At 42.6% G+C, this 115,343-nt stretch carries 108 protein-coding genes and 2 pseudogenes (2 of these 110 running past the window's edge); 34 read left to right on the top strand and 76 right to left on the bottom strand.

Translation table 11 applies throughout. The features are described from left to right. From MHH65_RS01840 to MHH65_RS01830, 3 genes are all read right to left on the bottom strand, one after another. Positions 1–535, bottom strand: partial view of a dihydrodipicolinate synthase family protein gene (locus tag MHH65_RS01840; protein ID WP_176967347.1) — the 5' portion only. It extends 413 nt beyond the left edge of the window; only the first 535 of its 948 coding nucleotides appear in the window; it begins with the start codon at positions 533–535; its stop codon lies off the left edge, out of view. Between the two features lie 344 nt (positions 536–879). Further along, complete coding sequence (locus tag MHH65_RS01835) at positions 880–1,437, bottom strand: shikimate kinase (protein WP_003214270.1); 558 nt, start codon at positions 1,435–1,437, stop codon at positions 880–882. 85 nt (positions 1,438–1,522) lie between these two features. Then, positions 1,523–2,296 (bottom strand): IclR family transcriptional regulator, encoded by a 774-nt coding sequence (locus MHH65_RS01830; RefSeq protein ID WP_034283265.1) that lies wholly within the window; start codon positions 2,294–2,296, stop codon positions 1,523–1,525. Between the two features lie 148 nt (positions 2,297–2,444). On the opposite strand from MHH65_RS01830, the gene MHH65_RS01825 reads away from it, so the two are divergent. Next, positions 2,445–3,803 (top strand): hypothetical protein, encoded by a 1,359-nt coding sequence (locus MHH65_RS01825; protein WP_268414309.1) that lies wholly within the window; start codon positions 2,445–2,447, stop codon positions 3,801–3,803. Positions 3,804–3,842: 39 nt separating this feature from the next. Here the strand turns inward: MHH65_RS01825 and MHH65_RS01820 are convergent, their stop codons facing one another. From MHH65_RS01820 to MHH65_RS01780, 9 genes are all read right to left on the bottom strand, one after another. Beyond that, positions 3,843–5,156, bottom strand: a complete 1,314-nt coding sequence (locus MHH65_RS01820; protein ID WP_025092799.1) for an MFS transporter — start codon at positions 5,154–5,156, stop codon at positions 3,843–3,845. A 45-nt stretch (positions 5,157–5,201) separates the two neighbouring features. Further along, on the bottom strand, positions 5,202–6,404 hold the full coding sequence (locus tag MHH65_RS01815) for a CoA transferase (protein WP_080701232.1): 1,203 nt from the start codon (positions 6,402–6,404) through the stop codon (positions 5,202–5,204). A gap of 125 nt (positions 6,405–6,529) precedes the next feature. Then, positions 6,530–6,910 carry a cupin domain-containing protein gene (locus MHH65_RS01810; RefSeq protein WP_041116575.1) on the bottom strand — a complete coding sequence of 127 codons (381 nt, stop codon included), beginning with the start codon at positions 6,908–6,910 and terminating at the stop codon, positions 6,530–6,532. Between the two features lie 23 nt (positions 6,911–6,933). After that, positions 6,934–8,694 carry a thiamine pyrophosphate-binding protein gene (locus tag MHH65_RS01805; protein ID WP_268414308.1) on the bottom strand — a complete coding sequence of 587 codons (1,761 nt, stop codon included), beginning with the start codon at positions 8,692–8,694 and terminating at the stop codon, positions 6,934–6,936. A 38-nt stretch (positions 8,695–8,732) separates the two neighbouring features. Next, positions 8,733–9,506 (bottom strand): type I 3-dehydroquinate dehydratase, encoded by a 774-nt coding sequence (gene aroD / locus MHH65_RS01800; RefSeq protein WP_268414307.1) that lies wholly within the window; start codon positions 9,504–9,506, stop codon positions 8,733–8,735. Between the two features lie 9 nt (positions 9,507–9,515). Then, complete coding sequence (locus tag MHH65_RS01795; RefSeq protein WP_268414306.1) at positions 9,516–10,949, bottom strand: aldehyde dehydrogenase family protein; 1,434 nt, start codon at positions 10,947–10,949, stop codon at positions 9,516–9,518. Next, positions 10,946–11,803 (bottom strand): citryl-CoA lyase, encoded by an 858-nt coding sequence (locus MHH65_RS01790; protein WP_103132596.1) that lies wholly within the window; start codon positions 11,801–11,803, stop codon positions 10,946–10,948. The genes MHH65_RS01795 and MHH65_RS01790 overlap by 4 nt, the downstream gene beginning before the upstream one ends. A gap of 317 nt (positions 11,804–12,120) precedes the next feature. Next, the gene (nadE, locus tag MHH65_RS01785) at positions 12,121–12,942 is read right to left on the bottom strand and encodes an ammonia-dependent NAD(+) synthetase (protein ID WP_061110406.1); all 822 of its coding nucleotides are present in this window, start codon (positions 12,940–12,942) and stop codon (positions 12,121–12,123) included. Between the two features lie 198 nt (positions 12,943–13,140). After that, positions 13,141–13,737, bottom strand: a complete 597-nt coding sequence (locus MHH65_RS01780) for an urea carboxylase-associated family protein (protein ID WP_034283248.1) — start codon at positions 13,735–13,737, stop codon at positions 13,141–13,143. Between the two features lie 112 nt (positions 13,738–13,849). Here MHH65_RS01780 and MHH65_RS01775 point away from each other — a divergent pair, with 112 nt between their 5' ends. Next, positions 13,850–15,166: an amino acid permease gene (locus MHH65_RS01775; RefSeq protein WP_034283246.1), complete on the top strand. Its 1,317-nt coding sequence runs from the start codon at positions 13,850–13,852 to the stop codon at positions 15,164–15,166. Here MHH65_RS01775 and MHH65_RS01770 read toward each other — a convergent pair. From MHH65_RS01770 to MHH65_RS01740, 7 genes are all read right to left on the bottom strand, one after another. Next, entirely contained in the window at positions 15,161–15,919 is a 759-nt protein-coding gene (locus MHH65_RS01770) for a YqcI/YcgG family protein (RefSeq protein WP_098677409.1), read from the bottom strand. The genes MHH65_RS01775 and MHH65_RS01770 overlap by 6 nt on opposite strands. 191 nt (positions 15,920–16,110) lie before the next feature. Beyond that, a complete protein-coding gene (locus MHH65_RS01765) occupies positions 16,111–16,494 on the bottom strand; it encodes a UPF0715 family protein (protein ID WP_034283242.1) in 384 nt (127 codons plus the stop codon). A gap of 104 nt (positions 16,495–16,598) precedes the next feature. Continuing rightward, complete coding sequence (locus MHH65_RS01760; RefSeq protein ID WP_024424337.1) at positions 16,599–17,228, bottom strand: LysE family translocator; 630 nt, start codon at positions 17,226–17,228, stop codon at positions 16,599–16,601. A gap of 92 nt (positions 17,229–17,320) precedes the next feature. Continuing rightward, entirely contained in the window at positions 17,321–18,511 is a 1,191-nt protein-coding gene (locus tag MHH65_RS01755) for an MFS transporter (protein ID WP_098677408.1), read from the bottom strand. Positions 18,512–18,565: 54 nt separating this feature from the next. Beyond that, positions 18,566–19,612, bottom strand: a complete 1,047-nt coding sequence (locus MHH65_RS01750; protein WP_098677407.1) for a Gfo/Idh/MocA family oxidoreductase — start codon at positions 19,610–19,612, stop codon at positions 18,566–18,568. After that, positions 19,609–20,475, bottom strand: a complete 867-nt coding sequence (locus MHH65_RS01745; RefSeq protein ID WP_098677406.1) for an HAD-IIB family hydrolase — start codon at positions 20,473–20,475, stop codon at positions 19,609–19,611. The genes MHH65_RS01750 and MHH65_RS01745 overlap by 4 nt, the downstream gene beginning before the upstream one ends. Beyond that, positions 20,450–21,775 (bottom strand): DegT/DnrJ/EryC1/StrS family aminotransferase, encoded by a 1,326-nt coding sequence (locus MHH65_RS01740; RefSeq protein WP_098677405.1) that lies wholly within the window; start codon positions 21,773–21,775, stop codon positions 20,450–20,452. The genes MHH65_RS01745 and MHH65_RS01740 overlap by 26 nt, the downstream gene beginning before the upstream one ends. Before the next feature lie 109 nt (positions 21,776–21,884). On the opposite strand from MHH65_RS01740, the gene MHH65_RS01735 reads away from it, so the two are divergent. Next, on the top strand, positions 21,885–22,874 hold the full coding sequence (locus tag MHH65_RS01735; RefSeq protein WP_024424341.1) for a LacI family DNA-binding transcriptional regulator: 990 nt from the start codon (positions 21,885–21,887) through the stop codon (positions 22,872–22,874). Positions 22,875–22,918: 44 nt separating this feature from the next. Here MHH65_RS01735 and MHH65_RS01730 read toward each other — a convergent pair whose 3' ends face one another. From MHH65_RS01730 to MHH65_RS01720, 3 genes are all read right to left on the bottom strand, one after another. Beyond that, positions 22,919–24,541 carry an L-lactate permease gene (locus tag MHH65_RS01730; protein WP_098677404.1) on the bottom strand — a complete coding sequence of 541 codons (1,623 nt, stop codon included), beginning with the start codon at positions 24,539–24,541 and terminating at the stop codon, positions 22,919–22,921. Between the two features lie 43 nt (positions 24,542–24,584). Further along, positions 24,585–25,532: an L-lactate dehydrogenase gene (locus tag MHH65_RS01725; protein ID WP_070326655.1), complete on the bottom strand. Its 948-nt coding sequence runs from the start codon at positions 25,530–25,532 to the stop codon at positions 24,585–24,587. 217 nt (positions 25,533–25,749) lie between these two features. Beyond that, the gene (locus MHH65_RS01720) at positions 25,750–27,180 is read right to left on the bottom strand and encodes a YfcC family protein (protein ID WP_070326654.1); all 1,431 of its coding nucleotides are present in this window, start codon (positions 27,178–27,180) and stop codon (positions 25,750–25,752) included. A gap of 153 nt (positions 27,181–27,333) precedes the next feature. Here MHH65_RS01720 and MHH65_RS01715 point away from each other — a divergent pair, with 153 nt between their 5' ends. Beyond that, a complete protein-coding gene (locus tag MHH65_RS01715) occupies positions 27,334–28,461 on the top strand; it encodes a M20 peptidase aminoacylase family protein (protein ID WP_268414302.1) in 1,128 nt (375 codons plus the stop codon). 48 nt (positions 28,462–28,509) lie between these two features. On the opposite strand, the gene MHH65_RS01710 is transcribed toward MHH65_RS01715, so the two are convergent. The 15 genes from MHH65_RS01710 to MHH65_RS01640 form a co-directional block, all read right to left on the bottom strand. Next, positions 28,510–29,232, bottom strand: a complete 723-nt coding sequence (locus tag MHH65_RS01710) for an SDR family oxidoreductase (RefSeq protein ID WP_034283231.1) — start codon at positions 29,230–29,232, stop codon at positions 28,510–28,512. 110 nt (positions 29,233–29,342) lie between these two features. Further along, positions 29,343–30,095: an alpha/beta hydrolase gene (locus MHH65_RS01705; RefSeq protein ID WP_268414301.1), complete on the bottom strand. Its 753-nt coding sequence runs from the start codon at positions 30,093–30,095 to the stop codon at positions 29,343–29,345. 107 nt (positions 30,096–30,202) lie between these two features. After that, complete coding sequence (locus tag MHH65_RS01700) at positions 30,203–31,084, bottom strand: glycine betaine ABC transporter substrate-binding protein (protein ID WP_024427235.1); 882 nt, start codon at positions 31,082–31,084, stop codon at positions 30,203–30,205. Further along, positions 31,084–31,929, bottom strand: coding sequence for a glycine/proline betaine ABC transporter permease subunit OpuAB (gene opuAB / locus MHH65_RS01695; RefSeq protein WP_024424348.1), 846 nt, complete (start codon positions 31,927–31,929; stop codon positions 31,084–31,086). The genes MHH65_RS01700 and opuAB overlap by 1 nt, the downstream gene beginning before the upstream one ends. 10 nt (positions 31,930–31,939) lie before the next feature. Then, the gene (opuAA, locus tag MHH65_RS01690) at positions 31,940–33,205 is read right to left on the bottom strand and encodes a glycine/proline betaine ABC transporter ATP-binding protein OpuAA (RefSeq protein WP_024424349.1); all 1,266 of its coding nucleotides are present in this window, start codon (positions 33,203–33,205) and stop codon (positions 31,940–31,942) included. Between the two features lie 399 nt (positions 33,206–33,604). After that, positions 33,605–34,699: a toxic anion resistance protein gene (locus MHH65_RS01685; RefSeq protein ID WP_024427234.1), complete on the bottom strand. Its 1,095-nt coding sequence runs from the start codon at positions 34,697–34,699 to the stop codon at positions 33,605–33,607. Positions 34,700–34,713: 14 nt separating this feature from the next. After that, positions 34,714–36,330 (bottom strand): YceG family protein, encoded by a 1,617-nt coding sequence (locus MHH65_RS01680; RefSeq protein WP_208946043.1) that lies wholly within the window; start codon positions 36,328–36,330, stop codon positions 34,714–34,716. 70 nt (positions 36,331–36,400) lie between these two features. Further along, a complete protein-coding gene (locus tag MHH65_RS01675) occupies positions 36,401–37,216 on the bottom strand; it encodes an HAD family hydrolase (protein WP_268414300.1) in 816 nt (271 codons plus the stop codon). Continuing rightward, complete coding sequence (locus MHH65_RS01670) at positions 37,213–38,322, bottom strand: cysteine protease StiP family protein (RefSeq protein WP_268414299.1); 1,110 nt, start codon at positions 38,320–38,322, stop codon at positions 37,213–37,215. The genes MHH65_RS01675 and MHH65_RS01670 overlap by 4 nt, the downstream gene beginning before the upstream one ends. Next, positions 38,315–39,646, bottom strand: coding sequence for a phosphoribosyltransferase family protein (locus tag MHH65_RS01665; protein WP_268414333.1), 1,332 nt, complete (start codon positions 39,644–39,646; stop codon positions 38,315–38,317). The genes MHH65_RS01670 and MHH65_RS01665 overlap by 8 nt, the downstream gene beginning before the upstream one ends. Next, on the bottom strand, positions 39,636–40,823 hold the full coding sequence (locus tag MHH65_RS01660; RefSeq protein WP_135033226.1) for an HpcH/HpaI aldolase/citrate lyase family protein: 1,188 nt from the start codon (positions 40,821–40,823) through the stop codon (positions 39,636–39,638). The genes MHH65_RS01665 and MHH65_RS01660 overlap by 11 nt, the downstream gene beginning before the upstream one ends. A gap of 99 nt (positions 40,824–40,922) precedes the next feature. Further along, complete coding sequence (locus MHH65_RS01655; protein ID WP_024424355.1) at positions 40,923–41,702, bottom strand: TerC family protein; 780 nt, start codon at positions 41,700–41,702, stop codon at positions 40,923–40,925. Positions 41,703–41,842: 140 nt separating this feature from the next. Next, positions 41,843–42,421: a TerD family protein gene (locus MHH65_RS01650; protein WP_208946046.1), complete on the bottom strand. Its 579-nt coding sequence runs from the start codon at positions 42,419–42,421 to the stop codon at positions 41,843–41,845. Between the two features lie 41 nt (positions 42,422–42,462). Then, on the bottom strand, positions 42,463–43,044 hold the full coding sequence (locus MHH65_RS01645; protein WP_024424356.1) for a TerD family protein: 582 nt from the start codon (positions 43,042–43,044) through the stop codon (positions 42,463–42,465). Positions 43,045–43,064: 20 nt separating this feature from the next. After that, the gene (locus MHH65_RS01640; protein ID WP_024427228.1) at positions 43,065–43,667 is read right to left on the bottom strand and encodes a TerD family protein; all 603 of its coding nucleotides are present in this window, start codon (positions 43,665–43,667) and stop codon (positions 43,065–43,067) included. Positions 43,668–44,081: 414 nt separating this feature from the next. Here MHH65_RS01640 and MHH65_RS01635 point away from each other — a divergent pair, with 414 nt between their 5' ends. After that, entirely contained in the window at positions 44,082–45,074 is a 993-nt protein-coding gene (locus MHH65_RS01635) for an LLM class flavin-dependent oxidoreductase (protein ID WP_024427227.1), read from the top strand. 210 nt (positions 45,075–45,284) lie between these two features. Further along, a complete protein-coding gene (locus MHH65_RS01630) occupies positions 45,285–46,325 on the top strand; it encodes an acyltransferase family protein (protein ID WP_024424359.1) in 1,041 nt (346 codons plus the stop codon). Positions 46,326–46,345: 20 nt separating this feature from the next. Here MHH65_RS01630 and MHH65_RS01625 read toward each other — a convergent pair whose 3' ends face one another. Further along, complete coding sequence (locus MHH65_RS01625; protein WP_342497885.1) at positions 46,346–47,125, bottom strand: glucose 1-dehydrogenase; 780 nt, start codon at positions 47,123–47,125, stop codon at positions 46,346–46,348. 119 nt (positions 47,126–47,244) lie between these two features. Further along, the gene (locus MHH65_RS01620) at positions 47,245–47,673 is read right to left on the bottom strand and encodes a cell wall hydrolase (RefSeq protein ID WP_024424361.1); all 429 of its coding nucleotides are present in this window, start codon (positions 47,671–47,673) and stop codon (positions 47,245–47,247) included. Positions 47,674–48,200: 527 nt separating this feature from the next. Between MHH65_RS01620 and MHH65_RS01615 the strand changes: the two genes are divergently transcribed. Continuing rightward, complete coding sequence (locus MHH65_RS01615; protein ID WP_024424362.1) at positions 48,201–49,262, top strand: DUF4352 domain-containing protein; 1,062 nt, start codon at positions 48,201–48,203, stop codon at positions 49,260–49,262. Positions 49,263–49,449: 187 nt separating this feature from the next. Here MHH65_RS01615 and MHH65_RS01610 read toward each other — a convergent pair whose 3' ends face one another. From MHH65_RS01610 to MHH65_RS01600, 3 genes are all read right to left on the bottom strand, one after another. Beyond that, positions 49,450–49,788, bottom strand: a complete 339-nt coding sequence (locus tag MHH65_RS01610; RefSeq protein WP_103132614.1) for a hypothetical protein — start codon at positions 49,786–49,788, stop codon at positions 49,450–49,452. A gap of 129 nt (positions 49,789–49,917) precedes the next feature. Next, a complete protein-coding gene (locus MHH65_RS01605; protein ID WP_024424364.1) occupies positions 49,918–51,093 on the bottom strand; it encodes an ABC transporter permease in 1,176 nt (391 codons plus the stop codon). Then, positions 51,093–51,833: an ATP-binding cassette domain-containing protein gene (locus tag MHH65_RS01600; RefSeq protein WP_024424365.1), complete on the bottom strand. Its 741-nt coding sequence runs from the start codon at positions 51,831–51,833 to the stop codon at positions 51,093–51,095. The genes MHH65_RS01605 and MHH65_RS01600 overlap by 1 nt, the downstream gene beginning before the upstream one ends. A 161-nt stretch (positions 51,834–51,994) precedes the next feature. Between MHH65_RS01600 and MHH65_RS01595 the strand changes: the two genes are divergently transcribed. Both MHH65_RS01595 and MHH65_RS01590 read left to right on the top strand, forming a co-directional pair. Beyond that, positions 51,995–52,696 (top strand): LytTR family DNA-binding domain-containing protein, encoded by a 702-nt coding sequence (locus MHH65_RS01595; RefSeq protein WP_224427075.1) that lies wholly within the window; start codon positions 51,995–51,997, stop codon positions 52,694–52,696. Positions 52,697–52,707: 11 nt separating this feature from the next. After that, positions 52,708–53,673 carry a GHKL domain-containing protein gene (locus MHH65_RS01590; RefSeq protein WP_268414294.1) on the top strand — a complete coding sequence of 322 codons (966 nt, stop codon included), beginning with the start codon at positions 52,708–52,710 and terminating at the stop codon, positions 53,671–53,673. A gap of 34 nt (positions 53,674–53,707) precedes the next feature. Here the strand turns inward: MHH65_RS01590 and MHH65_RS01585 are convergent, their stop codons facing one another. Further along, positions 53,708–54,637: an aldo/keto reductase gene (locus tag MHH65_RS01585; RefSeq protein WP_034283198.1), complete on the bottom strand. Its 930-nt coding sequence runs from the start codon at positions 54,635–54,637 to the stop codon at positions 53,708–53,710. Positions 54,638–54,796: 159 nt separating this feature from the next. Between MHH65_RS01585 and MHH65_RS01580 the strand changes: the two genes are divergently transcribed. The 4 genes from MHH65_RS01580 to MHH65_RS01565 all read left to right on the top strand — a co-directional run bounded on the left by MHH65_RS01580 (position 54,797) and on the right by MHH65_RS01565 (position 58,501). Further along, a complete protein-coding gene (locus MHH65_RS01580; protein ID WP_231293948.1) occupies positions 54,797–55,261 on the top strand; it encodes a DUF1453 domain-containing protein in 465 nt (154 codons plus the stop codon). 18 nt (positions 55,262–55,279) lie between these two features. Next, positions 55,280–56,494: a sensor histidine kinase gene (locus MHH65_RS01575; protein ID WP_268414289.1), complete on the top strand. Its 1,215-nt coding sequence runs from the start codon at positions 55,280–55,282 to the stop codon at positions 56,492–56,494. Beyond that, positions 56,491–57,147 (top strand): response regulator transcription factor, encoded by a 657-nt coding sequence (locus MHH65_RS01570; RefSeq protein ID WP_176967356.1) that lies wholly within the window; start codon positions 56,491–56,493, stop codon positions 57,145–57,147. The genes MHH65_RS01575 and MHH65_RS01570 overlap by 4 nt, the downstream gene beginning before the upstream one ends. A 313-nt stretch (positions 57,148–57,460) precedes the next feature. After that, positions 57,461–58,501: a DUF4352 domain-containing protein gene (locus MHH65_RS01565; protein WP_056764972.1), complete on the top strand. Its 1,041-nt coding sequence runs from the start codon at positions 57,461–57,463 to the stop codon at positions 58,499–58,501. A gap of 46 nt (positions 58,502–58,547) precedes the next feature. On the opposite strand, the gene MHH65_RS01560 is transcribed toward MHH65_RS01565, so the two are convergent. The 3 genes from MHH65_RS01560 to MHH65_RS01550 all read right to left on the bottom strand — a co-directional run bounded on the left by MHH65_RS01560 (position 58,548) and on the right by MHH65_RS01550 (position 62,054). Next, positions 58,548–59,633, bottom strand: a complete 1,086-nt coding sequence (locus tag MHH65_RS01560; protein WP_034283189.1) for an SEC-C metal-binding domain-containing protein — start codon at positions 59,631–59,633, stop codon at positions 58,548–58,550. Between the two features lie 191 nt (positions 59,634–59,824). Beyond that, complete coding sequence (locus tag MHH65_RS01555) at positions 59,825–60,763, bottom strand: response regulator (RefSeq protein ID WP_034283187.1); 939 nt, start codon at positions 60,761–60,763, stop codon at positions 59,825–59,827. A gap of 4 nt (positions 60,764–60,767) precedes the next feature. Further along, the gene (locus MHH65_RS01550; protein WP_098677388.1) at positions 60,768–62,054 is read right to left on the bottom strand and encodes a sensor histidine kinase; all 1,287 of its coding nucleotides are present in this window, start codon (positions 62,052–62,054) and stop codon (positions 60,768–60,770) included. Between the two features lie 496 nt (positions 62,055–62,550). On the opposite strand from MHH65_RS01550, the gene MHH65_RS01545 reads away from it, so the two are divergent. The 3 genes and pseudogenes from MHH65_RS01545 to MHH65_RS01535 all read left to right on the top strand — a co-directional run bounded on the left by MHH65_RS01545 (position 62,551) and on the right by MHH65_RS01535 (position 66,268). Continuing rightward, positions 62,551–63,531 carry a glutaminase gene (locus tag MHH65_RS01545; protein ID WP_024427212.1) on the top strand — a complete coding sequence of 327 codons (981 nt, stop codon included), beginning with the start codon at positions 62,551–62,553 and terminating at the stop codon, positions 63,529–63,531. Between the two features lie 33 nt (positions 63,532–63,564). Beyond that, positions 63,565–64,992 (top strand): alanine/glycine:cation symporter family protein, encoded by a 1,428-nt coding sequence (locus tag MHH65_RS01540; protein ID WP_070326641.1) that lies wholly within the window; start codon positions 63,565–63,567, stop codon positions 64,990–64,992. Positions 64,993–65,110: 118 nt separating this feature from the next. Beyond that, positions 65,111–66,268, top strand: a pseudogene (locus MHH65_RS01535) (IS3 family transposase). Between the two features lie 60 nt (positions 66,269–66,328). Here the strand turns inward: MHH65_RS01535 and MHH65_RS01530 are convergent. The 4 genes from MHH65_RS01530 to MHH65_RS01515 form a co-directional block, all read right to left on the bottom strand. Then, a complete protein-coding gene (locus MHH65_RS01530) occupies positions 66,329–67,189 on the bottom strand; it encodes an alpha/beta hydrolase (RefSeq protein WP_024427419.1) in 861 nt (286 codons plus the stop codon). Between the two features lie 309 nt (positions 67,190–67,498). Continuing rightward, positions 67,499–67,864, bottom strand: coding sequence for a VOC family protein (locus MHH65_RS01525; protein WP_098677769.1), 366 nt, complete (start codon positions 67,862–67,864; stop codon positions 67,499–67,501). A gap of 100 nt (positions 67,865–67,964) precedes the next feature. Then, positions 67,965–69,347: an amino acid permease gene (locus tag MHH65_RS01520; protein ID WP_335351052.1), complete on the bottom strand. Its 1,383-nt coding sequence runs from the start codon at positions 69,345–69,347 to the stop codon at positions 67,965–67,967. Positions 69,348–69,413: 66 nt separating this feature from the next. After that, positions 69,414–70,922: an AMP-binding protein gene (locus MHH65_RS01515; protein WP_335351053.1), complete on the bottom strand. Its 1,509-nt coding sequence runs from the start codon at positions 70,920–70,922 to the stop codon at positions 69,414–69,416. Positions 70,923–71,183: 261 nt separating this feature from the next. Here MHH65_RS01515 and MHH65_RS01510 point away from each other — a divergent pair, with 261 nt between their 5' ends. Then, positions 71,184–71,621, top strand: coding sequence for a MarR family transcriptional regulator (locus tag MHH65_RS01510; protein WP_012008812.1), 438 nt, complete (start codon positions 71,184–71,186; stop codon positions 71,619–71,621). A 23-nt stretch (positions 71,622–71,644) separates the two neighbouring features. On the opposite strand, the gene MHH65_RS01505 is transcribed toward MHH65_RS01510, so the two are convergent. From MHH65_RS01505 to MHH65_RS01490, 4 genes are all read right to left on the bottom strand, one after another. Beyond that, the gene (locus MHH65_RS01505; protein ID WP_098677766.1) at positions 71,645–72,778 is read right to left on the bottom strand and encodes a zinc-dependent alcohol dehydrogenase; all 1,134 of its coding nucleotides are present in this window, start codon (positions 72,776–72,778) and stop codon (positions 71,645–71,647) included. 158 nt (positions 72,779–72,936) lie between these two features. Continuing rightward, positions 72,937–73,959, bottom strand: coding sequence for a quercetin 2,3-dioxygenase (locus MHH65_RS01500; RefSeq protein WP_034283168.1), 1,023 nt, complete (start codon positions 73,957–73,959; stop codon positions 72,937–72,939). An 80-nt stretch (positions 73,960–74,039) separates the two neighbouring features. Then, positions 74,040–74,612 carry a TetR/AcrR family transcriptional regulator gene (locus MHH65_RS01495; RefSeq protein WP_255291004.1) on the bottom strand — a complete coding sequence of 191 codons (573 nt, stop codon included), beginning with the start codon at positions 74,610–74,612 and terminating at the stop codon, positions 74,040–74,042. Between the two features lie 37 nt (positions 74,613–74,649). Further along, positions 74,650–76,131 carry an amidase gene (locus tag MHH65_RS01490; protein ID WP_176544483.1) on the bottom strand — a complete coding sequence of 494 codons (1,482 nt, stop codon included), beginning with the start codon at positions 76,129–76,131 and terminating at the stop codon, positions 74,650–74,652. Positions 76,132–76,318: 187 nt separating this feature from the next. Here MHH65_RS01490 and MHH65_RS01485 point away from each other — a divergent pair, with 187 nt between their 5' ends. Next, positions 76,319–77,932: a S8 family serine peptidase gene (locus MHH65_RS01485; protein WP_255291003.1), complete on the top strand. Its 1,614-nt coding sequence runs from the start codon at positions 76,319–76,321 to the stop codon at positions 77,930–77,932. 38 nt (positions 77,933–77,970) lie between these two features. Here the strand turns inward: MHH65_RS01485 and MHH65_RS01480 are convergent, their stop codons facing one another. Next, complete coding sequence (locus MHH65_RS01480) at positions 77,971–78,510, bottom strand: DUF402 domain-containing protein (protein WP_162860207.1); 540 nt, start codon at positions 78,508–78,510, stop codon at positions 77,971–77,973. 110 nt (positions 78,511–78,620) lie between these two features. Between MHH65_RS01480 and MHH65_RS01475 the strand changes: the two are divergent. Then, a pseudogene (locus tag MHH65_RS01475) lies at positions 78,621–78,823 on the top strand (hypothetical protein). Positions 78,824–78,881: 58 nt separating this feature from the next. Here the strand turns inward: MHH65_RS01475 and MHH65_RS01470 are convergent. Then, complete coding sequence (locus MHH65_RS01470; protein ID WP_024427428.1) at positions 78,882–79,418, bottom strand: GNAT family N-acetyltransferase; 537 nt, start codon at positions 79,416–79,418, stop codon at positions 78,882–78,884. Between the two features lie 213 nt (positions 79,419–79,631). On the opposite strand from MHH65_RS01470, the gene MHH65_RS01465 reads away from it, so the two are divergent. From MHH65_RS01465 to MHH65_RS01455, 3 genes are all read left to right on the top strand, one after another. Further along, positions 79,632–80,849: a multidrug effflux MFS transporter gene (locus MHH65_RS01465; protein WP_098677763.1), complete on the top strand. Its 1,218-nt coding sequence runs from the start codon at positions 79,632–79,634 to the stop codon at positions 80,847–80,849. 629 nt (positions 80,850–81,478) lie between these two features. Next, a complete protein-coding gene (locus tag MHH65_RS01460) occupies positions 81,479–82,171 on the top strand; it encodes a hypothetical protein (RefSeq protein WP_197172481.1) in 693 nt (230 codons plus the stop codon). 16 nt (positions 82,172–82,187) lie between these two features. After that, positions 82,188–82,391: a hypothetical protein gene (locus MHH65_RS01455; RefSeq protein ID WP_034283153.1), complete on the top strand. Its 204-nt coding sequence runs from the start codon at positions 82,188–82,190 to the stop codon at positions 82,389–82,391. Positions 82,392–82,667: 276 nt separating this feature from the next. Here the strand turns inward: MHH65_RS01455 and MHH65_RS01450 are convergent, their stop codons facing one another. The 5 genes from MHH65_RS01450 to MHH65_RS01430 form a co-directional block, all read right to left on the bottom strand. Then, positions 82,668–83,447, bottom strand: coding sequence for a hypothetical protein (locus MHH65_RS01450; RefSeq protein WP_098677762.1), 780 nt, complete (start codon positions 83,445–83,447; stop codon positions 82,668–82,670). A 338-nt stretch (positions 83,448–83,785) separates the two neighbouring features. Further along, positions 83,786–83,956, bottom strand: coding sequence for a hypothetical protein (locus MHH65_RS01445; protein WP_167364606.1), 171 nt, complete (start codon positions 83,954–83,956; stop codon positions 83,786–83,788). After that, the gene (locus tag MHH65_RS01440) at positions 83,953–84,540 is read right to left on the bottom strand and encodes a DUF1700 domain-containing protein (RefSeq protein ID WP_070326637.1); all 588 of its coding nucleotides are present in this window, start codon (positions 84,538–84,540) and stop codon (positions 83,953–83,955) included. Before MHH65_RS01440 ends, MHH65_RS01445 begins: the two co-directional genes overlap by 4 nt. Continuing rightward, complete coding sequence (locus tag MHH65_RS01435; RefSeq protein WP_024424392.1) at positions 84,533–84,850, bottom strand: PadR family transcriptional regulator; 318 nt, start codon at positions 84,848–84,850, stop codon at positions 84,533–84,535. Before MHH65_RS01435 ends, MHH65_RS01440 begins: the two co-directional genes overlap by 8 nt. A 99-nt stretch (positions 84,851–84,949) precedes the next feature. Continuing rightward, a complete protein-coding gene (locus MHH65_RS01430) occupies positions 84,950–85,780 on the bottom strand; it encodes a YitT family protein (RefSeq protein WP_034283328.1) in 831 nt (276 codons plus the stop codon). A 336-nt stretch (positions 85,781–86,116) separates the two neighbouring features. Between MHH65_RS01430 and mmuM the strand changes: the two genes are divergently transcribed. From mmuM to MHH65_RS01415, 3 genes are all read left to right on the top strand, one after another. Continuing rightward, on the top strand, positions 86,117–87,055 hold the full coding sequence (gene mmuM, locus MHH65_RS01425; RefSeq protein WP_061110491.1) for a homocysteine S-methyltransferase: 939 nt from the start codon (positions 86,117–86,119) through the stop codon (positions 87,053–87,055). A gap of 46 nt (positions 87,056–87,101) precedes the next feature. Beyond that, positions 87,102–88,505, top strand: coding sequence for an S-methylmethionine permease (gene mmuP / locus MHH65_RS01420; RefSeq protein ID WP_024427433.1), 1,404 nt, complete (start codon positions 87,102–87,104; stop codon positions 88,503–88,505). Between the two features lie 112 nt (positions 88,506–88,617). Beyond that, entirely contained in the window at positions 88,618–89,238 is a 621-nt protein-coding gene (locus MHH65_RS01415; RefSeq protein ID WP_098677761.1) for a hypothetical protein, read from the top strand. A 308-nt stretch (positions 89,239–89,546) separates the two neighbouring features. Here MHH65_RS01415 and MHH65_RS01410 read toward each other — a convergent pair whose 3' ends face one another. Both MHH65_RS01410 and MHH65_RS01405 read right to left on the bottom strand, forming a co-directional pair. Continuing rightward, a complete protein-coding gene (locus MHH65_RS01410; RefSeq protein ID WP_041106180.1) occupies positions 89,547–90,029 on the bottom strand; it encodes an Ig-like domain-containing protein in 483 nt (160 codons plus the stop codon). Positions 90,030–90,137: 108 nt separating this feature from the next. Then, positions 90,138–92,804 carry a S8 family peptidase gene (locus MHH65_RS01405; protein WP_098677759.1) on the bottom strand — a complete coding sequence of 889 codons (2,667 nt, stop codon included), beginning with the start codon at positions 92,802–92,804 and terminating at the stop codon, positions 90,138–90,140. 242 nt (positions 92,805–93,046) lie between these two features. Here MHH65_RS01405 and MHH65_RS01400 point away from each other — a divergent pair, with 242 nt between their 5' ends. From MHH65_RS01400 to MHH65_RS01375, 6 genes are read left to right on the top strand one after another with little or no spacing between them, the layout of a single operon-like run. Further along, a complete protein-coding gene (locus MHH65_RS01400; RefSeq protein ID WP_046313691.1) occupies positions 93,047–93,505 on the top strand; it encodes a PTS sugar transporter subunit IIA in 459 nt (152 codons plus the stop codon). Beyond that, complete coding sequence (locus MHH65_RS01395; protein ID WP_024424400.1) at positions 93,502–93,831, top strand: fructose PTS transporter subunit IIB; 330 nt, start codon at positions 93,502–93,504, stop codon at positions 93,829–93,831. The genes MHH65_RS01400 and MHH65_RS01395 overlap by 4 nt, the downstream gene beginning before the upstream one ends. Positions 93,832–93,866: 35 nt before the next feature. Then, on the top strand, positions 93,867–94,985 hold the full coding sequence (locus MHH65_RS01390; RefSeq protein WP_024424401.1) for a PTS fructose transporter subunit IIC: 1,119 nt from the start codon (positions 93,867–93,869) through the stop codon (positions 94,983–94,985). Positions 94,986–95,013: 28 nt separating this feature from the next. Next, positions 95,014–97,677: a mannosylglycerate hydrolase gene (gene mngB / locus MHH65_RS01385; RefSeq protein ID WP_326355788.1), complete on the top strand. Its 2,664-nt coding sequence runs from the start codon at positions 95,014–95,016 to the stop codon at positions 97,675–97,677. Between the two features lie 56 nt (positions 97,678–97,733). Further along, positions 97,734–98,618 carry an ROK family protein gene (locus MHH65_RS01380; protein ID WP_073203611.1) on the top strand — a complete coding sequence of 295 codons (885 nt, stop codon included), beginning with the start codon at positions 97,734–97,736 and terminating at the stop codon, positions 98,616–98,618. Further along, positions 98,615–100,534: a PTS sugar transporter subunit IIA gene (locus MHH65_RS01375; protein WP_056764932.1), complete on the top strand. Its 1,920-nt coding sequence runs from the start codon at positions 98,615–98,617 to the stop codon at positions 100,532–100,534. Before MHH65_RS01380 ends, MHH65_RS01375 begins: the two co-directional genes overlap by 4 nt. Positions 100,535–100,591: 57 nt before the next feature. Here MHH65_RS01375 and arr read toward each other — a convergent pair whose 3' ends face one another. Next, positions 100,592–101,008: an NAD(+)--rifampin ADP-ribosyltransferase gene (gene arr / locus MHH65_RS01370; RefSeq protein WP_024424404.1), complete on the bottom strand. Its 417-nt coding sequence runs from the start codon at positions 101,006–101,008 to the stop codon at positions 100,592–100,594. A gap of 602 nt (positions 101,009–101,610) precedes the next feature. Here arr and MHH65_RS01365 point away from each other — a divergent pair. Then, positions 101,611–101,892 (top strand): hypothetical protein, encoded by a 282-nt coding sequence (locus tag MHH65_RS01365; protein WP_098677755.1) that lies wholly within the window; start codon positions 101,611–101,613, stop codon positions 101,890–101,892. A 220-nt stretch (positions 101,893–102,112) separates the two neighbouring features. Here the strand turns inward: MHH65_RS01365 and MHH65_RS01360 are convergent, their stop codons facing one another. From MHH65_RS01360 to MHH65_RS01345, 4 genes are all read right to left on the bottom strand, one after another. Then, the gene (locus MHH65_RS01360) at positions 102,113–102,298 is read right to left on the bottom strand and encodes a hypothetical protein (protein WP_098677754.1); all 186 of its coding nucleotides are present in this window, start codon (positions 102,296–102,298) and stop codon (positions 102,113–102,115) included. Positions 102,299–102,451: 153 nt separating this feature from the next. Further along, entirely contained in the window at positions 102,452–103,873 is a 1,422-nt protein-coding gene (locus tag MHH65_RS01355) for a glycoside hydrolase family 1 protein (protein WP_098677753.1), read from the bottom strand. Between the two features lie 19 nt (positions 103,874–103,892). Beyond that, complete coding sequence (locus tag MHH65_RS01350) at positions 103,893–105,749, bottom strand: beta-glucoside-specific PTS transporter subunit IIABC (RefSeq protein ID WP_098677752.1); 1,857 nt, start codon at positions 105,747–105,749, stop codon at positions 103,893–103,895. Positions 105,750–105,984: 235 nt separating this feature from the next. After that, the gene (locus tag MHH65_RS01345; RefSeq protein WP_024424409.1) at positions 105,985–106,821 is read right to left on the bottom strand and encodes a PRD domain-containing protein; all 837 of its coding nucleotides are present in this window, start codon (positions 106,819–106,821) and stop codon (positions 105,985–105,987) included. A gap of 185 nt (positions 106,822–107,006) precedes the next feature. Between MHH65_RS01345 and MHH65_RS01340 the strand changes: the two genes are divergently transcribed. Continuing rightward, complete coding sequence (locus MHH65_RS01340; protein ID WP_034283125.1) at positions 107,007–107,207, top strand: hypothetical protein; 201 nt, start codon at positions 107,007–107,009, stop codon at positions 107,205–107,207. Positions 107,208–107,242: 35 nt separating this feature from the next. Here MHH65_RS01340 and MHH65_RS01335 read toward each other — a convergent pair whose 3' ends face one another. Together MHH65_RS01335 and MHH65_RS01330 are read right to left on the bottom strand one after the other, a co-directional pair. After that, a complete protein-coding gene (locus MHH65_RS01335) occupies positions 107,243–108,862 on the bottom strand; it encodes an APC family permease (protein ID WP_098677751.1) in 1,620 nt (539 codons plus the stop codon). Positions 108,863–109,205: 343 nt separating this feature from the next. Next, positions 109,206–110,174 carry a rhodanese-related sulfurtransferase gene (locus MHH65_RS01330; protein ID WP_081123922.1) on the bottom strand — a complete coding sequence of 323 codons (969 nt, stop codon included), beginning with the start codon at positions 110,172–110,174 and terminating at the stop codon, positions 109,206–109,208. 197 nt (positions 110,175–110,371) lie between these two features. Here MHH65_RS01330 and MHH65_RS01325 point away from each other — a divergent pair, with 197 nt between their 5' ends. Then, positions 110,372–111,454, top strand: coding sequence for an iron-containing alcohol dehydrogenase family protein (locus MHH65_RS01325; RefSeq protein WP_098677750.1), 1,083 nt, complete (start codon positions 110,372–110,374; stop codon positions 111,452–111,454). A 67-nt stretch (positions 111,455–111,521) separates the two neighbouring features. On the opposite strand, the gene MHH65_RS01320 is transcribed toward MHH65_RS01325, so the two are convergent. From MHH65_RS01320 to MHH65_RS01295, 6 genes are all read right to left on the bottom strand, one after another. Further along, positions 111,522–112,672 (bottom strand): IS3 family transposase gene (locus tag MHH65_RS01320; protein ID WP_098677243.1). Its coding sequence is split into 2 segments (ribosomal slippage): positions 111,522–112,399 and positions 112,399–112,672, totalling 1,152 coding nucleotides; the frame shifts between segments, so codons are not numbered across the junction. A gap of 119 nt (positions 112,673–112,791) precedes the next feature. Further along, a complete protein-coding gene (locus tag MHH65_RS01315) occupies positions 112,792–113,619 on the bottom strand; it encodes an aldo/keto reductase (RefSeq protein ID WP_098677699.1) in 828 nt (275 codons plus the stop codon). Between the two features lie 81 nt (positions 113,620–113,700). Beyond that, positions 113,701–114,117: a DUF5301 domain-containing protein gene (locus tag MHH65_RS01310; RefSeq protein WP_046313670.1), complete on the bottom strand. Its 417-nt coding sequence runs from the start codon at positions 114,115–114,117 to the stop codon at positions 113,701–113,703. A gap of 29 nt (positions 114,118–114,146) precedes the next feature. Continuing rightward, positions 114,147–114,608, bottom strand: a complete 462-nt coding sequence (locus tag MHH65_RS01305; RefSeq protein WP_081123919.1) for a DUF523 domain-containing protein — start codon at positions 114,606–114,608, stop codon at positions 114,147–114,149. Next, positions 114,605–114,835 (bottom strand): hypothetical protein, encoded by a 231-nt coding sequence (locus MHH65_RS01300; RefSeq protein WP_081123918.1) that lies wholly within the window; start codon positions 114,833–114,835, stop codon positions 114,605–114,607. The genes MHH65_RS01305 and MHH65_RS01300 overlap by 4 nt, the downstream gene beginning before the upstream one ends. 110 nt (positions 114,836–114,945) lie before the next feature. Continuing rightward, positions 114,946–115,343, bottom strand: the 3' portion of a protein-coding gene (locus MHH65_RS01295; RefSeq protein WP_034283105.1) for a MarR family transcriptional regulator. 61 nt of this gene lie beyond the right edge of the window; the window shows 398 of its 459 coding nt (coding positions 62–459); its start codon lies beyond the right edge, outside the window; it ends in the stop codon at positions 114,946–114,948.

Raw genomic sequence — 115,343 nt, 5'->3', positions numbered from 1 at the left:
ATTGTGCCATGTCTCTTTGACCAATTTTGAATGAGACAACATTTTCAATTTCCGACATTTCTAGTAATTGATTCGTTGTATATGAGGTTTTTGTCCACGTTGGATATTGATGGACGATGATTGAAATGTCAATCGCTTCTGCAACATCTTTAAAGAATTGGACAGGTGATTCAGGCTGCATACCGAATCTCAGCCATGAATGCGGCGGCATGAGAAGGATACCTTCTCCGCCAGCTTCTTGAACTGCTTTTGCATGCTGGATTGCTTCAATTGTCCCTTCAGCTGAAACCCCTGAAATGACAGGTACTTCCCCTTTTAATTCGTCGGCTGCAATACGCACAGCCTCAGCTCGTTCATGTGGCAGCAGGGTCATAATCTCGCCCGTATGTCCATTGACAACAATCCCGTTAATTCCTTCGTGCTCCGCCACCCAGCGAACAAACTTACGAAAAGCAGGTTCATCAATTGAATAGTCATCTTTAAAAGGAATTAAGACAGCCGGGAATACACCGCTCCATTTTTCTTTATTTTTCATCAACAAATTCCTCCCCATTCGATTATAGTAAACGTTTACCGTAAGCGTTTACGTAAACAATCATAGAATGTCCTCACGGAAGTTGTCAACATTATTTTTTAAAGATTATAATAATTCAAAAAACTCTTATTGAAATTTATATACTATTTTATTTTTCCGAAAAAGAAAATGATCTATATCAAAAACCTCATCATCATGAACTGATTGAAGGAGGATCACCGCTTTTTCCAAACGGCCGCACACCAAAAAAAGGATAAATACATTTTGGTTGTCAAAGCATCATCCTATGTACGAAGGAAAAGAATTCAATAGAAAAAAAGTCTACCCTCAACGGTAGACTTTTTTTATTTCGAATATAAATCCCAGCCAAGCTTGAGTGTGTCCACAATATAATTGGCGACTTCCTCAGCCTCTAAATGATCTGTTTCCACTCTTGAGTTATGAAGAGAATAAATCTCCCGGCGCTCTTCAAACAGCTCTTTCATCTCATCAAGCGTCCGGTTGTGAAGAACAGGGCGGTTTTCGATTAAAATATCAAGCCGCTGCTTCCAATTCTCCCACGATAGATCAAGGAAAAGAACGGTACAATGCTTCAAGCAGGCGCGTTTGATTTCTTCCTGTTTGAATGCACCCCCTCCAAGGGAAACGATCTTGAGCTGTGTATGTTCACATAAATCGACGATATAATCCTTTTCAGCCTGCCTGAAGAATGCTTCTCCTTTTTGCTGAAACATCTCTGGAATCGTCATGTTGTACTTTTTCTCAATCTCCTGATCGACATCAATAAAATCTCTATATAGCTTTTTGGCAACCAGCTGCCCAATGGTTGTTTTCCCAACACCCATAAAGCCAATGAGGACAATATTCCGCTGTCTTACAGGAATTTCTCTATTGATTTTCATGGTCGTGACACGTCCTCCCTACGACAAGGAATGCTACATAATGTTTCTATTATATGATAAATGGAGCGCGAAAAGATAGGCAATCTTAAAAATTGTGTTTGACGACGTAGCCGAGCTGTTCAGAAAGCCTCTGTGCCTGTTCTTTCACTTTTTGCTGCAGCTTAGGAATGACTTCTTCAGTAAACCGATGGGTTGGACCAGATATGGATAAACAAGCCTTCACTTCCCCATGAATGTTAAAGACTGGTGCCGCTACTGCCGCAGATCCTACCTCTCGTTCATCGATACTGCAAGAAGTATACGTGTCAAGAATATGTTTACGTTCCTCTTGCCAGTCATCTCTCTTCACATGATCAGCCTCAGACGCTAATACTTTTTGTTGAAATTCTTCACTTTGAAAAGCCAATAATACCTTTCCGCCTGCACCTGCGTACAATGGCAGCTTCTCACCAATCTTGACAAGATGGCGAATCGATTGCAGCCCTTCCGCTTGTTCGATACAAACCCTGCTTGTTGAATCCAGTACATACAGGTTGACGGTTTCCTTTGTTTCATCACGAAGTGAGTACATGAGTGGCTTAGCCAGTTCCCTCAATTTAATGGACTTTCCTGCAATGTATCCAAGGAGATAAAGCCTTTGACCCAATCGGTATTTCATTGTTTCTTGATTCTTCTCCACAAAATGATTCATTTCAAGCGCCTTGAGCAGTCTCGTTGTCGTAGACATTGCTAAATTCATCTCTTTTGAAATATCCGTTAGCGTCAGCTCTTGACGTTCTTCACTAAAACAATAAAGAATATCCAAAGCACGCTGAACTGTACGCAGTCCTGATTCTTCTTTTGACTTTTTATCAGCCATGTTCATTTTCTCCTTTTCCCCTTTGATTTCTTATCGACATCAACGATCGATTTTGCTATAATCCATTTTAAACGTTCCACTAAAAGAAAACAAATTCCACTAGTCGGAATAAAATCACTTGAAGATATTTGATGGAGGAGATATTTGAATGTACCTGCTCGTTTTTACACTTCTTATCAGTCTATATATTGTTCATCAACTATTTCCTGCTCCTATACTCTCCTATTTTGTTGGTCTGCTGGCCGCTGCCTCGCTCACCATTTCTTTTAAGAAAGCAAATGGGCTTTATTTGAAAACAGGTGCTGTATTTCTCATCATTGGGTTGTTCTTATTCTTCTTATCCGGCCAGCCATTACATACGTTTTTTCTTCACTTTCATTCCATGCTGGGCTTGTTTTCTCTCTTTTTCATGCTGCCTTTTATTCATTCTCTCATACATGTTGGACATTTCGATACACAATTAAATAAACTGCTCACACTGCATACAACGAGCTCAAACCAGCTTTATCGCAAGAGTTCATTTGTCACTCATATTCTCGGCATGTTTTTAAATATCGCGACGATTCCTTTACTATATACATCGCTCAAACCGTCGCTCGAATCTCTAAAAGAACAAGTGAAACAACATCTTTATACACGCAACCTCTTGAGGTCATATGCATTATGTTTAAGCTGGAGTCCTGTTGAAGTGCTGGTAAGCGTCACCATTGATGCAACCAAACTAAAATATTATCAAATTGCACCTATTACTTTTGGTTTAATGGTCGTCGTGCTGGCGATAGATTGGTTGCTTTTTTCTCGTCAAAGCAAACGATTACCAAACATCATTCAGTCTTCAGAAACAAACGCCAATCCTCATCGAATTAAGCGAAAAACCCTTCAGCTCGCTTTCATGCTGCTAGGTTTTATGACAGTCGTCTCACTTGTCGATGCATGGATTGGGAAAGGCTATTTATTCGCTGTAGTACTGACGATTATTCCATTTGCTCTATTATTCTCTTCTATTATCAAAAAAAGAAAACAATATATCGCTGTCTCTGTGCCTCATTGGAAAGAAAGAACCCGTCAGCTCTCCAACTATATGTGTCTATTTTTAAGTGCAGGCTTCTTTGTCGATATGCTCCTTGCGACAAACAGTATGCAGCCGATTCAAGCATTTATTGTCAGTATATCAGACCATGCCATTTGGGTTTATTGTGTCATTGGGTTGTATTTTCTGATCACCGCCCTTTGCGGTTTTCACCCGCTTGTCTCGCTTGCATTGTTAGTCAGCATGATGGCACCAGTCATCCATGAACTGCCTGCTCTTCCGATCGCAATCATGCTGATCGTTGCTGGCACATCAACTGTTATGTTTAGCCCTTTTAATGTTTCTGTCTCCTTATTGGCTGATTTGATGAAGGTCAACCCTTACCGTATCACTCGCTGGAATATATGGTTTGCCAGCCTTTATATCAGCATGGGCATCGCATGTGCAGCGATCATCACCGTTATCTTTTATACATAAAAAAGAGAACTCACCCTTGAGTTCTCTTTTGCTTTCTCACTATGGTTTTAATTGAATACGTTCAATTTTACCTACGATAAAGATGTACGACAATGCCCCGCCTAAAGCGACTAAACTGACGAATAAAATTCCTCCATTGTAAGAGCCTGTCGCCGACACGATGAATCCGATAATCAGCGGAGTGATGATCCCAGCTAAATTAGCAAAAAAGTTAAATACGCCGCCAGCCAGCCCAACCATTTCCCGCGGTGCCACCTCAGACAGCATCGTCCAAGAGATATTAGACAGTCCTTGCGCAAATGAAGCGATGGATAAAATGGTCAGCACAAGCGGGATATTTGTTGTAAAGTTTGCTAAAACAATGGTACTCGTCATCAGCAAGCCAACCACTACTGGCAGCTTTCTCGCTACATTCACCGATACGCCTTTTTTAAGCAGCCAATCAGACACATAACCTCCAAACAAGACGCCAAAGAATGCAGCAATGTAAGGAAGAGAAGCAGCAAAACCTACCTTGAGAAACGCCATATTTTTCGCCTCTGCCAAATAGGTCGGAAACCACGTTAAAAAGAAAAAAAGGGTAGACGCAACAGAGAATTGCCCAATATAAAGCCCGATCAATTTACGATATTTTAGAAGGGCGGCAAAGTCCGCCCATTTCAGCTTCTCCTGTGATGCGACTGTCAGCCCATCGCCTTGCCGGATTAATTCTAACTCATCTTCATTTATCTTCGGATGCTCTTTCGGTTCGTGATAATACTTGTACCAAAAGAAAGCAAATATGATACCGAGCGCACCTGCCGTAATAAAGACGGTTCTCCAATCGAAAGTCGTCATGATCCAAAAAAGAAGAGGTGTCGCAAAGGCAAGACCCACATACTCTCCAGCAGTATAAACACCTGTTGCAAAAGCCCGTTCCCGCCTTGGAAACCATGTGGTAACAATACGGTTATTTGCAGGAAAAGCGGGAGATTCTGTAATCCCAATAAACAAACGGCAGCCGAATAAAAAGGCAAAGCTGTTCGCAAACGCCTGTAAGCCTGTGAAAATAGACCAAGTAACGAGTGATATCCCATACGTTACCTTTGAGCCAAATTTATCGAGAATAAAACCGCCTGGTATTTGCATCGCTGTATATGTCCAGCTAAATGCCGAAAAAATCAAGCCTAATAAGGCAGGATTTAATTGCAATGAAGATTGAATCGCAGGAGCAACAATGGATACACTGGCTCGATCAATATAATTAATAGCGGTAATAAAAAACAACAGAATCAATATGCCAAAACGGGCTTTCGTTGGTTTCACATATGCGGGCTGCAATTCATTCCCCTTCAGTTCTGAATGCACTTTCATAACCATCCTCCTTTGTTTCCGCAGCGTGCGGTTCGGTTGAGCGTATTAAATTACCCCTTTTTCTTCTAACTGCTTACACTCTTCTTCTGTTAAGCCAAGCATATTTGTTAAAATCTCATAATTATGTTCGCCTAAATCAGGTGCAATGTGACGGATACTTCCAGGTGTTTTTTCAAACTTCGGAATGATCCCAGGCACCTTCACTTTTCCAAGACGAGGGTGATGCACCTCGACGATATTCTCTCGTGCTTTAAATTGTGGATGCTCAAAAATATCTCGAATACTTAAGATTGGGCTCACAGGTACGCCATGTGTATCTAAAATTTCTAATACGTCATCCCTTGTTTTCGACGCGATCCATTGCGAAACGATCGCATCCATTTCTTTGTTATGCTTCAGCCTGGATGCATTGACCGCGAATTTTTCATTCTCTAGTAAATCTAATCGATTCATCGCCTCTGCCAATCGATTGAAGGTCGAATCTGTACTCGTCACAAGAACCAAATAATGACCATCCTTTGTCTCATAGGTACCGGCAGGGCTTGAATGTCCGCTCAGCCCCGGTGAACGCTCACGCACCTTCCCAAGCTTGTCATATTCTGCAACCAAAAACTCTAACATACGAAACACAGATTCATAGAGGGCCAAATCAACCATTTGCCCAGTTCCTTCTGGATGTGTATCCCTGTAATACATCGCTGTCACAGTAGCAAACGCCACATAGATGCCAGCAATATAATCAGTGAGAGAAAAGGAAGGGCTGACTGGATGCCGGTCTGGAAACCCTTGAATATATGTAAAGCCGCTAAACGCCGTCGCTGGTGTTCCAAATCCGGCTTTGTCCTTAAACGGGCCCGTTTGACCATAACCCGATACACGAATCATAATTAAACGAGGGTTGATTTCTTTTAACACATCGTACCCAACGCCCCATTTTTCCAGTGTTCCAGGGCGGAAATTTTCAATCAGCACATCGACCTGACCAGCAAGTTTTTTAAAAATGTCCTTTGCTTCGTCTTTGTGCAGATCCAGTGTAAGGGATTTCTTATTCCGTGAGAGACCTGACCATCTAAGTGGTTCCCCATCTGCAAAAGGGCCGACGTGCCGCAGCGTATCGCCTTTGCCAGGAATCTCGACCTTGATGACCTCTGCACCAAAATCCCCTAGAAGCACCGCGCCATAGGGTGCAGCAATCATCGTAGAGACGTCTAATATTTTTATTCCTTCGAGCGGTGTATTCATATTCATTGCTTGACTCCCTTTCATTCAAGTGATGAAGGGCTAAAATCATTCCTAATTTTAGCCCTTTTCATCTTTCTGATTGACCCGGAAAGCCCTGATGATCCAAAAGGAGGGCTTACCGGTGCAGGTTTTTAATCCTTCGGAAGCTGCCCTTGCGGTGTGTAGAGCCAAATGAGCCATAAAGGTTCATCTCCTGTATTGACATGCTGGTGCGGAACACCGTCTGGAATGAACATGAAATCATTTTGTTTAAAGGACTGCCTTTCTCCATCACAAATGACTTCGCCAGATCCTTTAATCACATAATCAAATTCCTCTGAACCCGGGTGATTGTGCACTGAACTTGCTTCCCCCGGTTCAAAAATGGTGAGACCCGCCATCATATGCTCTGATCCAACAGTATCTGGTGTAATGGTTTGAAATACTTTTCGAATCATTTGCTCCTCTGGACGATCTAAGCCTAACCATAATGGGTTCCCATCTTGAAACGGATTCAATACTTTAATTTTCATTGTTAATTCCTCCCTCGTTCTGTTTAATTCACGCTGACATGTGAGCGCTTTGAATTTGGTGAATAAATGTCATTAATATTCCAATGTCCATCCGTAGGAACAGGATCATTTTTCATCGCTACATCAATAACGCAAGGCTCCTGAGAAGCAATGGCTTCAGCTAAAGCTTCTTTGAATTCAGAAGCAGAGGTGATTTTAATCCCCTTCATCCCATAACCTCTCGCAACGGCAGCAAAATCCGGTGAATAGCTTTCTCCACCTTTTCTGAAAACAGTGCCGTACGTCGTTTCATAGTGCGCCATTTGCAAACCGGCTATTGTTCCAAATGCACTGTTATTCATCACAATCCACACAACAGGAATGTTCTCTTCAACTGCTGTTGCAAGAACGGATGGATTTTGACCGAAGCCGCCGTCTCCAACGAGTGACACAACAACACGGTCAGGCTGGGCAATCTTTGCCCCAAGTGCGGCAGGTGCTCCAAATCCCATCGTTGCAAAGCCGCCTGGCGTTAAAATGGTACCTGGCGTGAGCACAGGAAATTGCTGTCCGACCCCATTTTTGTTCCAGCCAACATCCGTTGTAATAAAGGCATCTGGCGGCAATACTTCCCGTACTTCCTGCAAAATACGCTGCGGCTTCATTGGGAAGGATTCATCTTGAACATTCGTCAGATTGCCCGCCTGAAACTCCTTACGATATGCCGCAATTTCCTTTTTCAATTCAGGTCGATCCAGCCCTTTTGGGAATCTTTCTCTCGCCACTCGATTGAGTACAGTCAAGGCTTGCTTAAGATCGGCTACTGCTCCAATTTCAACAGGATAGTTACGTCCAATTTCATTCGGGTCAATGTCAATATGAATGAGCTTGGTTGATGGGAAGCGGAACGTATAATCTGATTCCCACGAGCTCGCATCAGCTTCAGCAAAACGCGTGCCTAAAGCCAATATATAATCTGCTTCTTTGCACTGATCATTGATAAATTTTGTCCCCCAAAACCCTGTCATTCCAAGAGTCATTGGATGATCATCCGGCATGGCTCCTTTCCCCATCAAAGAATGGGCGACAGGGATACTCAGATGGTCAGAAAATGCCTTTAATTCTTCAGCTGCATCAGCTAATATAATGCCTCCCCCTACATATAAGAGCGGTCTTTCTGCCTGCAGCAATCGATCCAATATCCGATTGGCCGTTTGATCATCAATAGAAGGTTTTTCAATGGTGTGTGTATGATGGTTGATTTGTTCAAACAGGGACACATCTAAATCTTTTGAGAACACATCCATTGGAACAGAAATAAGCACCGGGCCAGGACGGCCGCTTTCAGCTAACTGAAATGCTTTTGATAAAATCTCTGGAAATAATTCTGGAATATCGACTCGCCATGCTCTTTTCACAAACGGCCGGTAAATTTCGTATTGAGAGGCATCGGAATGAAGATTGATTTCTTGGTGTGGGTGCTTTCCGTAATAGTGACTTGGGACATCTCCTGCAATGACAACCATTGGAATGGAATCAAGTGCTGCATTCGCTACACCTGTTGCCGCATTGGTGAGTCCAGGTCCTAGATGACTGAGAACAACAGCCGTCTGTTTCTTTGCCCGCGCATAACCATCTGCTGCATGTGCCGCTATCTGTTCATGTCTGACATTTACAAATTGAATCGAGCTTTTTTCAAGCGCTGATAAAAAAGCAATATTCGTATGACCACAGAGGCCGAAAATATGCTCGACTCCCCGATTTTCTAAGTACTGAATAACCTGTGTAGAAATATTCTTCTTCATGTTTCTCTCCTCTCACGGTGCAGCTATGAATCTGCTACTCACTTATTCTTTGAAAACACAATAGATAGAACATTGTTCAAATCCTGTATCGCCACTTGCCCGGGAGCTGAGCTTTCTTTCCCTACAGCAAAGGTCATCACAGAACCAAAAAGCCCGCCAATCATTCTTGTAAAAGCACCGTATTCCGCCATTGCCATCGAAATAACGGGAATTGACAGCTGCTTTTTCGCATGGCTGGTCGCCAAGAGCAGTGTTAATGCATCGTCATAGGAATGCGGCATCACTGCGATCTTTGCGATGTCGGCGCCGACTGATTCTGCATTGACGAATAGCTGCACGAGGCGATCCACCTCAGGGGTGCGATCGAAATCGTGATACGACACAATCAAGGTAACGCCATGTTTTTTAGCTGCCTGACTGACTTGCTGTATATGTGTCACATCATGCATTAATTCATAATCAACGGCGTCCACAAGCTGTGTGGAACAAAGTTCGGCAAGCAGAGAAACCTTCTCAGATTCTGAGAGTGATATCCTTTCGCCTCCCTCCTTTTCAGAACGAATGGTGAATAAAAATGGGATGCCCTTTGCCTTTTCTACCATTCCCTTAAGGGTTTCTATCACTTGATCCTTGTCATGAAGGTGATGAAAAAAATCCGCCCGCCACTCTATCACATCAGGCTTCTTCTCTGTTAACACCTCTATCTCATGAAACAATTCTTCCTTTGTTTGTCCGATGAGCGGCGTACAAATCATTGGCTGACCGCCTGCCTGCACACTTTTTACCTTTTGCTGAAATGCATTCACATCCATACGCCCCTTTCACAGACCATTTGGAAGCACGACCATTTTGGTTTCGGTCATCTCCTCGATGGCGAAACGCGGACCTTCTCTTCCAAGGCCACTTCGTTTAATCCCGCCATAAGGCCAATGATCCAGTCTAAAATTCGATGTCCCATTGATGACAACCCCGCCAGCTTCAAGCTCTTTTGCTGCGTGTAATGCCACATCCAGCTGATTCGTAAAGATCCCTGCCTGCAAACCATATCGGCTATCATTTGCTTCTTTAATTGCCCCCTCCAGCTCCTCAAAAGGGAGAATGCTGACAACTGGGCCGAACACTTCCTCACAGACGACCTTGGCCTGTTTCGGAGGGTTTAGCAAAATAGCCGGTGTGATGCTCGCTCCATTTCTTTTCCCCCCGCATAAAAGCTGGGCACCCATGCTCTCTGCCTCTTGTATCCATGTCTCAACACGCTGCGCGGCCTGAACATCGACCATACAGCCGATATCACTCTCACTGGACAGCGGATCTCCAACAACAAGCTGCTCTACTTTTTGTTTTAATACCTCAGTAAACGACGGCATCATTTCCTGGTGGACATAAATTCTTTGAACAGAAATACAGCTTTGACCGGAATTACTAAAGCCTGTTTTGGCACACATGGATGCGGCTTGTTCAATATCTGCATCGTGATGAACAATCGTCGCTCCATTCCCTCCGAGTTCGAGCAGTACCTTTTTTAATCCCGCAGAGGTTGTAATGTGTTCGCCTCCGGCAGCCCCGCCGGTAAAAGAGATGAGATTCGTTCTATCATCAGTGACTAACTGTTTCCCGGCGTCGACCCCGCCAATCACAAGCTGCAAACCAGCCTCAGGAAATCCTGCTTCGAGAAGGAGTTCGACAAACGCTGTGGCAACAGCTGATGTTTGCGGTGCAGGCTTCAAAATGATGACATTCCCTCCCGCAAAGGCCGGACCGACTTTGTGACAAATTAAGTTGAGCGGTGCATTAAAAGGGGTAATCGCCAGCACAACTCCGACTGGTACTTTAAATGTCATGGCCATTGCTCCCTGTCCGCGTGATGATACATTGCCAGGAATGGTCTCACCTATTAATCGATTCGCTTCTTCCGCAGACTGCGCCAGCGTCTCAATTGATCGCGAAACTTCATCTCTTGTATTTTTAAGCGGTTTGCCTAATTCCAGCGAAATCAGTTTTTCAAAATGGTCTTTTTGTTCTTCAAGCAAGGTGGCTGCTTTTGTTAGAAGCTTTGAGCGTTCGATTGCCGATATTTCCGCTATTTGTTTTTTAGCCTGCTGCGCACTAGAAAGTGCCTGTTCTATGTCTTCTGATGAGGCGAGATAGGATGTTCCGATCCTTTCTCCTGAGTAAGGATTGATGATATCTGTTTTGACACGACCTGTATCCAGCCACTCGCCGTTTATATATGACAACGCTTTTAAACCACTCAAATTTTTTCTCCCTCCTTCAAGTGCCGCGTTCCATGTCCTGCATAACGAACCAATCTTTCTTCATTCGGACAAGGTCCTTTCACGAGGGCTCCCTTTGTGAGCTCCTCATATGCATGCGCCACGATGCCCATTCCTCTGGATAAGGAAAAAATGCCTTTTGCTGCTTCTGCTGGAATGTTTAATTCACATTGGATGGCAGCAGATACACCATCTATATTCATCGTGATTTTCTTCCCTTTCAGTTGTTCAAGCTCATGCCTAATCGCTTCGGCTAACCGTAAATATGTGCCGCTGATAAGACCTTGCTGGACATGTTTGTGACTCAGCTCATATAGACGTCTCACCCTCGGATCATCATCATGAAGCTGATGGCCGATTCCCGGGATTTTTTCCTTGCGATTTAACCATGTTTGACACACTTGCTTTGCCGCAGAGTGTATATCCTTTTGATCATCGTAGATCGCTTTAGCCTCGTATAGCATGCGCATGGCCTTCTCTCCAGCTCCGCCATGAATGTCACCTAATAGATTCACCCCTGTTGCTACAGAGGAATTAAACGAAATGCCGCAAGTCACCGCCATTCTAGCTGCTGCAATAGATGGTGCTCTTGGTCCATGGTCCGCACCTGCGACAAGAACACTTTCAAAAAGAGCTGCTTTTGAATCATCCAATAATTCACCAACAAGCAGTAAATAGAGCATTTGTGGATACGACAATTCACCAATCAGTTCTTCAATCGGATACCCTCGTAGTTCAATTGAATTTTTTTGAATATGACTAATCTCAGTCTCCCACCATGCGCCTCCCTCTTTGTAAATTTCCAGTGCACTTCGATTTTTCATTGTGTGAATCATTCCTTTAGCTTCTTATTTGGAGGTGAATCACCCCTTTATTCCATTCAGTGGAATCTAATTTCACTTTTCGGAATGTGGTTTCATTGTAAGCGCATTCTTTTTGTTCGTCAATTATTTTTTCTGAAAATACTGTCAATAGAAGTGAAATTAAGTGAATCGAACTAATTATGTCTGCTTTTTTTGATCAAAAAAAGCGATATTTAGTTAAATGGACTTAAGTATATCGTTCTACTAATTTAATGAACTTTTGGTTATTTTGTCAAATCCACTTGAAATTCGACATAAAAAAACCTCTCCATCATCGGAGAGGTTTCTTTTTATTTCCACCAGTCATCAAACATGGAAGCGGGTACTTGGCGTTTATGCTCTGATTGAACATAACGCTTTTCAATCGCTTCTGCTGCTTGATCTGAGACTGATTTTCCTTCTAAGTAATCATCAATTTCATTGTACGTAATGCCGAGTTCTGTTTCATCCGTTTGCTGAGGTTTATCATCCAGCAGATCGGCTGTTGGTTTCTTTAAATACAGGCGTTCCGGTGCTTCTAGCGCTTCTAAAAGCGTCCGTCCTTGGCGTTTTGTCAAACCTGTGAGCGGGAGAACATCTGCACCGCCATCACCATACTTCGTGAAGAAGCCAGTTACTGCTTCAGCTGCATGATCTGTACCGATGACAAGCAATCCTTCCTCACCACCGACAGCATATTGCGCGATCATTCTCATGCGAGCTTTGACATTTCCTTTATTAAAGTCAGACAATGGGCCGCCCGTTTCCTTTTGATATTGATCACTGAATGCTGACACGGCAGGTGCAATATCATATTTCCACGACTTGTCTGGCTGAATAAATGATAGGGCGAGCTGTGCATCATCTTCATCCTGCTGCACACCATGCGGAAGGCGTACCGCAATAAAGACCGCATCCTCTTTTCCTTCTTGACGAAGCTCACTGACAGCAAGCTGTGCAAGACGTCCAGCAAGCGTTGAATCCTGCCCGCCGCTAATACCGAGAACAAATCCTTTTGCCCCGGTTTTTTTCAAGTACTCTTTTAGAAATCCAACCCGTTTTTCGATCTCCTGCTTTGGGTCAATTGAGGGCTGCACATGCAACTCTTGGCTGATCTTTTTCTGCAAACTCATACACTTTTCCTCCTAAGCATCCTCTACATGAAGAGAACAGGTTTTACTCCCAATTCATTGATTTAATAACGTTTTTTGAATCTTCATTATACCATGTTTTCATCAAGAACATTTTGTTAGACGTTCCCCTATTTCTTAGATAATCAAACATTCACAAGTGAAAAAGACCATGTCTTTTTTGACTGGTCCTTTTCTTTTTTAATCGATTTCTACCCGTATGGATGTACAGCTTGATCCATTACACTTCCCAATATCAGCAGGACATGCAGACACGGCCACAATGAGGTCCATTTCAGCCCGCAGGCGAATGTAGTCACCGGGCAGCGATTTTGGCAGCTCGACAGACAGCTTTCCTTTTTCATCAATGACTGTATTCATAAAGGCGTTAAAAGGATAGTACATATCCTCCTTTGGAATTCCAAAGGGCTCAAAGGCAGTCCGCAAATTGTCGTAGCATGTATGCATGACCTCTAAGTGCGTCCGGCCGTATAAAAGCTGATACATCTCTTGCCGGCAGGCGGGCATGTATAAATCATGGCATTCTACTGTATCTTCAATGATCGTAAACATCGGTTTATATAAATTAGAATAAAGCTTATCGCCTTTTTTCACTTTAGACGAGAACAAACTGTCCATCGTCGCACCTTGGTCAAATTTTTCATAAAAATCTTTTTCATGATAGGCCATCACATCTGCTACTTGCTGGCCTTCGACATCAACCACTCGCATACATTGGCCTTTTCCTAAACGAAAACCGAGTCTACCCTTTGGTAAAATGACGTGTTCTCCGTTCATCACATGCACTCCTTTCCATGATAGTATGCCCAAAATGTCCCCTTGATCATGTATAAAAAAAAGACGCGGTCACAAGCTAATGTCATTGAAATAGAAAGGTGTTGCACTTGCATTGAAAGAAGAACAATCTTTATCTTGGTGGCAGCTTTCTCTCATCGGAGTCGGCTGTACAATTGGCACTGGGTTCTTCCTTGGTTCCAGCATCGCCATTACAAAATCCGGTTATTCCGTCTGCATCTCTTTTTTGCTTGCTGCAGTCGGAACATATCTCGTCTTTAAACATTTAGCTGCGATGACAGCTGATAATCCTGATAAAGGGTCATTTTGTTCCTATGCTCGTAAAGCATACGGACGCTGGGCAGGGTTTAGCAATGGCTGGGTGTATTGGTTTGCAGAAATGCTGATTACAGGAAGTCAGTTAACCGCCATTTCTCTGTTTACCCGCCACTGGTTTCCTTCTGTTCCGCTTTGGGTGTTTTCTGCGATTTATTCCGCTCTTGCCCTGCTCGTGATTATCATTGGGCTTTCTTCTTTTCAAAAGACAGAAAATGTTCTTGCGGTACTGAAAACTGCAGCGATTTTTCTATTTATGATTCTTGCGGTGCTTGTATTATTCGGCATTTTGACAGAACATAAACCGACCCTTCATCTGCCTAACAAGGATCACGAATGGATGCCTCTTGGTCCGCTTGGTCTTTGGAATGGATTGATTTACGCATTTTATGCATTTGGGGGAATTGAAGTCATGGGGCTGATGGCGGTTCATTTAAAGGACCCGAAGGATGCGGCAAAAGCTGGACGTGTCATGCTGATCATTCTAGCAGTCATCTATATCGTCTCAATCGGACTTGCTCTCTTGCTTGTCCCAGTGACAGCCTTTAATGAGAACAGCAGTCCATTTATTACTTCATTAGAGCCGTTTCATTTATCGATCTTTCTTCATATCTTTAATGGCATTTTCATTATTGCTGGTTTTTCGACACTGGTTGCCTCTCTCTATGCGGTCACAACGCTGCTCGGCACAATGTCAGAGCATCAGGATGCACCTGCTTGTTTTAAACAAAAAGATCCATCGCATGTGAGATGGTCTTCGATTATCTTAACTGCTGCTGGCTTAATTGTCTCAATTTTGCTTGCACTCTTTTTGTCCAAACACATCTACGAGCATCTCACAACAGCAGCCGGTCTTACCCTGCTGTACACATGGATTTTTATTCTGTTCTCAAGTAAAAAGCTATCCAAGCCATCCACTCGCCAAACGTGCGAAATGATTCTTGCGCTGCTCTTAATTGGAGCCGCTGTATCAGGCACATTAACAGAGGCAAGCGGACGACCTGGCTTTTTTATCAGCCTTGGGATCATTGCAGTGATTGCCATCATGGTGCTATTTATGAGGAAAAAGTGGAAGCAGGATCAGACCGCATCATAATTTCATCATGTTTTTTAATGCAGTAAATGGACATTTGGCGGAGGCTGGTTTCTCCGCCTCTTCATCTGGGAGAAAGTATTGCTTCCATTCATGATTGGTCGGATCCCCGTACCATTTTAATGATGGATGAACACTGACCTCATCATATGCTTTGAGCCGCTTGCGAACGAGCTGGCTCATTTTTTGTCCAAACTTGGTCGATCCATTCATTTTCTCAAACACCCACCTAGGCTGAAATGCCATCAAGAGATAAGGGAAGTGGCGGCTTTTTCTGAGCTTATGAGCAGGTGTGGAACACAAAATAAAATACGCCTCACCATGGAAGCAATACTCCCACTCATGATGATGAGTATCTAATGGGATCTCCTCAGGCCACGGTTCTTCATCTTTATGATGCAGCCGCTTAAGCAGCGACCAAAACTGCTGCTCAAACTCTTCAAGCGAACTTTCCTGTAAGTCCTGCGGTGTTTCAAAAAAACAGATAAATGAAGCATATTGACCGGTTTCTTTCGCACAGCCTTGATATTCTCTCAGCAGCTGGGCTAATTCATCAACCGCTTCCTCTTTCCTAGGGTCACCGACAAACCCATAGCGTAAATGATCGAGAAAAAATCCCTGTCTTCCGGGTACACATGGGAATGTATCGGCTTCATCTCCTACCATCTTGCCAAATTGTGTGAAAGCATCCTGCTTCCATTCTTCTAGTGATCGTAGATTTTGATCAAGGCAACTTTTTGCATACAGCTGGGCCATTTCTTTACACCTCGTTTTAGCGTCTTCTCCATAGCCTATGAGGTGCAAATGGCTGTGGTGACTGTCCTTCCACGACTTTCCTAGCGCATGACAAAATGGGGTTTCTATTCAAATTGAGCAGGTATTTGTTTCTTTAATTCTATTATGTATGATCAGACTAGTGTAAGTTAATAGAGAGCCTTTCGCCATACCTACGATCGATTATTCATCAAAAAAACGGAATCCAGCACCCAATAAATAAGGGCTGCGCAGAAGCTAAACAGATAGACTTTATAGCTCATGAACACAACAAGCCCATAATCAATCCATAAAGCCAAAGCCGAACAAACCAGCCATGCCGCAATAAAATAAATCAGTAAGTCACGGCTTCGAAACCTCTTAGGATGCCGGTGTAAAACAAACTGAATCGGTGCAGCAAAAATGACATAAGCGGACAAAATGAACAGACTGGTCATCTCCACATAACTAAAGCCCACTTCAGGCGGCATGAATAAAAACGTATAAACGAATGTTGCTGTGATGACTGATAAAATCAACATACACACATAGTTGAATACTGGCAAAAACATACGCATAGCAGAAGCTCCTTCAAACCATTTAATATTCCACCATTATTCAAGAATGTGTTATGTCTGTCAATCCTTACAAAAAAACAGACTGAATATGTCAGTCTGTTTTTCTACCCAATCAACGCCATGATCCCCTGATACCCAAAATAGGCGCCGAAACCAAGTAAAGATAGACCTGCAAGAACAGATAAGCCATGTAAAACACGTTCACTTAAATAACGCCTAAACGAACTAGCAAGCAGCGCCATACTGAAATCCCAGATCAGCATGCCGATAAAAATAGCCATACTGTACATGAGCATTTGGGAAGCTCCATACTTTTCGATCGTATTGGCTAAGATGCTGCCATAGATGCCAAGCCAAAACAAAATACTGAGCGGATTAGAAAGAGAAATGAAAAATCCGGTCATAAACGATTTGCCAATTGATGTGTTTTCGCTGTCTTTTTTCGGACTCTCCTGCAAATTGATTTTACGCAGACTTTCAATGCCGGTATAGGTCAAAACGAAAAAGCCGAACAGCCACAAAAAGGTTTTTACAAGAGGTGCAGTCAAAAGCTGGGCGACACCAAAATAGATGAGAAGCATATAGACAATATCCGCAGCCATAGCCCCTACACCAAAAATCCACGCATGCCAAAATCCACTTTTAATCCCTCTGTCGATTTGGGCTGCATTGACTGGCCCAACAGGCGCTGAAAGTGACAACCCTAAAAAGATATAACCAAAAAACACCGCCACATAGACGTCCTCCTTTTGATGCTGACTTGTACATGTTATTCAAACTTTCTGCGTTTTAGTACAAGTCCTTTGTCATCATTTCAGGCGGATGCTTAGCGGTCTGCTTTCAGTGCCGACTGCTGCGCGTGTATTGTTTCTTTTTTCTTAGAACGATTCATTTGAATCGTAGCTGCAAACAGAAGAACAGCTAAGAAGGCAAATACAAAGACGGCACTTGCCGCTCCTGCCCATTCCAGACTAAATCCAATCAAAAAGGACAAGCAGGCTCCGCCTAAGCTTGCGGCTGCAATAAAATAACTCGTCGCCTCATCGATGGCATTTTCAATCATTAAGGCAGATGCTGTCAGTGCGATTGGGAACATGCCCGCTGCGCAAAGGCCGATGAAAAAGATGAGAATCAACTGCGCGGTGATGTGGGTTGTCAGAGCGAATATCACAAGCAGCAGAATCATCAGAGATGCGCTTAGCTTTAAAAAACGCAGCGGATGCAGCTGATCGGCTTTTCTCGCAATTACGGTTCTGCCAATGACGATCGCTGTCCAGAAAGTAGAGACCGCAAAGAGGCCCCAATTTTCTCCCCCTTTTTCCAGCATGATCGACGGCAAAAAATTCGCAAAGTTCGTTTCAATCCCTGCGTAGAAAAAGGCAAAGCAAATCATGATCACCACAATCATTCGATTATTTCGATCAACAAGCAAGGACGGTTTCCTCGTCCCTTCTGTGGAAGGAGCATCCATCTGTCCGTGAGGCAGTTTGTTCATAAAAACAAGCCAAAGCATAAGGAAAAATGTCAGCGCACCCACCTGAAATAAAAACACATACTGCCATGTCTGTTCTGTGACAGTCAGCAGAATCACTAGCGGGAATAACAGCGCACCTAATCCAAAAAAGACCTCCATGATACTGATTCGCTTTGCACTATTTGCCATCGAAATGACATATGCCCCAGCTGTTGTCTCAAGACTGCCTGCGCCGCTCCCAAGAAAAAAACCTGCCAGCACAAGCGTTGTCCAGCCTGGCACCAATAGCCCCAGCAGAAGTGAGCCGATCATCAGCAAAAGACCCATGGTCAGCACAGCGCCATAGCCTTTTTTTCTCACTAGAATGGGGGATAACAGAACGCCTGTCAAAAAACCAATAAACTGAAAAAAAATTAAAGATGATAATTCCCCGGGGCCTTTATCGTAACTCGACAGCAAATAAGGCGTTAAGCTGCCAAAAAACACATGAATGGTCCCAATAAAAAAATAAAAGACACAGCCAAAATAAAATACCTTTTTCATCTTTTCACTTCCTCTAAAAAGGAGCGGAGTCATCACATCCTCCGCTCCACCTCTTTAATATGCCTGGGCAGAGACGACTGCCTCTTCCCTCTCAAAGCATGTATTGAGCGCAGCCTGCGCGCGATAACCATCTTCAAAATCAGCGACCTTCATATGAGATGGGTATGGATCAGTATTCACCCAATGCATCAGCTGATCGCGGAATGTATCGGACCATCCGTAAAATTCATTTGGCGGATCTGTCAGCAAAGTTTGCGGCATTTGATGACGCTCCACACACAATCCATCACTGATCTCATATTCGTTTTTCATGTTCGTATGGTATTTGAATACCTTGTCATGACCAACGACTTCTACACTAAATCCACATTCCTCAGGCTGCGTGCTTTTGGATGTCACCAAATGAAAGAACACTTGATTCTCCATCTGCCCGAAAATTTCGGTATGATCATCCACCTGAACCTTTTTCTCTTCTTTTTCCTTTACATGTGTCAGCATCTTGGTGTTAAGTGATTCTTTCTTCATTTCACTGCCAAATAAGTACCACAGCATATCAATCAAATGAATGCCAAGATCCCCTAGTGCACCGCTCGTACGCAGACTTTCACCGCTGTCTCTCCATGAAAAAGTCTTTCTTCTAAGGGCACTGTTTTTCTTAAAATGAGTTCTGACGGTTAAAATGCGGCCTAATTCACCGTTGGCAATCAAGTTTTTCAATATATTCACAAAGGATAAATAACGATAGTTAAAGCCCATACTGGCTTGAACTTGGAACTGTTTGGCTGTCTCCACCATTTCCTTCGCTTCCTTCAGCGACACAGCCATCGGTTTTTCACATAAAATCGGCTGTCCTGCTCTTAGCGACTGAAGGGCATGGTCCTTGTGACAAAAATTAGGGGATGCAATGATCATTCCATCAGATGCATCTGCCAATGTCTCGATACTTGAATACACACGTCCGCCGTATTGTTTAATGAATCCCTGTGCGACCGACTCATGCAAATCATAGACACCGGATAATTCTGCACCTTTGATCGTTGATAATGCTCTTGCATGTGCTTTTGCAATATTCCCTGCTCCAACAATTCCAATTTTCTTCATGAATGTGCCTCCTCATGTTTATACATCACTGTTTTCAGTGTTTCATAGATTCCTTTTGCATACCCATGATGACAAATTTGGTGATGGTGCCGTTTGGCTTCGGCTGTCGCATTTTGGACAAGGAAGCCGTGTGTGACGGATTGAAGCATCCGCAAATCGTTCCCGCTATCACCAAAGGCAAAGCCTTGATCTTTCGATAAATCATATTGGTTCAGCATAAAACGGACAATTTCATCCTTCCCTGTTCCGACTGGTAAAAAATCGACATCATAGCAATCCGCAGGATCTCCTGCAAGCGGGTTGCATTTGTTGATGTTGACCGCCACGCCTCGCTCTTTAGCCAGTGTTTGGATAAATGAGAGATGATGAAGATCTGTCCGTTCATCCTGCTCCTGATAATAGAAATTCTTCTTATACCCTGAACTGCCCAGCTGCGTTTGCGGTCTAAGGGAAATGCCCTTTTCTCGGATGGTTTCCAGGATGTCTTCGATTTTTTCATCTGAAAAGCCCTGTGCATCCAGCCGCTTCATCCACTCTGCATCTGGCTGTCCAAAATCGGCATCCGACGTATATACAATCTCAGTCCCTAAGTTCGACGCAATGAAATGCGGGAATTGATGAAACCCGCCTTTTTCCATTTTGCTCGTGACAGAATCGAGGCTGCTTCCCGTCACCCAGCCCAGCAAGAGCTGTCCCGCTTCACTCTTTTCTGCTACAAAGGCTTCCAGCCGCTTGACATCCTCTCTCTGCTCCTCTGTCATTCCGTGAGAATAATACGTTTCATCAAAATCACAGAAGACGATCCACTGCGGATTCTTCGGCAGATTCAGCAGTTTTTTATTGAATGGAAGACTTGATAACATGATGAACCCCCTCGATGACCTTCTCCTGATCTTGCAGCGGCATTCCTGGATAAAGCGGCAAGTGAAGTAATTGCTGCGCAGCTTTTTCCGTGTGTGGAAGTGTCGTTTGTCTATATTTTTGAGAAACAAGATTTGTTTGATGCTGATGCGATAGAACCGGGTAATAGACATCCGTCTCTATGCCCATTTCCAGCAATTTCGCTGCCAGTTCATCTCGTTCTCCCTTCAGCACTCTAATCGGGAATAGATGCCATACATGATCATCTGTCAGCGTCGGGAGCTTCATATATCCTTCATCCTCAACCGTTTGCAGCTGGTCAATGTATCGCTTGGCTAAGTAAAAACGTTTGAAATTTTGCAGTCCTAAATACTTCATTCGTTCGAGTCCAATCGCTGCCTGCAAATTATCAATTTTCGAATTAAAGCCGTAGTCACTGCGTTTGACATTTTTCTTTCCAGCTTCAAAGCCGTGATAGCTGATCTCCATGCATTTTTCCGCTAAGGCCTCATCATTTGTAGCGATGGCTCCTGCCTTTCCGCAGACCCCAAGGTTTTTGTATGGATTAAAGCTGAGAACAAGTCCATCTCCATAAGCGCCAAGGCCGCTGCTGCCAATCGCCTGACAGCCGTCTTCAATGATTTTCAGCCCATGCTGTTTCGCAATCGCCGAAATCTCCTTCATATCCGCTTGCTTTCCATATAAATGAACCGGTAGAATGCATACCGTTTTATCTGTGATATGCTTCTCTATTTCACTCGGTGAGAGGCAGTAGGTTTCAGGATCAATATCGGCATATACCGGAACAGCCCCAATGGCAAGCACTGCATTTTCTGTTGCAGCAAAGCTATTGGCCGGCAAAATCACCTCGTCTCCTGGATGGACGCCTGCTGATATGAGACTGATCATCAATGCATCTGTTCCACTTGACGTGGCAATGACATATTTTTTCCCTAAGTACTCAGCAATCGCCTTTTCAAATGTCGGAATATATGGCCCTGAAGTAAAACGGCCAGAGCTCAATACTTCCTTCAGCACCTGCATAATATCATCGATTTCATCTTCTGAAATCAGTTTGTCAACTGGCAGAAACGGTATCTTTTTTTCCTTATTTTGTTTATAATGGAAGAGAATTTTTTCCAAACCTGTGCGCTCTATATCTTGCTCAAGGAACGTCACCAGCTTTTCATTTGCTAGATGCTTTTCAACTGAATCGGCCTTAACTTGAACACCTTGATTGATCATATCCAGCAAAGGAAGATAATCCTTGCTTTTACCTGATATCTTCGTCAATATTTGCATTCCATTCCCTCCAATTAATCAATTCCTTTTGTTAATATTTAACTTGTTTCACATTGTAAATGATGTTATCGATTTCAGAACAATAACTTTGTGTAAAGGATTTGTTAATATGTGTACAATTTATGAAATTGCCAAACGCTGCGGGGTTTCAACCACCACCGTTTCCAGAGTGCTAAACCATCACCCATATGTGTCAGAAGAAAAGCGGCAGCTCATTTTACAGGTGATGAAAGAAATGGAATATACACCGAGTTCAGCAGCCCGCACACTAAGGTCACATCAGACAAAAACCATTGCTGTGTCTGTTCCAGCTGTGGACCATCCTTTTTTTGCACAATTGATTAAAGGCATTTCAAAGGAAGCACTGGATCAAGGATATAAAGCCATCGTGCTCCAGACGTTTTATCAAGAAGCATTAGAGCTTGAAGGGCTTCAATTATTAAAAAGAAAAGAAGTCGATGGGGTTATATTGGGTGCGTTAGAAAATACGTGGGAGAAAATTGAGCCATTTTTAACGAACGGCCCCATTGTCATGGCAAATGAATATCACCAAACAGCAAACATCCCGATTATTGGATACGATGAACGGGAAGCCGCCTATAAAGCGGTGGACTATTTGATTCGGTCGGGGCGAAAATCGATTGGGTTTTGCTTTGATACAGAAAGCAGTGAAGCGCAGAAACAAAGGAAACAGGGCTATCTTGATGCACTCTCTGCTCACGGTTTGCCGCTGCAAGATGATTGGCTCTTTGGAGAGGCTTTTACCATTGAAGACGGCTTTCGCTTAATGGAGGTCATCCATCACATGAAGGAAGCGCCTGATGCCATTTTCACCGGCAATGATCAAGTCGCAGCAGGACTCATTAAACAGGCTATTTCATACGGCTATCAAATCCCCGGGGATCTAGCGGTCATCGGCTATGACAACCAAGACATTTGTGAGGTGACAGCTCCAACGATCACCACAATTGACATACCGATCGTAGAGCTTGGCCAGCGATCTGTACAGCAAATGATCGCGCTCCTGCAAGACCAAAAACCATTACAGCGCGAACATATCCAGTTGCCTACCCGGCTCGTGACAAGAGAATCTACATAAAGAAAAAGACTGAGAGAGATCTCAGTCTTTTTTAATCTATCAACCTATACAAATTGAGCAAGAATGAATGTCCATATACATACAATACCTAGCAGAATGAAACTGTACTTCACGGTCTTTTTGAAGAGCTCAGATTCTTTCCCTGTTTCTCCAACAGCTGCTGTAGCGATAGCGATAGATTGTGGAGAAATTAATTTCGCCATCACACCACCGGTCGTATTCGCCCCAATTAACAAACCTGCTTGTGAGCCGATTTGAGAAGCAGTGACCGCTTGAAGGTTACCGAATAAGGCGTTGTTACTCACGACAGATCCCGTAATAAACACGCCGATCCAGCCAAGCACCGGACTGACAAGCGGGAACAAATCGCCTGTTTTGGCAAGAGCAAGTCCAATGGCTGAACTTAGTCCAGCAAAGTTTGCCAGGTTGGCAAAGCCCATGACAAAACAAATAGTAAGAACAGGAACCCAAAGCTCTTTCACCGCTGCTTTTAAGCAGACAGCGCCTTCTGTTAATGTAATATGTCTGCTAAACAGCCCTGTCAGCATGACCGCAATCAGAATGGCAGTACCCGTTGCACTGATGACATCAATTTTAAAGATCGCATCAATTGGTGTTTCCATTTGGGCAATTGGTGGTAATTTCACAATTTGCTGATGTAAAAAGGGCATTTTCACTAAAATGGTCGTCCAGTTAAGCGGTCCTCCTACAGCAAACAATGCTTTAAATGCCGGCAGACTCCATACCGTAATAACAGCAGTTAAAATATAGAACGGAGACCATGCTTTCAGTATTTCAACGCCGCGATACGTTTGTTTCTGTTCAATATCTGGCGCTCCTTCTTCACGATAAATGTGTTTTGGCTGCCATTTCCGAAGAAATAAAGCTAAAACTCCCATACTTGCCAAGGCAGAAATAATATTGGCAAGCTCAGGTCCCATCGTCACCATTGTGACAGCTTGCAAAATGGCATAGGTTCCACTCACAACCAGCAAGGCTGGCAGCGTTTCTTTGATTCCTTTGAATCCATCTACAATCAGAATGAGGAGGAACGGAATACAGAATGAAATAAACGGGATCGTATATACAAGGGTTTGAGATAACGCAAGCGGCGTCATATTGCCCATTTGCGCCCCTGTAATCACTGGAATGCCTACAGCACCAAATGCACCAGACGCAGCATTGGCAATTAAGCAGAGCATCGCAGCTTTCAGCGGTTTAAACCCAAGCTCTGTTAAGAGAGCGGCACTGATCGCAATCGGTACACCAAACCCAGCAGCTCCTTCTAAAAATGCATTAAAGCTAAAACCAATTAATAAGAGCTGAAGACGTTGATCTTGAGAAATTCCTGCAATACTAGATCGAATGACATCGAACTTACCAGATTTCACGGCAATTTTATAGAGCCATACCGCCATGATGACGATATATCCAATCGGCCACAGCCCATTAGATATACCGAGCAGCACAGCAGATAATGCTTTTTCAACTGGCATATGAAAGAAGAAAACAGCTGTTACAAAACTGACGATTAAGGTAAAACAAGCGGCTAAAACACCTTTTAGCTTAAAAACGGTTAATGCAAGAAGGAAAAACAAGATTGGGAGCATTGCCACCAATGCACTGACGAATTCATTACCAAACGGATCATATATTTGCTGCCACATAGTGATTCATCCTTTTCTGCTCAGATAGGTTGCTTTTGATTGATTAAAAATGAGGAGCCAAAATCTCTTTTAACACATTCACACTGTGTGCAAATTTTTCTTTCTCCGTGTCGTTCAGTGTGAGCTCCATTACTTCTGTTGCGCCATTTCGATTCACAAGGGCAGGTACACCAATGTAGACATCTTCTGCTCCGTACTCTCCATCTAAGTAAGTGCTGACAGTTAAAATGCTGTTTTCATTGTGCAGGATCGCTCTTGTAATGCGGGCTAAACTCATTGCTACACCGTAATAAGTGGCGCCTTTTTTCTCAATGATTTGGTAAGCGGCATGACGGACATTTTCCATGATTTCATCTAAGTCTTCTTGTTTGTATTGATCATTTCTCTTCATTAATTCTGTAATCGGCACACTTCCAATATTTGCATGACTCCAAACAGCAAGCTCTGTATCTCCATGCTCGCCAATGATGTACGCATGCACGTTGTGTGCCGCTGCGTCAAAGTACTCACTGAGCATGTATCTAAATCTTGCCGTATCAAGCGTCGTACCACTGCCAATCACTCGTTCTTTTGGAAGACCACTGAATTTCCAAGTCGCATATGTCAAAATATCGACTGGGTTTGTGGCCACTAAGAAAATACCGTCGAATCCACTTTTCATCACGTTTTCTACAATGCCTTTAAATATATTTAAATTTTTCTCAACAAGGTCAAGTCTTGTTTCACCTGGCTTTTGGTTTGCACCAGCACAGATACAGACGATATCTGCATCCTTACAATCCTCATAATCTCCATACCATGTATTCACAGGATGCGGCGCAAATGCTTTTCCGTGGTTTAAATCCATCACGTCACCCATTGCTTTGTCTTGATTCAAATCGATGACAACCAATTCATCTGTGATTGCTTGATTTATTAATGTAAAGGCATAACTGCTGCCGACGAAACCTGCTCCAATAAGGGCTACTTTGTTTACTTTTTCGTTTGTCATTTATCTCATCCTCCTGAGTAAAACTAGGCTGTTTTTCTTATGTGAAGTATTTCACATTCTTATTGTGCAACATTTCACAAACTTTTGCAAGGGGGCTGCTCAAAAAAAATATGTAGCGAATTTGTGAACACATTTATTGTGCTTTCAAAGCGCCCGCTCCATACATATTTCCACAAGAAAAAAGCTGCCAAACGCTCGTCGGCAGCTTCCTACATATTTAATAAGGTCCCCAGTTGATCATGACCCCGATACAAATAAATACAAGACCGATGACAAACCAAATGAGGGCAAGCGGCACCATAAAACGCAGCCACTTTACATAAGGAATACCACTTGCAGCAAGCACAGCCATCAACACACCGGAAGTCGGATTGATACAGTTGACCACCCCTTCACCAAGCATTACCGCTTCTACAGCTACCTGTCTTGTGATGCCCATTAAATCAGCGAGCGGCGCAAGAATTGGGATAAAGACAACGGCTTCTCCTGATCCTGATGAAATCAAAAAGTGAAGAAGCGCACTCGCAATATACATCCCGATCGCACCAGCGATGGGACTAAAGCCTGTCAGCATACTCGCCAAGCCATTGACCACTGTATCAAGCAGCTTCCCGTTTTCTAAAATGACCGAAATACAGCGTGCCATCCCAACAATAAGTGCGCCGTATACAAGGCTTTGGCACCCGATAATAAACGTTTTCGCAATATCATTGGCAGCTAATCCGCCGAGCAGTCCAGCGACGATAGCCATAAAAATGAACACACCCGCCATTTCCTTATCGGTCCAGCCAAGCTGAAGTGCGCCATATAAGAAACCTCCAAGTGACAATCCGCACACCGCTAAAATCAGCTTATGTCTGCCAGTAAATGCAGGCTTGTCCACAGATTCCGCATCGGCTCCGCCAAGCCCCTTAGCAGGAAACCATTGATCGCCAAGAATGCTTCCCTTTTCTTTATTCTTCAGACGTCTTGTATATAAATAGATGTACACAATACTAGAAATAAGAAAACAAAGATAAATAATGACACGCAGGCCGATGCCGGAAAAGATCGGCAGCTCTGCAATTGTTTGTGATAAACCTAATGGAGATGGAGATAAAATCGTTGCGTTAAACCCTGCATAACAGCCGATGTATATGACAGCGGCTCCTGCTACAGCATCCCATTTCAAGGATCGTGCCACAATGATGCCGATTGGAATAAACCCAATGACAGAATTCACGACAATTCCGGTCGTTCCAAGGACTGAAAATAATCCCCCAACAATACAAATAAACAATAATTGCTTCGTTTGAAACCGGCTGATGACATGGTGAATCATCCCGTTAATAGCACCTGTCTTCTCCAAAATGGCAATGGTTCCGCCCGTAAATAGAATCAGAAAAATAATAGAAGAGGACCCTACCATTCCTTCTTGTATCGCTGTGAAAAAGCCAACTGGACTCACTGGTGATTGATCAATACGGTGATAGCTGCCAGGAACGGCTGTTGTGATCTCCCCAGATGTCTTTCGGTCAAACTCACCCGCTGGTACAAAATACGTTGCTATTGTACAAATCAGTGCAATCATAAATAAGAGAACATACGCATCCGGCATTTGAAGTTTTCGTTTTTGTTTCTCTGATGCTGATACTGTCGCTGTTTTCATGTGTCAAAACCCCTTTGTCCCGATCGGAATTTCACTTAATTTTCAGAATAATCAAATGATGTGTTATATTATAAACACTGTTGATATTTAAGATCAATATTATTTCACTAAAATAATGTTTTGACAGATTATCTGTCAGCAAGGAGGCTTCTCATGACAACTTTGACAAACGAAATGAAACAAACCGTGACAGACATCTTTGAACACTTGCATGCCCATCCAGAAATCAGCTGGGAAGAAACAGAAACGACTGCTTATATTGAAGATATATTGAAAAAATTGGGCTGCAAAACTCAAACATTTGACGACTGTACAGGGGTGATCGGTGAAATTGGAGAAGGCGCACCAGTGGTCGCTGTGAGAGCCGATATTGATGCACTTTGGCAGGAAGTAGATGGTGAGTTTCAAGCCAATCATTCATGCGGACACGATGCACACATGACAATGGCTCTCGGCACCTTCATGGCATTAAAGGAAAAAGAACGCACGAACGGCACGATCCGTTTCATCTTTCAGCCTGCTGAGGAAAGAGGCGGCGGTGCGCTGAAAATGATTGAAAAAGGAGTGCTCGCAGATGTCGATTTCTTATATGGCGTACATGTGCGCCCAATCCAAGAAACATTAAACGGACGCTGCGCTCCTGCTATATTGCACGGATCAAGTAATCATTACGTCGGCACCATTATTGGCGAGGAAGCGCACGGTGCACGTCCACACCTTGGCGTCAACGTCATAGAAGTGGCTTCAACCCTCGTGCAGAGACTCGCGCATATCCATGTCGATCCAAGAGTCGCGCATTCTGTCAAAATGACCAATTTACATGCTGGCGGGGGCAGCTCAAACATCATCCCAGGCAAAGCCTCTTTTACATTAGATGTACGGGCACAAACAAACGAAGTGATGGATGAACTAGAAAAAGAAATTGAAAGAGCGGTTCATTCTGTAGCGGATGCCTTTGGCGCTTCCATTACACTTTCAACAGACCATCGTCTGCCTGCCGCCACCTTAAATGAAGAAGCTGTCCAGATCATGTCTCATGCAATTGAACAGGTTTTAGGCAAAGAGCAGCTTGATCCCCCGATCGTCACAACAGGTGGAGAGGACTTTCACTTTTACGCAGCAAAGCTTCCGCATATCAAATCCACGATGCTCGGTTTAGGCTGTGATTTAAAGCCCGGTCTTCATCATCCGTATATGACCTTCGACCGCTCTGCTATCTTTACTGGCATTGAGATTTTGACCGAGGCTGTCTATCAAACACTCCAGCAGCATTCATCATAAATGAAAAAGCCACCCGCCTTCTCTTCAGGGCGGGTGGTCTGCTTTATATTACGCATTCAGATCTGCCATGGCTGGAACGTTGATTTCTTTCACGCAAGATACCCTTGATAAATGAATCACGCATCTCGCAAGCTCCACAATATCCTGAACAGGGATTCTCGTTTCATCATAAAGAGTGATGGCCTTTTCGGCTCCATCTTCATACGGAACCTCCGCCGCAAGTTCTCCTGGATTGATACAGGTGACGGATATTTTATCTTTCCTCACATGCTCTCTCAGTGCATTCACAATTCCGCGCAGGCCAAATTTAGATGCAACAAACGAGACCTGCGGCAGGTTCGTATGATCGAGACCCGCCGTTGAGCCAATGACGATGATTTTTCCATTCTCCGATTTCCTTACGTGAGGAAGCAGTGCCTGGATGTACGTAATGGTTGAGGTGACATTCACATTGATTAAATGTGCAATATCCTCTGGCTGATCGTGATCAAAGGAATAATCGTCTTCAAAGCCTCGTTTTTCCCATAAACCGACGTTATAGATGAGTACATCAATCGTCTTGTTCTCAAGTGCTTCGAGCATATAAGGGATATGTGTTTGGCTTGATAAGTCGATTTTCAGCCAAATTCTATGTACACCGTCATCTATGTTCAAACTGCTTGGTTCACTTCGCGACACAATCCAAACTGTATCTCCACTTGATGGAAGACCCTTTACAAAAGCATCTCCTAAGCCTTGACTTGCACCGAATATGATATAGTTTTTACTCATAGCTCCTCCTTCTAGGACACACAAACTGTAAGCGTTTTATACCTATATCATACAGATTCTAAGAGACCGGCGCCCCTTTTATGCTCGTCTTCACTTATTGATTGGCGCAGCTACTGGATTTCCTTTAATTCGACTGGTAATGCACGTGCCTCTATAAAGTTTATGACCATTTCTGTAAAAAGTTCTTTCTTTTCAAAAGTAAATGTATGCCCAATACCGGGAACAACGACGCCTGTTGCCTTCGGATGTGAATTCGTTATTTTTTTTGCTGACCGTTTCATGATGCCTTTTTCTTTTTCTCCCACTGTGACAAGAATGCGTGCCTTCGCTTGCTGAAACGTGTCTGGGAGCTTGTAATGGAGGTTTTCCTGAAACATCGTAAGAAGGGTTTTCTTTTGCAGATGTTTCGATTCCGCCGCATAATGATGCAGTACATGTTGCGAGAGCCCCATCTTTTCGGCTTGGAGCTGGATAAACCAATCTTTCTTTAATAATGGATACGTCAGTGGCAAGAGGGGTCTCACCATGAAATGGAGCCATGGCAAAGGCATCACAAGGGCGCTATTGATGACGGCTATGTCTACGATATCCGGCTCTCTTGATAACACATCAACGGCAATCTGCGCACCTAAAGAAAATCCAATCAGAATCACTTGACGGCCATTCGCATTTTCCTTGATCCATGAGATGACTTCACGGGTGCTTTCATTCATTGAAAATATCTGTTCTTTTGCTCTTGTCCCGTGTCCAATGAGATCAGGAGCAAAGCATTCATACGTGTCCATCAATATTTCAACCTGCTCCTGCCACATCCAGCTGCTTACTCCTCCACCATGCAGAAAAATCATGATTGATTTATCCATCGTCCGACAACTCCATCCTTCTATATAAGAAAAAAGCAGCCGCTTTTTGAGCAGACTGCTTTTTCAACATGCTCCCTTCTATTATAAGGGAACCACTATATCATTGACTATTTTTTCAAATCCTCAATGGAGTTTACGTTCTTCATATATGTTGGAACAACTAGCCCCATTCGAAGACCTTTCATACTTGTACCAAGGTCATCATATTTTCCTTTAAACTTCGCTGCATACGTTTTATGCGTATTTGGCAGCCAAGCGGATAATGATGCGTCCGCACTTCCGGTTGCTATTGCTGTCCACATTGGACCTGCTTCAACCTGAGTCAAAGTTACTTTAAACCCAAGTTCACGCAATACTTCTGCTGCAACATTGGTACTTGCAATCTCACTATCCCATGCAACGTAGGCAAGATTGACTTTTCCACCATTCGACTTTTTCACGCCTTTTGTCCATTTCGCTACTTGGTCTTTATGTTTTTTTACATATTTTAAGGCGGCATCCTTTGGTTTCACACCATCTTGGATATCAATCATGACTTCGCCCATGTCATCTTGAGACCATTTAAACTGACTAAGCATTTTGGCTGCTTCCGGCTGATCCTTCGCAAATCCTTTACGTGAAATCGTATGAATTTCTTCCGCTTCACCGTAAGATTTTTTTGGATCATCTAAATATTTTAAATCATAGCGGGAAAACATCCAGTGTGGATTCCAGCCAGTGATGATGATTGGCTTTTTACGGTCGTAAGATTTTTTGAGCGTTGCCGTCATGGCTGCACTTGATGCAGACACAACCGTCCAATCCTCTAAGCCGTAATCCTTTTTCGCTTGATCTGTCAGTGCCATAATCCCTGAACCAGGATCGATTCCGATAATGGTTTTATTCACCTGCTGAGCAGCACTCGCATTTGAATCTGTCTGCGCACCGCAAGCGGCTAGTAAAAAGACAAGCAGGGCGGTCATCCCAATGTAGAGAGACTTTTTCCACATTAAGCATTCCCCCTGGATTTTTTCGTTTTAATGTTTTGGGTAATACGGTCAAGTGTAATCGCCACAATCACAATGGCAATACCTGCTTCAAAACCAATACCTGTTTTCAGCTGCGTTACCGCACTATATACTTCTGAACCAAGTCCTGGTGCACCTACCATTGCCGCAATGACGACCATTGATAGAGCCAGCATGATACTTTGGTTAATACCAGCTAAGATGGTTTTTGTTGCAAGTGGAAGCTGAACTTTGAATAAACGCTGGAATGTCGTTGAACCAAATGCTTCGGTAGCTTCAATTAAATCAGCCGGTACTTGTTTAATACCGAGAATGGTCATACGAATCGTTGGCGGCATGGAGAAAATAACCGATGCCACAACCCCAGGAACAACCCCAATATTAAAGAAGAAGATCGCTGGTAATAGATAAACGAATGCAGGCATTGTCTGCATTAAATCTAAAATAGGTGTCACAATTTTACGCACAGTTTCCTTCTGTGATGCCCAAATACCGATCGGAACCCCGATCACAATGGAAATGACCACAGCGGTCAAAACGAGTGCAAGTGTTTGAAGCATTGGATGCCAGTAGCCTAAATAGTCGATCAGTAAAAATCCAATAAGTGTGAAAAGAGCAACTCCTCTTGTACTGATCCACCAAGCAATGCCGGCAAAGATAAGGGTTAAAATAATGGATGGAATGACGCCAAGTGCTGCTACAATCCCATTTACTGTTCCTGCTAATCCATTTGTGATGCCATCAAAGAAACCACCAAACGTTAATGTTAACCAGTCAACAAATTGATCGATATATTCCGCAAACGGAATTCTAGGTAAATCACTCATACTAAACATCTTATTCTACCTCCTGTGCAGAAGGCTCTTGTGCTTTAATTTCCTCTAGCTTGTTAGAAGACATGTTGATATACTCATCATTTCCTGATAATGCACCAATCAATGCACCTCTGACCACAATGCCCTTCATTCTGTTTTTCTCATCAACAACGGCAATCGGAATGTTCGCATCAGACACCGCATCAAAGATCTCTGTCAAATACGTAGATTCCAACACTGTCGTAAATTCTTTATCGAGAACCGTTTCAAGTGACGCTCCCGTTTCTGCTGCCTTTTTCGCTGCTTGGGCAGAAATGACACCTAATAAATGCTTTTTCTTATCTACTGCATAGATAGACGAAATCCCAAGGTTTTTCATGAGCGTAAGCGCAACACGTGCCCCTTTATCGATCTGAACTGTTTCTGCACGTTTCATAATATGACCAGCGGTTAATACTTTAGAAAGGTCAACATCTTCAACGAAGCGTTCAACATATTCATTCGATGGGTTCATCAGAATTTCTTCTGGTGTTCCGATTTGAACGATATTTCCGTCCTTCATGAGTACAATGCGGTCACCAATACGAAGCGCCTCATCTAAATCATGGGTAATGAAAATGATCGTTTTTCCTACAGATGTATGAAGCTCAAGCAATTCATCCTGCATATCTTTACGAATTAATGGATCTAGTGCGCTGAATGCTTCATCCATTAATAAAATGTCAGGGTCATTTGCTAACGCACGTGCCAATCCAACACGCTGCTGCATACCACCACTTAATTGATTTGGATATTGCTCTTCAAAGCCTTCAAGTCCAACAAGCTTTAAAGATTCAAGCGCTTTTGGTCTGCGCTCTTCTTTATCGACACCTTGCAATTCAAGACCATACTCAGTGTTCTCAAGAATTGTACGGTGCGGGAACAATGCGAAGTTTTGGAAAACCATGCTGATCTTTTTCCGTCTGACTTCACGCAATTGATCCTTTGACATATTTGTTATCATATCCCCATCAATATATATTTCACCGGAGGTTGGTTCGATTAACCTGTTTAGCATCCGCACAAGTGTGGACTTTCCGCTCCCTGATAGCCCCATGATGACAAATATCTCGCCGTCATAAACATCAAAATTTGCTCGATTGACACCAACTGTTGCGCCGGTCTCTTTTAGGATCTCTCTTTTTGTTTTCCCTTTTTCAAGCATTTGAGATGCTTTTTTAGCATTTTTACCGAAAATTTTAGATACATTATTTATCTTGATTTTGATATTTCTCTCTTCAGAATTCATATTTTCCCTCCAAATTAGCATCTTTATAACCGTAACATAAGCGTTATGATGCGAACAATCTTTAGAATTCGCTTATTTCCCCACAATATGTATGAATTCCATATAGAGGTCTGGTCATTAGAGTTTATACGCCGTATTACTCGTAAATCCTATAGAATGCTTCATAAACTACATATTTTACGGGGTATTTCCTCTCATCAGACAATATTTTACTGGAAATTCCTGATTGTGCTAAAAAATAAGTCGAATCCTCGTCATAGCGGTTTTTTGAATCTTGGGCGAACCATTCCCCTTAACAGGATTTACCCGAAAATGGTCACATAAAAACCTTTTTCCTCAAATTTTATTTAAATTCATAAAAAAACTGCCTGCAACTTTAGTTACAGACAGCTTGTTTTTTTAGGACTCTAGGGCAGCCCGCTTAATATTATCTTGAAGCTCAAGCATACGTTTTGTCCCATCTTCGCGTAATCGCTTGTTCTCTTCTTCGATCTGTTTCGTCTCTTTCATCCCTTGTACAATTGTATTAAAGGAAGATTCGATCGTTTCAATGTCGATGCTTGGACGGCCAGATAATTTGGCAATCTCTACACTTTGACTTGAAATGTTTTCAGCATTTCGTTTCAGCATTTCATTTGTTCTTCTATCCAGCTCACTCATAGAATCAGCCACAAGCTTTTGTCTCTTCGCTGTAACAGCTTGAATGATCCCATTTTTGAAAATTGGAATCGTGATGATGAAGGCAGAGTTGATTTTACCGATTAATTTCGTATTCCCACGCTGAAGCAAACGGATTTGCGGTGCCGTTTGAAGCGCCACCATTCGTGCCATATCAAGGTCATACACACGCTCTTCAAGCGCTTGAATGCCATTACGAAGCGTATCAAGCTCCATTTGTGCCAGCTGGTTTCCACTAGCTGCTTTTTCTTCATATGAAGGAACCAATTGCTTTAATTCTTCGATTTTCATTTGACCGGCTACGACATACTTTTCCAGCTCCAAATAGTATTGAATGTTATGCTCATACATTTCTTCAAGCGTCACAGTCGATTTGGTCATTTCATCTTTATATTTACTAATTTCCACATTAATTTTTTCAATCTCTGCACCGAGGGTTTGATATTTACTAAAAATCTTTTCAATCATGCTGCCGCCGCGCTTAAAGATTTTTGACAACAAACCACCCTTCGGTTCGTCAAAGTCATTTTTATCAAAGCGATCCATAATCTTGCCAAGCTGCGTCAGCATTGTTCCTGAGTCAGTGACACTTGTTGAACGCATCATTGAAAGGATACGATCAGAGAACTTAGAGATTTCAACGGCCGGCTGTTTTCCGTATTCAAGAAGTTCCAGCTGATTTTTCGCATCGATCTGTCTCGCAATATTTTGCACTTCTGGTTCGTTTCGAAGCTGAACGCGAATATCGTCTGCCTTCTCAATCGTGATTTCCTCTTTATCAATTGAAATGATGTCATTTCCGTTTGTATTTGTCATAAGCTTTGATCTCCTTATCGGTTTTTAATGGATTGAAATAACTTTCTAACGATGGACGGCTCTTTAAACTCCTGGTTCATGACCATCTCATCAAGCCAATGGGTATCAAATAATTGGTCATCGATATACCGTTCGATACACTGATATCCCGCCGGATGATATACGAAGAGATCCACACCCATTTCATTTAGGAAAATCAGGGCGGCCGCATCAGAGCGAGTCAGCTCACCATTATATTCTGTATGGTATAAAATCACTTTCGGTACGGTTTGTGCGTAATCAAAGGTTTGAATCAGTTCAATGAGATCCTGGCTTAAATGCAGAACCTGCTTGAATAAATAAATACGGACATCTAATTCGGTTTCATTGCCTTCTTTTAATAGCTTCGGATGCTGACAGATTCGAGATATCGCCTCTGCAATCGCACGCTGCGTACCCTCATATAGATGAGAAAACTGCCACACATTGCTTTTCATTAATAAGTCAGGATCAATCTCTCCAGCAGAAGAAAGTGCATGCTGATAATGAAATTGATAATTCGATGTCACTTCTTTCGTAAAAGGAAAATGGCGAATGGTCTTCGTCTCTTTCCCTTCCATTAACGTGTGAATGCGATCCCAGTATTCACGTTTGTCTCGTGTGACACCCATCATTTTTGCAAAAAGATTCGGAATCTGTATCGTGTCCCGGTCTGCTTTGAAATTCGGGCGGATAAAGGATCGTTCCTTTGCAATTAAAAACAGCTCATCATACGTTGTCTTGAGCGTAATGGAATGAGGAGTATGATCTCTGAATTGCCACGGCTTATACAGCATTGAATCTTCCGTGTGAAGCACCTCTTCAAGCTCTCTTGTCGAGCGGTACGCCACCGTTGATTTCCTCTCAGGCTTTTCAGTAGGGAACGGCTCAAGCTTTGAAGTTCCCGGGTACTGATCAATAAAAGTCAGCTTTTCTTCTGGATCTAATTCGCGGAACGAATCCTCGCCTTCTGGATGAAATAGCACAACATCACAGCCAATCAGCATGACATAGTAAAGAAAATAAAGCTGACTTTTATTCGCCTCTCCATACCAAATGACAGCCGGCATTTTTTCTTCGATATTGACTTCCTTCAGCCATGGACCTAAATGGTTATTTGAAAACTTCACGACATCCAGCAGGACCCGGCGGAAATCAGGATGCTGAAATCCACCCTCGTGCAGCTGCTTGAAATGCTCAAACACCTTGATCAATGAAAGACGGATATGCCGGTTCATCACAGGGTTTGGATGGCGTACAATCAGCTGTTCACCATCTAAAAAAGCCACAAAGCGATTCACGGACAATCCCTTTTCTTCTTGGTTAATCAAATGAATACGCTGCAGCGCTTGAAAATGCTCCGGCTCAATATGACGATTGAGTGTTTCACTTAAAATATGCATGCCGTCTGTTTCGTATAATTCATGTAAATAAATAAAATAATCGGTTGCATCATGCGGAGTTCCAAGGACCCGGGCGGCGAGACGCGGCAAGGACAACGTATGCTCGTCCTTTACATAACCGTCTCTTTCAGGGAGCGGCTTTTTCAGCACATTTTTCCAGGCTTCCTGCTCCGCCCGTGTATGGGTGACATTGATTTCTTTATAACTCACGCCGCTCCTTCCTTTCTCCTATATTTTCTCGAAAGCTACTACTATCATATCATTCAGCCTTCTACTTCTGCTATCGAATCGAAGGCTTTTTTGCGTTCATCATCTGCTCGATGACAGAAGCGGTGATTTCATCTGCTGCGGCCATGCCAGATGCTGCTGTCGGCTCAAGTGATGGGTCAAAGTCCAGAACTTCTCCATGCCTTGGGGCAAAGCCCATATCTGATTGACGAATGAGCCCTGCATCTAACAGAGAATCACCCGCACCATAGACGTATTCAAGCTGCAGCCTGTCCTTTAGAAAAGCAACAGCATCCCACTTATTAAGCGGCTGTGGAATAAAATAAAGCTTCCGTCCCTGAAGAGAAACCTGCCAGCCTCTCTCCTCGCCCCACAGCTTCAATTCAGCAAGCGGAATGTGAGATAGATACTCCTCTTTCATAATCAAATAAAGGAATCTTCCCTCTGCTGTACGGGTACGCTTCACCCATGCCGCAACTGGAAGTTTCGAGATCGCCCTCAGCATCTCTCTGACTGGCATACACTCCCTAAGTCTCTCATCAACAATGGCCTGCCAATCCTCAAGCGGCTTGCCATGATGAAGAATACAGCCTCCATTTGTTGTCACGGCATACTCCGGTTTAAGCTCTTGCTCAAAGAAGGTGATTCGTTCATACTGTGCGGTTGTTCTTGTCGTCACTGGAATGAACCAGCCTGATTGATGAATCGTCTGCAAAGATTTTTTCGTTTTAACAGACATATAGGAAAGCGGCCGTTCGTCCAGCACCTCAACTAAATCATACTCTCCTTCATACGCATACTGGTCAAGCACTCGATGTGAGTAAATCAGCGTCCTGTCTAAATCACTGGCAAATGCAAATGTCTTCATGACGTTTGCTCCAGCGGACGAATTAACCCGCAGCACGTGTAAGACATATTGGCATATTCAATGACAGGAACACCTCTGTCCTCTGCCAAAAGCAAGATATGCTTCAGCTTCTCCTGAGATCCAGGCTGAATCAAGATTTTCCAAGGGATTCTTCTAAGCAGCACACGGGTCGTCTCACCAACTCCCGGCTTAATCAAATGGGTATTTTCAATTTGAAACTCCTGACCGATTGCTTCAATGGATGCCATTCCCCGCCAATCTGCCGGCGTCCCTTGCGAGAGTATGGTTTCTGCTTTCTCTTGTACATTTGGTCCGAGGCTTGAAAATGCTTCTTCAATTGTATCCACATATAGATTGGACACATCCTCATCAAGCAGCTCTTTATAATACTTTGCCCCATGGAAATCATCGGCATTGATCCAGCGGTTGTTTAATACCGTACGACTGACAAGCCCTGATACTGTCGAATTCAAGCAGGCACTTGGAATGAGAAAGTCCTCCCTCGTTCCGTATACATGTGTACAATAGCCGGGGTCTGCCAGCACAGCCAGCTCACTCGAGAGACGTACACCATACTTTTTTTCAAAATCAAGAACAGCTTTTTGGAGCTCTTTCGAAATCGCCCCTTTTCCAGTCCAACCATCGATAAAAGCAATTTCAAAACCTGGATGTTCTTTCAGCATATAATGCAGTGCATTCTCGTCTATTCCGCGGTCGCGAATAATAGAGATGCTGTAATGAGGCAGATCGACACCATACGTCTTTCGAATATATCGTTTGATCAGCACCCCGATCGGTGTCCCCGCACGCGCCAAACTGCAAAGCACGGTTTGGAAGCCTCGCTTCTTCACAATCTGTTCTGCTACAACAGCTACTGCTTCTGCTACCTTTTCCTTACTTTCTTCAAGAGATTGATAGAATAAAGTCATATAAGATGCCGTTGGTTTGTACTCAATTGGCAGCATTTCTGAATAATGCGCACCGCTCTGAATCGAACGCTCCCGCTCTTCTGTACTTTTCTCCATCTCAATAGAGGATAAATCTTTGAGTAAGAAGGTTACATCCTGCTCTGGATAGCTTCCCATCTTTGGATACACATTAGCCATTCACCTTCACCTCGTCTGATAAAGTCACAATATGCACATGCTTCACATGCCGCTCAGCAAATAAGTGAACAAGCGGAAGCAATGCCTCCTGAGAGACCTTTTTCTCAAAAAAGAGAAATACATCATCATATTCACCTTTTGGAATGTTGTACACGTAGTGCTGAATTCGGGCATCCTCTGGGTTCATAAAGGTAAACCCATTTTGGACAGCGTATCCATCCTTTTCGACTGGGTGAATAGGGCTTCTCGTTGTTGAATGAAAGAGAACGCCTTCCCCCATGTGTGCAGACAGTCTCATCGGCACATACATCAGCTCACCTGTCCCTAAGCAGAGTGTTTGTTTTCCTTTGCGTTCCTGCCGCAGCCTCAATCCCGCTTCAGCAGCTGCTTGGTCGAGCGCTTCCGTATCTGCTGCGTTTAAACCAAAACGGCCCGTTTCATGTATATATGGCGAATGACCAGCCGAATTTGCTGCATGAGAAAGTGAATAGGGCACCTGCTTAAAGAAAGATTGAAGAGAGTGAAAAGAGAGACTTGGCTGCTTCTCTTGCTCCGCAATCTCATACGAATAAGCTGGCTCATCAAGCGTTTTGCCTCGAAAAATCATCTGCCCTTTTAATAAAGACAATGATGTGATGTGAATTCCAAGCTCCTCTTCAAGCTGGCACATGGCTTTCTCATGCTCCTCCGTCCGCCAGTCCAAAATGGAAAGAATGGTATAAGAATGCCTTGGATACTTTGCATGAAGGTCACGAATGATGTTGATATTGGTACGGCCTGTCGTGACTTCATCATCTACTAACACGATGGGGCGGTCTGTGCGAAGGAATGCTTCGTCTGCATAACAAAGCTGATCTGTTGCATGCGAATGTTCTTCTTCAAATACCAATGACGGGTCAAGATCCAGCAGCTGTTCACGTGTCGTATGAATGTATGATGCGCCTTCTATCACATCATACACACCATGTCCAAGAGCTGTTGCCGTTTCCGCAAAGCCTATGACGACAGGCTTATTGCCAGCTGAAAGCTTTTCTTTTTTGAGTGTTTCATAGGCTGCCGTTAACACCGTGTGATCATCTGTCTTGAGTGCCTCTACAAGAAGATCTTGGTGCGGGGGCGTCTTTCCCGTTTGCTCTTTGGCATATGCCATCGCTAAAAGACCCGAGACAAGGAGCGGTTTTACTGGATGAACAGGAATATGCTTTCCAAGCACCTTACTCACGAATAAAAAGGCTCTTTTTTTGTTCACCCTTGCCGCCATCTCAAAAAGATGCTCTTTTTCAAGCTGGAGCGCACCTTCTTTGAGGTCAAGCTCAACCTCCATATGTTCCAAGGTGTTCAGCGTATGCCGCTTCTGATTCTGTGAGTATGTCGATATAGCTTCTATTTTCATGAAACACCCCGTAAATGTCTGACTTAATTAAAATGTGCTCTGCCCACCTGTAATGCGGCTTCGTTTCATTCATCTTATTAGAGAAAGCACTCTTCATCACGCCAACTGTGCCGTCAGCATGTTCCAAAATGCTTAAAGCATCCAAGTACTCTTCCTTTGTCACAACGTACATGCTTTGCACTGGCTTGAGATGTGTTGGATGGATCACTGTCTTTCCATGTATGCCGTTGGCTACATCGAGTCTTGTCTCTTTGAGTAAACCTTGTACGTCATCGAATTCAGATAAGGACAGCTCACCGCCCTTAGAAAGCGCACGGATAAATGGTTTTTGTTCCTTTCGTGCAGGACCAAAATGCTCCCATACAGCACCTGATACAACAAAGGAACGGCCAAAATAATTGATAATATCTGTGATCAAATCAGCAATCAATCTGATTTCATAGATGGTGGTGTCGCGATCACGGCGAATGCCATATAAGCCGCAAAGATCCGTTGCCCCAATACGAATATTCAAAATATATTCTTCATCATTCAGCATGATCTGCTTTAACTTAGACAGCACCGTATATCTCGTTTCTTTTTCTAATAAATCGGGTGTTTCCAAAATGGGCATACCGTACAGCGTGGTCTTCGTTTGTGCGGACGCCTGTTTCAAGCTGTCCAAATAATCCTTCGCATTATGAATAGAACACTTTGGAAATACAAAACCCGTCAATAAACGAAGAGATGGACCAAGCAAATCTGCCATTTTCAGCAGCTGCTTCGGCGAACGAACCCGAATAAATAAAAGCGGCATTTGTTCAGCCATTTCAGGTGTATGCGTTAATTTGTCCGACAGTTTGGCGAGTTGTACCACTAGATTCTGTTCAGCCATTTCCACTTCTTGATCACCGATGGCATCCTCTAAACAAAATACAACAGAGCAAAGCGCTTCATATTTCTGCGACAGCAGCATGTCTGCTATATCCTGTCTTGTCGCAGGCATATACAAAGTAGCACCTAATGCATGCGCAAGTACGTGCCTTGGCGTCATCAAATGCATCGCCCCCGGCCGTTTGAAAAAAATATCGTGCTGCCTCGCCTCTGATAAAAACTGAAAATACCGCATGCTGTGCCACCTCCTGTTGTTGAGAGAAAATCGAACAAATGACTTGATGATTCAAAAAAGGATGGAGCCGCTAATCAACTCCATTCCTTTTTGATCGTCCTATTCTTCTTTTGAAGCCGCAGCTTCGTTTGTCACTTCTTGATGTTTCTTCTTATTGATCTTATGAACGATAAACGTTCCGATAAATGCTAGGATAATAATCGCAAAGAATACAAGATGCGGGATTTCAATGTGAGCAGCACTCAAGCCCATTTTGATCGCAATGATCCCGATGAGAATAAACGCAGTATTCTCAAGCTCTGGGATACGATCAATGAGAACAAGGAATAACTGCGCGACTGTACGCATCATGAGAATTCCAAGCATTCCGCCTAATAGTAGAATCCATACTTCCTCAGATACAGCGAATGCTGCAAGAATACTATCAACCGAGAAGGCAAGGTCCATAATTTCAACAGAAATAACAGTTGCCCAGAACACACCAAAGACTCGAATCAACCAGCCTTCTTTTTTCAGTTCCTTCGCTTCATCATCGCCGTCACCTAACCAGAAGTGCTTAATAACAAGCCATGCTAAATAAGCAGCTCCGAGGACCTTAATCCACCAGAACTTAATAAGCAGCATCCCTACGCCAATGAATAGAAAACGGAAGAAATAAGCGCCAATTAATCCGTAGGTTAATGCTTTTTTACGCTGCTTTTCTGGTAGATGTTTCACCATCACAGCTAATACAAGTGCGTTATCTGCTGATAACAATCCTTCAAGCACGACAAGAGTCCCAATAAGCCCCCAAGAGACAGGGTCTGTTAATACCTCTGCCCACATATGCCAATCAAAAAACGAGGCATATGTATCCAACATATGTTTCAAAATGTCCAACTGGTTTTCCTCCTATAAGTGTAGAAGCATCAGCAGGCTTTCGCCTGCTGCTATTCTTGATCGCTGTTTCTTTCTCACTTAGGAAAAGGCCCTCATATGAGCTTTTGACAGCATCTCTTGAACTGATTTGTTTCTCTTATTTACACTTCTAACCCATAATTTTGACAAAGAGCTGCAAGTCCGCCAGAGAATCCGCTTCCGATCGCGTTAAACTTCCAATCACTTCCGTGTCGGTACAATTCACATACCACAACAGCTGTTTCAATTGAGAAGTCTTCGCCTAAATCGAAGCGAATCAATTCTTCCCCGCTCTCTTCATTTACAACACGAACAAATGCATTAGAGACTTGTCCAAAATTTTGGCTGCGCGCCTCTGCATCATGGATCGTAACTGTAATTCCGATACGATCAATGTTAGCAGGAATTTTCGAGAAATCAACGAGAATTTGCTCGTCATCTCCATCTCCTTCACCCGTACGGTTATCACCTGTATGAGTGACACTGCCGCTCGGATGCTGAAGGTTATTATAGAACACAAAATCTGTATCTTGCTGACAACGATTGTTTGCATCTACCAAGAAAGCCGAAGCGTCCAAATCAAATTCGGCTCCGCCAGAATATTTATTCGTATCCCAGCCAAGACCGATCATCACTTTCGTCAGCCCTGGGTTGGTTTTGGTTAAATCGACACGTTGTCCTTTTGAAAGCTGAATCGCCATATTCGTATCTCTCCTGTCTTTGAAAATAGGAAACTATTGCGTTATCCGATATCTAAGCCAAAGTCCGTTGCAATGCGGGCAAGACCGCCTTGATAGCCTGATCCGACAGCTGAGAATTTCCATTCCCCGCCATGACGGTATAATTCACCTACAATAATGGCTGTCTCAATTGAGAAATCCTCTGCCAAATCGTAGCGAATGAGTTCTTCATTCGATGCTGCATTTAAAATACGTACATATGCGTTAGACACTTGTCCGAAATTTTGACTGCGCGCTTCTGCATCATGAATTGTAATGACAAATGAAATCTTTTCAACACTTGCCGGTACAGCTGCAAGGTCAACATTGACCTGCTCGTCATCTCCGTCCCCTTCACCAGTGCGGTTATCGCCTGTATGTACGACACTTCCGCCTCCGCCAGTTGTTTGGTTGTAAAAGACAAAGTCAGATGGAGAGCTTGCTTTACCTGCCGCATCTAAAAGGAATACACTTGCGTCTAGATCAAAGTCATGTCCGCCGTCATACTTATTGACGTCCCAGCCAAGACCGACGACTACTTTTGTTAAACCCGGATTCGTTTTTGTTAAATCAATTTTTTGACCTTTCGCTAAAGAAATTCCCACTAGGAACCTCTCCCTTCTGTTTAAATATAGTTTCTCGTAATATCTGCAAGCTTCGCATCATTTGTACCATTTCCAAGCGCCGCAAACTTCCACTCATTCTCGTGACGATAAAGCTCTCCGACGATTAATGATGTTTTTCCTGCATAATCATCTTTTAAATTATATTTCACTAATTCTTGATTGTTTGAACGATCAACGATGCGAATGTAAGCATTTTGAATCATACCAAAGTGTTGGTTTCTTCTAAGGGCATCATAAATGTTCACGACAAACACCAATTTATTCACATTACCCGGCACCTTGCTCAAGTTGACGAGGACTTGTTCATCATCTCCGTCTCCTTCACCAGTCAGGTTGTCACCTGTATGCTCAACACTGCCGCATTTGCTCTTTAGGTTGCCAAAATAAATCAAATCTTTATTTTCCGTAAACTTATCATTTTTCAGCATGAGCACTGAAGCATCACAATCAACATCAGCGCCGCCTCCGCCGCCAAACAGCTTTCCTAAAAATCCGCCGCCTTGTGATACAGGGTCCCAGCCAAGTCCAACAAGAATATTTGTTAGCCCTGTTTTCCCTTTTGTTAAATCAATACGTTGACCTTTTTCTAATGTAATCGCCAAATCAATCACTCCTCCAGCATAATAAAAATCTATTTATTAAGCGATGGACCCTATTAAAATCATCATACATGAAAATTCGACAAAATTCATGAAATGACATTGGAGCCTCTTACTCTTTTTTCTATTTACTAGTATATACGATCTATGTTCAAGATAGGTTTCAAACACTTTATATTTTTTTAACGAAAGATGCACATTGGAAATGGTTCATGTCGTTAATGAAGTGTTTCATGTGAAACATTGTCGAAAGTTCCCGATGAACAGCTCTTGCTGATAAGGAGTGTATTGATGTGGTTTCATATGTTGATATAGAAAAGATAAAAGCAAAGGATCAAAGGATAAACCCTTTCGTTTCCTTCCACCTATGGATTTCTTTATACTTATATTCAACATGTTGATGAAAGGATGTTGATGATGCCATCACTTCATATATTAGATCAAGTCGCCATCCCTAAAGGTCAGTCTGCTCAGGAGACATTGATTCATACAACGCAGCTGGCTCAGCTGGCTGAAACGCTTGGGTATGAGCGCTATTGGTTCGCTGAACACCACAGCACAAGAGGGCTCGCTAGTACAGCGCCTGAAATATTAATGGCTCATATTGCGGCTCATACAACGACCTTGCGTACCGGATCTGGCGGTATTTTACTTCCTCAGTACAGTCCTTTTAAAGTAGCAGAGGTCACGCGGCAGCTTGAAGCCCTTTATCCTGGACGGATTGAGATTGGTGTCGGCAAATCTCCAGGCGGGATCGAAAGGACGAGGCTCGCTTTGACAGACGGCGTGCCTAAAGATCTGTCTCAGTTTGACCGCCAGCTGAAGGATCTTCTTTTTTACTTATCAGACAGCCTGCCTTCTGGTCATCCGCATACAGGCGTGAAAGCTGCTCCGCTTGTTGATACTCATCCGCCGGTTTGGCTGCTTGGGCTGGGAGAAAATAGTGCCATGCAGGCGGCGGAGCTTGGAATCAACTATATTTTCGGCCACTTTATCCATCCTGCACGCGGCACACAAGCATTTGAGACGTATCGATCACACTTTTCTCCATCTGTCTTTTCTAGCCAGCCACAATCTATGTTTGCCGTCTTTGTCATCTGCGGTGAAACAGATGAAGAAGCAGACAGGATCGCCAGCAGTACAGATTTATGGCTGCTTCGTGTTGAAAAGGGACTGGACAGCCGCGTTCCTTCTATAGAAGAAGCAAGCGCCTATCACTACACCACACAGGAAAAGAAAAAAGTGCTGCAAAACCGCCAGCGGATGATTGTCGGCTCGAAGAAAACGGTGAAAGAGCAATTACAGACCTTGATGGACCGCTATCAAACGGATGACATCATGATTCTGAACAATTCCTTTGATCCGATCGAAAAACAACGTTCCTTCAAGCGAATAGCAGAATTATTTTGAAGCCAGCTTTCCAGGCTTCTTTTTTACATTGTCATAAAAAATGGGAAATGTAACATCAAGATGTCAAAATTCTTCCGTCTGTCATCTGATCGCAAATGTGTCTTCTAATCGTTAGCGAACTGTAAACGCATAAGAGGTGTACCTTTTATATAGTAGAGGTACATATTCAATGAACGGTTTACAACGCTGAGAAAGAAGGAGATGACAGACATGAAAAAGAGACTCGATTGGGTTGATGCAGCTAAAGGAATTGGCATTCTGCTCGTGGTCATGGCGCATGTGCCCATTCCAGATTCGCTCAAGCAATTCATTTACTCTTTTCATATGCCGCTTTTCTTTTTACTATCAGGCATGATGTTTCGATCATCCTCATCCCCTGCTTTGTCATTTATTCAGAAAAAAGCCAAAAGCTTACTCTTGCCCTATCTCTATTTCTCCATCATTACGTATGTATTTTGGTTCTCCGTTACCCGTTTTTTCGCATTCAAGGGACAAACGGATATTGATCCTTTCGTTCCGTTTACAGGTATTTTCATATCCAATGCAGATGAAGCAAGACTCACACATAACCCAGCGATTTGGTTTTTAACGACGCTCTTTTTAGTGGAAATTTTATTTTTCTTTATGCATCGTCTTTCTAAAGGAAAACCCGCTGCCGTGATCTTGCTGACTGTTCTTTGCGGAGGTGCTGGATATGCCTCTACCTTGCTTTTAGATCAAAGTCTTCCTTGGAACGCCAATGTCGCCTTGACAGCTGTTGTGTTTTATTCGATTGGATTTTTAGCAAAGCAATGGTTTGTGGAATTAAAAACAGATCCAACCCTTCTTTTATGTACAGGTCTGCTTGTGCTAACGGCTTACATGCAAAGCTTTAATTCACGGATCGATATGCGCGTCAACGACTACGGTGATCTCTTTATTTTCTACGCATGTGCTCTGCTCGGTTCAGCTGCCGTGATTTATTTAAGCTTTAAATTGAAAACATCCCCTATTTTGACGTATCTAGGACGTAATTCTATTGTCATTCTTGTCTTGCAGTTTGCCGGTATCGATATCATGAAAGCATTTGTTTTTTATGGACTCGGTATCAATATTGCTGATACAGCACAGCTCTCTTGGACACTTTTTTATACGATTGGCACATTGCTGCTCATGGTGCCATGTATCTCCTTCCTGAGCAAATACCCGATGCTGCTCGGCAAACCAGCCAAAGCCGCTCAACGCTACGAACAAAAAACATCCGCCGGATGAACAGGCGGATGTTTTTTGGATTAATCATTGATTTGAGAAGGATAAAGTGTCATTCCACCATCTACAAATAAGGTGGTGCCTGTGATATACGCCGCTTCCTTAGAAACGAGGAATGCAGCAGCGGCCCCAATCTCCTTCGGTTCACCAAAGGTTCTCATCGGAATTTTCTCAAGCTGCTTTTGTTTTTTCAATTCATCCTGTAAATCATCATTCGATTCGGTTGCCATGGTACCCGGCGCAATCGCGTTGATTCGAATACCTGCTTCGGCATAATCAAGAGCCAGCGTCTTCGTCATCATATTCATTCCGCCCTTTGAAGTGGAATAATGAACATTAAACGGGCGCGGAATTTCCTGATGGACACTGGAAATATTTAAAATCGATCCTTTGATGTCATGCTCCATCATATAGGCGAGCGCAGCCTTTGCGCCTAAAAATGCACCTGTTATGTTGACATCGATGACGTTTTGCCATTGCTCCAGCGTCATCTCATGCGGCAGCGCTTCTTCGCCGTTGAAGCCTGAATTATTGACGAATACATCTACTGTACCGAAATGCTCCAGTGCTGTATCCATGATGGCTTGGATGCCTTCCTCTTTGGAGACATCTGCGTGTACTTTCACCGCCCCACCTCCGTGCTTCTGAATGGCTTGTACGGTCTCTTTAGCTCCATCTTCATCGCCTTTATAGTTCACAACCACATTCATTTCCTCTTGTCCAAACCGCAATGCGATCGCTTGTCCAATTCCTTTTGAAGAGCCTGTGACAATGGCTGTTTTCCCTTTTAAATCTTGATACATCTTCATTTCCTCCATTCACGTGCTTCATCTTGCTGATACACAATGGTTACCCATTTTGGAAAAAACAAAAACACAACCCTCTGCATTTGTACTCGAAGAGGGTTGTGCGTTTCATCAAGCTAAAAGGTGTTATAAACATTTTCACACGTTTCGGCAGTTGGCTGATAAAAGCAATGTGACTTATACCTTGCCACAAACGGCTGATTGTACCAAGTCGCCGGACAATCGCCAGGCGGTTTAAAATACCAAAGGCTGAATTTTGCCGGCCAAAAACGTTCTCCGTTAATATTTCTCCGCGCAAGTGTTTTTTCCGTTTCTCGTGCTCGCTGATAGAAGTAACCATGCGTGACCGCTTCGAATGCATGCTCCTGATAAATCATTTGTGGAATCGTACGCAGCCCTTTAAAGTCAGAGCAGTTGGCACGCAAACGATTGATGCCCACGTTTCCTACGAGCAGCATCCCTCGCCTCCCTTCACCTTCTGCCTCCGCTCTCAGCAGTCTGGCCATTAAATCAATATCAGAGCTTGTCGCTCTTACCACTGCCATACATCCACCTCCAGTTCGTTTCTCTTTTATTTTATGTAGCGTTTCTGTGTAGATGACTGCCATTTTGACATGAAAAAGCACGTTCAGTGTCGACAGCCTGTCTAAATTTGCTGGACATGTGTCTCGCTGCCAACAACACTCAAACCAAGTGACCATATACATAACAGGAAGAAATATTCATTACTATATACTCATTTACAAGTCATAAAAATCCTTCTAATTGCGACATCATCTTCAAAAACAGTCATTTGAACCTATTCAATAATCCGACTCAAAACCTTAAAATATAAAATGTTGAGTTTCTACAGGAGATATCAAATAATAAATTACAAGTTTCTCCTCTCAACTTAGTGTCATTTTTACTACTTGAAGCCAATCAACCTCGGAAACGCACTGAGGTATTGACAGTACTTTCGCTTCATTCTACAGTAAAAAACATACAGTATTTTTCTTTTTGTGCAAAAAGAATGATATGAACCACAGCTTTTCAATGAAATTCACCATAAACCCGAGGAGGAAAACACGCCATGTTTAAAAAGAAATTATCCCTGTTTCTTCTGATCTTGTGTGTAACTGTTGTCGCTGCTGCTTGTAGTGGTGGAAAAGACAAAACAGCTGCGAAAGAAAACGATACCAAAAAATCTCTTGATGCAGCAGAGGTAAAGGTAGAAAGTGCTGAGTACACATTACCACCTCAATACGATACATCTGTACAGGATGATCAGTATGTACTAAAAGTGAATGTATCTGTAAAAAATATCAGCAAAGAGCCTCTCAATGTTGATAAAAGCAACTTCACGCTTTACCAAGATGACGCACAGGTATCTACAATCTCTCCAGATGACTATAACGAAGTATTATCTTCAAGCTCTTTAAATGCAGACAAAGTGACAAAAGGCGGTCTTTTCTTTGTTGTTGACAAAGACAAGGACTACCAGCTTGTTTACACAGAGCCAGGAAGCGGATCGAAAAAAGATGACAAAACACTAGAATTCGATATTAAAGGAAAAGACTTAATGAAAAAAGCAGATACACTACAAGCATCTGCAAAAGCTCTTTCTTCTTATATTGATGTGATGATTTTTGGTAAGAAAAACGATGATTTCGAAAAACTAACAGGTGATAACAAATCAACTGTTGTGAACGAATTTGATAAATCATTCAAACAAGGTTACATCACTTCTTCAGGTATTTCTTCTAGCTCAGCGAAGGATGAAAACCTTGATAAGCTACTGAAAGCTGTGAAAGAAACATTAGCTGAAAAATCAAAAGTTTCAACAAAAACAAAATCCATCAGTGGTGATAAAGCTGTCGTGACTGTGACTCTGACACCAATCGATGCAAGTCCGCTTGTCGATCGTTTGAAAGAGAAAGCGACTGAGTTCTACAGCAAAAACCGTTCAGCTTCTTATGATGAAGCGCAAAAATACTTACTATCAATTTACCCAGATGAGTTTAAAAAATTAGGACCATCATCTTCTGAAGAAACAGTAGAAGTCAACATGAAGAAAAATGATATCGACCAATGGAAACTTGATTTGAACGACTACAAAACAAGCTCATTAGTTGAGAAATTCATCAAGAACTAAAGGAAAACCCCCGATTCCGGGGGTTTTTTGTTAATTTATTTCGGTTGTTTCCTATATTTGATTCCGAAATACAGAGAAGAAAGCAAGAAAATCGACAACCACACCCACTGAATATCCACCATAAATATAGTAATGGCTGCTACTATTAATATAGTGAGGTCCAGCTTTTTTTCATAACGAGAATATTTCATGAAGAAGAATTCCCCTTTTCAGCTTCATATTCTTTCATGATCTCGATTGGATCAACCGCATCTTCCTCTTGTGCGTATTCCTCTACATAAGGAGTTGTTAATTTTTCAAACCTTTGCTCATCGTCTACTAAAGCAATATAGACATCATATCCCTCATAATCAGAAGGGAATAACGTTGCAGTAGAACTACCGGTTTCTAAAGCCTTGTCTATTGCATTTTTTAATTCTAATAAACCTACCCTGTTTCCCAAAATAAAGGCTTCAAAATGATGTGTTTGCTGAGCATATATATTACATAGTCCTAACACATCATCGTCATCTGTTTGATAAGACATATCCGAACTCCTTTCTTTGGTAAAATTAGGATAATTATATCATTTCCTCTTCCATCATGCTATCGCGAGCCTCTTTTATATGAATCTCTGAATATAAAAAAACTTGCAGAATATATCTGCAAGTTTTCTTTATTTCGCAAGCATCCATTTCTCTTTCATAAACAAGCTTCTGACGATGACAAACAGGATGACGACTGCCAAGGCTGAGGAGCCGAGTGTCAGGGCGATGGACATTGGATCGATGATACCAAACATCAATTGCTTACACAGCGCATGAATATTGAGAAATGGGATGGCAAAGTAATACGTATCTAGCTGCGTTGCACCTGCTCTCATGGTAAAGAACATTGGGAGCACACCTAGTGTAATGATCATGGACATGTACGATTGCGCTTCTTTGACTGAACCCGACATCACACTGAGCAGCAATTCAATCATGGATACCATGAAGGAGAAGATGATAAGCGCCGCAAACATAACGCCGATAATGCTCCACATTTGATCACCAAAGTTCAGAGCTTGCTTCAGCTTTTCTGTAAAGAGCAAAGTAGATAGAAGCAACATGCCGATCGCCACAATCCCACTTAAAATACCGAACATAGAGACAGCGAGCCATTTTCCGATGAGAATCTGGAGTCTGCTGGCCGGCGTCAGAAACAACGCTTCAATGGATTTTCGGTCTTTTTCACCTGCTACAATATCAAGCGCTGCCGGCAAAGCACCTGAGATCACGGAGGTCACCAAAATCATTGGAAGGAGAATCGACAACAGCATAGCGGTCACTCCGTTTTCCCCTTCATCACCTTCTTCTACATCAACGGACTGCACTTCAAACGGATGAATAACGGACGTATCGATTTGATCCGCTGCTAAGCGCTTCTCGACCACCTGGTTTTGATACTGCTCCAGCAATGATTGCAGCATTTGAACGGTGATCACTGAATCATCATCTGTCGTATATCCATGAATTTTAATGGCGAATGGCTTTTGATGCTTGAGCATATCGCCTGCCTCTTTCGGCATTTCCAGGTAAGCATTTGCCTCCCCATCCTTGACGGCTTGCTGCGGATCATCAAATGTTTCAAGGTTTAGGTTTTTGACCTCTTTGATCATTTGGTTCATTTCGGCTGGAAGCTGTTCATTGATGGCGACTGTATAGGCTTTATCCCCTGGATCTGCAATCATGCTTTCATAAAAGAACACCAGTCCAAGCATGGTCAAAAGAGGAATCAGTACGGTTAAGAGCAACGTTTTTCGATCCCTTAGCGCATCTGTCATTTCTTTCAAAAAGACGGTTTTCCACATTATGAAATCCCCCTAGCTAGCTTCGACATAAAGATATAGTTCAAGTCTTCACTTTGTTCCTGTGTATATAATTCTGGAAGTGTGCCTTTATACACAAGCTCTCCTTGATGAATCATCATCACACTGTCACAAAGCTGGCTGACTTCTTCCATGATGTGGCTTGAAAAGAGGATCGTTTTATTTTGCTGCTTGAGCTGATGGATAAAATCTCTGAAAATATTACTCGACGTGATATCTAAGCCTGTTGTCGGCTCATCAAATAAAATAATGTCAGGATCATGAATTAACGTTCTAGCAATCGCCACCTTTTGTTTCATTCCTCTTGAGAATCCTTTCACCTTGCGATCCATGTATTGTCTCATCCCAAAACGCTTTGCCAAATCCTCTATTCTTGCTTTGATTTCATGCTGATCTAAACCATATAATTTGCCAAAGTATTCAAGGTTTTCTCTTGCCGTCAAACGATCGTAAAGCCCCGTCTCTCCGCCAAACAAGACACCAATCCGCTTTTTCACTTCTGTTGCTTCTTTCACTGTATCAAAGCCTGCGACAGTGACTGTTCCGTGTGTAGGCTCTAATAATGTGGCTACGGCGCGCAATAATGTTGTTTTTCCTGCACCATTTTCTCCTAGAATGCCAACGACTTCCCCTTCCTTCACGGAGAACGTCATGTGTTTCATCGCTTTTACGACTTTTTTCTTATCTTTAAACCAGCAGCTGCAATCGCTGAGAGTAATCATGTGGTTCGCCCCTTTCAACTTTCTAAGTCTATGATAGAAAAAATAACGCTTGCCTGATATAAAAATGTCGCGAAACGTCCTTTTTCTGTCTTGAAATGATCTATTTCAAAAAAACAAATGGTAAAATAGACAAATAATAAGAATGGTCATAGGTGATTTTTATGATAAAAGTAGGTCTCGTCGACGATTACCGAGTAGATTTAGAAAAGCTGCACGCCATTGTAGGCAGGATGGAGGCTGTGGACATCATCTTTGTCACGCAGTCAGCAGAGGATGCATATGAGAAGGTCAAAAAAGGAGACATTGATCTGTTGTTCGCTGACATTGAAATGCCTGGAATGTCCGGCTATGAATTAGCGGACCTCATTCACTCTCACGCACTGAATGTCGATGTGGTCTTTGTGACAGGAAACAGTGGATATGCGGTCCATGCGTTTGATTTGAATGTACATGATTATATTATGAAGCCCTACCAAGCTGATCGAATTGCCAAATGCTTAGAGCGTTATCTGTCCACCAAACAGGAGAAGAGCATTCATGGACGGCTTCTCATTAAGCAGCAGTCAGATATTCATGTGCTCCAGAAAAAGGATGTTATTTTTGTTGAGCGAACAGGCCGGTCAACAACTATCGTAACAACGACAGGAGATATCCAGACCTATCAGACATTAAACGAGTTAAAGGGCGATCTGGCTGAAAAGGATTTTATCCGCTCCCACCGATCGTTTATTATCAATATTCATTACATTAAGAATTTCTCGGCGTATGCTAAAAATTCGTATATCGTGTCTTTTGAAGGGACAGATAAAAAAGCCATGATGACCAAGCAGCAATTAGAATTCTTTAAGAAATACTATTTTTAAGGAGAACGAACGTGAACGCTTTCTATCTTGGATTTCGCATTTATGCTCTCATATGGTTAGGTCTTGCGTTTCATGCAGCTGCTGAAGCCTTTCTGCCGCTTTCACCCATTGTGTTGTGGCTTTTTACCTTTTGCGCGGTGTGTGTTTATACATTTTTCATGTACAAAAGATTTTTGCCTCATACGAGCGGTGATGTGATATTTGGCGCTTTTATACTCATTACCTGCACAGGCCTTTTGCTGTTTCTAATGCAACCGAATGAGCTGAGCGGTCTTTTGGCGCTCATCATCATGGTGACAGTCGATATCCTCTCATTGAAGGTGATGCAGACAGAGAAACAGTTAAATGGACAGCTTCAAGAGCTCATAAACGCAGAATCAAGAACCAACGAATTACTTCTTGAGCTGCGCAGTAAACATCATGAAACAGCTAGACATTTAAATGCCTTTTCCGCATCGAACGACGAGCATGAAATCAAAGATTTGATTCAGCAATACGTCAAACATTTCCCATGGATTAAAGGAGAAAATGCATATTTAGCCTCAACCCTACATCCCTTTTTGGAGCGGGCTGAGAAAGAGGACATTGCACTTTCACTAGACCTTCAAGCACCCTTTTCATCGCTTCCTTTTTCAAAGGCGGATCAGGTTAGTTTTACTGGCAACCTGCTTGATAATGCTCTAGATGCGGCAATTGAAGCGAAGCAAGCCGGAAAAGAGGGAAGCATTTCGGTCACGACCTCTATTCGGAGCGGACTATTTTTAATCCATTGTGAAAACAGCACAAAAGGTATGGAAAAACACGTGCTAGATCATTTATTCAAAACTTTTGGCCGTTCGACAAAAGGCGGCGATCATCAAGGCATGGGGACGTATATCATTCAACAGCTTGTTGAAAAGGCAGACGGTACACTTGATTTCACTTACCGTTCTCCAAATTTGCGGCTCGTCATCAAAATCCCTCTCACCATGTCATAAAAAAAGGTGCATAGCTATGCACCTTTTTTTAGTGTTAAGAGAAGATCTTATCGATTTGATTGATTTCCTCTTCTGTTAATTGAACATCGTTTGTTTTTAGGTTTTGCAGCACTTGGTCTGCTCGTTTTGCCCCTGGAATAATAGCATCAATGCCATCCTGCGCTAAGAGCCAAGCGAGTGCGACGTGTGCTGTTTCTGCATTCTTTGATTGAGCAATGGCTTTTAGCTTGTCTACTTTTTCGAGATTTGAAAGGAATGCATCGCCTTGGAAAAGCGGGTCCTTTGCTCGAATATCATCAAATGTCGCATCTTTTGTAAATTTCCCAGTCAACAAGCCTGATGCCAATGGGAAATAAGGAATAAATGAAATACCATGCTCGACGCAGTATGGAAGAAGATCCTGCTCTGCCTGACGTTTCAGCAGAGAATACTCCGATTGAAGCACGTCTAAGTAGCCATCTCGGTTAAAGGCTTGAAGCTGTTCAAAATCAAGGTTTGATGCACCGATTGCCCTGATTTTTCCTTCATCCTTCAATTCCTTTAATGTGCCTGCTACTTCTTCGAGCGGCGTGCGTCCATCCGGGAAATGCATATAGTACAAGTCAATATAATCAGTTTGCAGCCGTTTCAGGCTATTTTCGACCTGCCCTCTTAAGAAATCTCGGCTGTTATCAAGTTCAATTTGGCCGTTTACTTCCTTATGAGCCCCTTTTGTCGCAAGGACAAGCTTTTCTCTGCCGCCTCTTTTGGCAATGATCTCACCGATTAATTCCTCTGAACGGCCCAGCCCATAAATAAAAGCAGAATCTAGGAAATTGACACCTTGATCAAGAGCCGTCTCCACAAGCTCCCGTCCAGCATCCTCACTTAGATTCGGGAATAAATTATGCCCGCCTACTGCATTCGTACCAAGCCCTATCGGATTTACCTGCAAATCAGTTCGTCCAAGCGTTACCTTTTTCAAAAGCTCATCTCCCTTATCTACATAATCATCCTTATTTTCCCACGAATCATTTCCAACATTCAAGTATACCGCTCTCTAAAAATCAACCTGCAGGTGGACGCTGCGAAAATAGAAGATGCGTATGATGAAGATAGACTAAAACGAAAAGGAGATCTTCTCATGACCATTCAAATTGTCATCATTATGATTATTCTGCTTTTAAGAACAGGCAAGGAAAAAGAAATCCGCCCCATCAGGCTTCTCATAGGACCACTCATTTTATTAGGCACACTCTCTTATTCCTTTACCCAGCATATTGAAATTACGGCGATGAGCCTGCTTGCAATGATTGTCTTTGCACTCACAGGTTTTGCAATCGGGCTATGGAGAGGTAAACTATACAAAGTAACATATGATCAACAGTCGGGGCGTATCACCGCCGCCAGCTCACTCTATGGAACACTTTTTTTCATTGGAATCATCCTTATCCGGATGACAGTAGGTTCAATTGTACAGGATGGCGGTCATTCCCTGATTATTTTCGCAAATGGCCTGACATTCCTTCCAATCGGCAGTATGATCGGATTACGTTTTATTCTTTTAAAAAAATATATGAACATCAAGGCATCTGCTGCTATTAACTGACAGACAGGAGTTTTTGATATGAACCTTCAGCAGCCACTCAAGCTTTTAGGTCAAATAAGGCGAAAATTTGTATTAGGCCTTGTATTGATCTATATGTATATTCAAATGTATGAGCCCCTTTCAATAGGCGAATTGGTGTTTCGAACCTTCGTCTATTTGGTGTTTCTCCTTTGTCTTTTTCCAAAAAGCAAGCTGTCACCTAAGAAGCAATTTTCTATGCTCTTCTTAATGTGGATTCTGACACATCTCTTGTGGCTGGTGACAGGTCAGATTCAAGACAGTATTGGACTGACCTTTTTTATGATTGGCTTTATCGCTTTTCGTTTTTCAGAGGCGCATCACCCCTATCTATTTGCTATCATCTTTTTCACTAGTGGGCTCAGCTATTATGTAAACGATTTTTCTTGGAATATGGTGATCACTCTCCCGCTATTCCAGCTGCTTGTGTATACACTTGTTTTGATTTCTAGAATGCGGCGGCGTGAACAGGAATTAAAGGAAGAACACTTCGGAGAATTGCAATTGGTTCACAAGGAATTATCAGAAGCCCATGAACAATTGAAAAAGGCGCATATGGAGCTTGAAGAAGCGACCGTTCAATCTCTCCAATTTGCAGTGCTGGAGGAGCGAAGCAGAATTGCACGTGACCTGCATGACAGCATCGGACACCAATTAACCTCGATGATTGTCCAGCTGCAGTCTTTGCCCTACCGTTTAAAGCAGGAAGAACCAGAGCAGATGGAGCAGACGTTTCAGGAGCTGATCCATATTTCTAAAAATTGTCTCACCGAGGTTCGTTCTGTGGTTCATCATATGGCGTCAGATGATGCAGGTCTCGGACTTGCCGGACTTCGCAGCCTCATCAAGCAAGGAGAGATATCGGGTGAGCTTGACATTCACTTTCATACAGAGCAGCTTACGTATAAAAAATGGCCGCTCTCCGTTTCTGAACTGCTTTACCGCATTTTACAAGAAGCCATCACCAATACAATTCGCCATGCCAAGGCCACCGCGATGACCATTACACTATCTAACGACCAGCATGAGCTGATGATGAACATTGAAGACGATGGATATTTGACCAGCGAAAAAGATCTTTCATTTGGCTTTGGGCTGTCAGGCATGAAGGCACGGTGTGACGCAGCAGGCGGTTCCCTCAAGACGTCCATACGCGAGCCGCACGGCTTCTGTATTCATATTCAAATTCCTATCAAGGAGGACTCCAAGGCATGACAAACCCTATTAAGATTGGCATTATTGATGATCAGCCGCTGATCCGCCAAGGATTTCGTTATATTGCAAGCGCTCAAGAGGATATTAACGTCATATGGGAGGCGTCAGACGGTCAGGAGGCGGTTACGCTTTGCTCGACCAACACTCCAGACGTACTGCTGATGGATGTACAAATGCCTGGAATGGATGGCATCACAGCAACAGAGCACATTTTAAAAAAGCATCCAGATGTAAAAGTTGTGATTCTCACGACCTTTGATACGGAAGAATACGTCTTTGACGGAATTCGTGCAGGGGCAGTCGGTTATTTGCTGAAGGATACAATGCCTGAGGAATTAATTGAGGCCATCCGCACCGCCTTTGCTGGTGAATCTGTCTTTCGAACGGCAGCCTCTGAGCACATGATGGCACGAGCTCTTCAGCAGGCAAATGATACACATCACACTCATCTGCTTCACGAATCATTCACAGAACGTGAACGCGATGTATTACAGCAAATGGCCTATGGCTTAAAGAATGAAGACATTGCTGATCAATTATTTATCAGCAAAAGTACGGTAAAAACGCATGTGCACCGTATTTTACAAAAGCTCAATGCACAAGACCGTACACAGGCTGTCGTCTTCGCCATCCGGCACCGCCTCGTGAAATAAAAACTACCTTCACTTCAAGATTTTTATACAAAAAACATTTAAAACCTAAAATAAATCTATAAATCAATACTTATTAACTAGTATATTGTGCTTATTTAATTCCTTATTTTATAGATGATTGTGTTAAAAATGATCAAAAATAGGGACTAAAACCTATTCCTCATCATGAATGAATTTCGATAGAATGAATAGTGCAAATCGTCATTAGGATATTTTCCCCTTTAACACCCGAATATACCATTCTATCTGTTTCTTTTTTCTTAGTCAGATAGCGGGAATGAAATGACGAAAGAAAAGCAAAGGAGCATCAACTGTGAATCTTAAAAAAATAAGTGCACTCCTCATGATTTCATTCGTGATGATCATCTCTGCAGCCTGCCAGAGCTCAGCCAAATCAACCGACGCTGATCAAAAGTCAACGAAAACAGCAGAGGTAAAAGTTAATAGCTACGAATATACGTTACCAGAAGACTCAACAACTACCCTGAGAGACAATGAATTGGTACTAAAAGTCAATCTGACGATCACAAATAAAGGTGACAAAGCCCTTTCATTATATAACTCTGACTTCTCCCTTTATCAGGACGATGCCAAAGTATCTGATTTAAAATTCTACGGCAGCAAAGACCGTCTTGACCTTGGTTCATTGAACAAAGGCAAGTCACTTTCAGGAGCACTTTATTTCCTAGTAGACAAAGGGAAAAAATATCAGTTTGTCTATCAGGACAGCATCAAGAAAAACAGTGATTCCATCCAAATCGACCTAGATGGAAACAAAATACTCGATTCAGCAAAAAAGCTGGATAACCCAGCAAAAGCGTTATCCGCTTATACCGATATTATTGTTTTTGATAAAAAGAACGATGAATTCGCAGATTTAACGGGTGACAACCAATCGGATGTCGTCAATAAATACCATGAGATGTTTGTAAAAGACTTCAAAAGAAGTGCAGGAATATACGGAAATGAAGTGAGTGACCGAGATATTCTGTCGATGTACAAACGCATTCAAAACACCATGAAGGATAAAGCCAAAGTAGAAACAAGTGTGAAAACCATCTCTGATGACGAAGCAAAAGTTGTCGCTCAAGTAACAGGCATTGATGCTTCTAACTTAAAAGACAAGCTAGACAAGCAAAGAGACGAGTTTTACAACGGAAAAATCCGTTCAAAAGAAGAATTGTATAAAAAAAGCTTAAACATGTACGCATCTGAATTCGAAAAACTTCCTCCCGTTTCCAGCCCAGCTGAATATGAAGTGAAAATGAAACGTAATGGGGATGGTCAATGGAAAATTGACCTCAACGATTATAATACAGAGCAGTACATGAGTGGTTTTATTAAAACGAGATAATCTAAAAAAAGACGCTGGCCTCTGAAGATGCCGCGTCTTTTTTATATTATACTGTCGCCTCTTGCTCTTCTTTCACCGCTTTTTCGATATCTTTAAAACGGCTCGATACAGTCGACGCACTAATACCATACTTCTTCGCTACTTGTGCTTGAGATAGCGGGGCATCGCTTGCAAGTGAATGAATGTAGTATTCGATTCCGGCAGCAAATGACGCTGCTTTACGGATCACAGGTGATTTCTGATCACAGTAGGCTTTCCAAACCGTTAAAGCACCATCTGTCAGGCTTTGGTCACCGTGCTCCTTCATTCCGTCTTCAATCAGCTTAGCTGTTTCCAGCTGGACGTCACTTGCCCAGTCCATACGATCTGCTGATAGACCTGCATCGCCTTCTGTTTGAGCAGGTGTCTCTGATTCTTCTACTTCTTGTTTCGCAAACATACACTTCAGCACATCAGGGAATGATTCTCTCATAAATGTGCTGCGCGCTCCTCCATTTGCTTCATATGCGTCAACAAGCTGGCGGACCTGAAGAAGAAGAGTATCTGTAAACTCTTTCGCAAACATCGTATATTGAATGAAAAACTCTGCCTTTTCTTCAAATTGAACAGGAAAACCGAGCACGAGACTTCCTTTTTCAGGCAGTACCGTTTGATCAGGTTTTACATCTACTTCAACCTTCTCCGCTGTTATCATATTCTCAAAGTAAAGAGACTCGTCCGTTTTTTCATTTAATAAAAGCAATGATGGCTCCATGTCTGTCCAAGACTGGACCACTTGTCTTGTTTTCGGACGGGTAATATCCTCTGCCTTCTTCGTCAGGAATTCTTGGAAAATGGTCTCTTTTTGATCAGTTAATGGACGGAAGAAGATGCCCCATACACTCAAATGGAAAACTGAGATTTGTTGCGTTTCTTTATCCATATCTGCAAGGAAAGAAAACTCATTAATGAATTGATTGATCGCTCTTTGATGCTTAGAAAAAGCATAATTCATTAAATCCTTTTGAACTTGTACAGCTTCCTTAAACACAAGCTCAGACGTTTGTTCTCCGCCTGATTTTTGACCACAGCAATGTTTATATTTTTTTCCGCTTCCGCAAGGGCAGAGCGCATTTCGTTTAATTTTTCCCAAAATAAAACCTCCGACATTCTAGTCTAACCTCACTATTTTAACAAACGATTGCACAGGAGGGTTTTATTTTCAAGAAAAAAGAAAAATCAGAATGATCAGTTAAATTATAAAAACACCTGCAGATCACGATAGATCATAGGATAGACAGACTTCCTCTGTTTATTTTCTCCAATCATACCAACAGATTTTCCTCAGCTCATTCCTTCGAATAACTGCTTTGCCTCAAAATAAAAGATTTGTACGAATTTCTTTGTATTGACTCTGCCCGTCGATCCTGCGGGAGAAGATGTCTTCTGCATTTCTTTCATTCTTTGGCTGACATCGGTAAAATCGAAAAACTTCGACGCGTAGTGCTCAAACTTAGGATTTGAGAAATCTGTTAATCCTAGTGAGGCAAAATGATTCAAGGAATGATGAATAGCTCGTCTAATCCGCTGCTCCGCCGCTTTCACTTCCCGCATCACCTCTACATCGGTTGCATCATGAGCCAGTTTTCTTTCTGCTGTTTTGATAAACAGCTGCTTTAGCGGCGGGAAATTGACCTCATGAGAATTGGCTGACTGTGTTTCATGTAAGTAGATGAGTATCTCCAGTAAATCCTTAGAGCCGCTCTCGCCGACAATTCCCAGCTCAGATAAGAGGAATTCCCCAGCTTCTTTCATCGTCCTTCTCTTCGCCTCAGCGCCCGCACCTTGAGAAATCACAGGCTCTAATGGCAGCACGTGGCGAAGAGAGGCTTGTATATCGTAAATCGATTTTTCCAGCTTGATACGCTCCATGACTTTTCGAATCACACTGACGATTTCAATGCGATTGACAGGCTTATGGATATAATATTCAATCCCTAGTTCATAGGCTTCTGCCATCATCTCTTTCGCCTCTACTTGGGAAATCATAATGACCTTGCCTTTGAATTCAGGGTGGATATGGCGGATGGTTTGAATGCCATCTCTAGCAGGCATTAAAAGATCAATCAAAAGGATGTCTACTTTCTTGAGGTTCAGTGAATGTGCCTCTAATCCAACTCCGTCACCCGCTTCATCTACGACCTCTCCCAAATCCTCATCCTCTATGATTTGACCTAAAATCGAGCGTATTGCACGATCATCATCTGCAATGAAGAATCGCATACACTCACCCTCTCTGTATTAAATTTTGTATAGGAAGGACAAGCAGAAATGCTGTACCTTTTGTTTCTTTTGGTTCGATTTGAATATGACCGCCAAGCTCTTGTACCAGCTCTCTCACATAGGATAAGCCAATCCCAGTAGACGGTGTTCCAAATGCATCAAATTTGGAGGTATACCCTGGATCAAACACAATCTCTCTCATTTTTTTAGGAATCCCTGGTCCATCATCTTCAATCCGAATCTCTATTTTATCATGACTTCCTTTCAATTCGAGTGAGATCATCCCGGCATCTTTTATTGCTTCGACTGCATTGGCCATTAAATTATTAATCAGCGATAAGAAAATAAACACATGATAATCATGCAGATGAATGCCCTTTATATCAGATGTAAAGGAGATGTTTTTCCCAAGAGATAGAGCATACTTCTCTTGAATGCGGATCACAATTTGAACGAGCTCTTCCGCCTTCATATAGTCTTGCATATTTTCCTTCGAAATCAGCTTCGAAAGCCCAGCATAAATACGCTGATTATCCTTTTTCACTTCATGAATTTCTCCTGCAAGCTTTAACAGCTCCTGACTCAATTTTTTCCCTGCTTCGTGTTCATGCAGCAGACGGTAAAGCCGGTATGATTCCTGTGTAATATGCTCTGTATGTTTTAACGTTTTCTTTAAATGCACCGTTTCTTCGTATAAATTCGAAATGACCATCATCATATGCTCATTTTGTTTCATGATCTGCTTTTCTCTTGATTGCGCCTCATACAGCTTCATCATATTAAAAAAACTGATCACCACAAAGCTGTGAGCAAACGCAATGAGGAACATATCGCTCAGCTTTGATAAGGTCATCGTTGTATCAAACACTAAAAATTGTACAAACAGCTCGACAAAATCAGCAACTAATTCGATCATCAAACCGATGATCCCAATGAAAATAGAGCGCTGTTTAAAGCGTCCCGTACGGACGGCAAAAAACAGGAAAGCATAAGTGAAATAGAAAAAGAAGCTTGGGAATTGCTGATAAAATGAAGAAGCTAGATCAGCATTCTGCTGAATCAAATCTAAGCCTACCCGAAAAAGCACAATAGCTGCGCCTGTTAAAAATCCCGGCAATAGCGGTCTAGATTTTCTTAAGAGTAATAAGCAAAAGAAAAACGCAGGTGCGCCAAAGCTGATGCGAAACGTCTCATTCACAGGATAAAACTTCAGCTCTCCTGCAAGCGGCACAATGACCATCATAAAAATTAAAATGAATGCGTCCTTTTTGACAAGCTGATTTAAACTCAAATGACTGACATCCCTTCCCCTGTTTGCATAGCCACAGTATACAAGGAGTCTCTTTTCTCCACAATGTACAAAAAAATAATTTTCACTTCTCCTTTTATCCTCAAAACCCTTTTTTATGACTATTCTCCGGGGCAGCAAGGTGACCTTTCAGCTATTCAGTGTTTTGAGCATTGACGACAATAATCGACAGACTGATTTTTATTTGTAAGTTTTTCTGTAGATTTACGTCAGATTGTGTAGTTTCCAAGATAAATTGAATGAACAATTTTAGTGAAACTATATGTAAGCGTTTTCTGAATTTTCACTAAAAACCCTTTTTGTTTTTCCGCCGACAATGCCTTCATTTGTACATATATTTAGGTGTAAAGGAGTGGTGCAAGCAGCGCATGACAAGTTCTTTGAAGATGTGTAACATGTTTTCGTGCCTATTTGATCGCATTTTTTGTCATCCGTCAATTCAATAGGGTACTTTTTGATTTTTGATTGGAGGAATCGTATGAAAACAGCAATTTCTAAAAATACACAACACGCATGCCAGTCTTCTGTTGATCAATGGGCAGAAGAAATACGTCCGTATTACACAAACGGGCAGAATGCTGGCTACATTCCAGCACTTGGAAAAGTGAATTCCTCTCAACTTGGTATCAGCGTGATAGGCCCAGATGGATCATCTGTACGATATGGTGATTGGGACGTTCCCTTTACCCTACAAAGTATCTCAAAAGTCATCAGCTTTATAGCTGCCTGTTTAGGAAGAGGCGTACCTTACGTCTTGGATCGGGTAGATGTAGAGCCAACTGGTGATGCATTTAATTCCATCTACCGTCTTGAGATGCACAAACCAGGGAAGCCCTTTAATCCAATGATTAATGCTGGAGCTATTACCGTATCCTCCATCCTTCCCGGAAAGACTTCTACAGAAAAGCTAGCATATATTTTCGATTTAATCGAAAACTTAATAGGTAAGCGTCCTTCTGTTAATGAAGAGGTTTATCAATCAGAATGGGCAACTGCACACCGAAATCGGGCACTTGCTTATTATTTAAAAGAAACCAATTATTTAGAATCGGATGTCGAGGACACGTTAGAAGTGTATTTAAAGCAATGTTCCATCGAGGTCACAACAGAGGACATCGCCTTGATTGGACTGATTATATCAAGTGATGGCTACCATCCCTTTAAACAAGTCCAAGTCATCCCAAAGGATATCGCCAGACTAACAAAGGCATTGATGCTGACATGCGGCATGTATAATGCGTCTGGGAATTTTGCTGCTTTCGTAGGCGTTCCAGCCAAAAGTGGCGTGTCTGGAGGCATTATGGCTTGCGTTCCGCCAAGCGCAAGAAGAGAGTTCCCGTTTCAGACAGGCTGTGGAATTGGCATTTACGGTCCCGCCATTGACGATTGCGGAAATAGTATTACCGGTGTCATGATGCTGAAAAAGCTCGCCAAAGAGTGGGATCTCAGTATTTTTTAAAAAGAACAGTGATGAATTCGAAGAGGTGATGTTATGAACGAAAAAGCTTTGCTATCTTATTTAACACATACAAATGATTTTATTTGGACTTATATTGTGATTGCTCTGTTACTTGGTGTTGGGGTGTACTTCACATATAGAACACGCTTCCTGCAAGTAAGAATGATCAAAGAAATGTTGCGTGTCCTGAAGGAAGGAAGAAAAGAAAAAGAGGGAATATCACCGTTCCAAGCATTTGCCATCAGTATGGCAGCACGTGTAGGGACAGGGAATATCACAGGGATTGCTATCGCTATTGCCATTGGCGGCCCTGGCGCAATTTTTTGGATGTGGATCGTAGCCATTATTGGATCTGCCTCAAGTTTCGTTGAAAGTACACTAGCTCAAGTATATAAAGTAAAAGACAAAACAGGCTTCCGCGGTGGACCTGCTTATTACATGGAAAAAGGGTTAAACAAGCGCTGGATGGGGATTTTATTTGCGATCCTGATTACGATTTCTTTTGGAATCGTCTTTAATGCGGTTCAATCAAATACGATCACTGTCGCTTTTAAAAACTCCTTTGGTTTAGACCGTTTAACCGTCGGTATTGTGATGGCTGTCATTTTTGCAGCGATCATTTTCAAAGGAATCCAAGCGATCGCAAAGGCTTCTGAATACATTGTCGTTGTGCTTGCGGTTGCTTATATCGGAATTGCGTTCTTTGTCATTGTCACAAATATCACGGAACTTCCTGGTGTCATCAGCACGATTGTGAAACACGCCTTCGGTTTTGAACAGTTCGCTGGCGGTACGCTAGGCGGTGCCTTATTACAAGGAATTAAACGCGGTCTTTTCTCGAATGAAGCCGGTATGGGTAGTGCACCTAACGCAGCAGCAACAGCTGTCACCAGCCACCCTGTTAAACAAGGATTAATCCAAGCATTCGGCGTGTTAACAGATACGTTAATTATTTGTACAAGCACTGCCTTCCTTGTTCTGTTTTCTGATGCGTATAAAACAACAAACCTGCAAGGAATTGAATTAACGCAGGCTTCTCTTAGTCAGCACATTGGACCATGGGCCTCTGGCTTCCTTGCCATCATGATTTTCCTATTCGCGTTTAGTACATTGATCGGTAACTATTACTATGGGGAAACGAACATTGAATTCCTTGGAGCGAACAAAATTTGGCTTAACATCTATCGAATTGCCGTTATTGGAATGGTTCTGTTCGGTGCGGTTGCCACTGTTCCTCTCGTTTGGGGTCTAGCCGATCTCTTCATGGGACTCATGGTCATCGTCAACCTCATCGCCATTACCATGCTGTCTAAGGTCGCCTTCGCAGCACTGAAGGACTACACGAGACAGAAAAAAGAAGGCAAAGATCCTGTTTTCTATAAAAATGCCGTTCCAAACAATGAGAAAATTGAATGCTGGGACGACGAACCTGCTACATTGAAAAAGAATCAAATCGGATAAATCAAAAAAGCTCTGGTCAACTGGGGACTGACCCCATAAGATGAGACAAATAAAAAACACCTTCAAGTTTGAAAACGGATCGTTGTAATCCGAAATAAAACATGGAGGTGTTTTTTCTATGGGGACAAGAGTGAGTTATCCGGTTGAAGTCAAACAGAAGGCTGTAGAAATGAGATTGGCAGGCGTATCAATGAAAGAGATTTTGCGGGAATTGAATATCAAAAATAAAACGCAGGTTCAGACATGGGTGAGGTGGCATAAGGCTGGGGATACACACCGGTTCGAACAGCCTGTTGGAAAACAATATACCCATAGAAAGGGTCCCGAGTACTCTTCCGAATTAGAGAGACTGCAGGCAGAAAATCGCTATCTGAGTCAACAGAATGAAGTTTTAAAAAAGTACAACGAATTGGAAAGGAAGTTGATAAGGAAACGTCAATCAAACTGGTAGAAGAATTGTGCAAAACAATGACAGTACAGGACATCTGTGTCCATTTAGGCGTCTCACGCGCTTCGTACTATAGATGGAAAAAAGATCTGACTCAGAATCATTCTAAAAAACAACTAGAGGAACAAATCGGCACGTTGTGCCGAGAGCACAAGTATCGATATGGATATCGAAAAATCACAGCCATACTAAAAATGAGGATGCATATTAACCATAAAACTGTTCAACGTATCATGCAGAAAAACCAGTGGCAGTGCCGGGTTAAAATGAAAAAGCGTAAGAAGAATGGGCAGCCCTATGCCGTGGCCGGTAATATACTGGATCGGAACTTTCAATCTGATCGCCCTCTTGAAAAACTAGTAACGGACATCACGTATTTGCCTTATGGACAGAAACAATTGTACCTTTCCAGTATATTGGATTTATATAATGGAGAAGTAATTGCGTTTACGATTGGTGATAAGCAGGACACAGACTTTATTTTAAACACACTTGATCAGCTCCCAGCACTGCCTGAAAACTGTGTGTTACATAGCGACCAAGGTTCTGTGTATACATCTTACGAGTATCAGAAAGCTGTTCATATAAAAGGCATTACCATGAGCATGTCCCGTAAAGGGACGCCCGCTGATAATGCCTCCATCGAATCGTTTCATTCCTCGCTAAAGTCTGAAACGTTCTATCTTAACAGCATTGATCGAACTACAACCAACATTGTAGAACGCACTGTCAAAGAATACATTTATTATTATAACAACATTCGTATTCAAACAAAACTAAACAACCAATCACCAATCACCGATCAACTATCGGCAATTGGCTGTATAAAGGTGTTTTGATCCCTGTCTCAAAAACGGGGGTCAGTCCCACTGATCAGAGCTTTTTTCTTTATGTCAAAAATTCAAGTATAAGTTTGTTGACGACCTCTGGTTTCTCATGATTGATCCAATGAGAGGCATCATCGACAAAGATCAGCTGGCCATTTGGACAGATCTTTATCGTTTCCTTCGCCAGCTTTCTGCTTAAAAATTTGTCCTCCATCCCCCAGATCATGCGAACAGGAACGAGAATTCGTTTGGAAATTGGCTTTTCAAAGCCGCCTTTTTTGATGGCTCGATACCAATTCAGCATTGAGGTCAAGGCGCCTGGCTGCGTCCAAGCGAGCTTGTAGCTTGAGACATCTTCCTTCGTGAACAAATGCGGTCTTGCCGTCAGCCCAATGGCTTCATCCAGCTTTTGAAAATGATTTTCTTGAAGTGCTGCCTCTGGAGCATTCGGAAGCTGAAAAAAAGCGATATAGGAGCTTTTCTTCCACTGCGGCGGATAAAAAGGAAGAACCTTCATCATCACCCGCGGATGCGGCATATTGACAATGATTAATTTCTCGACATATTGAGAACGGGTTGAAGCCAAATGCCAAGCAACAGCTCCGCCCCAGTCATGTCCGCCAACAATCGCCTTTTGGTTCGGGCTCAGCGTCTTGATCAAACCCACAATATCATCTCTCAGTTTATCTAATACGTAGGATTCGACTCCTTCTGGCTTGTCACTTAGATGGTAGCCTCTTTGATCAGGAACAACAACACGATAGCCTGCCTCAGCCAAGGGGATGATTTGATTTTTCCAGCCGTACCAAAACTCAGGAAACCCGTGGAGCAGCACAAGCAGCGGGCCATTTTCTGGTCCAGCCATTGCTGTATGAAGTGTTACACCATTTGTTTGGATTGATTGAAACTCAATTTGTTCCATTCCTTTGCCACCCTTCTCCTTGTCCTTTTATTCTTCCAACATAGCATATTTTCCATTTTTCAGAAAATAAAAACACTCACAAAAAAACCTTCACACTCGTGAAGGTACAGATTGTTGACAAAGGGCTAAAATGATCTTGATTTTAGCCCTTTGTCTTCTTTTCAGCGTGATAGAAAACCTTTGAAGTCTAGGAAGGACGAGCATCGGAGCGGAGCGAATTTGACATTCGTGAGCACCGGAGCGCAGACCTGACACCGAATGCGAGGGTTTGTCTACACGCTGAAACTTCACACTCGTGAAGGTCTTCGTCTATTTCATATAATTCAGAACCCAGATCAACCCATTTTTCCGGTCCTGTACTTGTCCGTGAAGTGCGCCAAAGAAGGTATCCTGTAATTCGACCAGTACATCTCCATCAGCTTCCAGCGCTTCATAGACAGCCTTTAGTTCTTCTTCATTGTCAAACTGCATGATCAATCTGAGATTCTCTGGCTTTGGCGTGCGTCCAAATGTATCTGAAAAATGAAGCAGTGATCCCCCAAGGTGCAATTCAGCATGCAGGACACGGTCTTGATGTTCATTTAAGATCTGAATATCCCCACCAAAAATCCCTTGATAATATTGAAGAGATTCTTTCACATCTTCTACAACAATATAAGGACTAACACTAATCATATCCCTCATCCTCCTCTTGTTCCGTTCATCATCTCTTTTATAGCTTATCCCAAATCGTATGAAAAAAGGCACAAATCGTCAACGGATTTGCACCTTTTTCTCATGAAGATTTCGCAAATTCACTATGTTTGTTTGAATACGCTGCATACATGACGACACCGATTAACAGCCAAACCCCAAAGTAAAGCCATGTCCGGCCTGGTAAGTTGAGCATAAGGAACAAGCAGCAGCCCATTGATATAATCGGCAAAACCGGCACAAAAGGAACCCTGAAGCCCCTCTCAAGCTGCTGATGTGTTTTTCTCAAAATAAGCACAGATAAACTGACCATGGCAAACGTTAATAACGCACCGATATTCGCTAAGTTGGACAGATCCTTCAAATCAATAAAGCCTGAAATAACAGCTGTCATTCCGCCAATCATCCATATGCTAGCAACAGGCGTATCGCTTTTGTTTGTTTTTGAAAACACTTTAGGCAAAAGTCCGTCTCGGCCCATCGCATAGGCAATTCGAGTTGCTGCATAATTATTGGCGAAAATCACAGCCATCAATCCAATGACCGCACCAACAGAAATAATACCAGCCACGCTATTTTGATGTACACTTTGCAGGACATAGGACATAGCCTCTGTGACATTCAGCTGTGTATAGTGCACCATGCCTGTCATGACCAAACAAACGACAATGTAAATGATCGTACAAATAAGTAATGAACCTATGATCCCAATTGGCAGGTTCCGCTGCGGATTTTTCACCTCTTCTGCTGAAGCAGAAATTGCATCAAACCCTAAAAAGGCAAAAAATACAGCCGCAGCACCGGCAATGACACCTTCTGCGCCAAACGGCATAAACGGCTGCCAATTGGATGGCTGTACATAAAAGCCGCCTACTACAATGAAAAGAACAATAATACCGAGTTTCACAAACACCATGATATTATTAAATTTTTTACTTTCCTTCGTTCCTCTAGATAAGATCCACGCAATCAGTAGAGCAATGATAATCGCCGGCAGATTCATATATCCGCCTTGCTCCGGCCCCGCTAAGAATTGATGCGGAATAGAAATTCCAAATCCCTCAAGCAAGCTGTTGAAATAACTCGACCAGCCACTGGCAACAGCTGAAGCAGTCAGCATATAAACAGACAATAAGGTCCAGCCCATCAAATGGCCTACAAGCTCGCCCATGGTCGTATATGAATAAATGTACGCACTGCCGAATACAGGAAGCGCTGAAGCCATTTCTGCATAACAAAGTGCTGCCAAGCTGCACACAATGGCTGCAATCGCAAAGGAGAAAATAACAGCGGGTCCTGCATCCTTAGCCGCTGTAATACCAGTTAACACCATAACCCCTGTGCCAATCACTGCCCCTATACCAAGAAGCGTGAGATCGAGCCCGCCCAGCGTTTTCTTTACCTTTTGCTGTCTGCTCTGTTCCAACAAATCGTGAACGTGTTTCTTACGAAGAATATGTCGCAAACCCTTTCCCTCCAAAACGTTAGAAAAACAAAAAATCATTCAAATTTCATTATAGCAGAATAGGTACTAAGCATTCACAACCAATTCACGTAAATCTTTCTTCATAATTTTACCAAGCTTGTTTTTTGGCAGATCACTGATGAAATGAATGGATGGCACTTTGTAATCTGCCAAACGTTCCTGACAATAGTTCACCACATCTTCTTCGCAGAAATCGGCGGATTCGTCTTTTACGATATATGCACTTGGCACTTCACCATATAATTCGTCCGGCACCCCGATGACAGCTGATTCAATCACACCTGGAATTTGTTCAATGACTTCTTCTACTTGATCAGGATAGATATTATCTCCACCGTATAAAATCACATCTTTGTATCTGCCTGTTATAAATAGAAACCCGTCTTCATCTAGATAGCCTGCATCTCCCATATAGAACCAGCCATCTTTGAGCACCTTCGCAGTAGCGTCAGGCTGATGATAATAGCCTAAGAAATAAAATGGGCTTCTCATGACGACTTCGCCAATTTCTCCAGCTGGCAGTGTTTCCTCAGTCTCAGGATGAACGATTTTCACTTCTACATCTGGATCCACTTTACCAGCAGAGCCCATTTTATCCTCGCCCATCGCAGGATGCCACGCACTGACAACCCATGCTTCCGTGCTTCCGTAGCCATGCATCATCTGAATGCCTGCTTCTTTGTAGTCCTTAATCAAACGGACCGGCACCTTCGTACCGCCAGAAATCGCAATTTCAAAGGATGAAAGGTCATACGAACCGCGCTTCATTTCTTCCAGCATGTACGTATAAGCTGATGGGAAAGCCATCATGAACGTTATTCTTTCTTTTTCGATCGTTTCTAAAATGCGCTTCGGCGTTGCATCATGTAAGAAAACAAGTGTATACCCTTCAATCGCAGCGGCGATCAGATGATTAATTGAACTCATATGATAGAGAGGATGACTCGCCAAGTACCGTTTCCCTTTCAAATCAAATCCTCGATTCCCGCGTCTTGTTAAAAATTGATAGATTCGTCCATGTCCGACCATACAGCCTTTTGGATTCCCCGTTGTCCCAGAGGTAAATAAGATCATCGCTAGATCCTCTTCTGATACCTCTTCCGCAAGATCACTGCCATCATTTGAAGCCAATATGTCTTCAAACAGCTGCGTTGTTTTCGCATTTACACCAGATTCCACCATGAGGCAGTTGTCTAAAGACACATTCACCGCAGCAATCACATCACGGAATTCTCGGTCAAAAAATAAAGCCTTTGGCTCTGCTTTTTTCAAAATACCTTCCAGCTCAAAAGAAGTAAGCTGCCAGCTAAGCGGAACTGCGACTGCACCTGCTTTAATGGCTGCCAGCATAATCGTTGAAAAGTGATGATGGTTTTGACAAATAAAGCAAACGCGGTCACCTTTTCGAATTCCTTTTTGATGTAAGTAATGAGCAAGCTGGTCGATGCGTTTTGCATATTCTTCAAATGTATAAGACACCCCTCCGCCAGTTACCGCTTCAATTTGTGAAGAGCGTTCCATTCTGTCGTTTAGTAATGCCTGTAAAGTATTCAATATCTTCATCTCCAAACGTTTGATTTCCAATAGCCAATTTCCAGCGAATTGGGTTGGCAGATTTTATCTCATTCACATTCTAAAATAAAAACAGCTGAAAGTAAAATCATTTCATTTTGGAATTGTTCTTTATATTAATTGATAATATAGGTAATTTTATAGCCGTCTTCCATTTTGGTTTAAATCATGTTGATTATTATGATAAGATAGACCTAGTAATTGATCGGAAATGCGAATGCAATAGGAAAAGAGGTATGGAGAATGCAACATTTCGAGCTAGAGGCAAGTTTGTTAGACCATGCACTGACAAAGTATTTAAAAGCGACGAAACAAATAGATGAAGAAAATATTCCGAAAAACGTCACGAATGTTAAAGGGTTTATTTTACGTATCATCTACCGCCATCAATCATGTACTGTGAAAAATATTCTGCAGGAAGTTTCATTATCTCCCTCTGCAACAACAACCGCTCTCAATCACTTAGAAGACGAAGGGCTGATCATCCGCTCTCGAAATAATAATGACCGCCGTACTGTGTGGATTGAACTCTCTGAATCGGGTGAACAAATTGCTAAACAAATGATCGACAATCGCCAGCTGCTTGTGAATCAATTGTTCAACCACCTTTCAGAGGAAGATAAAAAAACATTTTTTGAATTAATCGAAAAAATGATGGACGAGCACACATTAAAGGCTTAGGAATACTCCTAAGCCTTCTTTTTTTATGGCTTTAAAACGACCTTTATACAATCATCCTGTTTGTCGTTGAAGATGTGGTACGCATGAGCAGCTTCATCTAATGGCAATTTGTGAGTAATAATCGCTCTAGGATCAATTTCACCGCTTGTCACTTTTTGATAGAGCTTTGACATGTATCCTCTCGCCGGGGCTTGGCCCATTTTCAGGGTGACGTTTCTTGCGAAAAAAGCGCCTAATGGAAACATGTTGTACAGGCCGCCGTACACACCCGTCATCTGCACTGTTCCACATTTGCGAACGGCTTTTGTGGCAATTTGAATGGGTCCGATCGTTCCGCCTTGCAGCTTGAGTTTTTGCTCAATTTTTTCAAGCGGCGACTTCTTTCCGTCCATTCCCACACAATCAATCACAACATCGGCTCCGCCCTTGGTGAGCTCCTTTAACGTTTCTCCCATGTCGGGATCTTCTGTAAAATCAAAGACCTCCACGCCGCTCATTCGTTTTGCATGCCGCAGGCGGTAATCAATGTAATCGACGGCAATCACACGTTCTGCCCCTTTTTGCCAAGCAAATTGCTGCGCCATTAACCCAACAGGACCACAGCCTAGCACGATGACCGTATCGCCTTTTTTCACACCTGCGTGCTCTACGCTCCAATAGGCGGTTGGCAGGACATCTGATAAGAAGAGCAATTGTTCATCCTCCAGCTCACAATCCTCTGGAATCTTAAACGGGGTGTAGTTGCCAAAAGGTACGCGTAAATACTCTGCCTGTCCTCCGGGATAATTCCCATATTTCTCACTATAGCCAAAAAGCCCACCCGAATCGTAGTGCGGGTTTGAGTTGTCACATTGGCTTTCTAAGTGATGATCGCAATATTGGCATTTACCACATGCAACAGTAAATGGAATGACGACACGGTCTCCCTTTTTTACGGCTGTGACATCCGGGCCAACTTCCTCCACAACCCCCATTGGTTCATGCCCAATTACATAGCCGATTGGAAGCGGGAAATTCCCCTGATACAAATGTAAATCTGATCCACAAATTGCTGTTGATGTAATACGTATGATCACATCTTCCCGATCTTGAATCGACGGTGCATCTACTTTCTTCACTGCAATGCTATTTTTCCCTTGATAAGTAACAGCTCTCACATGCACTTCCTCCTTTAGCTCAAATCATCTTTACATAGCTTCACCTTGAATGAATGGTTCATTCATCAAATGAGCAATTTATGTGGAGGAGGCAAAAAACAAAAAAAGCCTGTCGATTGTTTCGACAGACTCATGATGTTGTGTAACGCGTTACACAGTTAATCTTTTTCGACAAAAAACAAATCATATTGAGTTGAAGTCTCCCGATCGAACATGAAGTTCCCTTCTTGAATAAAATAAGGACATATACTTGGGCTTGGAGATTCTTCAAACTGTTCATACACCTGCTCAATTTCTCCTGGAAGCAGCAAAACCAACATTTTATTTGAATGAGACACAAATTCATAAGAGTGAATCGTATCCGGCGGGATATAGGCAAAGTCACCCGGCATCAAGCAAATATCCTCTCCGTTCAAATGAAGGTTCATCTTCCCTTCAACACAATAGATTGCTTCTGTATGAACTTGATGATAATGCGGCGGGAAATATTTCTCCTTCGCTCCTTCAACCACAAAATGACTGAATCCGCCTCCTGTTGTTTCTACTGTTGCAATCAGCTCATGAATTTGGCCATCAATGATGTATTGCTTCCCTTCACCAGCCTCTAATACATAAGGCTGTACCTCGTGAGGAAGCTGACTATGAAATAAAACGGAGGGCCTCGTTGTATTAGACAGTTCTCTGATTCCATGCATCAGGATGATATCGCTTTCTTTTTCAGCCTGCTGAAAACTGGCTGCATCAAAAGCATGATGTGTCATAGACCATTCATTCTGAAAAAGCCTCTTTCCAATTTGCTGATAGACATCTGTCATTTTTCCGCCCAGCGTATATGAAATAAATCTTGTTTTATGACTATGCATTCTGTAGCCATGAATCGTTTTGGGCGGGATATGAATATAATCAAAGGCTGTGGCCATGTATTTTTTACCGTCCAGCATCACTTCAAGCTTTCCTTCCAGCACAAAAATAGTTTCAAATAAGTGCTCATGACAGTGCAGCGGGAAATAAGCTCCTTTCCCCCCTGTGATTAAGGCAAGCTCAAACAGCTGATTCGTTTGATTTGCTTCTGCCAGCATATGAACAAGCTGATTCTCCAGCCCATACAGCTTTCCGGAACCAGACACGGTATAAAAAGAGGTACCTTCGGATTGCTTCATCGATTGCGGTTGCTCCGACATCCCATCACTCCTCGTGACAAATTGACTATCTATATTATATAGACCAATTGATATAATAGATAGACAATATGCGAGAGATTTTACTCATCTCGCATAAATAAATGTCTAAGGTAACTTTTTACGTGTTCTAAAGGGGTCGTTTGTTTGAGTGCAGTGGTCATCGATAAACCCCCGATGACCATTGAGTGAAGGAGAGAAGCCAGCTCATCCGCTTTGTTTTCTTCATACCCGCTGTTCATTAGCTTTTCTTTTACAAGCTCCTGCCAGCGGATCATTTCTTGTTTGCATGCAGCATGAAGCTGCGCGTTTTCAGGCTTGGACTCTGCCGCCAGCAAGACAATTGGAATCCCTCTTTCACTTTCGTTCTCCATAAATCCTCGAATGATCTTTGTCATAAAACGATCGATGGCGATATATGGGTCATCCGAATAGGCAAAGCCTTCTTCAATTTGATTAATGACCTTTTGACTAATGTGTTCAACAGATGCAATAGCCAGCTCTTCTTTTCCATTTGGAAAGTAATAATAAAGAGAGCCTTTAGGTGTGCCGCTCTCTCTGATAATTTGATTCAATCCTGTCGCATGGTATCCCTGTTTACGTAAAAGAAGTGCTGCCGTTTGAATGATTTTGTCCTTCGTACTCACGTGTGACACTCTTTTCCCTCCATAGACCAAAGTCGCTGATCATGCGTTATCGATTTAATTGACTAGTTCCTTTCCAAATCGAGGATGTCTCCATTTCCGCTGCAAGCCTGAGCAGCCAGTCCTCTTTTCCTTTAGGTGCTGTCACCTGTACCCCTAAAGGCATGCCCGCGCTAGTCAGATGAACAGGAACACTCATTGATGGCTGACCTGTTAAGTTGGCAAGCTGTGTAAATGGGGTGTAGGTCAAGCTCTTGAGGAACATGTCATAAATAAGATCCTGCTGTGCTTGCATTGAAAGGGATGACACACGTAAAAGTGCGGCTGTTTCCTGATCTGAATGCATAAGCTCACCTACCTTTGGAGCTGAATAGGCAGTAGCTGGTGTCACATAGAGATCGTAGGTTTGATGAAAAGATGCCATTTGTGCAGCAGCCCGATCCCACGCATCAAGACTTTCTGTATAAGCAGCAGCGGTCACATTCTTGCCAGCCTCCGCCAGCACCCATGCCACGATGTCCGTTTCCTCCGGCTTTACTGGACGCCCTAACGAACGAGACAAGAAAGTGAATAACGCAGACATTTCTCCGCTGTTCATCACGTAATATTGCTGCATGAGATGAACCCCATCAATTTCTGGCTTGGCTTCTTCTACTTGATGACCCTGCTCACTCAGCCATTTCACTGTTTGCTGAACCGCCCGCTTCGCCTCCTCACTGACCTTCGTGCCAACTGGAGATTCTACGCTGTAAGCAATTCGCATAGAAGATGTACGTTTCGCCAGATCCTCTTGGTAACTGCCATCGTATAACGGAGTTTGGAAAGCAGCTTCAGGCTGAATGACTTGAAGTAGATCAAGAAGGGCTGCACTGTCCCGCACTGTTTTTGTGAGTGTAAAGTCGATGGAAGCCCCTTGCCACTGCCTTCCTGCGCCTGGGCCTACCGGCGTTCTCCCCCGCGTGGGCTTAAGGCCGAACAAACCGGTAAAGGATGCTGGAATCCGGATGGAACCACCGCCATCACTTGCTCCGCCAGCAGGTACAATGCCGCTTGCAACAGCTGCTGCTGTCCCGCCGCTTGAGCCGCCCGGAGAATAGTCCGTATTCCAAGGATTTCTCGTTGGACCATGTAAAGCAGGCTCTGTCACATTTCTTAAACCGAATTCCGGTGTATTTGTATGTCCGATCATGAGAAAACCAGCCTGCTTCAACCGATCAACAAAGTGCGAATCCGAATTTGCTTTTACATCCTTTAACAGCAAAGCTCCTGCTGTCAGCGATTCATTTTTAATCCCTTGCGATATATTTTTCAGCACAAACGGAACACCAGCAAATGGCTGATACTCATGTAACTCCTTGATGTCTTTTAAAACTTGTTCTTGTCTCGTCCGTATCACAGCGTTTAGTTCTGGATTGACCTCATTCAATCTATCAAATGCCGCCTGCATAAGCTCCTCGGGCTTTACCTGCTTATTCTGCACAAGTGCTGCCAAGCCAGCCGCATCATACGTCATATACTCTTTTACGTTCATCAGCATGTCCTTCTTTCTCTTATCATGATGTCTCTATTGTCTACTAGAATTCTATGAATTTCAATTTCAGGTTACTTGTAAAAATAACTTTCTGAACAAGACGACAATTCTACTATCCCATCCCTCTGCTTTCTCCGATATAATAGAGAAAAAAAGACCGAGATCATCGGATGAGAGGAGCCACGCATTGAAAAGGAAATTACTTATCGTCATTGCGTTTCTTCTTGCGTTGACGACTGCTTTGCCCTTCCATTCGCAGGCAGCTGCACCGCCAAAAGAAACAGATGTCATCATCGTCTATAAAAATCAAAAAGGAAAACAAACAGCGATTGAGGAAAGTGAGAAAGTGAACGTACAGTACATACATCTTCCCGCTGTCGCTGTGACAGCAGATGAACAAGCGGTCACCTCACTCAAAAAAGACCCAAACATCGCTTACGTCTCAAAAAACGTAAAGGTTAAACTCGCGGCTTCTACTATGAAGAAAACAGCCGCTGCTACTAATCAAGATGCATTGGTACAAAAATCTTACAATCTGCAAAAACTAAATATCAAGCAAGCAATAAAAGAAGGCGTTACTGGTAAAAATGTAAAAGTAGCCGTTTTAGATACTGGTATTTTCTCACACGAGGATTTAAAGGTATCCGGCGGTAAATCATTCGTGAACTACACATCCTCTTATAAAGATGATGAAGGACATGGCACACATGTCGCCGGCACGATTGGTGCGCTTAATAACGATTATGGAACAGTCGGCGTCGCTTCCGGTGTGAAGCTGTATGCTGTGAAAGTGTTAGATAAAAAGGGAGAAGGCGACCTGTATAGTCTGCTTCGAGGCATCGATTGGGCGATTACCAACAAGATGGACATTATTAATTTAAGTTTAGGCTTTGAAGACAATATCCCCATCTTGCGTTCAGCAGTAGATGAAGCCTATAAAAAAGGACTGCTCGTGGTTGCTGCAAGCGGAAATGATGGGAAAAAGAATTATATTAGCTACCCTGCTGCTTACAATAGTGTCATTGCCGTTTCTGCAACAACTTCCAAAGATAAACTCGCATCTATCTCGAATACAGGAAAAGGGATTGAATTTTCTGCCCCTGGCGAGAACGTCATCAGCACTTATTTAAAAAATGAATATTGGTATGCAACGGGGACATCACAAGCTGCACCGCATGTCACAGGAATGCTGGCACTGTTAAAGCAGCTTCATCCGAAGAAAACAAATGCACAGCTTCGCACTTTATTGCGCAGCTATACAGTGGATCTTGGCGCAAAAGGGAAGGATCCGCAATTCGGCTATGGCCGCGTGCAATATGTGCCGCAATCCACCTTTTTAAAGGCTGCGGCAAGTGCGGTCAAAACAGCCGAAACATCTAAAAAGCAGGCAGATGTCAATCAAGCCAAAACGAGAATTGGGCGGCTCACTGCAAGCAAGCAAAAAACAGCACTCACAGAACGGGTGAAGAAAGTCCAAGCAGCCATTGATATCCGCTCGGCACGTGCAAAGGTCAAAACAGCCGAAAAGAACAAAACACAGGGCGCTATTAAGAGTGCTCAAACGGCCATCAAAAAACTAAATAAAGGCAAAGAAAAAACAAGCCTGCAAAACCGGCTCGACAAAGTTAAAAAACAAGTCGCTTATCAAAAGAAAGTGACGGACGCTAAACAAAAGGTCAAAAAAGCAGAAACCAAACGAACAAAGAAAACAAAAGCAGCGGCTCAAAGCGCTGTCAAACAGCTAAAAGCCTCCAAAACAAAAACCAATTTACAAAAACGATTAAACCGTATTAAGGTTTAACAGAAAAAACGATTCCTTTCAGCGAGGAATCGTTTTTTCTATTTCAACATCGGCTCAAACAAGCTGTGATGATATTTCCCTTCGGCATCTGCCCTCACTTGATCGAGAATGCTTTCTAACGAAGCCGTCACGCTCTCTAATGCCCGCCGTACTGTACCGTGTTCAAAATCCGCTAAACTCTCCGGCAATTCATCTTCATCCAGCACAAAGACATCACCATTCGGAAGAATGAGAAGATCAATAATGAGGTCTTCAAACATGACCAGCTGCCCGTTGAACTGTGTATCTCCCACCATATTCAAATAAGATCCTAGTTCCTTCCCTTGATCATCTCTCCAGAAATATATGTTATAAGGACGATCCTTCCAATAATAGGCGGTCGTATAGCTCCCTTTTGGAATGGTTAGAGCACCCTCACCTGCCCTCATCGTAAACGGTTCTTCAATCTTGTGAAACAGCACAGCCTGCTGCTCCTTTGTGTCTAACAGCTGACAGGTATGTTCCACAACTTTTTGATCGTATTTGATTTTTCTCTCGATGACTTTATCCCAACGATCCGCATGCAGCGAAAACAACATGTCACAACTCCCTCTAAACATCTCGTTTCTTTCCAGTATACACCGATTTTTTTGAAGAAATAAAGGATTGCCTCATTTACTTATGGAAGACCTATGATGAGGTGAAATAAATGAACGGAATCACGACTCTTGAAACTTTACACAGCTTGGACAAATCATCCTCATGATTTGCGGCTATGTCCTTTATTGGCAGCTGGTGAAAACGAAGAGAGAACGAAAGCTGTCTCCTTATGAGCGCATGTTAAAATTCTTTGTCATGTTCGGTTTCATCTCGTGGGTGGTATCCTATTGGGCGCTGGTACTGTGGGCGTAAATTGAAAAAAGGAAGAGCTGTCCATGGAGGTAAGCTCTTCCTTTTGCTGCACATTATATTATGAGCCTGCCGGCTGTTCTTTCTTGATCACATATTGATAGCTCTTGACATGTGTCCCATTTTGGTTCACAAATTCTTTATCAAGCGCACGCTCAAAGCCCATTCTTTCATATAGGCGAATGGCAGCCTGCATTTTATCAGATGTATGAAGATACAGGACATTTTCGCCCCATGATTGCGTCAGTTCAATACTTTTACGCAGCAATGATTCTGCAATGCCTTTTCCCCTCACATCGGGATCTACTCCTAAAAACCGGACGATGGCTGATGTAATGCCCATTTCAGGTTTGTCATACGCTTGCTCTGATGACCGGAACATTTGAAGCGTCCCCACGACCTTGCCGTCAAGCTCCGCCACAAGCATCAGCTCCATGTTCGGATTATCTACAGCTGCTGCAAGCGCGGCAGAATAATTTTGCCAGCCTTCCTCTGTAAATTGAGGCTCATACTGTGCATAGGATTTGATCAGCACGCGTGTGATGGCCTCATGATCTTCTTTGACTGCTTGACGAATGATCAGCTCTTGCTGCTTCATGTCAGCACCTCCTGCTCTCTATTAGTGGGTATACGTATCATGCAATCACTGCATACGATCACCTTACTCTTTTCTCTACTCATTCAATGTAAAGAGTCTCATTCGAAAGATCAATCATTTTGCACGGAATCATCTTTGAAAATTTTTCATTGAAAAGGAACGCTTGATTCATTATGCTGTGTTGAGGAAGTATACGAGGAGTGTTGTCATCATATGAGTTCTTTATCTTATCCCCAAGAATCGAAAAAAAATCGATTTCTCCTTGCCGCATTGCTCGGATCTTTAACAGCCCTTGCTCCGCTGGCAATGGATATGTATTTACCTGCTTTGCCTCATATTGCTCGTGATTTTGAGGCGAGCACGGCGTTGTCTCAATTAAGTCTGATGGCTTGTCTCATTGGACTGGCGCTTGGCCAGCTGATTGCAGGTCCGATCAGCGATACGATCGGCAGAAGAAAACCGCTGATGATTGGGTTGATCATCTTTATTGCGGCATCCCTTCTTTGTACAGTGGTCACATCGATTTGGACGTTCATTCTTCTTAGATTGATTCAAGGACTTGCTGGTTCAGCTGGCATTGTCATTGCACGAGCCATTGTCCGAGATCATTATGAAGGATCAGAAATGACGAAATTCTTTGCACTGCTGATGTTAGTCAATGGGGTTGCTCCGGCAGCCGCGCCTATTGCAGGCGGACAGATTTTACGCTTCACGACATGGCAGGGTGTATTTGTACTACTCGGAATTCTCGGGGCATTGATGCTGCTGAGATCGATTTTTTCACTGCAAGAAAGCTTACCCGCAGAGCGTAGACAGACCGGGGGCTTTCAACAGATTGCAGGCGCGATGAAAATTTTAGCCAGTGATCGTCTCTTTGTTGGATATGCTCTCTCACAAGGTCTTGTATTCGCAGCGATGTTCGCCTATATTTCTGGTTCACCGTTTGTGCTTCAGGAAATTTTCAACCTTTCTCCACAAGGATTTAGTGCGGCCTTTGCGGTAAATAGTCTTGGAATCATCACGGCTGGACAAGTATTTGCCCGAGTCGCTGCGAAAATCGGTGAAGAGAAAGTCCTTCGCATTGGATTGCTGACAGCTGCATTAGGCGGAGTCACTTTATTTTTGATGATCTCGATTGATGCAGGATTGTTCGGCATTCTGATTCCGCTGTTTTTTGTTGTCTCAAGTGTTGGAATTGTCGGCACCTCTGCGCCGTCTCTTGCGATGCAGCATCACGGAGCGCATGCAGGAAGTGCAGCTGCACTGATCGGTGTTGCGCAAATGCTGCTAGGCGCTTGCATGACACCTCTTGTCGGACTAGCCGGAAGCCAAACAGCCTTTCCAATGGGTCTGATCATTATGCTTTGTGATCTAGGCGCACTTTGCTGTTATTTCTTCTTTGTGGCCCGAGCGAAAAAAAGACCCACATAAGCGGGTTTAAAGACTATTGACAAAGGGCTAAAATGATCTTGATTTTAGCTCTTCGTCTTCTTTTCAGCGTGATAGAAAACCTTTGCAGCCCTAGGAAGGACGAGCATCGGAGCGCAGAACTGACAAAGAATGCGAAACACCATATATCATATACGGATACTGATTTTCTACTGGCAAATCAATAGCTATCTCGCTAATTTAGGTCGCAATTTAAAATTGCGTCTGAAGAAAGAATATAGCGAGTTTTGATCTCCATTTTGCAGCTGTGAAGTTTAAAAGTCTCCTTTTACTTCTCTTTAAAGAAATATCATGGTATTTATCGATACACCCCTAACATGTCTAAGTACTTCATAAACATGTCTTTTTTTACAGCGCTCTTTTCTCTTTCCACAACTCTTCTGAATCATTACAAATTATATTCCCCACATAATTTTTGTGACCTCTACACCTTTTACTAGTGATTTAGAATTATTCTCTTAAAAGCAAAAACTATTAATAATGTCGATTGTACGGACAATAATTAGGTGTTATTACTCATTTTTGCAAAAATACCAAATAAGGAAGGTAAATGTAATATTTACATATAAATAGTTAAATGCAACAAAAATATTAAAGAGGAGGAAATTTTTATGTCTAAGAAGAAAAAATCATTCTTGCAATTAATATTGATTTTTTCCCTGATTTGTTTTAGTTTTTCTTCAACTGCAGGGGTTTCTGCGAAAGAAGGTGATTCTTCAATTGTTCCAATCAAGGGAGATGCTGCCGCTGAAATGGTCAATATAGCGCTTGATACTATAGAGAACGGGGGAGTTAAAGCTATAGCACCTGTAGATACATACGGATTGAAAAAATCCAGTGTTTATAAAGTGGGTGGTGGAGTTACAGCTGTTACAGTTCCTATAAATGGAGATTATAGCCTTCCTAGTAATATCACTCTTTTCATTGATGAGGATCATACCGTCTTACAGGCAAATGAAATGTTGGTGACAAAGAATGATAAGGGTAATTTCAAGGTTGAGACTTATGTGGATGGTTCTCTTGTAAAGTCAGTTGATACTGAGCTATCTTATATGTCAGATGAAGAATTACTTGCAGAAAATCCTCCTGAAATTCAAACACAGGGCGTAAAAGCAAAAGCAGCTTGCATTGCATCAGTGCTTGGAATTGGTAGTGGTGCGGCTTATTTAATTGCGGTTGGTTGTGCTGGTTCATGTGCAGCTCCAACGCCGGTTACTGCTCCAATATGTGCAGCATGTATTGGCGCATATGCAGTTCTTGGAGCTGGTGGGATGGGTGCAGTAGTTGCTTGTTTCAAATTGTGAGTCTGAGGGTGTTTCTATGAATAAATTATTAGCGATGTCAATATTAGGATTAGGAATTAGTGGTGCGGCTTTAGTTCTCTCGGTCTCTTTGTTATTCAAAGACCCAAACGAAAACTTTGTGCTGATGTTTGCTGCTGGTTCAGCTGGCGCATTCACAGTTTTCACTGTCTCATCCCTAGTTCTTCGAAAACGTTTGAATCACTTAAGTGATAAAAAGTAAATCCTCTCTAAGGGATAAATATACCTTTATAAAAACAGCCAGTTGTCGAAAATCTTTCGATGACTGGCTGTTTAGTTTCAATTGAATTCAGGTATTGTACAGTGACCTGTATTTCAATAACATTTTTACAATAAAAAAAGACACCAGAGGGATCATTCAACGGTAACACATTATAATGTTAGTACTTGACCTTCTTTCACACTTCAAGTGATTAGTTTGTCGGCCACTTCTTTCATTTTCGATTCTACTTCCTAAATACCATTTTTCTCGTTTAATTTAATAAAAACCCTTTTTCCCCATGAACTTGCATACATAAGGATAAGCCTTGGGTGTACCCGAAGAATATCTTTCATTACTAATCAAGTTATACTCGATTAGCATGTCAGTAATGATTTTTGGACTTTCTATTCCCTTTCCCATATAAGCCAGGATATTCTCCTTTTGGATTGTCGTTAGCTCACCAGTTTCAATGACTGAATCAAAGCTGAACAGATCTCGATCAAAATTAGTTTTATATTGATCATTCTCTTTGTACTGATGTTTCTGTTCCATTTCCAGTTTAATTTTTTTCATTTGCTTGTTGGAAAGAGATAAACCCAGTTTGACTTGTTTCTTCATATCTTCACTCATGCTTGGAACATAACCCAATTCATTCACCAAGGACCAAGTTAATTGTGTTCTTCTATTAGAAATTTCTTCAACCTCTTTTTGTATGGAAGCAAACTCTTTCTTAATTCGATTGACAACAGCTTTCTTCAATCCAATATGATCTTCAAAATGTTTTATTCCTAGCCTTTTGCTTTTACCAGTCTGGTTGTGTTTTACAATGTACTGATACCTTAATGGTCTTCCACATTCACACCGGGTATCTGAATTGACAAAACCATTGTCAATGTAATCAATGAGTACCCATCTGCCTATTAGTGATTCAAGCTTTAAACTAGAGTTCCCTTCGAACTCTTCCCCAGCCTGCACACTGTTAAAGGCTAATAATCTCTTTTCTCTTTCGTAGCTCTTAAGATATAGTATCTGTTCACTATTCAATTCCTCACTCATCACTATTCCCCTCCTCCCATGACTGCCTATCTTGGAATTCACAAAGTGTTTTATTTTGATAAATTCGTCGTCAAATTCAACTATCCCTTCTTGGTATTTAATCCTAACACCAGCAATACTAAAGTAAGTAAACAAACAAAAAAAGACAGGTTATCTGCCTTCAGTCAAGGCAGAATAAAAAAGAGCTTATGCAAGCTCTTTTTTTGTTGTCTTCATATTCTATAATTTCACTTTACAAGATCCATCATGAACACAGATTTGTTCACCTTAAATGTATTGGCAATCTTGCCAGGGTTTGTCTACACGCTGAGACCCGCATAAGCGGGTTTTTTCATTTATTATGGCTTGCTCCAATTGATGGTGCGGAACACGTTACTCTGGTCATTGTTGTGATATGCATCTAAATCAAAGCCTGATAGTCCAAAACCAATTGTCATGACAATTCCTCCGGCAACGGTGAAGATGATCCCCCATTTGATGCATTGCTTTTTTAAATCATTCACGTTCATACTCTCACGACCTTCTTTTTAAACATTCCCATGAATGCCTTAGTTGTTTGAATAGTCATTTGCACAAATAGCTTTGTCAAATACGCCGTGGCTATGCCGCTTAATAATCCGACACCTAATAGAAGAATACCAACGCCAACCTGCGTCACCACTACATGCAAACCGTCCTGAAAAATAAATGGAGAACCAATGATGCTCCAAAAACCGCCGAGCAGACCAGTAAGCGTCAATGCACCTGTCACGAGTGGAATGCACCAAATCACCATATACACAGAAAGAATCAGCAGGAAGACTGTTGCTAGAATACTGCCCCATAACGGAAAGCCTAAAATGAGAATGGAGAGTCTTGTGGCTTTTTCTCCAAACGTCGGCACCTGAACGGTTTTTATACCTTGTTCCTTCATAATCCCTTCAGCGATCATAGCAGGCTGTCCGACTTGCTGAACCGCTTCCTGTTCACTATAGCCATCTTCCTGATAATCCTCAATCATTTCATCGTAGTATTCGATAAACCGATCACTGTCTTTTTCGCCTAGAAGATGCAGATGCTTCTTTAGGCTGCTCAAAAATTCTTTTTTATTCATTGCCCTGTCCTCCAGAAATAAAGTCGTAAATCGCCATCACCTGATCCCATTCCTCTAAAAACTGCGCCATATGCTCCCGCCCGCTTTCTGTCATGCGGTAGTATTTTCTTAATCGACTGTTATGTTCCTGGGAATAGGTCTCCACATAATTGTTTTGCTCTAAACGCTTTAAAATCGGATACAATGTCGATTCTGAAATCTCAATACAATGGGACATATCTTTAATGATTTGATAACCATAGGAATCGCCTTTCTTTAATACCGCCAGTACACAAAATTCCAGTAATCCTTTTTTTAATTGTGCATTCATGTTTACAACTCCTAACTATTTATACTATACATTACATAGTATTGTGTGACAAGAGGTATAGAGAATAAAAAAAAGACCCTTTTTAGGGTCTTTTCATTTTTATATATTCACAAATCCTTCTCCGAACACATCGCGTACGTCATGGACAACAACGAATGCGTCTCGATCTATTTTCTTAATAATTTTCTTAAGGCGCATGAGCTCCTGCTTTTGAATGACCGCGTAAAGAATTTCCTTCGATTCCTTTGAATAATGACCGCGTCCGTTTAAAATCGTTACGCCTCGATCTAAGGTGTGATTGATTTCTTCCGCAATATCATCTTTGCATGAAGAAATAATCGTCACTGCCTTTTTCGTGTTAAGTCCTTCTATCACGAAGTCCATCACCTTTGTCGCCACGTACAGCATCACAATGGTAAACATTAATTTTTCCGCACCAATAATAAAATAGGAAGCAAATACAACGATCAGATCAAAGAACAAAATGGCATAGCTCACGTTCCAGTCTAAATACTTGTTGGCAATTCTTCCGAGAATGGCAGAACCCGCCGTTGTTCCACCTGCTCTGAGCACAAGACCAATCCCAATTCCGATGATAATTCCTGCAAAAATCGCTCCAATGATCAATTCATGAACATTCACGACCCATGTTGTGGTCAGGTGCAAAAATAGAGAGTTACTTGCGACGGCAACCACAGTATAAATCGTGGTCTTCTTGTCTAAATACTTATAGCCGACAAGCAGTAAGATGGCATTAAACACGAGGTTCGTCAGCCACGGTGCAATCTCAAACAAATAATAAAAAATAATGGACAGCCCCGTGACGCCGCCTTCACCAAATTCAAGCGGAATGACAAACATGTTCACTGCTGCGGCAAATAAAAAAGAACCAACTAGAATCATCGCTATATCTTTTACACATTTTTTCAATTTCTTCTTTCCTCCTTTTTTAAGCATATAAAAAACCCTCTTTCTGCACGAAAGAAGACAGTCGTTGGACAACATAAAAATCAAAAGACGGCGCCTTTTGATGAAGCTTTCTGAAATCAATCTTTCCATAATATATATCTCTTTTCAGAGGCTGTCAATGACTTGGTTTTCTATTATTTTGACTGCATTTTTATGCATCAAAACCCGCATGTTTTCAGGGTTTTTCCGCCCTATGATGCTTTTTCCTCTCCTTGACAAAAACACTTTAGTCATTTAAACTACTGCCTCATATCATATCCATCATTTCCGATCTAAAAAGGAGGCTGTTTGATTCCGATGAATCCTATTCAAAGCCGTTTACAGGCTCACGCACCTTTGATTTTAGACGGTGCATTAGCAACAGAGCTTGAACGAAAGGGCTGTAACTTAAACGATCGTTTATGGTCAGCCAAAATACTTATTGAACAGCCACAATTGATTCAGCAAGTACACTTGGACTACTTCCAAGCAGGTGCTGACTGCGCAACAACCGCCAGCTACCAAACAACGATTGAAGGCTTTGCTGAAAAAGGCTATACAAAAGAAGAAGCGATTGAACTCATGAAACGCTCTGTCACTCTTGCGAAAGAGGCACGCGACCTTTTTTGGCAGGATGAAGCGCGTCGTGAAGGACGGACAAAACCATTTGTCGCTGGATCTGTGGGGCCATTCGGCGCTTATTTATCTGATGGTTCAGAATATAAAGGAAATTATGGACTCTCAGAGCAGGCTCTTATTGATTTTCACAGACCAAGAATTCAGGCATTAGTAGAAGCGGGTGCAGATATTCTTGCATGCGAAACGATTCCTTGTCTGATTGAAGCAACTGCCATTGCAAAGCTGCTGCAGGATGAATTCAGCGGTGTATCTGCTTGGATCACATTCAGCGCAAAGGATGGCCTGCACATTAGTGAAGGTGATTCCATTCGAGAATGTGTACAGGCGCTTGAGCCTTATGAACAAATCGCTGCCGTCGGCGTGAACTGTACGCCGCCGCAATTTATTACTTCTCTTATTCAAGAAATGAAAAAGGGAACGAGCAAACCGATTGTGGTATATCCAAACTCAGGTGAAATATATGATCCTGAAGAAAAAGTATGGAACGGAGATACGTCTCATCTTACTTTTGGGGAATGTGCGCATCAATGGTACAAAGACGGCGCGCATATCATCGGCGGCTGCTGCCGGACGACCCCAGAAGATATCAATGACATCTTAAAACGAACCACATCGTAGCATCATGAATCATCACACATACTTCTAAGCAAAAGGGCGGGAAGACATGGAACAAGCAAAAGATCAGTCACAACAATATCAACGAAAAATGACGAGCCGGCACCTGTTCATGCTTTCTCTAGGCGGCGTCATTGGAACAGGGCTCTTTTTAAGCTCTGGGTATACCATCAATCAGGCCGGACCTGCGGGGACCATTCTTGCCTATCTTGTCGGGGCTTTAATTGTCTACCTCGTGATGCTTTGTTTAGGTGAGCTGTCTGTCGCAATGCCGGTCACAGGGGCTTTTCATACGTATGCAACAAAATACATTGGACCTGGTACAGGCTATACGGTTGCTTGGCTATACTGGCTGACATGGACAGTGGCACTCGGTTCGGAATTTACAGCCGCAGGACTATTAATGCAGCGCTGGTTTCCAGACACTTCAGTTTGGATGTGGAGTGGTGTTTTTGCTCTTCTCATCTTTTTACTGAATGCATTTACAGTCAAGTTTTTTGCAGAATCAGAGTTTTGGTTTTCCAGTATTAAAGTGATGGCTATTATTCTCTTTATTATTCTTGGCGGAGCTGCCATGTTTGGTTTGATCCCATTAAAGGGCGGTGAGGCCGCTCCGTTCTTTTCTAATTTCACTGGCGAAGGCGGACTTTTCCCAAACGGCTTTTTACCAATTTTAATGACGATGCTTGCGGTCAACTTTGCTTTTTCAGGTACGGAGTTGATTGGGATTGCTGCGGGTGAAAGCGTCAATCCTGACGAGACCATTCCAAGAGCCATTCGCACAACCGTCCTGCGTCTCGTCCTGTTTTTCGTTGGAACGATTGTTGTGTTGGCTGGCTTGATTCCAGTAGAAGAAGCCGGGGTGATCAAAAGCCCATTTGTCGTGGTATTTGATCGTATCGGGATTCCTTATGCCGCAGATTTCATGAATTTTGTCATCCTGACCGCGATCTTATCTGCCGCAAACTCAGGATTATACGCATCATCTCGTATGCTTTGGTCGCTTTCTGAGGAACGGACACTTCCTAAAAAACTGGCGAAGCTGACGTCAAAAGGCATTCCTTTGAATGCACTCATTTTAAGTATGATCGGTGGTATTCTTTCTTTGCTATCGAGCGTGATCGCACCAGAAACGGTATACCTTGTCCTAGTGTCAATCTCTGGACTGGCCGTTGTGGTTGTATGGATGGGGATTGCTGCCTCACAGTTTATGTTCCGGAAAAGATTTTTACAGGAAGGCGGACAGCTTCATGATTTATCCTTTCGAACACCGCTCTATCCAGTAGTTCCGATTGCAGCCTTCCTCCTATGTCTTGCATCTGTCATCGGCATTGCCTTTGATCCAAATCAGCGGATTGCCCTCATCTGCGGCATTCCTTTCATTGCGCTCTGCTATGCTGCCTATTACGTGACAGCTTGGATTCAGAAAAAACGCGAAAAACCTGGTGTATAAACATCAGGGGTTTTTCATCTGACAAAAAAGGATATCGCTAGTAAAAGAAGCACACTTTGGTATATGATAGGAATCTATGATTTCAGGATGAACCAAGGGAGTTGTCGTGAATATGGAAATGACCATTACAAGAGCATTAAGTGAACTGAAAATGTTAGATAAAAGAATCAACCGAACCGTTGATGAAGCCGTACTCGGTGGATTGATGATCGGGAAACATATACAGCACGGATTTCAGAATCAAGAAGAGATTGAAAAAAAGGCAAAGGCTGATGATCAATCGATTCGAGCTTTAATCAAACGCCGGAATGCCATCAAATCAGCCATCGTTGTATCAAATGCAACCACAATGATTGATGTGGCGGGTGTCCGTATGACGGTGGCAGAGGCGATTGAACGAAAGACGTCGATAGACTACGATATTCGTTATTTACGGAAAATGAAACAGGTGTACAAAGAGCTGGTCGACAAAGCTGAACAAACGAATGAAGATGTGAAAATGAGACTTGATCAGCATTTAGAGACCTTGTTTGGGAAAGATGGAAAGACACAAGCAGCCACCAACCAAGAGATCGTGAAGTCTTTTCTAGCTGAAAATGAGGCGGTGATCATCGATCCGCTTCGCCTTCGAGTGAAAATTGAACAGCTTTCGAAAGAAATTGAAGATTTTCAAATGGAAGTTGATTTTTCCTTGTCGGAAAGCAATACACTAACGAAAATACAGATCGATTAATTGATTTTGTTAGTGAGCCGAAAATCGATAGGACTAAACACCTCCGAGGGAAAGGTCATTCCCTCCTCATCTGATGATCATCTTAGGATGATCCTTGATAAAAGCTCAAAGCTGAACGTTCAAGGATCAAAGTTCAAGTGTGAAAGTTCTTATCTATCAAAGCTCAAGATTAAAAGTTAAACGCTCGATCGAATCTGGGAATAACGGCTGATGAGTGTTTGTTTATCGACTCTTTCGGTTGCCGCCCAGCAGGTTTGCTAACAAAAAGAAAAGGATGTCACCTGATGACATCCTTTTTTTCTATGAGATTAGTAACGTGATGTATATGCCAAATGGTACACACTTGTGACATTTGAAGATAGTTTGATGTCGTTTGACGTGAACGTCACTGGAACGATATCGTAGTAATGTGTTGACCAGCCTGCATTATTGTATGATTGGTAGCCTGCACCTGCAGGAACTTGAAACGTCAGTGAAAACTGTCCATTCTCGTCTGTTGTGCCTGTCGCTGTTTGAGCATATGATTTGATGGCTGCTTCAAAATAAAGCTTGATCGGCTGATTAGGCATGAGGTTTCCGCTTGCATCTTTAAGTGTCCCTTTAAACGTAGCTGGATAATAAGAACCCACGCGATATTTACTGCCATAGCCGTAATTCACTATTCCACTATCGGCTGCTGTGACACTTGTTACTTCTACTGATGCTGGTACTGCCCCTGTTTCTTCAGCATGTGCAAAGCTTGGGAATACGAGAAGCAATGATAGAAAGAAAGCAAACATGATTTTTTTCATCGATAAATCCTCCTTTTTTTTCCTACTATATTACTATCGACATTAATTGGTATATTTCCAGTTAAAAACAAAAAAACCTCCCTTTTCTTAGAAAGGGAAGTTCTTCTTTTATTTTTTCACAACCACTTTTACCGCTTTGCTTTCTCTTTTTCTCACATCTGATGCGGTCACATATAAAACCGTTTTGGCTTTCTGTGGTTTGATTTGGGCAGAAAATGCACCCTTGCTATTGGTTTTGACTGTTTTGATGACTTTCTTCGATTTGTTTTTCACTTTAATGGTCAAGCCTGCACCCGCAGTCCCTTTGACGGCTTTACTTTTGACTGTTACTTTGCTGACTTTCGGCTTAGCTGGTGCTTTGCCTTTTTTCACGACGGTTTTGAGCGTCGTAGCGGCCTTTCCTTTTGACATTTTAATGTGAAGGACCTTGTTTTTGTTCTGATGCTTAATCTTCACACTAAAGGTGCCTTTTTTGCCTGCTGTGCCTTTTCCAAGCAGCGTTTTGCCTCTATACACAGAAATAGCAGCGCCGGCTTTTGCTTTACCTGTCACCTTTTGATGCTGATCTTCCACTTTGTTCACTGATGCATTCAATTCGACAGCACTTAATGCAGCAAATGCATTCAGTCTGCCATGTCCTGTCATCCAATCAATTCCTGGGATTTTCGGATCGACAATTGGCTCCTCGTTTTCATCATAGAAAACGTCGTCTTTTCCATCAATAGATTTAAATGAGATGTCATCTGCTGTACTTTGCAAAAGATTTCTCACTTGATTTGGCTTTAAGGATGGATTTTTAGAAAGCAGTAACCCTGCTGCTGCTGCCACATATGGTGTCGCCATTGATGTCCCGCTCAGGTATGAGACATTCCCATCAGGCATGAGGCTCGGAATATCCGACCCTGGTGCTGACATGCTCAGTCCTTTGCCATAGCTTGAAAACTCAGCGGCAATATCCATACGGTTGCTTGCGCCAACCGCCATTGCGTATTTTGACGTGGCAGGGTAGCCCATTTCTGGTACGCCATCATTTCCACTTGCCACGACCACTAGTACATTTCTTTGTGCAGCATAATTCATTGCATATTCAATCACTCTGCTGTAGTAGCCGCCAAGGCTCATGTTGATCACCTTTGCGCCTTTGTCCACTGCATGCTTGATTCCAAGTGCAATATGCTCTGTATCGCCAAAGCCATAGGCATCCAGCACCTTCACCGGAATGATGCCCGTATGTTGATTGAGACCTGCCATTGAGTAATGATTATCGGATTTTGCGGCAATGATGCCTGCCACATGCGTACCGTGTCCATTGTCATCAATCGCATCTTTGTTTCGTCCAATGAGATTCGCACCTAAGTCTGTACGAACAGTCCCGTTTAAATCTGTCAAACGGCTGTCTACACCTGTATCCACAACAGCAATTAATGTTTGCTTCATTTTGCTTGTGCCAATCAGTGTATTCATTTGTTCAAATTTGACGTCAGCGCCTTTTTTCCCGCTGTTTTGCGCACTGTTTTTCAGCGGCCACTGATAACCATACTGCGCGTCGCTGCTTAGCGCACGATAGGTTTGAACAGGCTCTGCAAATTCAACATTCGGCATGCTGGAAAGCTTTCTTGCCGTGCTCTTGATCGCCGCTTTGCCTGCTTTTAGTGTCTTTCCAGCGGATTCTTGCCCTGCTGGCACATCATAGACATACATTCCTTTGAATAAAGGACTGACTGACTGTGATGTCACACGGTTTTCTTGGATGCCGTAGCTTTTCATTTTCTTTTTCGCAGATTGAAGTGTTTGGTCATCCTTTAATTTAAAAATGATCTTATTCGTTTTAACCTTCTCTTCTTTTACAAGTTTTTGTTTCTCTAATACATAACCAACTGACTTTCCTTCAAGCTGATCGATGCCCATTTTTTGACTGACGGCTATTAATTCCTTTTTTAAATATGCCGGACTTGCTTCTTTGAGCATATCAAAAAGGGAGCCGATCGCCTGCTGTTCTTTTTCTGTTACGATATGACCGCTAAATGCACCATTTTTCTCTATGTCACTTAGCAGTGTTTTTAATGTGAGCAGATGGTTGTAAACCTTTTGCTGCTCTTTTTGATGTTTGATGAGCTTTGATTTGAGAAACGGCTTTGTCTTTTGGAGCAGACGTGAAAGCTTTTGACCTTCTGCTGTTTCATTGAATCGTTTATCTTCGATTGTACGAATCGATTGAAGAATTTCACGCCCGTACTTTTTCTCAATAATAATGATTTCAGGCTCATCTTCTTCAGGAAAAACAGGTTCAGAAGGCGGAAGATTAGCTCCTTTATATCCGATTGTATATGCCGCATCCTCTTCCTCATCACGGCTGTCTTCCTCTGACCCTAAATAGAGCACTTTGACATAATAGGGACCTGACCATGCATGCGGGAAGTTGATCTCTGTCTCTCCGCTTGCTGTGTCCACGCGATATCTTGAATATGTGTCATCCTTCATCGCTCTGTCCTTGCTTGGATAGACCGATACAGACAGCACTTGTTTACTTTTCACAGAAATTTGCATGTGTGTATGTTTTGCCACCTCTTGTGCAGATGGCGTGATTTGATACCAAGACTCTTCCTTTTCATTCTGTAATGTACCTGAGATGACTTCACCATTTTTTAACCCAATGGCTTCATTGACACTTGTTCCATGACTGGCAGCTGCTGCCTCGTATCCAGGTAATGCTGCCATACATAGAATGATGACCATGAGTACGATCACACAGGATTTGACCTGCTTTTTGAACATGAAAAGACCCCCTTATCTTTTATGATACCTTGGAAGAATATCACAGAAAGACATTTAGTAGAATCTGTTTTTTATATAATTAAACTCGTTTTAAGCTAGGATTTGAGATATTCAGTCAGCAAGACGGATAGCTTCATAAACTTTTTGCCATTTCAAACGGAAAATGATGCTATTTAACCATGCGGAAAAGTACATTACAATCAACTTGTAAGCGCTTAACAAACAAGAGAGAAGGGATCAGCTTGTTCCAAAAAGATCATGTTTTCACACAAGTAAACGGACGATCAAAGAATGAGATTTTACAATACATTTCCGAGAAAGCTGAAGACCTTCAGATTACAAACAATCAGGCGGGGCTATTAGCAGATTTGTTGACACGCGAAGACGAAGTCTCAACAGGACTTCAGCAAGGCTTCGCCATTCCACATACAAAAAGCTCCGCTGTACAAACGGCTTCACTTCTTTTTTTAGAACTTGAACAACCCATTGAATGGGGAAGCTTCGACGATTTGCCCACAAGCTATTTATTTACACTGCTCGTTCCACTAGAAGAAGCTAATGTCACACATCTGAAATTACTGTCAGGTATTGCGACCAGTCTAATGGAACCTGCTTTTATCGAGAAGATTCAACCAGGTCAAACAGCTGATTACTATTACGACGTCATTGAACAACAATTGAAAGAGGGGATTACACAATGAAAATTGTCGGTGTCACTTCATGTCCAGCAGGGTTAGCTCATACTCCAATGGCAGCCAAAGCGTTAGAAAATGCAGGTAAACAGCTCGGACACGAGATCAAAATCGAACAGCAGGGGATTATGGGACAGGTGAACGGCATTACAGCAGAAGAAGCGCAGCAGGCAGACCTCTGCATCATTGCCTCAAATCAGCATATCAACGATGCGGAACGCTTCTCAGGCATTCCCACTGTACGTGTCGAGATCGGACGTGCCTTAAAAAATGCCGAACAAATTATCACCAAAGCTGTAGCACTTGTTGAAAAGAAAAAGTCTGAATCTCAATAAACATGAGCAATGCCATATAGAAAGGAGCAAAGAAAATGAAAGCAAAATTAAAAGTCATTGAAGGCCATCTCATGACCGGTATTTCTTATATTCTTCCTGTAATCATCGGCGCCTCACTTATCGTTGGTTTAGCAAAACTGGTCGGATTAGGGTTTGGTGTTTCAGATTTAAACACCTATAAGGATGCTGGCGGCATACTGCACGGTGCCTATTTAATGGAGCAGGTAGGCTGGACAGGCATTGGCTTAATGAACGTCCTGCTCGCTGGATTTATCGCCTATTCGATTGCGGATAAATCAGGTCTTGCGGCTGGTTTTATCGGCGGGGCCCTTGCCAGCTCAACAAATGCCGGATTTATAGGTGCCGTCATCGCAGGCTTCTTCGCAGGATATGTTGCTCTTTTTGTGAAAAGAAAAATTCAAATTCAAGGCTCTGCAGCTGGGCTCGTCCCTCTGCTCATCCTTCCGCTTATTACCGTTGGCTTAACCGGACTTCTTATGTCAGTTCTGCTGGGCGGCCCATTAGGCGCTTTGAACACGGCATTAATTGAATGGATCAAAGGCATGGTCGCTGATGGAACAAGCACACTCGCGCTCGCTCTCATTTTAGGTGCGATGATTGGCTTCGATCTTGGCGGACCGGTGAATAAATCAGCGTGGATGGCTGGTAACGCCCTCTTCCTATCAGGTGTCTACCTCCCTGCCATTCTCGTCAATATTGCGATTGTCATTCCACCGCTTGGATACGGGCTTGCGACATTGATTCGAAAACGCAACTTCTCCCCAACCTTTAGAGAAGCCGGACGAGGCGGCCTTGTCATGGGCATTATCGGTATTACGGAAGGGGCGATCCCTTTTACCCTCGTCAATCCTTTGAAATTGATTCCGCTCAATGTTGTCGCATGTGCTGTTGGAAGCGGGGTCGCTGCATTATTAGGAGTTCATGACATCATGCCGCCAATTGGCGGGCTATACGGCTTCTTCTCAGTCGGAAACTGGTGGGCTTATTTAATCGGAGCCCTTACTGGCGCACTCGTCATCGGTATTGGCGCCAACCTGCTTGTGAATTTCTCTGAGAAAAAAGAGCCAAAAACGCCGGAACATGATCAGAAGCAGAAAGAAGAAGACGATTTTGACCTTGTGCTAGAAGGATAATTTGAACGAAGAAAGGTGTCGTTGATCAATGACTGTCAATGTACATGTGATTCCACATACTCACTGGGACCGGGAATGGTATTTCACCACCTCCCGCTCCCGTATTTACTTAATGAAAAGCGTAATGGACATCTTAGATACCCTTGAAACAGATGAAAGGTTCCATTACTTCATGCTCGATGCCCAGGCTTCCTTATTAGATGATTATCTGAAATGGCGGCCAGAGGATGAGAATCGAATCAAAAAGCTTGTCACAGCGAAACGTCTCATCATCGGCCCATGGTATACCCAAACCGACCAGCTCGTCATTTCAGGTGAATCGATTGTGCGGAACCTACAATATGGGATTGAACGCTGTCAACAGTTCGGCCACGTGATGAAAGTCGGCTATGTCCCTGACTCCTTCGGTCAATCCGCACAAATGCCTCAAATTTATCGCGGATTCGGTATTGTCGATACAGCATTTTGGCGCGGCGTTTCTGACCATATGACGAACCATACTGAATTCAATTGGCGCGGTGCTGACGGCAGTGAAGTCTTTGCTGTGAATCTGCCATTTGGCTACTACTACGGTGGTAATATCCCTGAGAAGGATGAGGACTTACAAGCCTTTTTATCTGAAAAAATCGGTGCGTTGCAAGCAAAGGCCACCACAAAGAATGTCTATTTCCCGAATGGTTTTGACCAAGCACCGATTCGCAAAAACCTGCCTGATTTATTAGAAAAAGCCAATGAACTTGACGAGCATCACTATGAAATCAGCAGTTTAGAAGATTATATTGCAGCCGTGAAAAAAGAGCGGACATCTTTTGAGACATTACACGGAGAGCTCATTCATGCGAAGCATATGCGGATTCATAAATCTATTTTTTCAACACGAGCGGATTTAAAAATCTTAAACAATCAAATTGAAAACTATCTCGTGAATGTGATGGAGCCCATCCTAACGATCAGCTATTCTCTCGGACACGACTATCCGCATGATACGGTTCGCGATATTTGGTACCTCATGTTTGAAAATGCAGCGCATGACAGCATTGGCGGCTGTAATAGCGACACGACGAATCAAGACGTCTTCTTCCGCTACAAACAGGCAAAGGAAATCGCTGAGAATCTTGTGGACTTACACATGCGTCTCATCGCTATTCGACTGCAAACAGAGCAAGAAATCACATTTACGTTGTTCAATACCCTGCCTTCAAAGCGTTCTGAAGTCATTGAAGTCGAAACCTTTATCACGGAACGTCCATTTACGTTAAAGGATGCTAATGGAAGAACGCTTCAGTACACAGTGAAAAGCAAAACCGATGTCACAGATTATGTGCTGGCACAGCAAATTTCTCTTAACCCAAGTAAAGAAGTGTACATGCCAAAGCAAGTATGGAAAGCTGTGCTGCTGATTGAAGCCCTCGACTTACCGTCAGTTGGTTATACACAGGTCAGCATGGTCTTCGATGAATCAAGCGAATCGGCATGGGAACAAACTGAAGGACGCGTGATTGAAAATATGTATTACCGCATTGCGGCAAATGACAACGGATCACTGGACATCACAGATAAACAAACTGGCCGGACATTCTCTGAGCAAATGATCTTTGAAGACAACGGAGATGATGGGGATTCCTACAACTATTCACCCCCTCGTGAGGACTTGTATGTGTCATCAAAGGATCTTTCATCAGCAGACATCTCAGTGGCTAAAAGCGGCCTGCAGCAAGAGCTGAACATCAAGCTTCAGCTCACTGTCCCTTACGACCTAGAGGAGCGCTCTAAGCAATTGGCTGCGACTTCACTTCCGATCACAGTGAAGATAGCATTAAACAAAGACGATGCTGTCATCCGTTTTCATGTAGATGTGGACAACCATGCGTTAGATCATCGCCTGCGCGTTCTTTTTGATACAGGCATCGCATCAAACGTATCACTGAGCGATCAACAGTTTGGTACAATCGAACGCCCAACAGAGCTGACGCAAGAGCTAGAATGGTGGAACAATGAACATTGGGAAGAAAAACCGATCACCATTGAACCGATGCAATCCTTTGTCGCACTTCGTGATGAAGCATATGGTGCCGCTCTGTTGACCGACTGCGTGAGAGAATATCAGATCACAGGAGAAGGCTATACAACGATTGCATATACGCTCTTCCGCTGTTTCGGAAAAATGGGGAAAGAAAACCTTCTTTACCGTCCAGGACGCGCATCTGGGGAAAAAATTGTTGATACACCAGACGCTCAGCTGCAAGGTGCACTGTCATTCTCATTTGGAATGCATTATAGCAAGGACGCGGTCAGCGAGGGACACTTGGCACAGCTTGCCAAACGGTACACCACCCCTGTTCAATGCTACGAGCGGGCAGACTTTTTAAACGGTCGTTTAATTTTCTCTTTCCGAGATGAAAAAGAAGACTTACAATCTACTTATAGCCTGCTTGACATCGAGACAGATGGAGCCATTCTAAGCGCTCTGAAAAAAGAAGAGCATGGAACAGGCATTGTCATTCGTCTCTTCAATCCATATTTAACGCGTCAAACAGCCGCTTCAATCAATAGTTCATCTCTACAACACGGAGAAACAGCGAATTTAGGAGAAACACCTGAAGGACATATACTCAAAGCACAACATGGATCATTACACATTGAACCGCTTACACCTTGTCAGGTACAAACCTACATTGTAAAGAAAAAATGAACATGTAGGGGCGGGATCCATTGGATTCCGCCCCTCTTTAATGGAGGGCATTGATCATGCGAATTGGAGGCATTGAAGCAGGCGGAACGAAATTTGTCTGCGGCTACGGAACAACAGACGGAACGATTGAACACATGACTTCCTTTGCAACAGGGAATCCAGATGAAACATGCCGGCAAGTGATCGATTACTTTACAAAGCATCGTGTCGATGCTATTGGAATTGGGGCATTCGGGCCTGTCGATGTGAAAGAGCAAAGCCTAAGCTATGGGACGATTTTAGACACACCAAAAACAGCCTGGCGCCAATTCCCTTTCCTCTCTACCTTAAAACAAGCCCTCGGGATCCCGATGAAGCTTGATACCGATGTGAACTGTGCAGCACTCGGAGAAGCCCGTTTTTCAACTGAAGCAGAAAAGCCTGCCTCCTTGGTCTATATTACTGTTGGGACTGGAATAGGCGGCGGTGCCTATATTGAACATCGCCTGATTCACGGATTGCTGCATCCAGAAATGGGTCATATCACCGTTCAGCGGCATCCTCATGACACTTACGGAGGCTGCTGCCCTATACATCATGACTGTTTAGAGGGACTGGCATCTGGTCCTGCCATAGAAGGACGCTATCATACACTGGCACAAATGCTGCCAGAGGATCATCCAGCCTGGTCACTTCATGCTTACTATCTCGGGCAAATGACTGCTAACCTGCTGCTCACCCTTTCACCTGAACGCATCATTCTAGGCGGAGGTGTGATGAAACAGCCGGCTATGCTGCCGCTTATTCTTGATGAAACAGACAAACGGCTTCACGGCTATTTGCAGCTGCCAAAGCCTTTACATGAAATTATCACAAAACCATCCTTTGATGGATTATCTGGTTTAATGGGCGCCATCGCTCTTGGAACTGATGCCTTACAGGCGCAAGGAGCCGCGCAATGATGATGACGGCAGATCCTCGAACCTATCAGCTGATTCAGCGGCTATTTGAAACGAAGGGGTTCGTGAAGCTGGAGGAGCTCACTGCCTCTTTTCGCTTATCTGACCGCTCTATCCGCAATTTAATCAAGGAAGCAAATGAGTATTTAAAGGAAACTGGGGCCATGATTAAAACGATTCGCGGGAAAGGATATACTCTTTTAACGAGTGACCAAGATGCTTTCTTACTTTGGCTTCATCAGCAAAAGCTTCCTGCCCGCTCTCTTGTCCCCGTCATGCCAGAAGAGCGTGTACGATTTATGATGAGAAAGCTGCTGCTTCAATCAGATTACTTAAAAATTGACCAGCTGGCTGAAGAACTGTTTATCAGCCGCATGACGGTCAGCAGCGATTTAAAAAAAGGACGAGAGCTGTTAGCCCGTTACGGCATGACCCTTGTATCAAAGCCTGGATTTGGCTTAAAGATTGAAGGAGATGAGCTGCAAAAAAGAACGTGCTATGCAGACTTACTTCTTGAGGAAGAGCCTGCACTCTCTCATATCACCGAGCGGGAGCAGCTCCATTTTCCTGATATTTCTCTTGAAACCATTCGATCTATTGTGTTGACGAACCTGCATCAAGAGTCATTGCTCATTAAAGATATTGCCTTAAAAAATTTAGTCATTCACTTAGCCATTGCGATTCAGCAAACACGAAAAAACCAGCGGATATCCGCCAGTACCGCCCGCACACAAAGATCACCCGTTTTGATGAGAATTGCACAAAAAATCATACAGCAGGTGAGTGACACTTTTTGTGTGACCTTATCAGAGGATGAAACAGATTACTTAGTCATGCATCTATTGGCGAATCAAACGTGGAAAGAAGCCGCCCAGCATCAGACGACAGTGGAAGTTCAGCAGGCGGTTACAGTCTTTTTACAGCACATTGAAAAAATAAGCGGTCATCGTTTTGCTGATGACAGCATCCTACAGCAAGACTTGATGCTTCATATGAAGCCGTTATTAAATCGCATCCAATATGGCGTATCATTACAAAATCCGCTTTTGCATGAGATCAAAACGTCCTATCCTTACCCGTTTGATTTGGCTGTCAGCGGGCTGAATGCATTACAGCTGGTACGGACGCCAAATGAAGATGAAGCGGCATATGTTGCCCTGCATATCGCTGCTTCATTTGAAAGAAGTCAGCTCGACACCTCGCAAAAAAAGAAAGCGATTATCGTGTGCGGGTCTGGACTAGGGACGGCCAGACTGCTTGAAATTAAATTGAAGGCAGCCTTTCAGCACGAGCTTGACATTGTTGAGCTCTATTCCTATCAGGATTATCTCATGAGCTCCTCTTTGCCGTGTGACGTCATCATCACAACCGTGCCTCTCACATCAAAGGGGAAACCAGTCATTCAGGTCAGCGCCTTTTTTGAACATCATGATATACAGCGTGTAAATGAAGTCATTCATTTATTAAATGGACACGGGGCACCCTCAAAAGAGCTGATGGCGTTTTTTCAAGAGCGATTGACTTTCATGAATGCTGATCTAAGCAGCAAGGATGAGGTATTAGATATATTATGCAGCCATTTAGAGGCGCATCAGCTAGTATCGTCTTCTTTTCGGCCCTCGGTGCTTGAGCGGGAGCAAATGTCGTCTACCTATCTTGGCAGCGGCATTGCAATGCCGCACCCGCTCATCACAAATGAAGGCACCTCCTCTGTAGCCATCGCACACTTAAAACAGCCGATTGACTGGCAGGGAGACCAAGTATCACTTGTCTTTTTATTAGCGATTCATAAGGATGACGCTGCCTGTATGAACCAATTCTTTGAACAGGCCGTCGATTTACTAGACAATCCAGACCGCATTCGCGCCCTCAAGCAAGCCAACACATTTGATGAGCTGATGGATGCGTTGTTTCAATAAGATCAAACAAAAGGCCGCCCAGTTCATGAGGCGGCCTTTTTATTTAGATATATATCATTAATCGTAGATGACATTTTTTCCTTCTTCACTTAATTTTTTCAAGGAGCTCAGCATATGATTGATTTCTTCATCGGAATGTCTTTCCCAAGAACCTAATTCTGCGACTATTTTCAACGGAGATTTCGATCGATAAGAACGTGTTGGGTTGCCGGGAAATCTTTTATCAGTCACATTTGGATCATTTTCAAACTCGCCTAACGGTTCTACAATATAAATTCTTTCTTTCGCATCAGACCTAGCTAATTCAGCACCCCATTTGGCCGCGTTTAGTGTTCCGGTGAAATAAATATGGTTCGATTTTTTATCCTGATAATTGGATAAATGCAGCGGTTCAAGCAGATCTCCAATCTTCAATTCCGCTTTTGTCCCATGAAAAAATGGCCCGGGATCTAACACCTTTTGCTTGTCATTCATACAGCCACACCCCTCATCGTTTTTGACTTGCGTATAACAGTATACGGCTAGATATGGGCGAGAAACAGTCTATAAATTTCATTAAATTCGGGGTATAATGATAGTAGAGAGTAAGATGTGAACAGACATACATGATTGAAACTCCACTCTTCGGTCATCTTTTAACAACCTTATTGTTTTTTTCTTAATTCCTTTGCAAGATACTTGTTGGTTTCTATAGAAGATGCAAGAAATAAATAAAGTGATTAACTATAAAGGCTCTAAGACAAAAATTGTCATAGAGCCTCTTCTTTAGCTAGATACATTGCTATTCTTTTTTTGCTTTATAAAGTAGATTATTGCTGTAATCATAACTACGGGTATCACCACAATCACTCCAACTGTAACAATTGTATTCCAAGGCATATTACGATCTCCGTTCAATTTCGGTTAATGCTAGCTAGTTCAGGTTCCTATTCTGAGCTGATTGAAAAATTTCATCCAGGCTCTTTTACCACCAATAAAATCTATATTTGTATTTATTTTCATTTTATAGGAGGATTTTTGAATTTATATACGAATTTATTACATTGTTAGTAAAAATTAATTAGGAGTGATTAATTATGTCTATTAAAAAAGTGCTAATTACCTCTTCGTTGGCTGTGGCGTTACTTGGAAGTTCTATTCCTGCTTTCGCTACTAGTCCAGTTACTACAAGTTCTAATCAAAATGTACAAATAACCAATGATGCCTCTACTAAGGCGAGTTTCACAAGATATATTTATGGCCAAGATTTTGATGCATTCCCAACTTCATTTACTGAAGGCAACTTGCTATGGATTCTTCAGCAAAGAGTAGACATGGGAGACGGATGGTGGCGTGCTGAATATAAAGCCACATTTTAAACTTTTGTCATTAAAGGACTCACTAATCTTACAAGATTAGTGAGTTTTTTTATTTTTTTAAGCTCTATAATTATTCATCTTAAAAAAGTCTTGTTTATGAAAGTTGTCTAGTGCCTCTCTAAGTTTCTTCTTTACATTTCTCGGTTTTCTTCTACCTTCCTAAGAATAAAAAACTAAAGGTACTGTGCAATTTCAGTCTACAAACAATTCATTGACGAAATCATAGGAACGGAAATTTATCATTCACACCAACAATGACGAAAACAAGAATACCTTCCACAGCTGACAGTATCACAATCAATCCATGGTTCATTGGATATTCCTTCGCAATTAATTTCTGTCCTATATAATTCAAACCATAAAAAATCAAAAACAATGTGAAGAACATAAAAAAAATCGTCATCATATAAACAGCCCCTTTCTGATAATGGATTTTTATCCAATTTTTACAATATATCATCAGACTATCATGTTAGAACAACTCGAACAATATGATCTTTCCAATAAAATGAACGAAAAAAAGCCAGCCACCCGCATAAGGTGATTGGCTTTTTTATCGTTATTTCCCGATGTTGTCTCCATTTTGCTGAATCAAGGTTTCATACCAATAAGAGCTCTTTTTGCGAATTCTTTTAAGGTCTTTTAGGTCAAATTCGTCACGATTGACGTAGATGAACCCGTAGCGCTTGGAGCATCCTTGGTGTGTACTGATTAAGTCGATGGCTGACCACGGGCAGTATCCGAATACCTCGACGCCGTCTGTGATCGCCCATTTGATTTGCTCGATATGTTTTTCTAGATAATCAATTCGATAATCATCCTGAATTGATCCATCTTCTTCTAACTTGTCGAATGCACCCAATCCGTTTTCCGTGATAATAAGTGGCAGCTGATAGCGGTCATAAATCTCCCGCATCGTTGAACGGAAGCCGACAGGGTCAATCTCCCAGCCAAACGCATTTTTACTTAAGAATGGATTGTTGCCGCCTTTGTAGACGCCATCTTCACCTGATTTCAAATGCTGATCTCCGCCGCGTGCAAATTCGTCGTTGCCATCTCCTTTACTCGCTTCAACCGTTTGTGAGGTGTAGTAGTTAAAGGCAATGAAGTCTGGCTTCGCGCTTTTCAAAATATCCATATCTCCCTCTTCGATGACAGGAAGAATGCCTTTTTCTTTCATGTACGCCCAAGCCAGGTTGTTATAACGCCCGAACACCGCCATATCAAGATAAAGCCAGTTGCGGATCGCATTGTAATTCGCCGCAGCAAGCACATCTTCAGGCTTTGGAGAAGCCGGATAAATGAGCGCAATGTTTGGCGCTGGTCCAATTTTCGCTTCAGGCAGCATTTGATGACAAAGCGTCATGGCTTTTGCCTGTGCAACAAGCATATGATGATTCTGCTGATACAGTTCTTTTTTCGGATTTTCTAAATTTGGATCAAGTGTACCTAGCGCTGATCCATGTAAGATCATCATGTTTTGTTCATTAATGGTCAGCCAATAGTTTACCTTCTGACCATACTCCTTGAATAGCACCTCTGCATAGCGTTCAAACGCATCCACTGTCCCGCGGTTAGACCACCCGCCCTTTACTTGAAGCGCATGAGGCAGATCAAAATGATACATTGTCACGATTGGTTCAATGCCATAGCGGCGCAATTCATCGATGAGTGAATGATAGAATTCAATCCCCTTTTGATTGATCTCCCCATCTCCATCTGGAATGATCCGTGTCCACGCAATGGAAAAGCGATAAGCCTTCAAGCCCATTTCCGCAAACATCTTCACATCCTCTTTATAACGGTGATAGTGATCGCTTGCCACTTTAAAATCCGTTGTCCCTTCAGGATAACTTGCTCTCATGTCAATGACAGAAGGCCCCTTGCCATCCTCGTTCCACGCACCCTCTACCTGATAGGCGGAAGTAGATCCGCCCCAGAAAAAGTCTTTTGGAAATGATGCTAGTGTTGAATATCTCATGATTTCTTCCTCCTTTTGATTAAACTAGATGTAAAAATGATTGGCCTGGTGTGATTTGTTTCTCTTCTGTTTCAATGATATCGCTAAACTCACCTGAATTGGTAATAATAACGGGTGTTGTGACTGACAGGCCTGAAGCTTGGATGGCTTCTATGTCAAACTCAGCAAGCAGTTCGCCTTCTGTGATAGTTTGCCCCTGAACAACCTTCGGGGTAAAATGCTTTCCGCCTAATTGTACGGTATCCAATCCGATGTGAATGAGTACCTCTGCTCCGCTTTCTGAGGTTAGACCATACGCATGTCCAGTTGGGAACACCGTTGTCACAACTCCTGATACTGGTGCAAACAGCTTTCCTTCTGATGGAATGATGGCTGCGCCCTTTCCTAGTGCACCAGATGAGAATGCTTTATCCTGCACTTCCTCCAGCTTGATGACCTCGCCCTTTAAAGGACTTTTCACATGAGCGGCTTTGACCCCATGTTCATTTTCAATTACCGGTGCAGAAGCGGCCGGCGTTTCATCTTCATCTACTGGATCTTTAAATCCAATCAAATAAGTTAAGATGATCGAAAGGACAAACGAGACCGAAATTCCGATGATAAACCCTGTAAATCCTTGACCGTAGAAAATCGGCAGTGTCAGTAAACTTGGAAGTCCTGACGCAATTGCAATACTTTGTGAATAACCGATAATCGCACCGCCGACCCCAGCAGAGATAACGGCTGCAATAAATGGTTTTTTCAAACGAAGTGTGACCCCGTATACAGCTGGCTCTGTGATCCCAAACACAGCAGAAACTGCTGTCGATCCAGCCAATGATTTCAGTTTTTTATTCTTTGTTTTCAGCATAACACCGATGGAAGCACCGGCTTGTGAAAATACAGCTGGCGCAGTGGCCGGCTTGATATGATCTTTCCCATGGACTGCGATATTATTTAAAATCACTGGCACAAGTCCCCAGTGGATACCGAAGATGACAAGAATCTGCCAAGCCATCGCAATTAAAGCACCTGCAAGTGTAGGACTAAAGGAGAAGACTTTCAGCAAAACAGCTGCAATGCCATTCCCTGCATACACACCAAATGGTCCAAATACGATGAGTGTCAGCGGAACAACCGTGACAAGCAAAATCAGTGGAGTAATAAAGTTTTTGACACTTTCATGAATGACTTTGTTAAAGAAACGTTCGATATATCCCATGACAAACACTGCCAAAATGATTGGGATGACCGTAGATGTATAAGACATTAAGACGACTGGAATCCCGAAGAATGACACATCTCCGCCGCCTTTTGACAATTCTTGAATGGTTGGGTAAATCAGTGCACCTGCTATCGTCACAGCGACAAACGGATTCGCTTTAAACTTCCTAGCAGAAGTGAATGCGAGCAATAATGGCAGGAAGTAGAACAAGCTGTCAGATGCAGCAAATAAAATTTGATACGACGTATCTTCAGGAGATAACCATTTTGCGTTGATACAGATGCCTAAGAGACCTTTTAAAATACCTGCACCCGCCATGACACCGAGAAGTGGTGTGAAAATCCCCGATACAATGTCGACGAATTTCCCGAAAAGGCTTGTGCTCTCTTCACCTGATTTTGCAGATGAAGCAGCGGAATCCTCTAATAGATTCGTAAACTCTCCAATTTCTCGATATACCTCTGGTACGGTATTGCCAATGACCACTTGAAATTGGCCGCCGCTTTCCATAACGGTAACGACACCATTTAATTTTTCAATGGCCGCTTTATCTGCTTTTGATCTGTCATTTAAGGTGAAGCGAAGCCTTGTGGCGCAATGCACCAATGAATGAACGTTTTTCTCTGTACCAATGTGTTTAATAATGTCTTCTGCTAATTGACGATAACTCATGCAAAAACCCCCTTTTTTTCAAAAAAATACGTTTTTGGGCAAAATAAAAACCTAAACGGGCACCAAAAATAGTCGCAGCTTGCTGTTGCGCTTTTTCAGTGAACGTTTAGGTTTTGCCTGCCGAACAGTCACAATCCTCTAAGACGATCATTGTGAAACCGTATTCTTTTATGTTTATGAGCAAATAGTACCACTCACCTTTTCTCATGTCAACGCTTTCTTTTAAAATCTATCTTTATTTTTCTCGTTTGATCAGTCGATTCAAATGAATTGATAGATACAGCATCTCCTCTGATGTGAGATCCCGGTGATAGGTTTGATAGACATATTCTGCGATTTTCTTTGCGCAATCGTAAGCTTTCGGATATTTCACTTTGATCAGCTGATATAAGTCCTGATCTTCGCTGACAAGGAGTGTTTCATTGATCAGACGCTGGACGAAAAAGCGCAAATGCGTGAGAAAACGGTAAAAGTTAAGCGAGTCCTCATCAAATTCCATGTTGAGATGATATTTCACAATGGTGAGAATGGCATTAACTTCCTTTGTGATATTGACCGTCGTATTCATATCCTCATTGAGCTCTGCGTTAATGATATGCATGGCAATAAAACCTGCTTCATCCTCAGGCAGTTCAATATGAAGACGCTCTTCAATCATCTCAAGACAGTCCTTTGCCACAAGAAATTCATCTTTGTATAAGCGTTTAATCTCCCAAATAAGCGAATTCTCAATCAGATGATTTTTCTTCAGCCGTTCGATGGCGTAATGAATATGGTCTGCCAGCGATACATGCAGACTTTCGTTTAATCTTCGGTTCAGCTTTGTATGTGCATATTGGATCATTTCCTCGGTCACCTTGACCACATCATACGGAACCTCTTGAAGCAGCATTTTCATCCGCTCGTGAACGGAATGATCCTCCAGGCGGAAGACTTTATCAATCAACGATTCGTCCACCGGGTCCCCGGGACGTCGCTGGAAAGCGATGCCTCTCCCCATGACAACGATTTCTTTTCCATGTTCATCTATGACACTAATGACATTATTGTTTAGAACCTTTTGAATCTGCATTTCCAAACACCTCCGTCTATGACCAACAACTTTACTCAAAATATGCTCTCATCTTAACACAATTGTCAAATCACTTGGTGCTTTTATCTGACTTTTGCAATAGATTTCACCATGATTCTACCCTTTCATAGATGGTCTGTTCCTTCAATTGCCTGCATACAATACTCCTGAGGAGGTGACCTTCTGTGAAATCTTTTTTCTGGTCTGCATCATTTTTATTCTTGCTCATGTTTACCCTCATCATTCTAGGCATCGTATTCTGGCTGAGTGGACAAGGCTTAGGCCAGCTTTGGAGATATGTGCTCATTTCACTTGTCACAGCGGCCGTTTTGCGCGGCGTCACCACTTGGCTGAAACGGCATGTGATGCACCTTTCCTCCAAATAAAAACGGCTGCCCCGAGTGTTCAGGCAGCCGTTTCTTTATTCTTTGGTTGCTGCAGCTTCTTTCTGAGAAGCACGCAGCTCATCATTGATTTTTTTCGCATCCTCTAAAAACTCTGTTTCATATCCACTTTTGAGTGCCCACATATAAAATAGCAGAGCTACCACCGTAATCAGTGCCATGTCCCAGCCATAATGAATGATGTTATAACCGCCGAATTTATCACTGCCAAGACAGGAAATCGTCATCATCACAAGCAGGTACACAACCATCCAAGCACCCGCCTTAAAGTTGCGGCCGAAGCCTTTCCACTTCGCTTTTGCTTGATAGTAAAAATAGATAGGAAGACCAATGAGAATAATGAACAGCACCTGACCTGTTAACGGCCATCTTGCCCAATACAGTGTCAATGAGGCAAAGACAAAACCGAGAGGAGCAATGATGCTGAGTCCTTTTATTCGAAGCGGTCGATATAAATCTGTCCCTGTCTTTCTCAGCGTCATGACGGTCACTGGTCCAGTCAGATACGAAATGAGTGTAGCGACCGAGATAATTTCAGCAAGTACACCCCAGCCTCTAAATAAAAACAGAAAGATAAACGATACGGCTAAGTTAAAAAACATTGCTGGACGAGGCACGCCGTAAATAGGGTGCAGACGGCCAAGCACCCTTGGCATGTATTTGTTTTTTTCCATTCCATAAATCATACGAGACGTCGTTGCGGTATACGTAATTCCTGTACCAGAAGGCGACACAAACGCATCCGCATATAAAATCAGAACAAGCCAGTTAATCCCAAGCGCAATGGCAAGGTCCGCAAATGGCGAGTTGAAATTCAAATGACCCCATCCGTTCACGATCATAGATGGATCAACAGCACCGATAAAGGCGACTTGTAAAAGGACATAAATCACAGTCGCAATGAAAATCGATCCGACAATGGCAATTGGAATCGACCGGCCTGGATTTTTTGCCTCACCGGCCATGTTAATCGGGCTTTGGAAGCCATTGAAGGCAAACACAATCCCAGATGTCGCAACAGCTGTCAGCACACTCGCCCAGCCGTTAGGGGCAATACTTGTTCCAGAAGTAAAATTCTCACTATGAAAACCTACGAATAAGAGCGCACCAATTGTTAATCCTGGAATGACAATTTTAAACACGGTAATGAATGTATTTGCTTTTGAAAATAACCCAACTGTCCAATAATTAAGCAGAAAGTAAATCACAAGCAGCACACTGGCAACCATAAGACCTTCTGTCGTCAATACCCCTTTTGTAACCAAATGAGATGTCCACTTTGCCCACTCCCAAGGCCATGAGCTCATGTACTGGACGGAAGCAACCGCCTCAACAGGTATCACGGAGACAATCGCGATCCAGTTCGCCCAAGCTGCAATAAACCCAATAAAAGATCCGTGTGAATATTGCGTATATTTCACCATTCCGCCTGCCTCTGGAAACATCGATCCGAGTTCACTATAAGACAAAGCGATAAATAAAATCACAACCATCCCAATCAACCAGGATAAAATAGCAGCAGGGCCGGCGATTTGAGCCGCACGCCAAGCACCGAAGAGCCATCCTGAACCAATGATTGAGCCAAGACCTACCATCATTAAAGCGAAAGTTCCCATCCTACGATGCAAATGATTCATGTTCATAACACCTTTCGATTAAAATACAGAGCATGTGTCAAGCAAGCGTCTTTCTTTCAAAGCAGCTCACTTTTCATTTTACTGGCAAATATTTCTTCTAATAAACATTTACCCTTGTTCATTTTTTCGCCTGTTATATTATCTCTCAATTCTTCATTTTCTGAAATAGTCGAACATGCTTATTTCAAAAGAAAGCGCTTTTTCACCTGTTCAATCTATTAGACTGAATAACTACCTTTACCCTTATTTTGAAAAAAACAAAACAAAAAAGATAGAGGAAATGACTTCCTCTCCCTTCTAACCCACGCCATGTAAAGAAAAAAAGGATAAAGGGGGGTTACCTCTATCCTTGTGAAATCGCTTGTTCTTTTTCAATAACAGCTAGTCTTTCTTGAACTTCTTCTTCAGATAAATTGTGCTGTTTCACATACAGGTTCCGTTCGCTTGTGCGGCATTCATGACTGCAGCTGCGCATATACTTATGCTCACTCTCTTCAGTGGCAATCATCTTACGGTTACATGCAGGGTTCGCACAGTTCACATAACGCTCGCAAGGCTCACCAGTGAAGAAATCTTTTCCGACAACCACATGCTCTGTTTGATTCACTGGTACTGTTAAGCGATTATCAAACACATAGCATTGACCGTCCCATAGCTTCCCTTGTACTTCTGGGTCTTTTCCGTAAGTGACAATTCCGCCGTCAAGCTGAGAGACATCTTCAAAGCCTTCACGCTTTAACCAGCCTGAAAACTTCTCACAGCGTACGCCGCCTGTGCAATAAGTCAGGATTTTTTTTCCTTCAAGAATCTCTTTATTGTCACGAATCCACTCAGGTAATTCACGGAATGTCTCAATATCAGGACGAACTGCCCCTCTGAAGTGACCAACATCAAACTCGTAATCATTACGCGCATCAATCACAACAGTATCAGGTGATTGCATTTGCTCGTAAAATTCAACCGGGCTAAGATGTTTCCCCGTTAATTCCAACGGATTCACATCATCCTCAAGGCTGAGGTTCACTAGTTCATTCCGATGACGGACGTGCATTTTTTTAAACGCATGACCATCTGCTTCGTCAATTTTGATCGGCATAGACGCAAAGCGCGGATCTTCTTTTAACGCTTGCATGTACATGTCCGTTTGCTCAATAGTTCCAGAAACCGTTCCGTTCAAGCCTTCTGCTGATACGAGGATACGGCCTAACAAACCAAGCTCCTTACAGAATGCTAAATGCTCTGCTGTAAACGTCTCTGGGTCCTCAATGGGGACATATTGATAGTAAAGTAAAACGCGATATTGTTTTTCCATCTATATAAACACCTCTTAAATTTAATCAAAACATACCATTCTTTATCATACAGGAAATACATACCTAAAGGCAATGTCGGCGGCTCAATTCCATAAAACGGAAGGGCCTTTCTTCTCATATATTTGACTATTTGACAGAACTTTCTGTAAAATGAGATGATTTATGAACAATATGATGTGTAAAGGAGCAATGATCCATGATCCAGCCAGAAGATATTGTCAGAAGCGGCCCTAACCAATTTATTTCTCAAAAGGGAATCTATCATGAACTTGAATCCCTTGTTTCTCCTTTTCAGTCACCTGCTGTAGTGACAGGATATGATTCATACCAAGCTTTTTCACAATACACAAAGCTGCCGTCCGAGTGGCCTTTCATTCAGCACAAAGGATACAGTTCACCTAATGCGGTCACACAAATCGCAGAAGAGCTTAACGGGTCAGATGTGATCATCGGCATCGGGGGCGGAACGATTTTAGATACCGCAAAATCAGTTGCAGACGTTCTTCAAATCGAAGTCATCATGGTGCCAACGATTCCCGGCACATGTGCTGCGTCTACACCTCTCAGCGTCATTTATGATGACAAAGGAAATTTCATGAGAGTTGATTATCATAAACGATCCAGCTACCTCACCTTAATTGATCATACTTTTTTGCTTTCCTCTCCTCTTTCCTATCTTCAAAGCGGAATTGGTGATACGCTGGCAAAATGGTATGAAGCAGAAGCGATTATTCGTAACACAAAAGGCGCCTTGCCGCTCATGGTACATGCAGCACTAAAGCAGGCGGTATATGTTCGAGACATTCTTCTTTCTCATAGTGAAGAAGCTGTCAACAGCTTAAAAACAGGTCAGCTTTCCCAAGCATTCGCGGATGTGACAGATACGATTATTACGTTAGCAGGAACAGTCGGCGGCTATGGGGGACGCTATGGAAGAATGGCAGGAGCCCATGCCGTTCATAATGGATTGACATTTATTGAAGAAACGCATCATGTGTTACATGGACAAAAAGTAGCTTATGGCATCCTCGTCCAGCTTGCCGCAGAAAACCGAATGTCCGAGGTTGAGGAATTACTTGAACTCTACCAAACACTCGGATTACCTAGAAATATGCGCGATCTTGGTATGACAACTCAACTGGAAGAAGCGGCACTTACGGTAGCAAACCATGCGGCACGTAAAGATGAAACCTTTTGTTTGATTGGAGACTATTCTAAAGAACAGATTGTTGACGCCATTCAAATCATTGAGACCTATCACCCCCAAAAATCTGTCTAAAGATGGAAATAAAAAAGCACAGGCATCGGGACTGACCCCCGTTTTTGAGACAGGGATCAAAACACCTTTATACAGCCAATTGCCGATAGTTGATCGGTGATTGGTTGTTTAGTTTTGTTTGAATACGAATGTTGTTATAATAATAAATGTATTCTTTGACAGTGCGTTCTACAATGTTGGTTGTAGTTCGATCAATGCTGTTAAGATAGAACGTTTCAGACTTTAGCGAGGAATGAAACGATTCGATGGAGGCATTATCAGCGGGCGTCCCTTTACGGGACATGCTCATGGTAATGCCTTTTATATGAACAGCTTTCTGATACTCGTAAGATGTATACACAGAACCTTGGTCGCTATGTAACACACAGTTTTCAGGCAGTGCTGGGAGCTGATCAAGTGTGTTTAAAATAAAGTCTGTGTCCTGCTTATCACCAATCGTAAACGCAATTACTTCTCCATTATATAAATCCAATATACTGGAAAGGTACAATTGTTTCTGTCCATAAGGCAAATACGTGATGTCCGTTACTAGTTTTTCAAGAGGGCGATCAGATTGAAAGTTCCGATCCAGTATATTACCGGCCACGGCATAGGGCTGCCCATTCTTCTTACGCTTTTTCATTTTAACCCGGCACTGCCACTGGTTTTTCTGCATGATACGTTGAACAGTTTTATGGTTAATATGCATCCTCATTTTTAGTATGGCTGTGATTTTTCGATATCCATATCGATACTTGTGCTCTCGGCACAACGTGCCGATTTGTTCCTCTAGTTGTTTTTTAGAATGATTCTGAGTCAGATCTTTTTTCCATCTATAGTACGAAGCGCGTGAGACGCCTAAATGGACACAGATGTCCTGTACTGTCATTGTTTTGCACAATTCTTCTACCAGTTTGATTGACGTTTCCTTATCAACTTCCTTTCCAATTCGTTGTACTTTTTTAAAACTTCATTCTGTTGACTCAGATAGCGATTTTCTGCCTGCAGTCTCTCTAATTCGGAAGAGTACTCGGGACCCTTTCTATGGGTATATTGTTTTCCAACAGGCTGTTCGAACCGGTGTGTATCCCCAGCCTTATGCCACCTCACCCATGTCTGAACCTGCGTTTTATTTTTGATATTCAATTCCCGCAAAATCTCTTTCATTGATACGCCTGCCAATCTCATTTCTACAGCCTTCTGTTTGACTTCAACCGGATAACTCACTCTTGTCCCCATAGAAAAAACACCTCCATGTTTTATTTCGGATTACAACGATCCGTTTTCAAACTTGAAGGTGTTTTTTATTTGTCTCATCTTATGGGGTCAGTCCCATCGCACCTGTGCTTTTCCTTCGATTAAAAATCAAAGTTATCTGGATCTGGACCCGTGCGCTCATCTTCATTGAGCTGATCAATGACACCCATCTCACGTGCGGACAGCTCGAAATCAAAAACTTGTGTGTTTTCGATGATTCGGCTCTTCGTCACAGATTTTGGAATGGTGATAATGCCATGCTGCAAGTCCCAGCGAAGAATCACTTGCGCTACTGACTTATCATGTTTTTTCGCGATATCCTGGAGAACAGGATGGTTTAGAAGCTTCCCGCTGCCTAATGGCGACCACGCCTCTACATGAATTCCTTTCGATTTGCAGTAGTCTTGTAAAGGCTCCTGCGTCAGCTTTGGATGCAACTCGATTTGATTCACCATTGGCACAACTTCTGCCTCTTCCAATAAATCCTCTAAATGATGCTGATGGAAATTACACACTCCGATCGCTCGAACGCGTCCATCCTTATATAGTTTCTCTAGCGCTTTCCATGTTTCTTTATATTTGCCTTCAACTGGCCAATGAATTAAATAAAGATCTAATACATCTAATCCCAGCTTGTTCATACTTGTTTCAAAGGCTTCGAGTGTTGATTCATAGCCTTGATCATTATTCCAGACCTTTGTCGTAATGAATAGATCATCGCGCGAGATACCTGATTGCTGAATGGCTTTGCCTACCCCTTCTTCATTTTGATAGGCGGCTGCTGTATCAATGCTGCGGTAGCCCGCTTCAAGAGCGTCTTTGACTGCATTTACAGCCTCATCTCCATCTTTTACCTGCCATACACCAAAGCCTAGCTTCGGCATTTTTACTCCGTTTGCTAATGTGACTGTATCTGTTAATCCACTCATCAAACAAACCTCCGCTTCCTTTTTACTTACCAAGCACTATACCCGAATTTTCGATTGATCATGCATGACATTCTGGCTGAGCTATTTGATATATTTTCCTATATCAACTTGATTGGTGTCAACGATTTGATATTCGCTGGTTTGATCTTTTGTTTTAGAAAAATCATATGTTTCTAAAAATGTTTGATCGTAAAAAGTCAGACCATATGTTTCCTTCTCATTCTCATACACTCTGATCCAATAAGACTCTTTTGAAGTTTTTTTAGTTTCATTCGTTTTCTTTAATTTCATACCCGAAAATTCCTTAAGTAACTTTTGAATATCCGCTTTCTTTTCCACCATAACACGCTCATTATCATGCTCAATTTGAATCGAAGTCACCTTGTTTTGATCAATTGAGGCCACATCATCAAAAGAGTATGTTTTTGCATTGATTAGAAAATAAATACCAATTCCTAATAAAATAATGACGACTAAACCAATCATCCACTTTTTCAACCTAACTCCTCCTTCTATTCACACCACACTTATAAAAACAGTGAAGTCCAATCATCCTCCTCAGAAAATACCTGAATTCCGTGCTGTTTAAGCAAGGCGGATGTCACTCCATCTCCAGCTTTTGTCCCCCCGTTAAAATCTCCGCGATAAATCATCCGGCTGCCGCAGGAGGGGCTGTACTCTTTTAACACAACCGCCGTCGCTTTCAAAGACTGAACCTGTTCTAGCGCGGCCTTCGCACCTTTTACATACATCTCCGTGACATCATTTCCATGTACATCAATCACGGAGGCGAGGCCCTGTAATACATCATGTCCGTCTCCGCCAATGATTTCCGCGGGAGGTCTTGGCGTGGAAAGGCCGCCAAGCAGCTCAGGACAAACTGTGACTGCCTTTCCCTCCTCAACAAGCTCCTCAATTCGCTGATCTAATCGATGGCTGCCATTATAACGAACCTTCAATCCAGCAAGACAAGCACTGACGACAATCATGTATGTTCCTCACTTTTTTTGCTGACTTTAAAATAAATACATACAGGCAAGAAACATATCGTATTCACCAAAAAGGGCAGAGCACAATACAAAGCAGCAGCCCAAATTGGTTCTCCAGCTCCTGCAATACCAAAAAAATAAACAAATAATAGCACGCTGACAAACAATCCCACGAATGGCATGATGAATGCGTATTTTTTATAATTTTCTATCATTTCTTTCTCCAATGAGCTCCCTCCCTTTCATCATGGCTAAGAACAACGTCAATATATGTTAATTTTACCATAAAAAAACCGAAACCATCATCTCCCTTTGTGCGATGGTTTCGGTTTTTTAACTATATCTTTTCTTTCCAAGCCTTTAAGAAGCGCTCAATCACTTGTAATTCATCCTCATGAAACTGCTGAAGAAATTCTAAATAGGACGTGACTGCTTTTTCATGCAGCTCATCATGAAGCGCTGCCAATTGCTTGCCTTCCTCTGTCAAAGAATAATAGACAGATTTCTTATCACCCTGCCGGTGGCAATAGTCCACCATGCCTTTTTCAATTAGTTTTTTCACAGCCTTTGTAATAGCTGGCTTTGATAGTTTTAGTTGTTGAGATAGAAATGTATTGTTTGATTCGTTTGGATTGGCTTGAATCATCGATAAAATGTGAAGCTGTGTGAGTGTCCATTCTTGTTTGAGTGTATCAGTCGTGGTAATCAGTGGATCTGTTGGATCATTCCGTCTCT

The organism is Bacillus sp. FSL L8-0654 (assembly GCF_038629965.1).
GTDB lineage: Bacteria > Bacillota > Bacilli > Bacillales > Bacillaceae > Bacillus > Bacillus safensis.
The sequence above is the reverse complement of the archived record's forward strand: the minus strand, read 5'-3'. Positions and strand labels throughout refer to the sequence as shown.

Coding starts and splice junctions, on each gene's coding strand:
- MHH65_RS01445 (WP_167364606.1), bottom strand. CDS start 83,956: ATGAACGTGAATGATTTAAAAAAGCAATGCATCAAATGGGGGATCATC.
- MHH65_RS01465 (WP_098677763.1), top strand. CDS start 79,632: ATGAGTTCTTTATCTTATCCCCAAGAATCGAAAAAAAATCGATTTCTC.
- MHH65_RS01715 (WP_268414302.1), top strand. CDS start 27,334: ATGACAACTTTGACAAACGAAATGAAACAAACCGTGACAGACATCTTT.
- MHH65_RS01480 (WP_162860207.1), bottom strand. CDS start 78,510: ATGTTGTTTTCGCTGCATGCGGATCGTTGGGATAAAGTCATCGAGAGA.
- aroD (WP_268414307.1), bottom strand. CDS start 9,506: ATGGATGTGAATGCATTTCAGCAAAAGGTAAAAAGTGTGCAGGCAGGC.
- MHH65_RS01455 (WP_034283153.1), top strand. CDS start 82,188: ATGAATAAATTATTAGCGATGTCAATATTAGGATTAGGAATTAGTGGT.
- MHH65_RS01335 (WP_098677751.1), bottom strand. CDS start 108,862: ATGAATCATTTGCATCGTAGGATGGGAACTTTCGCTTTAATGATGGTA.
- MHH65_RS01730 (WP_098677404.1), bottom strand. CDS start 24,541: ATGTGGCAGCAAATATATGATCCGTTTGGTAATGAATTCGTCAGTGCA.
- MHH65_RS01440 (WP_070326637.1), bottom strand. CDS start 84,540: ATGAATAAAAAAGAATTTTTGAGCAGCCTAAAGAAGCATCTGCATCTT.
- MHH65_RS01745 (WP_098677406.1), bottom strand. CDS start 20,475: ATGTTATCAAGTCTTCCATTCAATAAAAAACTGCTGAATCTGCCGAAG.
- MHH65_RS01525 (WP_098677769.1), bottom strand. CDS start 67,864: ATGATTAGTGTTAGTCCTTATATTGTTGTAGAAGATGTGAAAGAATCT.
- MHH65_RS01540 (WP_070326641.1), top strand. CDS start 63,565: ATGAACGAAAAAGCTTTGCTATCTTATTTAACACATACAAATGATTTT.
- MHH65_RS01415 (WP_098677761.1), top strand. CDS start 88,618: ATGGAAATGACCATTACAAGAGCATTAAGTGAACTGAAAATGTTAGAT.
- MHH65_RS01380 (WP_073203611.1), top strand. CDS start 97,734: ATGCGAATTGGAGGCATTGAAGCAGGCGGAACGAAATTTGTCTGCGGC.
- MHH65_RS01595 (WP_224427075.1), top strand. CDS start 51,995: ATGATAAAAGTAGGTCTCGTCGACGATTACCGAGTAGATTTAGAAAAG.
- MHH65_RS01600 (WP_024424365.1), bottom strand. CDS start 51,833: ATGATTACTCTCAGCGATTGCAGCTGCTGGTTTAAAGATAAGAAAAAA.
- MHH65_RS01635 (WP_024427227.1), top strand. CDS start 44,082: ATGCCATCACTTCATATATTAGATCAAGTCGCCATCCCTAAAGGTCAG.
- MHH65_RS01810 (WP_041116575.1), bottom strand. CDS start 6,910: ATGAAAATTAAAGTATTGAATCCGTTTCAAGATGGGAACCCATTATGG.
- MHH65_RS01315 (WP_098677699.1), bottom strand. CDS start 113,619: ATGAGTGGATTAACAGATACAGTCACATTAGCAAACGGAGTAAAAATG.
- MHH65_RS01705 (WP_268414301.1), bottom strand. CDS start 30,095: ATGGATAAATCAATCATGATTTTTCTGCATGGTGGAGGAGTAAGCAGC.
- MHH65_RS01765 (WP_034283242.1), bottom strand. CDS start 16,494: ATGCGTATGTTTTTGCCAGTATTCAACTATGTGTGTATGTTGATTTTA.
- MHH65_RS01375 (WP_056764932.1), top strand. CDS start 98,615: ATGATGATGACGGCAGATCCTCGAACCTATCAGCTGATTCAGCGGCTA.
- opuAB (WP_024424348.1), bottom strand. CDS start 31,929: ATGAGTGATTTACCTAGAATTCCGTTTGCGGAATATATCGATCAATTT.
- MHH65_RS01305 (WP_081123919.1), bottom strand. CDS start 114,608: ATGATTGTCGTCAGTGCTTGTCTTGCTGGATTGAAGGTTCGTTATAAT.
- MHH65_RS01500 (WP_034283168.1), bottom strand. CDS start 73,959: ATGTCGGAGCAACCGCAATCGATGAAGCAATCCGAAGGTACCTCTTTT.
- MHH65_RS01350 (WP_098677752.1), bottom strand. CDS start 105,749: ATGAGTTATCGTCAATTAGCAGAAGACATTATTAAACACATTGGTACA.
- MHH65_RS01675 (WP_268414300.1), bottom strand. CDS start 37,216: ATGAAGACATTTGCATTTGCCAGTGATTTAGACAGGACGCTGATTTAC.
- MHH65_RS01355 (WP_098677753.1), bottom strand. CDS start 103,873: ATGAGATATTCAACACTAGCATCATTTCCAAAAGACTTTTTCTGGGGC.
- MHH65_RS01605 (WP_024424364.1), bottom strand. CDS start 51,093: ATGTGGAAAACCGTCTTTTTGAAAGAAATGACAGATGCGCTAAGGGAT.
- MHH65_RS01625 (WP_342497885.1), bottom strand. CDS start 47,125: ATGTATCAAGATTTAAAAGGGAAAACAGCCATTGTCACAGGCTCTTCA.
- MHH65_RS01555 (WP_034283187.1), bottom strand. CDS start 60,763: ATGCGATTCTTCATTGCAGATGATGATCGTGCAATACGCTCGATTTTA.
- MHH65_RS01365 (WP_098677755.1), top strand. CDS start 101,611: ATGTCTATTAAAAAAGTGCTAATTACCTCTTCGTTGGCTGTGGCGTTA.
- MHH65_RS01325 (WP_098677750.1), top strand. CDS start 110,372: ATGATCCAGCCAGAAGATATTGTCAGAAGCGGCCCTAACCAATTTATT.
- MHH65_RS01790 (WP_103132596.1), bottom strand. CDS start 11,803: ATGATTCACACAATGAAAAATCGAAGTGCACTGGAAATTTACAAAGAG.
- MHH65_RS01740 (WP_098677405.1), bottom strand. CDS start 21,775: ATGCAAATATTGACGAAGATATCAGGTAAAAGCAAGGATTATCTTCCT.
- MHH65_RS01460 (WP_197172481.1), top strand. CDS start 81,479: ATGTCTAAGAAGAAAAAATCATTCTTGCAATTAATATTGATTTTTTCC.
- MHH65_RS01830 (WP_034283265.1), bottom strand. CDS start 2,296: ATGGCTGATAAAAAGTCAAAAGAAGAATCAGGACTGCGTACAGTTCAG.
- MHH65_RS01530 (WP_024427419.1), bottom strand. CDS start 67,189: ATGGAACAAATTGAGTTTCAATCAATCCAAACAAATGGTGTAACACTT.
- MHH65_RS01770 (WP_098677409.1), bottom strand. CDS start 15,919: ATGGCCCAGCTGTATGCAAAAAGTTGCCTTGATCAAAATCTACGATCA.
- MHH65_RS01820 (WP_025092799.1), bottom strand. CDS start 5,156: ATGAAAGTGCATTCAGAACTGAAGGGGAATGAATTGCAGCCCGCATAT.
- MHH65_RS01700 (WP_024427235.1), bottom strand. CDS start 31,084: ATGTGGAAAAAGTCTCTCTACATTGGGATGACCGCCCTGCTTGTCTTT.
- mmuM (WP_061110491.1), top strand. CDS start 86,117: ATGAATCCTATTCAAAGCCGTTTACAGGCTCACGCACCTTTGATTTTA.
- MHH65_RS01405 (WP_098677759.1), bottom strand. CDS start 92,804: ATGTTCAAAAAGCAGGTCAAATCCTGTGTGATCGTACTCATGGTCATC.
- MHH65_RS01410 (WP_041106180.1), bottom strand. CDS start 90,029: ATGAAAAAAATCATGTTTGCTTTCTTTCTATCATTGCTTCTCGTATTC.
- MHH65_RS01610 (WP_103132614.1), bottom strand. CDS start 49,788: ATGTCTTATCAAACAGATGACGATGATGTGTTAGGACTATGTAATATA.
- MHH65_RS01435 (WP_024424392.1), bottom strand. CDS start 84,850: ATGAATGCACAATTAAAAAAAGGATTACTGGAATTTTGTGTACTGGCG.
- MHH65_RS01490 (WP_176544483.1), bottom strand. CDS start 76,131: ATGAACGTAAAAGAGTATATGACGTATGATGCGGCTGGCTTGGCAGCA.
- MHH65_RS01580 (WP_231293948.1), top strand. CDS start 54,797: ATGACCATTCAAATTGTCATCATTATGATTATTCTGCTTTTAAGAACA.
- MHH65_RS01835 (WP_003214270.1), bottom strand. CDS start 1,437: ATGAAAATCAATAGAGAAATTCCTGTAAGACAGCGGAATATTGTCCTC.
- MHH65_RS01650 (WP_208946046.1), bottom strand. CDS start 42,421: ATGGCGATTCAGCTTTCAAAAGGACAACGTGTCGATTTAACCAAAACC.
- MHH65_RS01360 (WP_098677754.1), bottom strand. CDS start 102,298: ATGATGACGATTTTTTTTATGTTCTTCACATTGTTTTTGATTTTTTAT.
- MHH65_RS01615 (WP_024424362.1), top strand. CDS start 48,201: ATGTTTAAAAAGAAATTATCCCTGTTTCTTCTGATCTTGTGTGTAACT.
- MHH65_RS01330 (WP_081123922.1), bottom strand. CDS start 110,174: ATGGAAAAACAATATCGCGTTTTACTTTACTATCAATATGTCCCCATT.
- MHH65_RS01660 (WP_135033226.1), bottom strand. CDS start 40,823: ATGCGGTATTTTCAGTTTTTATCAGAGGCGAGGCAGCACGATATTTTT.
- MHH65_RS01685 (WP_024427234.1), bottom strand. CDS start 34,699: ATGACAAATACAAACGGAAATGACATCATTTCAATTGATAAAGAGGAA.
- opuAA (WP_024424349.1), bottom strand. CDS start 33,205: ATGAATTCTGAAGAGAGAAATATCAAAATCAAGATAAATAATGTATCT.
- mmuP (WP_024427433.1), top strand. CDS start 87,102: ATGGAACAAGCAAAAGATCAGTCACAACAATATCAACGAAAAATGACG.
- MHH65_RS01575 (WP_268414289.1), top strand. CDS start 55,280: ATGAACCTTCAGCAGCCACTCAAGCTTTTAGGTCAAATAAGGCGAAAA.
- MHH65_RS01670 (WP_268414299.1), bottom strand. CDS start 38,322: ATGGCTAATGTGTATCCAAAGATGGGAAGCTATCCAGAGCAGGATGTA.
- MHH65_RS01630 (WP_024424359.1), top strand. CDS start 45,285: ATGAAAAAGAGACTCGATTGGGTTGATGCAGCTAAAGGAATTGGCATT.
- MHH65_RS01390 (WP_024424401.1), top strand. CDS start 93,867: ATGAAAGCAAAATTAAAAGTCATTGAAGGCCATCTCATGACCGGTATT.
- MHH65_RS01470 (WP_024427428.1), bottom strand. CDS start 79,418: ATGAAGCAGCAAGAGCTGATCATTCGTCAAGCAGTCAAAGAAGATCAT.
- MHH65_RS01735 (WP_024424341.1), top strand. CDS start 21,885: ATGTGTACAATTTATGAAATTGCCAAACGCTGCGGGGTTTCAACCACC.
- MHH65_RS01450 (WP_098677762.1), bottom strand. CDS start 83,447: ATGAGTGAGGAATTGAATAGTGAACAGATACTATATCTTAAGAGCTAC.
- MHH65_RS01815 (WP_080701232.1), bottom strand. CDS start 6,404: ATGAATATGAATACACCGCTCGAAGGAATAAAAATATTAGACGTCTCT.
- MHH65_RS01345 (WP_024424409.1), bottom strand. CDS start 106,821: ATGCAGATTCAAAAGGTTCTAAACAATAATGTCATTAGTGTCATAGAT.
- MHH65_RS01570 (WP_176967356.1), top strand. CDS start 56,491: ATGACAAACCCTATTAAGATTGGCATTATTGATGATCAGCCGCTGATC.
- MHH65_RS01805 (WP_268414308.1), bottom strand. CDS start 8,694: ATGAAGAAGAATATTTCTACACAGGTTATTCAGTACTTAGAAAATCGG.
- MHH65_RS01725 (WP_070326655.1), bottom strand. CDS start 25,532: ATGACAAACGAAAAAGTAAACAAAGTAGCCCTTATTGGAGCAGGTTTC.
- MHH65_RS01545 (WP_024427212.1), top strand. CDS start 62,551: ATGAAAACAGCAATTTCTAAAAATACACAACACGCATGCCAGTCTTCT.
- MHH65_RS01755 (WP_098677408.1), bottom strand. CDS start 18,511: ATGAAAAAGGTATTTTATTTTGGCTGTGTCTTTTATTTTTTTATTGGG.
- MHH65_RS01825 (WP_268414309.1), top strand. CDS start 2,445: ATGTACCTGCTCGTTTTTACACTTCTTATCAGTCTATATATTGTTCAT.
- MHH65_RS01665 (WP_268414333.1), bottom strand. CDS start 39,646: ATGGAGGTTGAGCTTGACCTCAAAGAAGGTGCGCTCCAGCTTGAAAAA.
- MHH65_RS01510 (WP_012008812.1), top strand. CDS start 71,184: ATGCAACATTTCGAGCTAGAGGCAAGTTTGTTAGACCATGCACTGACA.
- MHH65_RS01395 (WP_024424400.1), top strand. CDS start 93,502: ATGAAAATTGTCGGTGTCACTTCATGTCCAGCAGGGTTAGCTCATACT.
- mngB (WP_326355788.1), top strand. CDS start 95,014: ATGACTGTCAATGTACATGTGATTCCACATACTCACTGGGACCGGGAA.
- arr (WP_024424404.1), bottom strand. CDS start 101,008: ATGAATGACAAGCAAAAGGTGTTAGATCCCGGGCCATTTTTTCATGGG.
- MHH65_RS01780 (WP_034283248.1), bottom strand. CDS start 13,737: ATGAACGGAGAACACGTCATTTTACCAAAGGGTAGACTCGGTTTTCGT.
- MHH65_RS01720 (WP_070326654.1), bottom strand. CDS start 27,180: ATGAAAACAGCGACAGTATCAGCATCAGAGAAACAAAAACGAAAACTT.
- MHH65_RS01620 (WP_024424361.1), bottom strand. CDS start 47,673: ATGGCAGTGGTAAGAGCGACAAGCTCTGATATTGATTTAATGGCCAGA.
- nadE (WP_061110406.1), bottom strand. CDS start 12,942: ATGAGTTTGCAGAAAAAGATCAGCCAAGAGTTGCATGTGCAGCCCTCA.
- MHH65_RS01710 (WP_034283231.1), bottom strand. CDS start 29,232: ATGAGTAAAAACTATATCATATTCGGTGCAAGTCAAGGCTTAGGAGAT.
- MHH65_RS01750 (WP_098677407.1), bottom strand. CDS start 19,612: ATGAAGAAAATTGGAATTGTTGGAGCAGGGAATATTGCAAAAGCACAT.